Annotated in this window: 101 protein-coding genes, 1 other RNA gene and 1 pseudogene (1 of these 103 cut by a window edge); 50 read left to right on the forward strand and 53 right to left on the reverse strand. The window is 68.6% G+C overall.

Features of this window, described 5'->3' with window-relative positions; all coding sequences use genetic code 11:
• Together rsmI and V5F84_RS20605 are read left to right on the forward strand one after the other, a co-directional pair.
• On the forward strand, positions 1–667 hold the 3' portion of the coding sequence (rsmI, locus tag V5F84_RS20600) for a 16S rRNA (cytidine(1402)-2'-O)-methyltransferase (protein WP_394041857.1). It extends 260 nt beyond the left edge of the window; only the last 667 of its 927 coding nucleotides appear in the window; its start codon lies off the left edge, out of view; its stop codon occupies positions 665–667.
• Positions 664–1,083: a YraN family protein gene (locus V5F84_RS20605; protein WP_394041856.1), complete on the forward strand. Its 420-nt coding sequence runs from the start codon at positions 664–666 to the stop codon at positions 1,081–1,083. Before rsmI ends, V5F84_RS20605 begins: the two co-directional genes overlap by 4 nt.
• A gap of 27 nt (positions 1,084–1,110) precedes the next feature.
• Here V5F84_RS20605 and V5F84_RS20610 read toward each other — a convergent pair whose 3' ends face one another.
• Complete coding sequence (locus tag V5F84_RS20610) at positions 1,111–2,052, reverse strand: alpha/beta fold hydrolase (RefSeq protein WP_394041855.1); 942 nt, start codon at positions 2,050–2,052, stop codon at positions 1,111–1,113.
• 150 nt (positions 2,053–2,202) lie between these two features.
• Between V5F84_RS20610 and gshB the strand changes: the two genes are divergently transcribed.
• A complete protein-coding gene (gene gshB / locus V5F84_RS20615) occupies positions 2,203–3,147 on the forward strand; it encodes a glutathione synthase (RefSeq protein ID WP_394041854.1) in 945 nt (314 codons plus the stop codon).
• A gap of 35 nt (positions 3,148–3,182) precedes the next feature.
• Positions 3,183–3,497, forward strand: a complete 315-nt coding sequence (locus V5F84_RS20620; protein WP_394041853.1) for a polyhydroxyalkanoic acid system family protein — start codon at positions 3,183–3,185, stop codon at positions 3,495–3,497.
• Between the two features lie 3 nt (positions 3,498–3,500).
• On the opposite strand, the gene V5F84_RS20625 is transcribed toward V5F84_RS20620, so the two are convergent.
• Positions 3,501–4,277, reverse strand: a complete 777-nt coding sequence (locus V5F84_RS20625; protein ID WP_394041852.1) for a class I SAM-dependent methyltransferase — start codon at positions 4,275–4,277, stop codon at positions 3,501–3,503.
• A 332-nt stretch (positions 4,278–4,609) separates the two neighbouring features.
• The gene (locus V5F84_RS20630; RefSeq protein WP_394041850.1) at positions 4,610–4,789 is read right to left on the reverse strand and encodes a hypothetical protein; all 180 of its coding nucleotides are present in this window, start codon (positions 4,787–4,789) and stop codon (positions 4,610–4,612) included.
• Between the two features lie 170 nt (positions 4,790–4,959).
• On the opposite strand from V5F84_RS20630, the gene V5F84_RS20635 reads away from it, so the two are divergent.
• Complete coding sequence (locus V5F84_RS20635; protein ID WP_394041849.1) at positions 4,960–6,492, forward strand: YifB family Mg chelatase-like AAA ATPase; 1,533 nt, start codon at positions 4,960–4,962, stop codon at positions 6,490–6,492.
• A gap of 132 nt (positions 6,493–6,624) precedes the next feature.
• On the opposite strand, the gene V5F84_RS20640 is transcribed toward V5F84_RS20635, so the two are convergent.
• Positions 6,625–7,233: a hypothetical protein gene (locus V5F84_RS20640; RefSeq protein WP_394041848.1), complete on the reverse strand. Its 609-nt coding sequence runs from the start codon at positions 7,231–7,233 to the stop codon at positions 6,625–6,627.
• A 267-nt stretch (positions 7,234–7,500) separates the two neighbouring features.
• Between V5F84_RS20640 and olsB the strand changes: the two genes are divergently transcribed.
• Both olsB and arfB read left to right on the forward strand, forming a co-directional pair.
• Positions 7,501–8,568 (forward strand): l-ornithine N(alpha)-acyltransferase, encoded by a 1,068-nt coding sequence (olsB, locus tag V5F84_RS20645; protein ID WP_394041847.1) that lies wholly within the window; start codon positions 7,501–7,503, stop codon positions 8,566–8,568.
• 172 nt (positions 8,569–8,740) lie between these two features.
• Positions 8,741–9,163 (forward strand): alternative ribosome rescue aminoacyl-tRNA hydrolase ArfB, encoded by a 423-nt coding sequence (gene arfB / locus V5F84_RS20650; protein WP_394041846.1) that lies wholly within the window; start codon positions 8,741–8,743, stop codon positions 9,161–9,163.
• A gap of 28 nt (positions 9,164–9,191) precedes the next feature.
• Here arfB and recN read toward each other — a convergent pair whose 3' ends face one another.
• From recN to ftsW, 13 genes are all read right to left on the reverse strand, one after another.
• The gene (recN, locus tag V5F84_RS20655) at positions 9,192–10,877 is read right to left on the reverse strand and encodes a DNA repair protein RecN (RefSeq protein ID WP_394041845.1); all 1,686 of its coding nucleotides are present in this window, start codon (positions 10,875–10,877) and stop codon (positions 9,192–9,194) included.
• A 5-nt stretch (positions 10,878–10,882) separates the two neighbouring features.
• Positions 10,883–11,731, reverse strand: coding sequence for an outer membrane protein assembly factor BamD (locus V5F84_RS20660; RefSeq protein ID WP_394041844.1), 849 nt, complete (start codon positions 11,729–11,731; stop codon positions 10,883–10,885).
• Positions 11,732–12,093: 362 nt separating this feature from the next.
• Positions 12,094–13,035 (reverse strand): UDP-3-O-acyl-N-acetylglucosamine deacetylase, encoded by a 942-nt coding sequence (gene lpxC / locus V5F84_RS20665; RefSeq protein ID WP_394041843.1) that lies wholly within the window; start codon positions 13,033–13,035, stop codon positions 12,094–12,096.
• Positions 13,036–13,332: 297 nt separating this feature from the next.
• Positions 13,333–15,027, reverse strand: coding sequence for a cell division protein FtsZ (ftsZ, locus tag V5F84_RS20670; RefSeq protein ID WP_394041842.1), 1,695 nt, complete (start codon positions 15,025–15,027; stop codon positions 13,333–13,335).
• 87 nt (positions 15,028–15,114) lie between these two features.
• The gene (gene ftsA / locus V5F84_RS20675) at positions 15,115–16,404 is read right to left on the reverse strand and encodes a cell division protein FtsA (protein ID WP_394042112.1); all 1,290 of its coding nucleotides are present in this window, start codon (positions 16,402–16,404) and stop codon (positions 15,115–15,117) included.
• A 32-nt stretch (positions 16,405–16,436) separates the two neighbouring features.
• The gene (locus V5F84_RS20680) at positions 16,437–17,315 is read right to left on the reverse strand and encodes a cell division protein FtsQ/DivIB (RefSeq protein WP_394041841.1); all 879 of its coding nucleotides are present in this window, start codon (positions 17,313–17,315) and stop codon (positions 16,437–16,439) included.
• A gap of 80 nt (positions 17,316–17,395) precedes the next feature.
• A complete protein-coding gene (locus V5F84_RS20685) occupies positions 17,396–18,316 on the reverse strand; it encodes a D-alanine--D-alanine ligase (protein ID WP_394041840.1) in 921 nt (306 codons plus the stop codon).
• Between the two features lie 68 nt (positions 18,317–18,384).
• Positions 18,385–19,320, reverse strand: a complete 936-nt coding sequence (murB, locus tag V5F84_RS20690; RefSeq protein ID WP_394041839.1) for a UDP-N-acetylmuramate dehydrogenase — start codon at positions 19,318–19,320, stop codon at positions 18,385–18,387.
• A 51-nt stretch (positions 19,321–19,371) separates the two neighbouring features.
• On the reverse strand, positions 19,372–19,671 hold the full coding sequence (locus V5F84_RS20695; RefSeq protein ID WP_394041838.1) for a hypothetical protein: 300 nt from the start codon (positions 19,669–19,671) through the stop codon (positions 19,372–19,374).
• 49 nt (positions 19,672–19,720) lie between these two features.
• Positions 19,721–20,608, reverse strand: a complete 888-nt coding sequence (locus tag V5F84_RS20700) for a cation diffusion facilitator family transporter (protein WP_394041837.1) — start codon at positions 20,606–20,608, stop codon at positions 19,721–19,723.
• A gap of 77 nt (positions 20,609–20,685) precedes the next feature.
• Positions 20,686–22,101, reverse strand: a complete 1,416-nt coding sequence (gene murC / locus V5F84_RS20705; RefSeq protein WP_394041836.1) for a UDP-N-acetylmuramate--L-alanine ligase — start codon at positions 22,099–22,101, stop codon at positions 20,686–20,688.
• The gene (gene murG, locus V5F84_RS20710) at positions 22,098–23,228 is read right to left on the reverse strand and encodes an undecaprenyldiphospho-muramoylpentapeptide beta-N-acetylglucosaminyltransferase (protein WP_394041835.1); all 1,131 of its coding nucleotides are present in this window, start codon (positions 23,226–23,228) and stop codon (positions 22,098–22,100) included. Before murG ends, murC begins: the two co-directional genes overlap by 4 nt.
• Positions 23,225–24,394, reverse strand: coding sequence for a putative lipid II flippase FtsW (gene ftsW, locus V5F84_RS20715; protein WP_394041833.1), 1,170 nt, complete (start codon positions 24,392–24,394; stop codon positions 23,225–23,227). The genes murG and ftsW overlap by 4 nt, the downstream gene beginning before the upstream one ends.
• Positions 24,395–24,574: 180 nt before the next feature.
• Between ftsW and V5F84_RS20720 the strand changes: the two genes are divergently transcribed.
• From V5F84_RS20720 to pdeM, 3 genes are all read left to right on the forward strand, one after another.
• Positions 24,575–27,346: a ligase-associated DNA damage response DEXH box helicase gene (locus V5F84_RS20720; protein WP_394041832.1), complete on the forward strand. Its 2,772-nt coding sequence runs from the start codon at positions 24,575–24,577 to the stop codon at positions 27,344–27,346.
• A 91-nt stretch (positions 27,347–27,437) separates the two neighbouring features.
• Positions 27,438–27,764 carry a hypothetical protein gene (locus V5F84_RS20725; RefSeq protein WP_394041830.1) on the forward strand — a complete coding sequence of 109 codons (327 nt, stop codon included), beginning with the start codon at positions 27,438–27,440 and terminating at the stop codon, positions 27,762–27,764.
• Positions 27,765–27,837: 73 nt separating this feature from the next.
• Positions 27,838–28,551 carry a ligase-associated DNA damage response endonuclease PdeM gene (pdeM, locus tag V5F84_RS20730; RefSeq protein WP_394041829.1) on the forward strand — a complete coding sequence of 238 codons (714 nt, stop codon included), beginning with the start codon at positions 27,838–27,840 and terminating at the stop codon, positions 28,549–28,551.
• A gap of 83 nt (positions 28,552–28,634) precedes the next feature.
• On the opposite strand, the gene V5F84_RS20735 is transcribed toward pdeM, so the two are convergent.
• The 7 genes from V5F84_RS20735 to V5F84_RS20765 form a co-directional block, all read right to left on the reverse strand.
• On the reverse strand, positions 28,635–29,501 hold the full coding sequence (locus V5F84_RS20735) for a DUF2076 domain-containing protein (protein ID WP_394041828.1): 867 nt from the start codon (positions 29,499–29,501) through the stop codon (positions 28,635–28,637).
• Between the two features lie 145 nt (positions 29,502–29,646).
• Positions 29,647–31,245: a malate synthase A gene (aceB, locus tag V5F84_RS20740; RefSeq protein WP_394041827.1), complete on the reverse strand. Its 1,599-nt coding sequence runs from the start codon at positions 31,243–31,245 to the stop codon at positions 29,647–29,649.
• A gap of 92 nt (positions 31,246–31,337) precedes the next feature.
• Positions 31,338–31,976, reverse strand: coding sequence for a thiamine phosphate synthase (gene thiE / locus V5F84_RS20745; protein WP_394041826.1), 639 nt, complete (start codon positions 31,974–31,976; stop codon positions 31,338–31,340).
• Between the two features lie 149 nt (positions 31,977–32,125).
• Complete coding sequence (gene glcF, locus V5F84_RS20750; RefSeq protein WP_394041825.1) at positions 32,126–33,457, reverse strand: glycolate oxidase subunit GlcF; 1,332 nt, start codon at positions 33,455–33,457, stop codon at positions 32,126–32,128.
• 459 nt (positions 33,458–33,916) lie between these two features.
• Positions 33,917–34,294, reverse strand: coding sequence for a DUF559 domain-containing protein (locus V5F84_RS20755; protein WP_394041824.1), 378 nt, complete (start codon positions 34,292–34,294; stop codon positions 33,917–33,919).
• A 988-nt stretch (positions 34,295–35,282) separates the two neighbouring features.
• Positions 35,283–36,491 carry a glycolate oxidase subunit GlcE gene (glcE, locus tag V5F84_RS20760; protein WP_394041823.1) on the reverse strand — a complete coding sequence of 403 codons (1,209 nt, stop codon included), beginning with the start codon at positions 36,489–36,491 and terminating at the stop codon, positions 35,283–35,285.
• 25 nt (positions 36,492–36,516) lie between these two features.
• A complete protein-coding gene (locus tag V5F84_RS20765; protein ID WP_394041822.1) occupies positions 36,517–38,013 on the reverse strand; it encodes an FAD-linked oxidase C-terminal domain-containing protein in 1,497 nt (498 codons plus the stop codon).
• Between the two features lie 170 nt (positions 38,014–38,183).
• Between V5F84_RS20765 and V5F84_RS20770 the strand changes: the two genes are divergently transcribed.
• On the forward strand, positions 38,184–39,119 hold the full coding sequence (locus tag V5F84_RS20770; protein WP_394042111.1) for a LysR family transcriptional regulator: 936 nt from the start codon (positions 38,184–38,186) through the stop codon (positions 39,117–39,119).
• A gap of 22 nt (positions 39,120–39,141) precedes the next feature.
• Here V5F84_RS20770 and V5F84_RS20775 read toward each other — a convergent pair whose 3' ends face one another.
• Positions 39,142–40,320 carry an HPP family protein gene (locus V5F84_RS20775; protein ID WP_394041821.1) on the reverse strand — a complete coding sequence of 393 codons (1,179 nt, stop codon included), beginning with the start codon at positions 40,318–40,320 and terminating at the stop codon, positions 39,142–39,144.
• A gap of 224 nt (positions 40,321–40,544) precedes the next feature.
• Here V5F84_RS20775 and V5F84_RS20780 point away from each other — a divergent pair, with 224 nt between their 5' ends.
• Entirely contained in the window at positions 40,545–40,991 is a 447-nt protein-coding gene (locus V5F84_RS20780; RefSeq protein ID WP_394041820.1) for an SRPBCC family protein, read from the forward strand.
• Positions 40,978–41,316: an ArsR/SmtB family transcription factor gene (locus V5F84_RS20785; RefSeq protein WP_394041819.1), complete on the forward strand. Its 339-nt coding sequence runs from the start codon at positions 40,978–40,980 to the stop codon at positions 41,314–41,316. Before V5F84_RS20780 ends, V5F84_RS20785 begins: the two co-directional genes overlap by 14 nt.
• 24 nt (positions 41,317–41,340) lie before the next feature.
• Here V5F84_RS20785 and V5F84_RS20790 read toward each other — a convergent pair whose 3' ends face one another.
• Positions 41,341–41,823 (reverse strand): carboxymuconolactone decarboxylase family protein, encoded by a 483-nt coding sequence (locus tag V5F84_RS20790; RefSeq protein WP_394041818.1) that lies wholly within the window; start codon positions 41,821–41,823, stop codon positions 41,341–41,343.
• A 65-nt stretch (positions 41,824–41,888) separates the two neighbouring features.
• On the opposite strand from V5F84_RS20790, the gene V5F84_RS20795 reads away from it, so the two are divergent.
• The gene (locus V5F84_RS20795; protein ID WP_394041817.1) at positions 41,889–42,383 is read left to right on the forward strand and encodes a MarR family winged helix-turn-helix transcriptional regulator; all 495 of its coding nucleotides are present in this window, start codon (positions 41,889–41,891) and stop codon (positions 42,381–42,383) included.
• A 278-nt stretch (positions 42,384–42,661) separates the two neighbouring features.
• On the forward strand, positions 42,662–43,267 hold the full coding sequence (recR, locus tag V5F84_RS20800) for a recombination mediator RecR (RefSeq protein WP_394041816.1): 606 nt from the start codon (positions 42,662–42,664) through the stop codon (positions 43,265–43,267).
• A gap of 320 nt (positions 43,268–43,587) precedes the next feature.
• Here the strand turns inward: recR and ligA are convergent, their stop codons facing one another.
• Positions 43,588–45,834: an NAD-dependent DNA ligase LigA gene (gene ligA, locus V5F84_RS20805; protein ID WP_394041815.1), complete on the reverse strand. Its 2,247-nt coding sequence runs from the start codon at positions 45,832–45,834 to the stop codon at positions 43,588–43,590.
• Between the two features lie 199 nt (positions 45,835–46,033).
• Here ligA and V5F84_RS20810 point away from each other — a divergent pair, with 199 nt between their 5' ends.
• Positions 46,034–47,983 (forward strand): c-type cytochrome, encoded by a 1,950-nt coding sequence (locus tag V5F84_RS20810; protein WP_394041814.1) that lies wholly within the window; start codon positions 46,034–46,036, stop codon positions 47,981–47,983.
• A gap of 103 nt (positions 47,984–48,086) precedes the next feature.
• On the opposite strand, the gene V5F84_RS20815 is transcribed toward V5F84_RS20810, so the two are convergent.
• Positions 48,087–48,902 carry an SDR family NAD(P)-dependent oxidoreductase gene (locus V5F84_RS20815; protein WP_394041813.1) on the reverse strand — a complete coding sequence of 272 codons (816 nt, stop codon included), beginning with the start codon at positions 48,900–48,902 and terminating at the stop codon, positions 48,087–48,089.
• 100 nt (positions 48,903–49,002) lie between these two features.
• On the opposite strand from V5F84_RS20815, the pseudogene V5F84_RS20820 reads away from it, so the two are divergent.
• Positions 49,003–49,926 (forward strand): annotated as a pseudogene (locus V5F84_RS20820) (GlxA family transcriptional regulator); the annotation flags it as partial.
• A gap of 131 nt (positions 49,927–50,057) precedes the next feature.
• On the opposite strand, the gene rnpB reads toward V5F84_RS20820, so the two are convergent.
• The 4 genes from rnpB to V5F84_RS20840 all read right to left on the reverse strand — a co-directional run bounded on the left by rnpB (position 50,058) and on the right by V5F84_RS20840 (position 53,347).
• Positions 50,058–50,430, reverse strand: an RNA gene (rnpB, locus tag V5F84_RS20825) — RNase P RNA component class A.
• A 76-nt stretch (positions 50,431–50,506) separates the two neighbouring features.
• Positions 50,507–51,598, reverse strand: coding sequence for a class I SAM-dependent methyltransferase (locus V5F84_RS20830; RefSeq protein ID WP_394041812.1), 1,092 nt, complete (start codon positions 51,596–51,598; stop codon positions 50,507–50,509).
• 41 nt (positions 51,599–51,639) lie between these two features.
• Positions 51,640–52,416, reverse strand: a complete 777-nt coding sequence (locus V5F84_RS20835; RefSeq protein ID WP_394041810.1) for an N-acetylmuramoyl-L-alanine amidase — start codon at positions 52,414–52,416, stop codon at positions 51,640–51,642.
• A 199-nt stretch (positions 52,417–52,615) separates the two neighbouring features.
• Positions 52,616–53,347 (reverse strand): TerB family tellurite resistance protein, encoded by a 732-nt coding sequence (locus tag V5F84_RS20840; protein WP_394041809.1) that lies wholly within the window; start codon positions 53,345–53,347, stop codon positions 52,616–52,618.
• A gap of 286 nt (positions 53,348–53,633) precedes the next feature.
• Here V5F84_RS20840 and V5F84_RS20845 point away from each other — a divergent pair, with 286 nt between their 5' ends.
• The 10 genes from V5F84_RS20845 (at position 53,634) to V5F84_RS20890 (ending at position 65,912) form a co-directional block, all read left to right on the forward strand.
• A complete protein-coding gene (locus tag V5F84_RS20845; RefSeq protein WP_394041808.1) occupies positions 53,634–54,107 on the forward strand; it encodes a division/cell wall cluster transcriptional repressor MraZ in 474 nt (157 codons plus the stop codon).
• The gene (rsmH, locus tag V5F84_RS20850; protein WP_394041807.1) at positions 54,104–55,144 is read left to right on the forward strand and encodes a 16S rRNA (cytosine(1402)-N(4))-methyltransferase RsmH; all 1,041 of its coding nucleotides are present in this window, start codon (positions 54,104–54,106) and stop codon (positions 55,142–55,144) included. Before V5F84_RS20845 ends, rsmH begins: the two co-directional genes overlap by 4 nt.
• Entirely contained in the window at positions 55,144–55,824 is a 681-nt protein-coding gene (ftsL, locus tag V5F84_RS20855) for a cell division protein FtsL (protein WP_445322293.1), read from the forward strand. The genes rsmH and ftsL overlap by 1 nt, the downstream gene beginning before the upstream one ends.
• 12 nt (positions 55,825–55,836) lie before the next feature.
• The gene (locus V5F84_RS20860; RefSeq protein ID WP_394041805.1) at positions 55,837–57,780 is read left to right on the forward strand and encodes a peptidoglycan D,D-transpeptidase FtsI family protein; all 1,944 of its coding nucleotides are present in this window, start codon (positions 55,837–55,839) and stop codon (positions 57,778–57,780) included.
• Between the two features lie 40 nt (positions 57,781–57,820).
• Entirely contained in the window at positions 57,821–59,314 is a 1,494-nt protein-coding gene (locus tag V5F84_RS20865) for a UDP-N-acetylmuramoyl-L-alanyl-D-glutamate--2,6-diaminopimelate ligase (RefSeq protein ID WP_394041804.1), read from the forward strand.
• Entirely contained in the window at positions 59,311–60,744 is a 1,434-nt protein-coding gene (locus V5F84_RS20870; protein WP_394041803.1) for a UDP-N-acetylmuramoylalanyl-D-glutamyl-2,6-diaminopimelate--D-alanyl-D-alanine ligase, read from the forward strand. The genes V5F84_RS20865 and V5F84_RS20870 overlap by 4 nt, the downstream gene beginning before the upstream one ends.
• A 4-nt stretch (positions 60,745–60,748) precedes the next feature.
• Positions 60,749–61,831, forward strand: coding sequence for a phospho-N-acetylmuramoyl-pentapeptide-transferase (gene mraY / locus V5F84_RS20875; RefSeq protein ID WP_394041802.1), 1,083 nt, complete (start codon positions 60,749–60,751; stop codon positions 61,829–61,831).
• Positions 61,832–61,952: 121 nt separating this feature from the next.
• Positions 61,953–63,356 carry a UDP-N-acetylmuramoyl-L-alanine--D-glutamate ligase gene (gene murD, locus V5F84_RS20880; RefSeq protein WP_394041800.1) on the forward strand — a complete coding sequence of 468 codons (1,404 nt, stop codon included), beginning with the start codon at positions 61,953–61,955 and terminating at the stop codon, positions 63,354–63,356.
• A gap of 539 nt (positions 63,357–63,895) precedes the next feature.
• Entirely contained in the window at positions 63,896–64,786 is an 891-nt protein-coding gene (locus V5F84_RS20885; RefSeq protein WP_394041799.1) for a TIGR01459 family HAD-type hydrolase, read from the forward strand.
• A 160-nt stretch (positions 64,787–64,946) separates the two neighbouring features.
• On the forward strand, positions 64,947–65,912 hold the full coding sequence (locus V5F84_RS20890) for a bifunctional riboflavin kinase/FAD synthetase (RefSeq protein ID WP_394041798.1): 966 nt from the start codon (positions 64,947–64,949) through the stop codon (positions 65,910–65,912).
• 39 nt (positions 65,913–65,951) lie between these two features.
• Here the strand turns inward: V5F84_RS20890 and V5F84_RS20895 are convergent, their stop codons facing one another.
• The gene (locus V5F84_RS20895) at positions 65,952–67,217 is read right to left on the reverse strand and encodes a serine hydrolase domain-containing protein (protein ID WP_394041797.1); all 1,266 of its coding nucleotides are present in this window, start codon (positions 67,215–67,217) and stop codon (positions 65,952–65,954) included.
• A gap of 234 nt (positions 67,218–67,451) precedes the next feature.
• On the opposite strand from V5F84_RS20895, the gene V5F84_RS20900 reads away from it, so the two are divergent.
• The 4 genes from V5F84_RS20900 to V5F84_RS20915 all read left to right on the forward strand — a co-directional run bounded on the left by V5F84_RS20900 (position 67,452) and on the right by V5F84_RS20915 (position 73,259).
• Complete coding sequence (locus V5F84_RS20900; RefSeq protein ID WP_394041796.1) at positions 67,452–68,642, forward strand: aminotransferase class I/II-fold pyridoxal phosphate-dependent enzyme; 1,191 nt, start codon at positions 67,452–67,454, stop codon at positions 68,640–68,642.
• A 47-nt stretch (positions 68,643–68,689) separates the two neighbouring features.
• Positions 68,690–71,242, forward strand: a complete 2,553-nt coding sequence (locus V5F84_RS20905; RefSeq protein ID WP_394042110.1) for an FtsK/SpoIIIE family DNA translocase — start codon at positions 68,690–68,692, stop codon at positions 71,240–71,242.
• A 116-nt stretch (positions 71,243–71,358) separates the two neighbouring features.
• Complete coding sequence (locus V5F84_RS20910) at positions 71,359–72,324, forward strand: outer-membrane lipoprotein carrier protein LolA (protein WP_394041795.1); 966 nt, start codon at positions 71,359–71,361, stop codon at positions 72,322–72,324.
• A gap of 110 nt (positions 72,325–72,434) precedes the next feature.
• Entirely contained in the window at positions 72,435–73,259 is an 825-nt protein-coding gene (locus tag V5F84_RS20915) for an exodeoxyribonuclease III (RefSeq protein ID WP_394041794.1), read from the forward strand.
• 40 nt (positions 73,260–73,299) lie between these two features.
• Here the strand turns inward: V5F84_RS20915 and V5F84_RS20920 are convergent, their stop codons facing one another.
• From V5F84_RS20920 to V5F84_RS20930, 3 genes are read right to left on the reverse strand one after another with little or no spacing between them, the layout of a single operon-like run.
• Positions 73,300–73,503, reverse strand: coding sequence for a DUF1737 domain-containing protein (locus V5F84_RS20920; protein ID WP_394041792.1), 204 nt, complete (start codon positions 73,501–73,503; stop codon positions 73,300–73,302).
• A 13-nt stretch (positions 73,504–73,516) separates the two neighbouring features.
• Complete coding sequence (locus V5F84_RS20925; protein ID WP_394041791.1) at positions 73,517–74,197, reverse strand: DJ-1/PfpI family protein; 681 nt, start codon at positions 74,195–74,197, stop codon at positions 73,517–73,519.
• Between the two features lie 5 nt (positions 74,198–74,202).
• Positions 74,203–75,081, reverse strand: a complete 879-nt coding sequence (locus V5F84_RS20930; protein ID WP_394041790.1) for an HpcH/HpaI aldolase/citrate lyase family protein — start codon at positions 75,079–75,081, stop codon at positions 74,203–74,205.
• Positions 75,082–75,230: 149 nt separating this feature from the next.
• On the opposite strand from V5F84_RS20930, the gene V5F84_RS20935 reads away from it, so the two are divergent.
• Both V5F84_RS20935 and scpC read left to right on the forward strand, forming a co-directional pair.
• Entirely contained in the window at positions 75,231–76,058 is an 828-nt protein-coding gene (locus tag V5F84_RS20935) for a DUF429 domain-containing protein (RefSeq protein WP_394041789.1), read from the forward strand.
• A 137-nt stretch (positions 76,059–76,195) separates the two neighbouring features.
• Positions 76,196–77,707: a succinyl-CoA:acetate CoA-transferase ScpC gene (gene scpC, locus V5F84_RS20940; RefSeq protein ID WP_394041788.1), complete on the forward strand. Its 1,512-nt coding sequence runs from the start codon at positions 76,196–76,198 to the stop codon at positions 77,705–77,707.
• Positions 77,708–77,780: 73 nt separating this feature from the next.
• Here the strand turns inward: scpC and V5F84_RS20945 are convergent, their stop codons facing one another.
• Positions 77,781–78,815 carry an aspartate-semialdehyde dehydrogenase gene (locus tag V5F84_RS20945; RefSeq protein WP_394041787.1) on the reverse strand — a complete coding sequence of 345 codons (1,035 nt, stop codon included), beginning with the start codon at positions 78,813–78,815 and terminating at the stop codon, positions 77,781–77,783.
• Between the two features lie 244 nt (positions 78,816–79,059).
• Here V5F84_RS20945 and V5F84_RS20950 point away from each other — a divergent pair, with 244 nt between their 5' ends.
• The 3 genes from V5F84_RS20950 to cysW are packed head-to-tail and all read left to right on the forward strand — an operon-like array spanning position 79,060 to position 81,172.
• Positions 79,060–79,419, forward strand: a complete 360-nt coding sequence (locus V5F84_RS20950) for a hypothetical protein (RefSeq protein WP_394041786.1) — start codon at positions 79,060–79,062, stop codon at positions 79,417–79,419.
• Between the two features lie 56 nt (positions 79,420–79,475).
• Positions 79,476–80,297 (forward strand): sulfate ABC transporter permease subunit CysT, encoded by an 822-nt coding sequence (gene cysT, locus V5F84_RS20955; protein WP_394041785.1) that lies wholly within the window; start codon positions 79,476–79,478, stop codon positions 80,295–80,297.
• A 2-nt stretch (positions 80,298–80,299) separates the two neighbouring features.
• Positions 80,300–81,172 (forward strand): sulfate ABC transporter permease subunit CysW, encoded by an 873-nt coding sequence (gene cysW / locus V5F84_RS20960; protein ID WP_394041784.1) that lies wholly within the window; start codon positions 80,300–80,302, stop codon positions 81,170–81,172.
• A 24-nt stretch (positions 81,173–81,196) separates the two neighbouring features.
• Here cysW and V5F84_RS20965 read toward each other — a convergent pair whose 3' ends face one another.
• The 7 genes from V5F84_RS20965 to V5F84_RS20995 all read right to left on the reverse strand — a co-directional run bounded on the left by V5F84_RS20965 (position 81,197) and on the right by V5F84_RS20995 (position 87,768).
• On the reverse strand, positions 81,197–81,517 hold the full coding sequence (locus V5F84_RS20965) for a lipopolysaccharide assembly protein LapA domain-containing protein (protein ID WP_394041783.1): 321 nt from the start codon (positions 81,515–81,517) through the stop codon (positions 81,197–81,199).
• Between the two features lie 8 nt (positions 81,518–81,525).
• Positions 81,526–81,810: an integration host factor subunit beta gene (gene ihfB / locus V5F84_RS20970; protein ID WP_348846829.1), complete on the reverse strand. Its 285-nt coding sequence runs from the start codon at positions 81,808–81,810 to the stop codon at positions 81,526–81,528.
• Between the two features lie 120 nt (positions 81,811–81,930).
• Positions 81,931–82,902, reverse strand: coding sequence for a signal peptide peptidase SppA (sppA, locus tag V5F84_RS20975; RefSeq protein ID WP_394041782.1), 972 nt, complete (start codon positions 82,900–82,902; stop codon positions 81,931–81,933).
• 144 nt (positions 82,903–83,046) lie between these two features.
• A complete protein-coding gene (locus tag V5F84_RS20980; protein ID WP_394041781.1) occupies positions 83,047–83,265 on the reverse strand; it encodes a hypothetical protein in 219 nt (72 codons plus the stop codon).
• Positions 83,266–83,379: 114 nt separating this feature from the next.
• On the reverse strand, positions 83,380–85,080 hold the full coding sequence (gene rpsA, locus V5F84_RS20985) for a 30S ribosomal protein S1 (protein WP_394015988.1): 1,701 nt from the start codon (positions 85,078–85,080) through the stop codon (positions 83,380–83,382).
• A 397-nt stretch (positions 85,081–85,477) separates the two neighbouring features.
• Entirely contained in the window at positions 85,478–86,980 is a 1,503-nt protein-coding gene (locus V5F84_RS20990; protein WP_394042109.1) for a M48 family metalloprotease, read from the reverse strand.
• 44 nt (positions 86,981–87,024) lie between these two features.
• A complete protein-coding gene (locus V5F84_RS20995) occupies positions 87,025–87,768 on the reverse strand; it encodes a thermonuclease family protein (RefSeq protein WP_394041780.1) in 744 nt (247 codons plus the stop codon).
• A gap of 355 nt (positions 87,769–88,123) precedes the next feature.
• Here V5F84_RS20995 and V5F84_RS21000 point away from each other — a divergent pair, with 355 nt between their 5' ends.
• From V5F84_RS21000 to V5F84_RS21025, 6 genes are all read left to right on the forward strand, one after another.
• Entirely contained in the window at positions 88,124–88,579 is a 456-nt protein-coding gene (locus V5F84_RS21000) for a MarR family winged helix-turn-helix transcriptional regulator (protein WP_394041779.1), read from the forward strand.
• A 290-nt stretch (positions 88,580–88,869) separates the two neighbouring features.
• Complete coding sequence (locus tag V5F84_RS21005) at positions 88,870–90,270, forward strand: UbiD family decarboxylase (protein WP_394041778.1); 1,401 nt, start codon at positions 88,870–88,872, stop codon at positions 90,268–90,270.
• A 34-nt stretch (positions 90,271–90,304) separates the two neighbouring features.
• Entirely contained in the window at positions 90,305–91,090 is a 786-nt protein-coding gene (locus tag V5F84_RS21010; RefSeq protein ID WP_394041776.1) for an ABC transporter ATP-binding protein, read from the forward strand.
• The gene (locus V5F84_RS21015; protein WP_394041775.1) at positions 91,087–91,869 is read left to right on the forward strand and encodes an ABC transporter permease; all 783 of its coding nucleotides are present in this window, start codon (positions 91,087–91,089) and stop codon (positions 91,867–91,869) included. Before V5F84_RS21010 ends, V5F84_RS21015 begins: the two co-directional genes overlap by 4 nt.
• A 10-nt stretch (positions 91,870–91,879) precedes the next feature.
• Positions 91,880–92,446, forward strand: a complete 567-nt coding sequence (locus V5F84_RS21020; protein ID WP_394041774.1) for a TIGR02444 family protein — start codon at positions 91,880–91,882, stop codon at positions 92,444–92,446.
• Positions 92,446–93,018 carry a UbiX family flavin prenyltransferase gene (locus tag V5F84_RS21025; RefSeq protein WP_394041773.1) on the forward strand — a complete coding sequence of 191 codons (573 nt, stop codon included), beginning with the start codon at positions 92,446–92,448 and terminating at the stop codon, positions 93,016–93,018. The genes V5F84_RS21020 and V5F84_RS21025 overlap by 1 nt, the downstream gene beginning before the upstream one ends.
• A 183-nt stretch (positions 93,019–93,201) precedes the next feature.
• Here V5F84_RS21025 and V5F84_RS21030 read toward each other — a convergent pair whose 3' ends face one another.
• Positions 93,202–94,122 carry a cation diffusion facilitator family transporter gene (locus V5F84_RS21030; RefSeq protein WP_394041771.1) on the reverse strand — a complete coding sequence of 307 codons (921 nt, stop codon included), beginning with the start codon at positions 94,120–94,122 and terminating at the stop codon, positions 93,202–93,204.
• Between the two features lie 171 nt (positions 94,123–94,293).
• On the opposite strand from V5F84_RS21030, the gene V5F84_RS21035 reads away from it, so the two are divergent.
• Both V5F84_RS21035 and oxlT read left to right on the forward strand, forming a co-directional pair.
• Positions 94,294–95,343, forward strand: a complete 1,050-nt coding sequence (locus V5F84_RS21035; protein ID WP_394041770.1) for a MaoC family dehydratase — start codon at positions 94,294–94,296, stop codon at positions 95,341–95,343.
• A gap of 929 nt (positions 95,344–96,272) precedes the next feature.
• Entirely contained in the window at positions 96,273–97,580 is a 1,308-nt protein-coding gene (gene oxlT / locus V5F84_RS21040) for an oxalate/formate MFS antiporter (protein WP_394041769.1), read from the forward strand.
• Positions 97,581–97,684: 104 nt separating this feature from the next.
• On the opposite strand, the gene V5F84_RS21045 is transcribed toward oxlT, so the two are convergent.
• Positions 97,685–98,836 (reverse strand): CE1 family esterase, encoded by a 1,152-nt coding sequence (locus V5F84_RS21045; protein WP_394041768.1) that lies wholly within the window; start codon positions 98,834–98,836, stop codon positions 97,685–97,687.
• A gap of 306 nt (positions 98,837–99,142) precedes the next feature.
• On the opposite strand from V5F84_RS21045, the gene V5F84_RS21050 reads away from it, so the two are divergent.
• The 5 genes from V5F84_RS21050 (at position 99,143) to V5F84_RS21070 (ending at position 103,780) form a co-directional block, all read left to right on the forward strand.
• Positions 99,143–99,826 (forward strand): OmpW/AlkL family protein, encoded by a 684-nt coding sequence (locus V5F84_RS21050; protein WP_394041767.1) that lies wholly within the window; start codon positions 99,143–99,145, stop codon positions 99,824–99,826.
• Positions 99,827–100,267: 441 nt separating this feature from the next.
• Entirely contained in the window at positions 100,268–100,669 is a 402-nt protein-coding gene (sdhC, locus tag V5F84_RS21055) for a succinate dehydrogenase, cytochrome b556 subunit (RefSeq protein WP_394041766.1), read from the forward strand.
• A gap of 12 nt (positions 100,670–100,681) precedes the next feature.
• Entirely contained in the window at positions 100,682–101,083 is a 402-nt protein-coding gene (gene sdhD, locus V5F84_RS21060) for a succinate dehydrogenase, hydrophobic membrane anchor protein (protein ID WP_394041765.1), read from the forward strand.
• Position 101,084: 1 nt separating this feature from the next.
• Positions 101,085–102,923, forward strand: coding sequence for a succinate dehydrogenase flavoprotein subunit (gene sdhA, locus V5F84_RS21065; protein WP_394041764.1), 1,839 nt, complete (start codon positions 101,085–101,087; stop codon positions 102,921–102,923).
• A 71-nt stretch (positions 102,924–102,994) separates the two neighbouring features.
• A complete protein-coding gene (locus tag V5F84_RS21070; protein WP_394041763.1) occupies positions 102,995–103,780 on the forward strand; it encodes a succinate dehydrogenase iron-sulfur subunit in 786 nt (261 codons plus the stop codon).
• A 195-nt stretch (positions 103,781–103,975) separates the two neighbouring features.
• On the opposite strand, the gene V5F84_RS21075 is transcribed toward V5F84_RS21070, so the two are convergent.
• Positions 103,976–105,319, reverse strand: a complete 1,344-nt coding sequence (locus V5F84_RS21075) for a hypothetical protein (RefSeq protein ID WP_394041762.1) — start codon at positions 105,317–105,319, stop codon at positions 103,976–103,978.
• 248 nt (positions 105,320–105,567) lie between these two features.
• Between V5F84_RS21075 and V5F84_RS21080 the strand changes: the two genes are divergently transcribed.
• Entirely contained in the window at positions 105,568–106,023 is a 456-nt protein-coding gene (locus tag V5F84_RS21080; protein ID WP_394041761.1) for an arsenate reductase/protein-tyrosine-phosphatase family protein, read from the forward strand.
• Positions 106,024–106,075: 52 nt separating this feature from the next.
• Here the strand turns inward: V5F84_RS21080 and denD are convergent, their stop codons facing one another.
• The 6 genes from denD to V5F84_RS21110 all read right to left on the reverse strand — a co-directional run bounded on the left by denD (position 106,076) and on the right by V5F84_RS21110 (position 112,548).
• Positions 106,076–107,053, reverse strand: a complete 978-nt coding sequence (gene denD, locus V5F84_RS21085) for a D-erythronate dehydrogenase (RefSeq protein ID WP_394041760.1) — start codon at positions 107,051–107,053, stop codon at positions 106,076–106,078.
• Positions 107,054–107,099: 46 nt separating this feature from the next.
• The gene (locus tag V5F84_RS21090) at positions 107,100–107,843 is read right to left on the reverse strand and encodes an SDR family oxidoreductase (RefSeq protein WP_394041759.1); all 744 of its coding nucleotides are present in this window, start codon (positions 107,841–107,843) and stop codon (positions 107,100–107,102) included.
• Positions 107,844–107,922: 79 nt separating this feature from the next.
• The gene (locus V5F84_RS21095) at positions 107,923–108,633 is read right to left on the reverse strand and encodes a GNAT family N-acetyltransferase (protein WP_394041758.1); all 711 of its coding nucleotides are present in this window, start codon (positions 108,631–108,633) and stop codon (positions 107,923–107,925) included.
• Positions 108,634–108,659: 26 nt separating this feature from the next.
• On the reverse strand, positions 108,660–110,486 hold the full coding sequence (locus V5F84_RS21100) for an IlvD/Edd family dehydratase (protein ID WP_394041757.1): 1,827 nt from the start codon (positions 110,484–110,486) through the stop codon (positions 108,660–108,662).
• A 115-nt stretch (positions 110,487–110,601) separates the two neighbouring features.
• Positions 110,602–111,783, reverse strand: coding sequence for a low temperature requirement protein A (locus V5F84_RS21105; RefSeq protein ID WP_394041756.1), 1,182 nt, complete (start codon positions 111,781–111,783; stop codon positions 110,602–110,604).
• 84 nt (positions 111,784–111,867) lie between these two features.
• Positions 111,868–112,548 (reverse strand): Fe2+-dependent dioxygenase, encoded by a 681-nt coding sequence (locus tag V5F84_RS21110; protein ID WP_394041755.1) that lies wholly within the window; start codon positions 112,546–112,548, stop codon positions 111,868–111,870.
• Positions 112,549–112,550 lie beyond the last annotated feature (2 nt).

Consider the following 112,550-nt stretch of genomic DNA (forward strand, 5'->3'; position numbering starts at 1 on the left):
GCCGAAGCTGCTGGCGCGCCTCGCCGGAGGGCAGGCGCTGGCGCTGGTGTCGGACGCCGGAACGCCGCTGATCTCCGACCCCGGCTACAAGCTGGTGGTGGAGGTGGCCGAGGCCGGCCATCGCATCTTCCCTTTGCCCGGCGCCTCCGCGCTCCTCGCCGCATTGGTGGCGGCGGGCCTGCCCACCGACCGCTTCCTGTTCGACGGATTTTTGCCGCCCAAGCCCGGCCAGCGGCGCAACCGCATCACCGAGCTGTCGCGCATTCCCTCGACTTTGGTGCTGTACGAGACCGGCCCGCGCCTCGCCGAAAGCCTCGCCGACCTCGCCGAGATCCTCGGTCCGCGCCGTGCCGCCGTGTGCCGGGAACTGACCAAGGCGTTCGAGGAGGTGCGGCGCGGGCCCCTGCCGGAGCTCGCCGCCCAATATGCCGGCGAGCGCGACCCCAAGGGCGAGATCGTCCTCGTGGTGGGCCCGCCGGTGGCGCAGGCGGCGCAGGACGACGACGTGGACGCCGCGCTCGCCCGCGCGCTCGCGGAACATTCGCTGAAGGATGCGGTGGCCGCCGTCGCCGCCCTTACCGGACGCCACAAGCGCGAGGTCTATGCCCGCGCGCTCGCGCTTTCCCAGGCCGGCGAGAGCGGTGAAGAGGCGCCCGACGAGGCATGACCGGGCCGGCCAAGGTCAAGCGCGCGAAGGCGCCGCCGGCGGATACCCCCGCCCGCCGCAGGAAGCAGGCCGCCCATGCGCGCGGCCTTGCGGCGGAAGCGCGCGCGGCCGCGCTGCTGGAGGCGCAGGGCTTCGCCATCCTCGCCCGCCGCGTGCGCACCGGCGCCGGCGAACTCGACATCGTCGCCCGCACCGCCACGCTCCTGGTGTTCTGCGAGGTGAAGCTGCGGGCCGATCTCGTCCAGGCGGCGCAATCGGTCCTGCCACGCCAAAGACGCCGCATCGCCGCCGCCGCAGAGGCCTATCTCGCCGCGAACCCGGCGCTGTGCGGGCTCGACATGCGGTTCGACGCGATCCTGCTGGGCCTCGATGGCGCGGCCGAGCATCTGCCCGGCGCGTTCGACGCCGACGCGTGAGCGGGCCGCGGGTGACGGCGGCGCGGCCTATTGCAGAAACGCCCGCAGGGTGGCGATAACCCGGGCGCGGCTCTGCGCCCAGAACAGGTGGCCGCCCTCGAAATAAGCGCTCCAGGCAAAGGGGATGCGCTGCGCCACCGCCTGCGCATTGGCCGGCGGCAAGACCTTGTCCGCGCGCCCGCCCATCACCAGGCTCGGCGTCGCGATGGCGGGCAGCGCGTCATAATTGGCATCGGAGGCGGAAAACTGCCGCAGCGCCTCCACCTGGCGCGTGCCGGTCTCATCCGAACAGGCCGGCGCCGCCGGGATCGTCCCCGCCTTGCGACCGGCGACCGCGCGCAGAACCAAAGCGCGCCCGGCTTCCTGGCCGGCGGGATCCTCGGGGAACAACAGGGCCAGCACCTGCGGCAGCGCGAGCGTGTGGTGGGCGATCGCCTCCAGCACGCCCGGCGGGGACGGCACCTCGTGGCTGCCGCCCGGGCTCGGCGCCAGCAGCATCAGCGAACGCAGGACCTGCGGATGGCGGATCGCCATCTGGCCCGCGATCATCGCGCCCATGGAATAGCCGAGCACGTCCACCTTGTCGTAGCCAAGCGCCGCCACCAGCCCGGCGGCATCGTCCGCCATCTGCGCGATGCTGGTGTGATTCTGCGCCGTGTCGGAGGAAAAGCCGCAGCCGCGATTGTCGATCACGATCAGCGTGCGGTCGTGGGCGAGCGCCTCCAGCAGCGCCGGATCCCAATCGGCCATGGTGGCGCCGAGCCCCATGATCATCACCAGGGGCGCGCCCTGCCCGCGGGCATAATAGCCCATCTCGATGTCGCCGACCTTCACCCGCGCGATGCGCGGCTGGAAGGCGGGCTCGGCCTGGAGCGGGGGCGTCGGCTCCGGCGCGCCTTGCGCCAGGGCCGGTCCGCCCGAAAGAAGCATGCAGATCGCAGCCAGCGCCGCGCCCGTTCGCCGGATCATCCTGTCCCCCTCGCCCGCCGCGATGGGCGCACGGGTGCGGAAAAACCGGCACCGCGTCAAGCGCGGCGTCGCGCCGGTCTGGCGGCAAGGCGGGCGCGCCTATAGATAAGGCTCGACACGCCTTTGCCGGGCGCCCCGCCGGAGATTTCCATGGCCCTTCAGGTCGCGGTCCAGATGGACCATATCGCCCGCATCAATATTGCCGGCGATTCCACGTTCGCGCTGCTGCTCGAAGCCCAGAAGCGCGGCCACGCGCTGGTGCACTATACCCCCGACCAGCTCGCCATGCGCGACGGCAAGGTGTTCGCCACCGTCGAGCCGCTGACCGTCGCCGACGAGGCGGGCAAGCATTTCACCCTGGGCGAGAAGCGGCGCGTGGCGCTGAGCGATTACGACGTGGTGCTGCTGCGCCAGGACCCGCCGTTCGACATGGCCTATGTGACCACCACCCACATGCTGGAGCGCATCCACCCCAAGACCTTGGTGGTGAACGACCCCGCCCAGGTGCGCAACGCGCCGGAGAAAATCTTCGTCACCGATTTTCCCGAGCTGATGCCGCCCACCCTGATCACCCGCGACCTCGACGAGATCAAGGCCTTCCGGGCCGAGTTCGGCGACGTGGTGATGAAGCCGCTCTACGGCCATGGCGGCGGCGCCGTGTTCCGCCTCACCGCCGACGACCTGAATTTCGGTTCGCTCTATGATTTCTTCGCCGTCACCTTCCGCGAGCCCTGGGTGATCCAGCGTTTCCTGCCCGAGGTGAAGCACGGCGACAAGCGCATCATCCTGGTGGACGGGGAAGCCGCCGGCGCGGTCAATCGCGTGCCGAGCGAAGGGGATCTGCGCTCCAACATGGTGCGCGGCGGCGCCGCCAAGCCCACCGACCTCACCGACCGCGAGCAGGAAATCTGCAGGCGCATCGGCCCGGAGCTGCGCGCTCGCGGCCTGCTGTTCGTCGGCATCGACGTGATCGACGGCAATCTGACCGAGATCAACGTCACCTCCCCCACCGGGCTGCGCGCCATCAAGCGGCTCGGCGGCCCCGATATCGCCGCGCAGATCTGGGACAAGATCGAAGAAAAGCGGGGCGCCTGACCGCGTCCTGCCGTCCACTCAGCCGAGGTGCCGCCATGCCCCAGCCCTTGACCGTCTCCATCCCCCACAAGCTCGGCAAGGCGGAGGCGACGCGTCGCCTCCAGGGCGGGCTCACCAGCGTGCGGGCGAAGTTCGGCGACAAATTGCAGGTGATGGAAGAGACCTGGACCGATTCCCACCTGCAATTCCGCGTCGGCGTGCTCGGCCACACGGCCCACGGCACGCTGGACGTGGCGGACACCGCCGTGCATCTCTCCGTGGAGCTGCCCTGGCTGCTGCACCTGATGGCGGAAAAGGCCAAGGCGCTGATCCAGAAGCAGGGCAATTTGATGCTGGGGCAGAAGAAATAGGCCTCAGACCGGCGCGAACAGAAGCGTCGCGGTATCGAGGGTGAAGCTGCCGTCGTCCTCGATCTCGAAATGGGCGCGCACGTCGCGCGTGGCCAGTTCCTGAAGCGAGCGGATCGCCGCCACGTGCAGGTCGGGCGTGTTGATGCGGGCGATCCAGGAGGAAAACTCCAGCCGCAACCGCCCTTCGGTGATCGACTGGCACGCCAGCCCCGCCGCCTGCGCGCGCTCCACCCATTCGCTGACCGCGAAGTCGCGGGCGTGGGAGGGGTCGCGCAGAAGCTCGACGGCCTGGAGAAACGTGTCCAGCACATCGCTGGGCGGCGCGACCACATCCATGAAGATCGCCCGCCCGTTCGGCTTCAGCACCCGGCGCGCCTGCGCCAGCCCCGCGGACAGATCGCGCCAATGATGGGCGCTGAAGCGCGACACCACGAAATCGAAGCTGGCATCGGAAAACGGCAATTCCTCCGCCACGCCCCAGGCGGTCTCGATATTGCCGAGGCCGCGCCGCTGCGCCTCCCCCGCGACCGCCTCCAGCATGCGGTCCGACAGATCATAGGCGACCACCCGCGCCACGTGGGGCGCCACGGTGAAGCTCACGTGGCCGCCGCCGCAGCCGAGATCCAGCACCCGCGCAGCGCCACGGCCCGCCATCATCTGCGCCAGGGCATCGAGATCCGCGCCTTGGGCGTGGACCGCACTCGCGACATAAGCGGCGGCCTGGGGGCTGAACTGGGCGGAGACGAGGCGCTCGTGGTCGCCGTCTTTCAGATGGGTCATGGTGCAAGGCTTTGGTTGCGCAAGAAATCGCGGCAGGAACACGCAGTCGGGGAGCGCCGCAGGCGCCCTCACCGCACCATAGCAATGATGCAGACGAGGGCAAACGCAACCAGCAGGCCGCGGATGCAGACCGGGCCTGCGTCCCGCAGGGGGGCGTATGTGAACGGAAGGACGCGGCCATTTCCCAGGCTGCCCCACTCGGCCCAGCCGAGGTGGGGTGCGGGTTCGGCCTCCCGCGCGTCCTCGCGGCGGGAAGTCGGGGGCAAGGGTTGAATATGGGTCATCCATCCACCTCCTGGGGACCGCGCCGATGATCCGGACGGCCGCCCCCTTCAGCCCAGCAGGGCGTGGAACACGAAGGCCAGCACCAGCAGCGGCACGAGGACGGCCGCCTTCAGCGCCATGCGGGCCAGCGGACCGGGCCGGCCGGAGCCCCGGGTCTGCTGCGGCGGCAACGGCCGGGCGCGCGGAACGGGGGCGGCGGCGGGGGAGAAATAATGCGTTTGGGTCATGATCGGGTCCTCACGGCCGCCCTTATCCCGCCGCCGGCCGTAAGGGCGCCATCGGGAACCGGTGCGTCTTCCATAAAGCGCGCGTAAACGCCGGTGTTCCCAATCTGTTCTTGTGCCGCCGGCCGCCCTCCACTACCTTGGGTGGCACTCTCAAGCCGGGGGGCTGAAGCGTGATCCAGCGTGTGGCGACGGTGGCGTTCGAGGGCGTGGACGCCCGGCCGGTGGATGTGCAGGTGCATGTGGCGCCGGGCCTGCCGGCCTTCACCATCGTCGGCCTGCCCGACAAGGCCGTGACGGAAGCCAAGGAGCGGGTGCGCGCCGCCCTGATCGCCTCCGGGCTCGCCCTGCCGGCACGGCGCATCACCATCAATCTCGCCCCCGCCGACCTGCCGAAGGAAGGCTCCCATTATGATCTGCCCATCGCGCTCGGGCTGATGGCGGCGATCGGCGCCATCCCGGGCGACGCGCTCGCCGGCTTCACCGTGGTGGGCGAACTCGGGCTGGACGGGTCCATCGCCGCGGTGGCGGGCGTGCTGCCGGCGGCGATCGGCGCCAATGCGCGCGGACACGGGCTGATCTGTCCCGGCGCCTGCGGCGCGGAAGCCGCCTGGGCCAGCCCGGACATGGAGATTCTCGCGCCCATCTCGCTGATCCAGCTGGCGAACCATGTCACGGGCCGGCAGATCCTCGCCCGGCCCGACCCGCGCCTGCGCCCGCCCGGAGGCTCGAACCTCGACCTCAGGGACGTGAAGGGCCAGGAAACCGCCAAGCGCGCGCTCGAAGTCGCGGCCGCCGGCGGCCACAATCTGCTGTATGTCGGCCCGCCCGGCGCCGGCAAATCCATGCTGGCCCAGCGCCTGCCCTCCATCCTGCCGCCGCTCTCGCCGGCGGAGATGCTGGACGTCTCCATGGTTGCCTCGGTGGCGGGCGCGATCCAGGACGGCGCCCTGGTGGACCGCCGGCCGTTCCGCGCGCCGCACCATTCCGCCAGCATGGCGGCGATGGTGGGCGGCGGGGCGAAGGCGAAGCCGGGCGAGGTCTCGCTCGCCCATCACGGCGTGCTGTTCCTGGACGAATTGCCGGAATTCTCGCCCCAGGTGCTGGATTCCCTGCGCCAGCCCCTGGAGACCGGCGACGTGCTGATCGCCCGCGCCAATCATCGCGTGACCTATCCGGCGCGGTTCCAGCTGATCGCCGCCATGAACCCCTGCCGCTGCGGCCATGCGGGCGAACCGGGCTTCACCTGCAAGCGCGGGCCGCGCTGCAAGGAGGATTACCAGGCGCGCCTCTCCGGCCCGTTCCTCGACCGCATCGACCTGTATCTGGATGTGCCGGCCGTCACCGCCGCCGATCTGGTGCTGCCCGCCCCGGCCGAGGGCTCGCGGGAGGTGGCGGCCCGGGTCGCCGCCGCGCGCGCGCTCCAGGTCGAGCGCTATGCCGCGCTGGACCGGCCCGACGTCCGCACCAATGCCCAGGCCTCGGGCCCGCTGCTGGAGGTGGTCGCCGCGCCCGATGCGGGCGGGCTCGCTTTGCTGCGCGATGCCGCCGGCGCCATGAATCTGTCGGCGCGCGGCTACCACCGGGTGCTCAAGGTCGCCCGCACCCTGGCCGACCTCGACGGCGCGGAAACCCTCGGGCGCCGGCACCTCGCCGAGGCGCTGGCCTATCGCGCCCTCGCCGACCGGCAGCGCGCGGCGGCCTGAGCCCCCGGCGCCCGTGTTTCACTTGGCTTGGCTGCCCCTGCCAACGCGCGCAGCTGACAAATGCCGTGCGCAGCGGAACTCGCCCGCTGTTCACGGCGCGACCGCTGCGGGAACCGGCCGCTGCGGGCGAAGCTACATGGCGTTGATGGCGAGGCCTTCATAATAGGTGATCTGGCACAGATCGCCCAATTCCACCTTCTGGAGATCGGCCAGCACCTGCGGATTGGCCGCCCTCACCGTGCGCACGACGCCGTCCAGCCCCTCGAAGCTGATGGTGCCGTTGGTCTTGTCGATATTCACCAGGATGGAGGTGATGGTGACTTCCCGGAAGCCATAATCCTCCGGCCAGCCCGGCAGGCCGTCCTTCAGCACCAGTTCGGACACCGCGACGCCGGGCGTGCCCTGATGGGCCTTGCCGAGCGCGGTCACGAGGCCGGGCAATACGCGGATCAGCAGCTTCTGGCTGTTGGCGAGCCGCATGACATCGCCCAGCAGCGGCGGCGCGATCACCGCCCAGCGCTTGCCGTTCGGCGCCTCGAGTACCACGCGGCGGGTGGCCGGATCGGCGGAAACGAAGCGGGCCTGATAGCTCAGCACATTCATCGTGCCGACGCCCGGCACGTTGATGACCGTGACGGCGGCGGGGGTGGGGACCGCCTGGGCCTGGGCATGCCCCGAAAAGGCGATGCTGAGCGCCAGGGCGCAGCCGGCCGCACCCGACAGAAAACGAACCTTAGACATGGTGCCCCCGAATCCCGATTGCCCAACCGCCCCTGGCGCTAGCATGCGCTCCGGTGGCCCGCAATGCGCCGCCTCCGTCATATGACAGGACGGGGCTGTCACAATCAGCCATTGTCACATAGCCGTAGGAAAACTATGGTGAATGTGATGGTCACGCGGGATGAACGCGCACGAGGCGCGCGCCCGGTTTCGAGCTCGTCTGGGACGGCGCGCGGCATCCCATGAAACCGCCGTTGTCCAGCGGCGGCCCGAGGAGGGGGTCGTTGCATGAAACGCCAAGATCCGTCCGGTTCCGGTCTCGACCCGCAACCCTTCAGCTGGCCGGCTCTGGTGGGCCGCGGCATCGATGTCGCCAAGGAAGGCTTCGCCAAATTCCCCGGTGCCAAGTTCGGCGCGCCTTTGTTCGCGGCGCCTCTGCCGCGCGCGGACGGCAAGCCGGGGCTGAACGGCCCGCAGAAGCTGGTTTCCGATTTCCGCGCCTATTCCGGCATCCGCCACCGCGAGGCCGTGCCGTTCGGCGAACCGGTGGTGCTCGGCCGCCTCGGGCCGCTGGAAGTGCGGCTCGCCCGCACCGCGCGCGACGTGCGCCGCGCCCAGCGCCTGCGCTACAAGGTCTTCTACGAGGAAATGTCCGCCGTGCCCGACGCCGCCGCGCGGCTCGCCCGGCGCGACGTGGATGCGTTCGACGCCATCTGCGACCACATGCTGGTGCTGGATTACGAAGCCGGAAAGATGGTGCTGGGGCGCCGCAAGCCCAAGGTCGTGGGCACCTATCGCCTGCTGAAGCAGGAGGTGGCGGACCGTCATGGCGGCTTCTACACCCAGGGCGAGTTCGACGTGAACCGCATCATCGCCGCGCATCCCGGCCTCAAGTTCCTGGAGCTGGGTCGCTCCTGCGTGCTCAAGCCCTATCGCAACAAGCGCACGGTGGAGCTGCTGTGGCATGGGGTGTGGGCCTATATCCTGCGCAACAATATCGATGTGATGATCGGCTGCGCGAGCCTGGAGGGCACCGACCCCGAGGCCCTCGCGCTTCAGCTCTCGTTCCTGCATCACCATGCCCGCGCGCCGGAGGAATGGCGCGCCCGCGCGCTCGACAAGCGTTACGTGCCCATGGATCGCATCCCCAAGGATGAGATCAACATGAAGGCGGCGCTGCATGCCCTACCGCCTTTGGTGAAGGGCTATCTGCGCCTCGGCGGCTTCGTGGGCGACGGCGCGGTGGTGGACCACCAGTTCGGCACCACCGACGTGCTGGTGGTGCTGCCGCGCTCCATCATCAGCGCCCGCTATGTGGAGCATTTCGGCCCGACCGCGAACCGCCACGCCATCTGAGACCGCCCGCGCGGGGGCACCGCCCGCCGCCGCCTCGATATGCTGAGGCGGCCGGCGCGGCACGAACAAGACCCGCAAGCCTGTCGCAAGGCCCGGCTTTCTGCCATAGCTTGGGTCTGCCGGCCGGCTTCTCGGCCTCGGGCAGCTTTCCGCGCGTCCGGGCTTGCCGTCCATGATCGAGATCACCCCCCGCATCGCCATTTCCGAGGACGAGATCGAGCTCGCCTTCGTGCGCGCGTCGGGGCCCGGCGGGCAGAACGTCAACAAGGTGTCGAGCGCCGTGCAACTGCGCTTCAACGCCTTCGCCTCGCCCAACCTGCCCGACGGCGTGAAGCACCGCCTGATCCGCATCGCCGGTAAGCGCATGACGCAGGACGGCGTCGTCATCATCCAGGCGCAGCGCCACCGCACCCAGGAGCGCAACCGCGCCGATGCGCTGGAGCGGCTGGTGGAGATGATTCGCGAGGCGACCTATGTCGCTCCCATCCGCCGGCCCACGCGCCCCACCCTCGGCTCGAAGGAGCGGCGGCTGGAGGCGAAGGAGCGGCGCGGCGTGGTGAAGACCCTGCGCCAGAACAAGCCGCAGGCCGACTGACCGGACGCGAAGAAGGCGCGGCCGGCCCTCAAGCCGAGACGGTGGCGGCCTGGAGCAGTTGTTCCGCCGCCGCGCGGGCTTCCGGCGTGATGCTGGCGCCGGCCAGCATGCGGGCGATCTCTTCCTTGCGGCTCGGCGCATCGAGCGGCGCGACGCGGGTCGTGACGGGCGCGTCCTTGTCCTTCCCGGCGGACGCCTTGGAAATCAGCAGATGCTGGCCCGCGCGCGCCGCCACCTGGGGCGCATGGGTCACGCAGATCACCTGCACCTGCCCGGCAAGCCGCGAGAGACGGTGCCCGATGGCGTCCGCGACCGCGCCACCGACCCCGGTGTCGATCTCGTCGAAGATGAGAGTGGGGGCGGAGCCCCGATCCGCCAGCACCACCTTCAGCGCGAGCAGGAAGCGCGCCAGCTCGCCGCCGGACGCCACCTTCATCATGGGACCGGGCCGGGTCCCGGGATTGGTGCGCACCCAGAATTCCACCCGGTCATAGCCTTCCGCGCCGGGGGATTGGGGATCGCTGTCGATGCGGGCGGTGAAATGGGCGCGCTCCAGCTTGAGCGGCGGCAGCTCCGCGTCCACCGCCGCATCCAGCTTCGCGCCGGCGGTCTTGCGATCGGCGGACAGGGCGGCCGCCGCCGCGCGATAGGCCCCTTCCGCCTCCGCGACCTTGGCTTCCAGCGCCGCGAGCGTGGTGGCGCTGCGGTTCAAGGCATCGAGCTGGCCAGCGAATCGGGCCGCGACCTTGGGCAGGTCGTCGATGGTGCCACCGTATTTGCGGGCGGCGGCGCGCAAGGCGAACAAGCGTTCCTCCACGCGCTCCAGGTCGCGCGGGTCGAAGGCCGCGTCGCGGAGCGCGGTTTCCAGGTGCGAGCGCGCGCTCTCCAGCGCGTCGAGGGCAAGGTCGATGGCCTCCACCGCCGGGCGGACCAGGCCCTGCGATTCGCCGGCGCGGCGCTCCAGCCGGCGCACGGCGGCGGACAGCGAGGGCACGGGCGAGCCGCTGCCGCCCACCGCTTCCAGCGCCTCCGAGAGATCGCCGGCGATCTTCTCGGACCGCATCATGGTGGTGCGCCGCTCGGAGAGCAGGGTCTCCTCGCCCACCTCGGGGCCGAGCGCGGTGAGTTCGTCCACCGCGTGGCGGATGAAATCGGCTTCCTTCTGCGCCTCCTCCAGCCGGGCGCGCTCGGCGCCCGCGTCCGAAAGCGCGGCACGCCAGGCGCGCCACAGACGGCCGACCGCCTCGGTCCGGGCGGAAAGGCCGCCGAAGGCGTCCAGCAGCGTGCGGTGGGTGGTGGGGTCCACCAGCGCGCGATCGTCGTGCTGGCCGTGCAGTTCCACCAGCCGGGCGCCGAGCGTGCGCAAGGTCTGCACGCTCACCGGCTGTTCGTTGATGGTGGCGCGCGTGCGCCCGTCGGCCATCTGGATGCGGCGGACGATCACATCGCCCTCATCGGCGATGTCGGCGGCGGCAAGGACGGCGCGGGCGGGATGGGCCAGCGGAAGATCAAAGACGGCCGTGACCTGCCCCTTCGCCTCGCCGTGACGCACCAGGCTCCCGTCCCCCCGCCCGCCGAGCGCCAGGGACAGGGCGTCCAGCAGGATCGATTTTCCCGCGCCCGTCTCGCCCGTGAGGACGGTGAGGCCGTCCGCGAGAACGAGATCGAGCTTCTCGATCAGAACGATGTCCCGGATCGAGAGGGAGGAGAGCATGGATTCTAGCCGAGACCGAGCTTCTTGAAGGCCTGGCTGATCCAGGACCCCTTGTTCTCGACCGGCAGGTTGCCGCTCGATTGCACGAGCTTATAGGCGTCCTTGTACCACTGGCTATCGGGAAAATTATAGCCCAGCACGGCGGCGGCGGTCTGCGCTTCGGAGGTGATGCCGAGCGCCATATAGGCTTCGGTCAGCCGGAACAGGGCCTCTTCCACCTGGCGCGTGGTCTGGTATTGCGTGACCACGACCTTGAACCGGTTGATGGCGCCGGTGTAGTTGCGGTTTTCCAGATAATAGCGGCCGATCATCATTTCCTTGCCGGCCAGCTGGTCGCGCGCCACTTCCACCTTCTTCTTGGCGGAGGCGGCATATTCCGTGTTCGGATATTTGCGAATCACCTCGTCCAGGGCGTCCAGCGCCTGGCGGGTCGCCTTCTGGTCGCGCGTGATGTCCGGGATATTGTCGAAATAGGCCGAGGCGACGAGATAGCTCGCATAGGCGGCATCTTCCGAGCCGGGATGCAGCGCCATGTAGCGTTTGCCCGCGGCGATGGCCTCGTCATATTTGCCGGCCTCGTAATAGACATAGGTGTCCATCAGCAGCGCCTTGCGGGCCCATTCCGAATAGGGATGGGTGCGGTCGAGGTCCTCGAATCGCTTGGCGGCGGCGACCAGGTCGCCCTTGCGCATGAGGGTGAGGCCCTCGTTGTAGATCTTCTCGGCCGGCTCGTCGGGCGGAATCACATCGTCCTTGTTGCTGGCGCAGCCGGCAAGGCCGGTGGCGAGGCAGAGGACCGCAAGCAGGCTGGCCGCCCGGGTGCGCAGGACAGCGGCGTCAGTGAAAAGGCGCATCACGTGAAGGTTCCATCCCAAGCCGTCGGCTTCCGTGCGAACGCCGCAGACTACGCGGCTAAAGGCGCTTTCAGTCGGCAATGTGGCGGGCGCGGGCGAAGCGACGTCAAATGCGTTTCCGCCACCCGGTTCGCTAGGGTTTTTAAGGGCGGGGGCGCGCACGTCAAGCGGGCCGGACATCCCGCGCGCTTCAGCCGTGCCGGGGTGCAAAACGACAGGCCCCGTCCGGAGGACGCGGCGCCCGCGTATCGCGACGTCCGCGTGCCGCAAGGTCCGTGTCTCGCGTCGAGCACGGACTGGTCAAGGCACAGGATCGCGGCGTGCGGCGGCACCCCCGCGCATGAACGCTCCACCCCAGCGGGTCAGCGCTCCGGGGCGTAGGCGAGGACGGGGGCGCCGACGGCGAGTTCCGCGCCTTCGCGACGGCCGCGCACCGGGGCATCCACCACGGCGAAGGCCGAGCGATCCGCCAGCAGGGCATCCACCACGTTGAAATTCAGCTTGTGGCCGCCGCGGAAGGAGCGATAGCGGGCCATCAGGGGCAGGCCGGCGAGCGCCAGATCGCCCACCGCGTCCAGGGCCTTGTGGCGCACGAACTCGTCCGTGAAGCGCAGGCCCTCGGGGTTCAGGATGCCGGCATCGCCGAGGCAGACGGTGTTTTCCAGCGAGGCGCCGCGGGCATAGCCGGCGGAGCGCAGGCGCTCCACATCCTTCAGGAAGCCGAAGGTGCGGGCGTTCGCGAGTTCGCGGCGGAACACATTGGGGGTCAGGTTGCCGGCGAAGCGCTGGCGGCCGATGCCGCAATGATCGAACTCGATCTCCACTTCCAGGCGGAAGCCGGCGTCATAGGGCAGAAGCTCGCCGTAGGAGGCGCCGTTCTCGACGCGGATCGGCTTCAGCACTTTGAGATATTTGCGGCGCGCCGGCAGCACGGCGATGCCCACTTCGTCGATGGCGGCGACCACCGGGCCGGCGCTGCCGTCGAGGATCGGAACCTCGGGGCCGGTGACTTCCACCTGGGCATTGTCGACGCCGAGGCCGGACAGGGCGGAGAGGACGTGTTCCACCGTGGAAACGAGGGCGCCGCTCTTGTCGCCGAGCACGGTGGCGAGGTCGGTGGCCTGCACCGACTGGCGGGAGACCGCCATCTTGCGGGGGGATTGGTCGGCGAAGGTGCGGACGAAGACGATGCCGGTGTCGGCGGGTGCGGGCTTCAGCGTGAGAGAGGCTTCGATGCCCCCGTGAACGCCAACGCCCGAAAGAGCGATTTCGCCAGCGAGGGTCGTCTGCATCTCGGAAGCCATATGGACCCCGGAAACCGTCACGGCCCGAAGGCCGCCGCATTCCCGCCTCTAATGTTTCACCTCACCTGCCTAATTCTGCCGCCGGTCCGGAATTTGATGGATCGTGTGTGGATCCATTCCGCGCCAGCAGCGTTAGGCAAGGTTCGAGGGTCAACCTAGCGGGCGCATTGCGCTGCGCCAAATCACGCTTGCTTACCGCCTGTTACCAAAATGGTCACAAAAAACTTCTTGGTTATCAAATACTTACGCCAGAGAGGCTGTCTCTGGCGCAATTTCGTGTAACCGGGAGCCGGCGAATCAGTTCGCCTGGCGGCGCAGGAAGGCGGGAATCTCCAGCTGGTCTTCCTCATGGCCGTGCTGCGGCGCATGGCGGCTCGGAACCTCCGCCACCGGCCGCGCCGGGGGACGTTTGGCGAATTCCGACACCGGCTCGCCGGGACGGCCGGCGGGCTTCTGCTGCGGCGCGCGGGGGTCCGGAGCGCGCATGCTCGGCTGTTCGCGGCGCGCGGGCGCCTCGGGCTCATCCTCCCGGCGCCCCATGCCCACATGGGCGAGACGCTGGAGAAGGGTCATGCGCTTCTGCTCGGCGGCGGGCTCGCCGCGCTGGGCGCGGATCTGGTTCTGCGCGGGCATCGGCAGTTCATCCACGCGGGGCATGCGCGGCGCGCGGGGACGCTGGGCCTGCGGCGGGATGTAGGGCGCGAATTCCTCGTCCTCCACCGGCGCGGGCGCCGGCGCCGGCTCGGGCTCGGAATAGAAGGAGGGCTTCGGCGCGGCGGCGCGGATCGTCACCTCGTCGATGGCCACCGGACGCTGCGGCGCCGGCTGCTGCTGCGGCTGGGGCGCGGGCTGGGACGAGACGGCATTGTCGAGCGCCATCAGGTCTTCGGCGGAGATCGCCGCCACGGCGCTGCGGATCTGGGCCTCGCGGGCCTGCTCCACCGCCACCCGGCCGGCGTTGGACATCTTGCGGCCCTGGAGGTCCGGCGCTGCTTCGCCGCGATACTGGATCTGCTCGGGGATCACGGCGGGATCGATGCCGGTGGCCACCACCGACACGCGGATGATGCCGTCGAGCGACTGGTCGAACGTGGCGCCGAGGATGATGTTCGCGTCGGGGTCCACTTCCTCGCGGATGCGGGTCGCGGCTTCGTCCACCTCGAACAGCGTCATGTCGTTGCCGCCGGTGATGGAGATCAGCAGGCCGCCGGCGCCGCGCATGGAGGTCTCGTCCAGCAGCGGGTTGGCGATCGCGGCCTCGGCGGCCTGGATGGCGCGCTTGTCGCCCGAGGCTTCGCCGGTGCCCATCATCGCCTTGCCCATGTCGCGCATCACGGCGCGCACGTCGGCGAAGTCGAGGTTGATGAGGCCTTCCTTCACCATCAGGTCGGTGATGCAGGCGACGCCGGAATAGAGCACCTGGTCGGCCATCGCGAAGGCGTCGGCGAAGGTGGTCTTCTCGTTGGCGACCCGGAACAGGTTCTGGTTCGGGATGACGATCAGCGTGTCGACCGTCTTCTGCAATTCGTTGATGCCGTGCTCGGCGACGCGCATGCGGCGCTGGCCCTCGAAGTGGAAGGGCTTGGTGACCACGCCCACCGTGAGGATGCCGAGCTCGCGGGCGGCGCGGGCCACGACCGGAGCGGCGCCGGTGCCGGTGCCGCCGCCCATGCCGGCGGTGATGAACACCATGTGGGACCCGGACAGATGGTCGCGAATCTCGTCCAGGACTTCCTCGGCGGCGGCGCGGCCGACTTCCGGCTGCGAGCCTGCGCCGAGGCCCTCGGTGACGGCGACGCCCATCTGCACCAGGCGCTCGGCCTTCGAAAGCGACAGAGCCTGCGCGTCCGTATTGGCGACCACGAACTCAACGCCGGTGAGGCCGGCGGTGATCATGTTGTTGACGGCGTTGCCACCGGCGCCACCGCAGCCGAACACGGTGATTCGCGGCCGCAACTCCCGAATGTCAGGCATCTGAAGGTTGATCGTCATGTTCCCACTCCATCGCGCCCTGGGCGCCGGCACGCCGTCCGAATCCGTGGCTCCCCCCTTTGTTAAGGGGAATACCGTTAACCATCTCTAAAAGCCGTCCCTCAACCAGCGCCCGACGCGGCCAAAATATGTGCCGCCCTCCGCGCCGGCCGCCTGGCGGCGACGGGGTTCGAAATGTTCGAGCCCGGCCACCTGCGGATAGACCAGCAGGCCCGCCGCCACCGCGAAAGCGGCGCCGCGCGCGGCCTCCGGAAGGCGCGAAACCCCAAGCGGGCGGCCGATTCTCACCTGCGGGCCGATCACCCGCGCCATGAGATCGGGGAGGCCCTGCAATTGCGCCGCGCCGCCGGTGAGCACCAGCCGGCGACCCGCATCCCCGCCGTGCCCGGAGGCCTTGAGGCGATCGCGCAACAGTTCGACGATTTCTTCCGCGCGCGGCTTAACGATCGTCACCAGCCGCGACTTCGGCACCGAATGGGGATGGTCGCGCTCGTCGCCCGACAAGGCGGGAATCGACAGCATGTCGTGATCGTCGGACGACACCGCCACCACCGCGCCGTGCAGCGCCTTGAGGCGCTCCGCATCGGCGAGGCGCGCCGGCAGGCCGCGGGCGACATCGTTGGTGATGTGCTGGCCGCCCACCGCAATGCCGTCCACATAGATGCAGTGCCCGCCCGACACGATGGAGAAGGTGGTGGTGCCCGCCCCCATGTCGATCAACGTCACGCCGAGTTCCATCTCGTCGTCGGTGAGCGAGGAGAGCGCCGCCGCATAGGGCGCCGCCACCATGGCCTCGATGCCGAGATGGCAGCGCTCCACGCACAGCACCAGATTCTTCAGCGAGGTGAGGTCGCCCGTCACCACGTGCATGTCGACGCCCAGTTCGCGCCCGAGCATGCCGCACGGCTCGCCGATGCCGCGCCGGCCGTCCAGCGAATAGCCCACCGGCAAGGCGTGCATCACCGCCCGGCCGTCGCCCACGGCATAGGTCGAGGCGGCTTCCAGCACCCGGCGGATGTCGAATTCCTCCACCGCCGGCGCGGTGAGGCGCACCGCCGCCTCGTAATGCTGGGAGGACAAGCGCGCGCCGGAGACGCCGAGAATCACCGAGGCGATCTGCACGCCGGAGGCGCGCTCCGCCATGTCCACGGCCTGGCGAATCGCCAGTTCGGCCCGCGCCATGTCGACGATCGCGCCGCCCTTCACGCCGTGCGCCCGGGTGTGGCCGATGCCGAGCACGTCGATGGAATGGGTGCGCCGGCGCAGCACGTCGGAGGAGCCGCGCGGCTTGAGGCGCGCGATGGCGCAGACGATCTTGCTGGTGCCGATGTCGAGCACCGCGATGATGCCGCTCTTCTTGGGCGGCATGGGACGCATCTTCGGGGCAAAGCCTTGTGCGAGCCGATGTCTCACGCGGCGCCTCCTTTCTTGGCCTTCGCACGGGCCTTCAGCATCTGGGCGCGGGCATCGGCGGCAGCGTCGGACAGGCGCACCACCACCCGGTCGGGCAGGCGCAGGTCGACGATGGTGATGTCGCGGGTGAGGAGTTTCTTGTCGCGGTCGAGGTCGGCGAGCTGGAGCAGCGCGTCGTCCACCGGGCCTTCGGGCAGGCGCACGTCGATGCCGTTGCGCAGCTTCAGCGTCCAGCGGCGCTCGGCCACCAGGATGGCGGCGCGCACCTGGTCGCGCACGGCGGGCACGCGGGCGAGCGCGTCGACGATCTCGCCCACATGCTCCTGCGCCCCCTCGCCCACCACGATCGGCAGGTTCACGTAGCGCGGATCGTCGGAATAGGGGGCGATCGGGGTGCCGTCCTTGGCGATCACGTTGATCTGGCCGTTCATCTGCCAGAGCGCATAGGCCTCGCGCTCCACCACATGGATATCGACCCGGTCGGGATAGAGCTTGCGCACGCTGGCGCTGGCGATCCAGGGCATGGATTCGAGCCGCGCGCGGGTCTCGTCCGCGTTCACGAACAGGATCGAGGTGGTCGGCTTGATGCCAGCCGCCGCCAGGATTTCCGTGGGCGTCACGTGATTCTGGCCGGAGAGATTGACCTGGGCGATCTTGAAGCCGGCGATGTTGGCCGCGGCGTCCCCCATGTCGACGACGAATTCGTGGGCTTCCTCCACATGGCCGCCGAGCACCACGCCATAGGCGGTGAAGCCGCCGATCACCGCGAGGCTGAGCAAGGCGGCGCCGCGCCGGCCGAATCGCGAGGCGCCAAGGCGCACCGTCATGCGGCGCAGGAACAGGGCGATGCGGCTGGGCGGCGGGGGCTCGCGCATCGGCTGGGGCCGCGCCGGCTTGCGGCCGGCGGACGGAACAGGCGGGTTCGTGCCCGGGCGCGGCCCGTGCGGGCGCTCCCTTACCGATCCAGCGACGCGTCCTCCACCATCCATGTCACAAGCTCGCCGAACGATATGCCCGCGTGGGCTGCCAGTTCGGGCACCAGGGAGGTCTCTGTCATGCCGGGTTGCGTGTTGACTTCCAGACAGATCAGGCCGGCGCCTTCGCCGGCATTTTCGTCGTATCGGAAGTCAGCACGCGAGACGCCCCGGCACCCGAGTGCCTTGTGTGCCGCGAGTGTAAATATCCGCGCCTGTTGGTAAATTTCGGGTAAAATACGGGCCGGAAGAATGTGCTGCGAGCCGCCCGGTGCATATTTGGATTCGTAATCGTAAAAAGCCTGGGTGGACTCGATCTCGATCACGCCCGTGGCCTCGTCGCGGATCACCGCGCAGGTCAGCTCCAAACCGGGGATGAAGCGCTCCGCCAGCAGGTTTTCGCCATGGGGCCAGTCGGCCCGGGTCAGCTCCTGGGGGGGATGCGTCTGGTCCTCGCGCACGATGAACACGCCGACGCTCGATCCCTCGGCCACCGGCTTCAGCACATAAGGCGGCTCCATGACATGGGCGCGCGCGGCTTCCGCCCGGCTGACCACGCGCCCGAACGGGACCGGCACGCCGGCCGCCGCCATCACGATCTTCGCCTGCGCCTTGTCCATGGCCAGCGCCGAGGCGAGCACGCCGGAATGGGAATAGGGAATGCGCAGGATTTCCAGAATCCCCTGCATGGTGCCGTCCTCGCCGGGGCAGCCATGCAGCACGTTCAGGGCGACATCGGGCTTGAGGCGGGCCAGCACCTCGGCCACGTCGCGCTTCACGTCCACCCGCGTGACCCGGTAGCCGGCGGCCTCCAGCACCAGGGCGCAGGCTTCGCCCGACCGCAAGGAGACCTCCCGCTCGGCCGACCACCCGCCCATCAGCACTGCGACGTGTTTGCTCATCTTGCCTGTCCCTCGGCCATGCCCGGCGACGGGCCTGTCATCTAAAGCTGCACAGCGTTTGCAATTTGCTAAAGCGGCGCGGGAATGCCGATGCGCTTGATCTCCCATTCCAGCGTCACGCCGGAGGTCTCCAGCACCCGCCGGCGCACCTCTTCCCCGAGCGCCTCGATCTCGGCCGCGGTGGCACCGCCGAGATTGATCAGGAAATTCGTATGCATCTGCGAAACCTGCGCCCGCCCCACCACCAGCCCCCGGCAGCCGGCGGCATCCACCAATTGCCAGGCCTTGGCGCCGGGCGGATTCTTGAAGGTGGACCCGCCGGTGCGGCTCTTGATGGGCTGGGTCGCCTCGCGCGAGGCGGTGATATGCTCCATCTCGGCGGCGATCTCGGCGGCGTCCCCGGGCGTGCCGGCGAATTCCGCGTGGGTGAAGATGAAATCCTCCGGCGCCCCGCTATGGCGATAGGTGAAGCCCATGTCCGCATTGGTGAGCACATGGACCGCGCCGGTCCGGTCCACCGCCCGGCAGGAGACGAGCGCATCCTTGGTCTCGCCGCCATAGGCGCCGCCGTTCATGCGCAGCACGCCGCCGACCGCGCCGGGAATGCCGCGCAGGAAGGCGAGACCCTTCAAGCCGGCGTCCGCCGCCGCGCGCGCCACCTTCACGTCCGGCACGCCGGCGCCGGCGAGAACCCGCGTTCCCTCCACGCTCAGCGCGCCGAACCCCTTGCCGAGCCGGATCACCACCCCCGGCACGCCGCCGTCGCGCACGATCAGGTTGGAGCCGAGGCCGATGACGGTGACCGCTATCTCCGCCGGCAAATGGGCCCGCGCATAGGCGAGGTCCGCCTCGTCCGCCGGGACGAACAGCACCTGCGCCGGCCCGCCGACGCGGAACCAGGTGAGGTCGGCGAGCGACGCATTGGCCGAGAGGCGGCCGCGCAGATCGGGCAGGCGCGCGGTCAGTTCGGGCACGAGATCGGGAAAGGGCGAGGTCGCGGACATGGGGAGCGTTTAGAACGGCGCGGCGCGAAAGCCAACCGGCGGCAAAAACAGTTAGCCTCCAGTATGGGTCGAAAACTCATCAACTGCAGCAGCGAGACGGCGCGCACGCTGAACGAGCATCGCCTGCGGGTGATTTTTTTCGCTAAACATCCGAATTATGATCTCAACATCCTCCCACTTCAGCTCGACCCTAAAACTGCCCGCCTTTTCACCTTCGCCAAAATCCATAAAATGATTATACACAACATCATCTTCATTTGATGGAACAGGGAGATAGCTGCTTGCACTATAATCGAGCGAAGAAGCCTCATGCCTCCAAATAATACTGTTAGTTATTCGATATAATTTCATGGCTGCCTCGAACTAATATGACTCCGAGAAGCCCATCATATTCGACAAGCTAAAGCACCACCACCCCGCGATGCTTCGCCTCGCCCTCGGGCTCCACATGGATGGTGACGATGGCGTGGTCCATGTCCTCGGCGAAGGCGCGCTCGATGCGGTCGCAGATCTCATGGGCGGCCGCGACCGTCATGTCGCCGGGCACGACCAGATGGAATTCCACAAAGGTGATGCGGCCGGCATGCCGGGTGCGCAGGTCGTGCGCCTCCAGGGCGCCGTCCGCATGGGTGGAGACCAGTTCGCGAATGGCGGCCACCACGTCCGGCGGCGGGGCGGCATCCATGAGGCCGCCGACCGATTCCTTCATCAGGCCCCAGCCGGTCCACAGGATGTTGAGCGCCACGATGCCCGCCAGCAGCGGGTCGAGCACCGGCCAGCCGGTGATCGGCACCAGCACGAACCCCGCCAGGACCCCGACCGAGGTGACGACATCGCTCATCAGGTGCTTGCCGTCCGCCACCAGCGCCGGCGAGCGCAGCGCCCGCCCGGAGCGCAGCAGCACCACGCACCAGATGGCGTTGAGGATGGTCGCCCCGCCGTTGAGCAGCATGCCGTTCAGGGGTTGCTCGGGAAAGCGCGGGTCGAGGAAGCCGAAATAGGCCTCGCGCAGGATCGAGCCCGCGGCCACCACGATCAGCACGCCTTCCAGCACGGCGGAGATATATTCCGCCTTGTGATGGCCGAAGGGGTGGTTGTCGTCGGCGGGGCGGGCGCTGATCTTGAGCGCCACCAAAGCGGCGAGCGCCGCCGCGACGTTGATGATGCTTTCCAGGGCATCGGACAACAAGGCGATGGAGCCGGTCACCCAATAGGCCGCGCTCTTCAGAGCCAGCACCACGATGCCGAGAAATACGCTGCCGACCGCGATCCAGAGCGTGCGGTTCATCTTCGTCTCCGGACGGGCGGTGGGGCGTGAACGCCGATTGCCTATCCGGTCCTAACCCGCAGTGCAACGCCTGCGGCTCACGCACCCGCCGGAGCGAGGACTTCCAGCTCGCCGGGCAGCGCATAGGCCCATTGCGTGATGGTGCCGGCTCCGAGGCAGATCACATAATCGCCGGGCTTGGCCAGCCCCCTGACGATGCCGGCCAGGGCCTCTGGCCCTTCGAGCGCGGTGACGCTGCGATGGCCGTGCGCCCGCAGGCCCTGCACCAGATGGTCCCGGTCCGCCCCGGCGATCGGGCTTTCGCCCGCCGCATAGACCGGGGCGACGATGACGTGGTCGGCATCGTTGAAACAGGTGGAAAAATCGTCGAACAGCGAGGCGAGGCGGGAATAACGGTGCGGTTGCACCACCGCGATCACCTGCCCCTCGCTGGCGGCCCGGGCGGCACGCAGCACGGCGGCGATTTCCACCGGATGGTGGCCGTAATCGTCGAAAATGGCGACGCCGTTCCAGTCCCCGGTGCGGGTAAAGCGCCGCTTGACGCCGCCGAACTGGGAGATCGCCTCCAGGATGCGCGCGTCCGGCACGCCGAGTTCGCGCGCGACCGCGATCGCGGCGGTGGCATTCAGGGCGTTGTGCCGGCCCGGCATCGGCAGGCGGAAGCCCTCGATATGGCTCAGCGTCTCGCCGCTCCGGTCGCGGAACACCACGTCGAACTTCGTCACGCCGCCCTTGAGATCCACATTCACCAGCCGCACATCGGCCTGCGGGTTCTCGCCATAGGTGATGATGCGCCGGTCCTCGATGCGGCCGACCAGCGCCTGCACCACCGGATGGTCGATGCACATGACCGCGAAGCCGTAGAACGGCACATTCTCCACGAACGCCTTGAACGCCTCCTGCACCTTGTCGAAGGTCTTGAAATGGTCGAGGTGCTCGGGGTCGATATTGGTGACGATGGCGACTTCCGCCGGCAGCTTCAGGAAGGTGCCGTCGCTCTCGTCGGCCTCCACCACCATCCATTCGCCGGCGCCGAGGCGGGCATTGGTGCCATAGGCGTTGATGATGCCGCCGTTGATCACGGTCGGGTCCATGGCGCCGGCATCCAGCAGGGTCGCGACCAGCGAGGTGGTGGTGGTCTTGCCGTGGGTGCCGGCGATGGCGACGCAGCTCTTCAGCCGCATCAGCTCGGCGAGCATTTCCGCGCGCCGCACCACCGGCAGGCGCTTGGCGCGCGCGGCCTGCAATTCCGGATTGTCGCGCTTGATGGCGGAGGACACCACCACGACGTCGGCCTGGTCCACATTCTCGGCGCGGTGGCCGACCTCCACCTTGATCCCCTCGTCGCGCAGGCGCTTCACATTGGCATTCTCGGCCACATCCGAGCCCTGCACCTGATAGCCCAGATTGTGCAGCACCTCGGCGATGCCGCTCATGCCGATGCCGCCGATGCCGATGAAGTGGATGGAGCCGAGCGCCTGCGGAAGCTTCATTCTTGGTGTCCTCGATAGGTGGCGATGGGCGCCCCCCCTGCCAGATGCACGACCACGTCGGCCAGATGTTCGGCGGCGTCGAGCGTGCCGGCGCTTCTGGCCGCTTGCGCCATGTTCGTCAATGCGCGCGGGTCGGCGCCGAAGGTCGAAAGCACCGTGGCGAGCCGCTCGGGCGTGAAATTTGCCTGCGCCATCACCTGGGCGGCGCCGATCCCCTCCAGGGATTTTGCGTTCGCCGCCTGGTCCTGGTCCAGCGCGTTCGGCAGCGGCACGAGAATGGCGGGGCGCCCGATGGCCGCGAGTTCCGCCACCGTCGAGGCGCCGGAACGGGCGATCACCAGGTGGGCGCGCCCCATGCGCTCCGGCAGATCGTCGAAGAAGGGCGCGACCTCGGCCTGCACGTGCGCATTCAGATAGGCCTTGCGCACCCGCTCGAGATCCTCCTCGCGCGCCTGCTGGACGATCGACAGCCGCGCGCGCAAGTCGCCGTTGAGGCGCGCCACCGCCTGCGGCACCACGTCCGCCATCACCCGCGCGCCCTGGCTGCCGCCGAACACCAGCAGCCGGATCGGGCTGCTCACCTCGGGCGCATCGAACTTCATGCCCGCCGCTTCCCGCACCGAGGGGCGCAGCGGATTGCCGGTGAACACCGCCTTGCGCGCGAGGTCCGGCTCGTGGACGAGAATATTGGGAAAGCCGGTGGCGATGGCGCTCACCCGCGCCGCCAGCAGGCGGTTCGCCCGCCCGAGCACGCCGTTCGCCTCGTGAATGAGGCTCGGGACGCCGGAAAAGCACGCGGAGAGCACCGGCGGCAGGGTCGGATAGCCGCCGAAGCCCACCACGACCGCCGGCTTCAGCCGCCGCATCAGCGCGAGGCCGCGGAGCAGGCCCCGCAGCAGGGTGAAGACGGTTTTCGCCAAGGCCACGGGGGAGCGCCCGCGCACCGTGTCGGCCGGCAGCACATGGACCTGCCGCGCCGGGAAATGGCCGGCATAGCGCGCGGCCCGGCTGTCGGTGACGAGATCGACGTCATACCCCCGCCGCCGCAGCACATGGGCCAGCGCCTCGGCGGGAAACAAATGGCCGCCGGTTCCCCCGGCAGCCAGCAGGATCAAGGGCTTGTTCATGCCGCCGCCTGACGTCCCTGCGGTTCCGTCGCGGGCTCGCTGAGCGCCGCCAGCGCGGCCGCCCCCGGTCGTCGCCGGGAGAGGGCCAGCAGCATGCCCATGCCGAAGGCGAGCGAGATCAGCGAGGACCCGCCATAGGAAATGAACGGCAGCGTCATGCCCTTGGCGGGCATCAGATGCACGTTCACCGCCATGTTGATGGACGCCTGGAGGCCGAACAGCAGCGCCAGCCCGGTGGCGGCGAAACGGGCGAACGGGTCCTGCTCGTCCAGCGCGCGGGTGAGGCTGCGCAGGATCACGAAGGCGAACAGGGACAGCAGGATCAGACACAGGATGATGCCGAACTCCTCCGCCGCCACCGCGAACACGAAGTCCGTGTGCCCGTCGGGCAGGATACGCTTCACCGTGCCCTCCCCCGGCCCCTGGCCGAACCAGCCGCCGTGGCGGAAGCTCTCCAGCGCGGTATCGATCTGATAGGTGTCGCCGGAGGCGGGGTCGAGGAAGCGGTCGATGCGCTTCTTCACATGGGGCACGACGTTATAGGCGAGCACGGCGCCGCCCACGCCGAAGCCGATCAGCCCCACCATCCAGATCCAGCGCAGGCCGGCGAGGAAGAACAGCGCGCCCCACACCAGCACCACCAGCATGGTCTGGCCGAAATCGGGTTGCAGCACCAGCGGCAGGATCACGCTGCCGAGCAGGGCGATCGCGAGCAGCTGGGCCGGCATTTCCGGGCGCTTGCTGCTTTCCGAAAACAGCCAGGCGGCGAGCACCACGAAGGCCGGCTTGAGGAATTCCGACGGCTGGACCGTGATCGGGCCGATGTTCAGCCAGCGCCGGGCACCCTTCACCTCGGGGCCGATCACCAGGGTGGCGAACAGCAGCACCAGGCAGATCAGGAACAGCCCCATGCACACCCGCCGGATCGCGCGCGGGGACAGGAAGGACGTGAAGAGCATCACGGCGATCGCCGGGATCAGGAACAGCACCTGCCGGTTCACGAAGTGGAACGGATCGGGCATGCCCAGGCGCGCCGCGACCGGCGGACTGGCGGCAAGGCACAGCACGATGCCGATGATGATGAGGGTGAACAGCGTGCCGAGCAGCAGGCGGTCCACCGTCCACCACCATTCGCTGAGCACGGTGCGGTCGGCGCGCGACATCATGAGGCGGAACTCCGGGGCGGGAACGTCGCCGCCACCATGCGACAGCTTGGTTGACGTGCGATTAATCGCCGGCCGGGGCGGCGGGAATCCCCCGCGGGTGCGAAAATTTCCCCGTGCCGCAAGGTCCCGCGGCGCCCGCGCGAGGGTGCCGCGGCTTTTGCGGAGATCGCCGCGGCGCCCATGGCACAAAGCAGGAACGCAGCTTATCTTCCTTGCGTGTCGACCCTTGCCCACAGGCGCGCCCATGCGCTGCCGAAGCTCTTCCAGGACTGGTTCGCGACCCGCGGCTGGACGCCGCGCGCGCATCAGCTGGATCTGCTGGCCTCGGCGCGGGCGGGCCGCTCCACCTTGCTGATCGCGCCCACCGGCGCCGGCAAGACCCTGGCGGGGTTTCTGCCCACGCTGGTGGAATTGAGCGAGGCGCGCGGCGCGGATGCGCGGGCGCGCGCCAAGGCGGCGAAAAAAGCCGCCACGGACATCGCCGGCGGCGAGGCCGCGCCGCGCCTCGCTGGGCGGGTCCCGCCGCCGCGCCAATCGCCGCTGCACACGCTTTATATCTCCCCGCTGAAGGCGCTGGCGGTGGATATCGCCCGCAACCTGGAAGCGCCCATCGCCGAAATGGGCCTGCCGATCCGCGTGGAGACCCGCACCGGCGATACCCCCGCCTCGCGCCGCCAGCGCCAGCGCCGCGATCCGCCCGACATCCTGCTCACCACGCCGGAGCAGATCGCCTTGCTGCTCGCCTCGAAGGACGCGGAATATCTCTTCTCCGGCCTGAAGCGGGTGGTGCTGGACGAATTGCACGCCCTCGTCACCTCCAAACGCGGCGACCTGCTGGCGCTCGCCCTGGCGCGGCTGCGGACGATAGCGCCGGGCCTCCAGGGGGTTGGCCTTTCCGCTACGGTGGCCGAGCCGGACGATCTGCGGCGCTACCTCGTGGGCCAGTGGCCCCTCGCCCCGCACGCCGCTCCCCCTCCCCCCGTGAGGGGGAGGGCTGGGGTGGGGGGTATGGCGCCGCCAGAACCTCCACTGTCAGACACAAGCGGAGAGCGCCCGCCCACATCGACGGAGGAAGGGGCCTCCCCCCTCGCCGACCTCGTCATCGCCAAGGGCGGCGCGGCGCCCGATCTCTCCATGCTGGAGAGCCTGGCGGTGATGCCCTGGGCCAGCCACACCGCCCTGCATGCGCTCGGCGAGGTCTATGCCCTGATCGCCGCCCACAAGACCACTTTGGTGTTCGTCAACACGCGCTGGCAGGCGGAATTCCTGTTCCAGGAACTCTGGCGCATGAACGATCTCAACCTGCCGATCGCCCTTCACCACGGCTCGCTCGACGTGGAGCAGCGCCGGCGGGTGGAAGCGGCCATGGCAGCGGGCAAATTGAAGGGCGTGGTGTGCACCTCCTCCCTCGATCTCGGCATCGACTGGGGCGATGTGGACCAGGTGGTCAATATCGGCGCGCCAAAGGGCTCCTCGCGCCTCATGCAGCGCATCGGCCGCGCCAACCACCGGCTGGACGAGCCGTCCAAGGCGGTGCTGGTGCCGGCCAATCGCTTCGAGGTGCTGGAATGCCGCGCGGCCCTGGAGGCGGTGAAGGCGGGCGGGCAGGACACCCCGCCCGAGCGCACCGGCGCGCTCGATGTGCTGGCCCAGCATATTCTCGGCATGGCCTGCGCGGCGCCGTTTTCCGCCGATGCGCTTTATGACGAGGTGCGCTCCGCCGCGCCCTATCGCGCGCTCTCGTGGGAGGATTTCGACGCGACCGTGGATTTCGTCGCCACCGGCGGCTATGCGCTGCGCGCCTACGAGCGCTTCGCCAAGATCCGCAGGACCAAGGAGGGTCTGTGGCGGGTCTCCAACCCCATGATCGCGCAGACCTATCGCATGAATGTCGGCACCATCGTGGAAGCCACCATGCTCAAAGTGCGGCTGGTCTCGGCGCGCGGCGCTTCCAAGACCGGGGTGGCCGGGCGGGTGCGGTTCGGCGGGCGGATGCTGGGCGAGGTGGAGGAATATTTCGTCGAGACCATGGTCCCGGGCGATACCTTCGTGTTTGCCGGCGAGATCCTGCGCTATGAGGCCATGGTGGAGGACGAGGTCTATGTCTCGCGCTCCACCGCCACCGCACCGCGCGTGCCGGCCTATGCGGGGGGCAAGTTTCCGCTCTCCACCTTCCTGGCCGCCGGGGTGCGGGCCCTGCTCGCCGCGCCCGAGCGCTGGAAGACGCTGCCCGCCCAGGTGCGCGACTGGCTGAACCTGCAACGCGCGCGCTCCCGCCTGCCGGGACGGTTCGACCTGCTGGTGGAGACGTTCGAAAATCGCGGACGGCATTATCTCGTCGCCTATCCGTTCGAGGGGCGGCTGGCCCACCAGACGCTGGGCATGCTGCTGACCCGCCGCCTGGAGCGCGCGGGGCTCCACCCGCTCGGCTTCGTCGCCAATGATTACGCGCTGGCCGTCTATGCGGTCTCCGACATGAGCCTTGCGGTGCAGCAGGGCCGGCTTTCGCTCGACGATCTGTTCGACCAGGACATGCTGGGCGACGATCTGGAAGCCTGGCTCGCCGAAAGCGCCCTGATGAAGCGCACGTTCCGCTATTGCGCCGTGATCGCCGGGCTGATCGAGCGGCGCTTCCCCGGCAAGGAGAAGACCGGCCGGCAGGTGACCTTCTCCACCGACCTGATCTATGACGTGCTGCGTCGCCACCAACCGGACCATATCCTGCTGCGCGCCGCGCGCGCCGATGCCGCGACCGGCCTCCTGGACGTGCGCCGGCTGGGCGACATGCTCGCCCGCATCAAGGGCCGCATCGCCCACCAGCCCCTGGAGCACGTCTCGCCCCTGTCGGTGCCGGTGCTGCTGGAGATCGGCCGCGAGAGCGTGGGCGGGGACGCCTCCGAGGCGCTGCTGGCGGAGGCGGAGGAGGATCTGGTCCGCGAGGCCATGGGCTGAGGCGCATGGCGCCGCCTGCACAACTTTAGCGCTCGCCCGCCGCCCCGCGCGGACTTAGCCTGTGTCCCGACGAAGCGACGCGGAGGGGGACATGGCAAACGCATTCAAGGTCTCGCTGGCGCCCAACGAATTGTGGCAGCAGATCAACCCCTGGTCGTTCGATCTGCGGAACGCGCAGTTCGGCCTGTTCAACATCGATCTCGGCCTGACCCCGCACCCGGAAGTGGAGCAGGCGATCCTCGACGAGGTGGGCAGCTATGGCCGCCAGCTCGGCCGCATCGGCGACGTGCTGGAGATCCTGCTGAAGCATGTGCCCCTGGACAATCTCAGCGACAGCGAACAGGACGCGATCCGCGTGCTGGAGGGGCAGTTGGCCGCCGTGCGCCAGGTGAAACGCAGCGCGCTGGGAAAGAAATAGCGCCGGATCCCATCCGGCCGGATGCCCGGCGCTCTGCCCTTGCCCCCGCGCGCGGGATCGGCAATATCGCAGAATGCTCGCGCGCACCGATTCTGTTCCCCCTTCGTTCGTCGGCCTCGCCGGGGCGGAAATGGTGCTGGACCCGTGCGGCGCGCTGGCATGGCCGGAACGCCGCGTGCTTGCCGTGGCCGACCTGCATCTGGAAAAGGCTTCCGCCTTCGCCCGGCGCGGCCAGATGCTGCCGCCCTATGACAGTGCGGATACCCTGGCCCGGCTGGAAGCGCTCGTCGCCCGCTGGGCGCCCGCCCTTATCGTGGCGCTGGGCGATACGCTGCACGACCGCTGGGCGCAGGAGCGCATCGCGCCGCAGACGCGGCACCGCCTCGCGGCCCTCCAGCGGGGACGCACCTTCGTCTGGATCGCCGGCAATCATGATCCCGAGCCCTGCGCCCTCCTGGAAGGGGAATGGGCGCGCGAGATCCGCATCGGCCCCCTCACCTTCCGCCACGAGCCTTCCGCCGAAGCCGGCGCCGGGCAAGTGGCCGGGGAAGTGGCCGGGCATCTGCATCCCGTGGCGCGGCTGGTACAGCGCGGCCGCTCGATCCGCCGGCGCTGCTTCGCCACCGACGGGGTGCGCATGGTGCTGCCGGCGCTGGGCAGCCTCACCGGCGGGCTGAACGTGAGGCACCCGGCGGTGTCGAGCCTGTTCGGCGGGCGATACGAGGCGCACATGCTGGGCGCGGCGCGCACCTATCGCATCGCCGCCGACGCCTGCCTCGGCGACTGAGACCGCACCGGGACCGCACCGGGACCGCACATAAAAAACCCCGCGGCGCCGCCGCGGGGTCTCACGCTTCGGTGCGTGATGGGTCAGGCCCAGGAATCATCCGAGCCGCCGTCGCTCCAGCCGCCGTCGTCATTGTTGTCGTAGCCGGCGTCCTGCGCGTCGGCGGTGTTCCACCCGCCGTCCGAGGATGCGCCCGGATCGCCGCCGAGCGCGGTCTGGGCGTCCGCGCCGAGATTGCCCGTGTCGGCCGCCGCCGGGGTTTCCTTCGGGGTCTCCAGCGCCGCCGCCTGCTGGGCGACGGGGCCGGTGCCGCCCGACATCAGGCCCTTGATGCCATCGAACAGCAGGGCGCCGCCGGCGACACCCGCCGCCGTGGCGAGCGCCCCCTGGAGGAAGCCGCCGCCGCCGAAACCACCGCCGCCGCCGAAGCCGCGCTGCTGGCCGCCCCAGGGACCGCCCTGCTGGGGATAACCGCCCTGCTGGGGATAACCGCCCTGCTGGGGATAGCCCTGCTGGCCATAGCCCTGCTGGGCATAATTCTGCTGGCCCCAGGCGCCGGAATTGGGCTGGCCGGCGGTGTTCACCTGGGGCGGAAGGCCCATCGGGGCGCCACCGGGCGCGGAACTGGGCGCGCCGGCAGCCGGGCGCGCGCCGGCGGTGGGCACCGAGGTGCGGCCGCCACCGAACAGGCCGCCGAGGAAGCTGGTGCTTTCCTGCGGCGCGGCCGCGGCCTCGCGGGCCTGCTGTTCCAATTCCTGGATGCGGGCGGAGGCCTGCGTCAGCGCATGTTCCTGCACGAGCACGGTCTGCGCCAGGGCATAGGTCGCATGGGGCAGTTCGGCCAGACGCTGGGCGATCAGCGCTTCAGCCTCGCGATCGCGCGGCTGGCCCTCCAGGCCGCGCATGCGATCGAACAGGCCGTCAATAAGCGCACGTTCCTCGGGAGTCATCTCCGCCTCCGGTTGTTGACCGATCTGCATATGAGGCGGCGCACGCGGCGGAAGAAGGGCCGTCGCCCATGAATTTTTTGTAACGTTACGTAAGGTAGAGCCAGCCGCCCGGAAATGGTGTCCGGGCGGCTGGCCTGGGACGGCCTCAGGCGATCAGTTTATAAGCCGGCAAAGTCAGGAATTCCTCGAACTGCGGCGCCAGCGTCATGTCGGCGAACAGCTTGATCGCCTCGGGGAACCGCCCCTTGTCATAGACGTCGGGACCGAGGGTTTCGCGCAGCTTGGCCATTTCATCGTCCAGCAGCGCGGTGAACAGGTCGCCCGTCACCGTGCGGCCATCCTCCAGCGTTGCGCCGAGATGGATCCATTGCCAGATCTGCGCGCGGCTGATCTCGGCGGTCGCGGCATCCTCCATGAGGTTATAGAGCGGTACCGCCCCGCGTCCCCGCAGCCAGGCTTCGATATATTGCACGCCGACGCGGATATTCTCGCGCAGCCCGGCTTCCGTGCGCGCGCCCTGGTGCATCACCAGCAGGTCGTCGCGGCCGACGCCCACGTCCTGCCGCATGCGCTGGAGCTGGTTGGGCGTGGGCATGAGGCGGTCGAACACCTCCTGCGCCACCTTCACCAGATCGGGATGGGCGACCCAGGTGCCGTCGCACCCTTCGCCCGCCTCGCGCTCCTTGTCCGCCTGCACCTTGGCGAAGGCGGCGGTGTTGGCGCTCGCATCCCCCTTCACCGGAATCTGCGCCGCCATGCCGCCCATGGCGAACGCGCCGCGCCGATGGCAGGTCTTCACCAGCAGCGATCCATAGGCTTTGAGAAAGGCTTCGCTCATCACCATGCGGCCCCGGTCGGGGGTCAGGAAGCGGGCATTCTTTCCGAGCCGCTTGATGAAGGAAAAGATGTAGTCCCAGCGGCCGATGTTCAGCCCCGCCACATGGTCGCGCAGCTCGTAGAGGATTTCGTCCATCTCGAACACCGCCGGCAGGGTCTCGATCAGCACCGTGGCCTTGATGCAATTGGCCGGCAGGCCGATGCGCGCCTCGGCGAAGGTGAACACCTCGTTCCACAGCCGCGCTTCCAGGTGGCTCTCGGTCTTGGGCAGATAGAAATAGGGGCCGGAGCCCTGCGCCAGCGCCGCCTTGGCATTGTGGAAGGCATAGAGGCCGAAATCGAACAGGGCGCCGGAGACCGGCGCGCCGTCCACCTCCACATGGGCCTCCGGCAGATGCCAGCCGCGCGGGCGGATAATCAGCACCGCCGGGGTCTCGCCGAGCTTGTAGTCCTTGCTGTTGGAGGGATCATGGAAGTCGATCGCGCCGGCCCAGCGATCCTTCAGGTTGATCTGGCCCTCGATCATGTTGGACCAGAAGGGCGAGGAGGCATCCTCGAAATCCGCCATGAACACCTTGGCGCCGGAATTCAGCGCGTTGACGATCATCTTGCGGTCCACCGGCCCGGTGATTTCCACGCGCCGGTCCAGCAGGTCCTGCGGCAGGGGCGCGATGCGCCATTCGGCGGCGCGGATGCCCTGGGTCTCGGGGAGGAAATCGGGCAGTTCGCCGGCATCGAAGCGGGCTTGCCGGGCCGTGCGGGCCTCCAGCAAAGCGAGGCGCGTCGCGTTGAAATTGCGCTGCAGTTCGGCGACGAAGGCGAGCGCCTCGGGGGTGAGGATCTCCTCATAGCGCGGGCCGAGCGCGCCGGTGATGACAAGGCCGGTAGGCAGCGTGGGGGTCGACATGATGTCGGTCTCCTATGGGAACGAAACAAACAGCTGTCCCGGGACGGGAACGCCGCCGGTGCGCCTGAGGCGCGATCCGGCGGGAAAAATCCTCAGGCGCGGGCGGCGGCGATGATCGCCGTGAGTTCGCGCGCGGCGGCGGCCACATCGGCCGCCTTGCATAGGGCCGACACCACGGCGATGCCGTCCGCCCCGGCCCGGATCACATCGGCCGCGCACGCCGCATCGATGCCACCGATGCCCACCAGCGGCAGGGAGATGAGCTTGCGCAGGGCCGCAAGGCCCGCGACGCCGATGGCGCCGCCGGCATCGCCCTTGGTGCCGGTGGCGTTCACCGGACCCACGCCGACATAATCCACCCCCGACAGATCGGAGACGGCGAGCTCCGCCGGCGAACCCACGGAGAGGCCGAGGATGCGCCCGGCCCCGAGCACGCCGCGCGCGGCGGCGGGGTCGATGTCGTCCTGGCCGAGATGCACGCCGTCCGCGTCCGCCGCCAGCGCCACGTCCACCCGGTCGTTGATGATGAGGGGAATGCCGTGGGGCGACAGCAGCGTCTTCAGCGCCCGCGCCTGCTCCACCAGGGTGCGGCCCTTCGCGTGCGGATCGCGCAGCTGCACGATGGTGACGCCCCCCTGCACCGCCTGTTCGACGGTGGCCAGCAGCCCGCGTGCGGCGGTCTGGGCGGGATCGGTGACCAGATACAGGGAGAGGTCGAACATGGGGGACATGAGGTCTCTCTCGACAGGGTGCGGCATCCGCGCCGGCGCCATGGGTTTAGCCCATCGCGCCTTACGCACCTATGCCGAGCGCGACGGAAGTCTAAGTGTCAGCGGGGCAACAGTGCTTCGCTGCGGCGGCAACAGTCGAGGGGGCCGGTTCACGCCGCCCGCGCCGCGCCCATCCCCGCCCGCGCCAGCGGCCCCGGCACCGGACCGCCGGTCGCCCAGTCCAGCAATTCCACCGTATGCACCACCGGAATATCGGTGCCGCTGCCGATCTGCGTCATGCAGCCGATATTGCCGGTGGCGATGATCTGCGGCGCCAACTTCTCCAGATGGGCCACCTTGCGGTCGCGCAACTGCCCGGCCAGCTCGCTCTGGAGCATGTTGTAGGTGCCCGCCGAGCCGCAGCAGATGTGGCTTTCGAACGGCTCGGCCACCTCGAAGCCGACATGGCGCAGCATCTGCACCGGCGGCCCCTTGACCTTCTGCCCGTGCTGGAGCGAGCAGGCGGCGTGATAGGCCACCCGATGATCCATGGGGGCCATGGCGGCCGGCAGGTGCAGCGTGGCGGCGAACTCGGAAATGTCCCTGGCCAGCGCCGAGACCTTCGCCGCCTTCTCCGCATAGGCCGGATCGAGGCGCAGCATGTAGCCATAATCCTTGATGGTGGTGCCGCAGCCGGACACGGTCATCAGGATCGCGTCCAGGCCCTCGCCCTCGATCTCGGCGGTCCAGGCGTCCACATTGGCGCGGGCAAGCGCGAGCGCCTGTTCCTCGCGGCCCATGTGATGCACCAGCGAACCGCAGCAGCCCTCGCCCTTCGCCCGCACCACCTCGACGCCGAAACGATTGAGCAGGCGCATGGCGGCTTCGTCGATCTCCGGGCGCAGCACCGGCTGGGCACAGCCGCCGAGCAGCGCCACGCGCTTGTGACGCGGCCCCTGCGCCGGGAACACGCCGGGCAGGGTGCTGTGCGCCGGCCCGTGCGGCAGGCCTGGCGCGAGGCGCAGCATGGCGGCCAGCGGCCGCAGCGGCTTCACCGCCTGGAACAGGGGCGCGAGCGGCTTGGCGATCGCCGCCCCCAGCAGGGCCAGGCGGAACCGGTTGCGATAGGGCAGCACCGCCGCCAGCAAGGCGCGGTTCAGCCGGTCGAAGACCGGGCGCTTGTAGGTCTGCTCGATATGATCGCGGGCGTGATCCACGAGATGCATGTAGTGCACGCCCGAAGGGCAGGTGGTCATGCAGGAGAGGCAGGAGAGGCAGCGGTCCACGTGCTTGACCACTTCCTCGCTCGCCGGCCGCGCGTTCTCCAGCATGTCCTTGATGAGGTAGATGCGCCCGCGCGGGCTGTCGAGCTCGTCGCCCAGCAGCACATAGGTGGGGCAGGTGGCCGTGCAGAAGCCGCAATGGACGCACGCCCGCAGGATCTTGTCCGCCTCCACGATGTGCGGATCGGCCAGTTGCGCGAGGGAGAAATTGGTTTGCATGGGTGGCTAGCCTTGGCGGCGGAGTGTTGTACGACGGAGCGGGACACCGCCCTCGGTGCGGGACGGAACGCTCGCTTCCCTCCTGCGGGACGGAATGCCCCTCTCCCTCCTGCGGGACGGGGCACCCCCCTCCCCTGCCCTCCCCCGCAAGGGGGGAGGGGGCGCGTTGGTCTCAATCATCGGCCGCCTCCCGCAATCCCGGACCAAAGCCCTCCCCCCTTGCGGGGGAGGGTTGGGAGGGGGGTATCGCCGCCGCAGTCGCGGACATGCGCCGCACGGGGGGAGGGGGTGCGGTTCGTTCAGCCATCTGCCCCCTCCCGCACTCCCGCATCGAAGCCCTCTCCCCTTGCGGGGGAGGTCTTTGCGTTCGCCTTCAAGGATGCAGGGACGGGCCGGTGGGCGGGGTCTCTACCCCCCTCCCCAGCCCTCCCCCGCAAGGGGGGAGGGGGCGCGTTGGTCTCAATCATCGGCCGCCTCCCGCAATCCCGAAGCAAAGCCCTCCCCCCTTGCGGGGGAGGGTTGGGAGGGGGGTATCGCCGCCGCAGTCGCGGACATGCACCGCGCGAGATCCTCAAGCACCCCGTCGAGGTTCGACATCACATCGCCATTCCAATAGCGCACCACGCGATAGCCCTGCGCCTGGAACCACTGGTCACGCCGCCGATCGCGATCCTGCTGCACGGCGTGCTGCCCGCCATCCAGCTCCACGACCAGCCGCGCCCCATGGCTGACGAAATCCGCGATATAGGCACCCATCGGCACCTGGCGGCGAAACGACAGGCCAGTGAAGCGATGCGCCCGCAGATGGGACCAAAGCTTGCGCTCGGCATCGGTCATCGCGCGGCGCAGGGCTTTTGCGTTCGCCTTCAAGGATGGCGGGATGGGCCGGTGGGCCGGCGCTCCACCCCCCTCCCCTACCCTCCCCCGCAAGGGGGGAGGGGGCGCGTTGGTCTCAGCCATCGGCCCCCTCCGCTAATCCTGGATCAAAGCCCTCTGTCCTTGTGGGGGAGGTCTTTGCGTTTGCTTTCAAGGATGGCGGGACAGGCCGGTGGGCGGGGTCTCTACCCCCGTCCCCAGCCCTCCCCCGCAAGGGGGGAGGGGGTGCGTTGTTCTCAGCCATCTGCCCCCTCCGCTAATCCCGGCTCAAAGCCCTCCCCCCTTGAGGGGGAGGGTTGGGAGGGGGGTATCGCTGCCGCAGTCGCGGACATGCCCCGCGCGAGGGGAGGGGGCGCGGTTCGTTCAGTCATCGGCCGCCTCACGCACTCCCGCATCGAAGCCCTCTCCCCTTGTGGGGGAGACTTTTGCGTTCGCTTTCAAAGATGCAGGGACGGGCCGGTGGGCGGGGTCTCCACCCCCCTCCCCAGCCCTCCCCCGCAAGGGGGGAGGGGGCGCGTTGTTCTCAGCCATCTGCCCCCTCCGCTAATCCCGGCTCAAAGCCCTCCCCCCTTGAGGGGGAGGGTTGGGAGGGGGGTATCGCTGCCGCAGTCGCGGACATGCCCCGCGCGAGGGGAGGGGGCGCGGTTCGTTCAGTCATCGGCCGCCTCCCGCACTCCCGCATCGAAGCCCTCTCCCCTTGTGGGGGAGGCTTTTGCGTTCGCTTTCAAAGATGCAGGGACAGGCCGGTGGGCGGGCGCTCTACCCCCCTCCCCCGCCCTCCCCCGCAAGGGGGGAGGGGGCGCGTTGTTCTCAGCCATCGGCCCCCTCCGCTAATCCTGGATCAAAGCCCTCTGTCCTTGCGGGGGAGGGTTGGGAGGGGGGTATCACCGCCGCAGGCCCCGAAGCTGCGAAAATGAGATCCCCCTCGGGCTGAACGCGCGCCCCCATCTCACGCCCCCGCATACATGCGGCCGGGGTTGAGCAGGCCCTTGGGATCGAAGCTCGCCTTCACCCGCTGGCTTAGCGCGGCATGGGCGGGGGCGAGCGGCTGGAAGACGGCGCCGGCGCGCTGCGCCGCATCGGCCCGCACCAGGGTCGCGTGGCCGCCATGAGGCGCGAGGCGCGCGCGCACGGCCTCCGCCTGCGGCAGCGCGTCGGGCATCTGAACCCACACCAGCCCGCCGGCCCAGTCGCAAAACGCCTCGGCATCGAGAGCGGCCGCAAGCTCGGCGGCGAGATGCGGCCCGGCCATGGGAGCGGTGGAGATGCGCCACACCGCGCGCTCCCGCGCCTGGGTGAACGGCAGCACGTCGCGCACGCCGGCCCACAGCCCCGCCGAGGCCTCCGCATCAAGCACCTCGACCCCGCCGAACGGCATCAGCACGCGGATCAGCATGGCGCGCCGCGCCTTCACCGAGGGTTCGAACCCCTCCAGGCGCAGGGCCACCACGGAGCGGTCGCTCTCCAGCTGCGGCAGGCGCGGGGCGACCGCGGCGGGAATGGAGGCGGCCGCCGACACCTCGCAGGACGAGCCCATGGCCGCGCTCATGGCGCGCGCGCTCGCCTCCGCGTCGAGGCCGAACACGACCAGCGTCTCCTGCGTCGGCGGGCGGGGAATGACCTTCAGCGTCACTTCGCTCAGCACCCCGAGCGTGCCGTAGGAGCCGGCCAGCAGGCGCGGCAGGTCGTAGCCGGTGACATTCTTCACCACCCGCCCGCCGGATTTGAACACCTCGCCTCGCCCGGAGACCGCGCGCGCGCCGAGCGCATGGTCGCGCGCCGCGCCATGGCTGATGCGCCGGGGGCCGGAGAGATTGCAGGCAAACACGCCGCCGATGCTGCCCGCGCCGGCGGGGCCGCCGAGCAGCGGGCCGCAATCCATGGGCTCGAACGCCATCATCTGCCCGTTCTCGGCCAGCATGGTCTCGATCTGCGCGATCGGCGTGCCGGCGCGGGCGGAGAGCACCAGTTCGCCCGGCTCATAGAGGGTGACGCCCCGCACGCCGGAGACATCGAGCGTGCGGTCGGTCTGGCTCGCCCGGCCGAGGCCGCGCTTGGAGCCGTGGCCGACCACTTCCAGCGTCTTGTTCTCGCCGAGCGCCGCGACCACCGCCTCGGCGATCTGCGCCTCGTCCTCAACTTTCACGATATCTGACATGCGGATTCCTGGCCGTGACGGCCGCTCAGAAACGGGGAATGTCGGGGAACGGCACCTGCCCGCCGCTCACATGCATGCGGCCGAGCTCGGCGCAGCGATTGAGGGTCGGGAACACCTTGCCGGGATTGAGCAGGCTCTGATCGTCGAAGGCGCATTTCAGGCGCTGCTGATGGGCGAGGTCGACCTCGTTGAACATGGTCGGCATCAGATCGCGCTTTTCCACGCCAACGCCATGCTCGCCGGTGAGCACGCCGCCCACCTCCACGCACAGGCGCAGGATGTCGGACCCGAAGGATTCCGCCGCATCCAATTCGCCCGGCTTGTTCGCATCATAGAGAATGAGCGGGTGCAGGTTGCCGTCGCCGGCATGGAACACGTTCGCCACCCGCAGGCCATAGTGCGCCGACATCTCCCGCATGCGCGAGAGCACCAGGGGCAATTGCCGGCGCGGAATGGTGCCGTCCATGCACAGATAATCGGGCGAGAGGCGCCCCACCGCCGGGAAGGCCGCCTTGCGCCCCGCCCAGAAGCCGAGCCGCTCGTCCTCGGTCTGCGACACGCGCAGGGTGGAGGCGTTGCAGCCCTTGGCGATGGCCGCCACCTCCTCCAGCAGATGGGCGCATTCCGCTTCCGGCCCGTCCAGCTCGACGATCAGCAGGGCTTCCACATCCAGCGGATAGCCCACGTTCACGAAGGCTTCCGCGGCGGCGATGGCGTCGCGGTCCATCATCTCGATGCCGCCGGGAATGATGCCGGCGCTGATGATGCGCGCGACGCATTCCCCCGCATCCTCCGAGGTGGGAAAGCCCACCAGCACCGCGCGCGCCGTATCCGGCTTCTTCAGCAGCCGCACCGTGACTTCCGTCACCACCCCCAGCAACCCCTCGGAGCCGACGATGACGCCCAGCAGGTCCAGCGCGCCGGGGTCGAGATGCTTGCCGCCGAGCCGCACGATCTCGCCGGTGATCAGCACCAGCTCGACGCCCAGCACATTATTGGTGGTGAGCCCGTATTTGAGGCAATGCACGCCGCCGGAATTCTCGCCCACATTGCCGCCGATGGTGCAGGCGATCTGCGAGGAGGGGTCGGGGGCGTAATAGAAGCCCTCGTGTTCCACGGCGCGGGTGATGCCGAGATTGGTCACGCCCGGCTGCACCACGGCGCAGCGATTGGCGAAATCGATGTCCAGCACCTTGTTGAACTTGCCCATGGCGAGCAGCACGCCGTCCTGGAGCGGCAGGGCGCCGCCGGACAGCGAGGTTCCCGCCCCGCGCGGCACCACGCGGACATTGTTGTCGTGGCAATATTTCAGCACGCGGGAGACTTGCTCCGTGGTGCTGGGCAGCACCACCACGAGCGGCAATTGCTTATAGGCGGTCACCCCGTCGGATTCGTAGGGCCGCATTTCCTTTTCATGCGCGATCACGCCTTCGCCGGGCACGATGGCGCGCAGATCGGCGATGATCGTCTCGCGATTGGCGAGGGTCGTCTCGTCCGCTGCCGGAAGCCTGAGGCTCGTCATTGCGGCATCCCTTGAACCGTTTCCTTTTTTTACCAGTATAATCGGTTTGCAGTGAAAAGCGGTCGCGGATTATTTCCGTTGCGGCTAAAATGAAAACAGCAATGGAAACAATACGTCGCCTCCCCAGCCGTCCGGGCCAGACCCGCCGCCCCACGGCCGAACCCCGGCCGATGATCGGCAATCTCGGGGATCTGGAAATCTTCGCCCGCATCGTCACCGCCGGCAGCCTCTCCGCCGCCGGGCGCGAATTGGGCCTCTCCCCGCCCGTGGTGTCGAAGCGGGTGCAGCGGCTGGAGGACCGGCTCGGCGCGCGCCTGTTCCAGCGCACCACCCGCAAGGTGACGCTGACCGAGGCGGGGCAAGGCTTCTACGAACGGGTGGTGGCGATCCTCGCCTCGATCGAGGAGGCGGAAACCCAATTGTCGCGCCGCTCCACCGAGGCGCGCGGGCTGCTGCGGGTGTCGGCGCCCACCTCGTTCGGGCGCATGCATATCGCGCCCCATCTCGGGCCGCTGCTGTCCGCCAACCCGGACCTGACCATCGATCTCGAACTCTCCGACGCGTTCGTGGACATCGTCGGGGATGGCTTCGACATCGCGGTGCGCATCGCCGACCTGAACGATTCCAGCCTGGTCGCCCGCCGCCTCGCGCCGGTGCACCGCGTGCTGTGCGCAAGTCCGGCCTATCTTGAAAGCGCCGGCGTGCCGGCGAGCTTCGCCGATCTTGCCGACCACACCCTGCTCGCCACCCATGGGCAGGACCCCTGGCGGCTGGAAGGCCCCGACGGGCCGGTGATCCAGCGCGTCTATTCGCCGTTGCGCACCAATTCCAACGAGGTGGTGCGCGAAGCGGTGCTCGCGGGGGTCGGCATCGCGCTGCGCTCCACCTGGGACGTGGGGCCGGAATTGCGCAGCGGCGCGCTTCAGGTGGTGCTGCGTGATTTCCACGCCTCCCATCGCGTGGGGGTGTTCGCGGTCTATCCGAGCCGGCGCTTCCTGCCGCAGAAGGTGCGGGTGTTCATCGACCATCTGGCCGCGCTCTACGGCTCCGTCCCGCCCTGGGACGAGGGGCTGGAACAGGTGCTCGCGCCCGCGCCCGTGGCCTGAGCGGCCCCGCGAACGACGCGCCTCACCCCGGCATGCGGCTCGGCGCGAGGCGGCCGGCGAGATTGCCGTAGAACAAGGCGGCGATCAGATCGGTCTGGGTGACGATGCCCACGAGCTGGAGATGGGCGTCCATCACCGGCAGATGGTGCAGGCCGGCATCCAGCATCATGGGAATGAGATTAGCGATCGGCGTGTCGGGCCGCGCGGATCTGACCGGCGCGGTCATGATGTCGGCGACGCTGGCGTCCGGCGCGCGCCCGGCATTGAGGCCCTGCTTCAGGCGCCGGGCGAGGCCCATATGCGGCCCGTTGCGGCCCCAGTCTGCCTTGTCGAGCAGATCGGTCTGGGTGACGATGCCCACCACATGGGCCTTCTCGTCGGTCACCGGCAGGGCCTTGATGTGGTGGCCGCGCAGCAGCTCCAAAGCCTCGCGCAGCGGGGTTTCCGGCGCCACCGCCAGCACGTTGCGGGTCATGATGTCGCCGCAGGTGACCTCCCCCGTGCGGCGCAGATAGCCGCGCGTCTGGGCCTGCCGCAGGATCGCTTCGAGGGCGTTGCGGTCGATATCCATCACCTCGCCATATTGCCTCAGCACCGCGTCGAGATCGGCGGCGGAGAAGCCGACGCGGTCCTTGGCGCGGCCGGGATCGCCGGGCGGCGCCGCGACCGGGGCGAGCTGGGGATAGCGGCGGCCGGTGAGATTGTTGTAGGCGAGCGCGCAGCCGAGCAGCAGCAGGGAATTGATCCCCACGGGCCAGAGCACAAACTGATAGCCGAGCGCATGGATCGCCGGGCCGCCCAGCACGGCGGTGAGCGCCACCGCGCCGCTCGGCGGATGCAGGCAGCGCAGCACCAGCATCAGGCCGATGGCGACGCCGCCCGCCACCCCCGCCGCGAGATAGGGATGGGGAATGAGAATTCCGGCGGTGACGCCCACCAGCGCCGCCACGAGGTTGCCGCCGAGGATCGACCAGGGCTGGGCCAGCGGGCTCGACGGCACGGCGAACAGCAACACCGAGGACGCCCCCATGGGCGCGATCAGCAGCACCAGATTGTCCACCGGCCCGAGCGCGAGCTGGGTGATGAAGCCGGTGAGGAACAGGCCGAGCCCGGCCCCGCAGGCGGCGCGCAGGCGTTCCACATTGCTGACCGGGGTGAGCGCCGGCAGCAGGCGCTTGAGGAAGGCGAGGATCGGAAGCATGGCGCCATCCTTGGCGGGCCGCGCTGTGAAGGCGCGGACGAAAGACCGGCCGGCGACCGGTCCGCGTTGCCCAAAGTTTTAGCAATTTGCGCAGGCGACAGGCAATTGGTGGCATGCAGTATTTTCAGCGGCACGGCGCCCGGCCGCGTTCGAAACTAAAACCGCAACTTTATAGTTGCGTATTTTCGAAGATTGGAGATGATCAGGCAACCAGGAGGTTGCCTATGTCCAATTCCATCGAGAAGACCATCGATCTGAAGGCGCCCGTCGAAAAGGTCTGGCACGCCCTCACCGACCATGAGGCGTTCGGCGCCTGGTTTCGCGTGAAGCTGGACGGGCCGTTCGTCCCCGGCGCGCCCTCCACGGGCCAGATGACCGTTCCCGGCTATGAACATGTGCGCTGGAACGCCACCGTGAAGCAGATGGAGCCGCCCCGGCTGTTCTCCTTCACATGGCATCCCTATGCCATCGAAGCCGGGGTGGATTATTCCGGCGAGACGCCGACGCTGGTGGAATTCCGCCTCGCCCCGATCGCGGGGGGCACCCGCCTCACCGTCACGGAAACCGGCTTCGACGCCCTGCCGCCCCATCGCAGGCCCGACGCCCTGCGCATGAACGAACGGGGCTGGACCGCGCAGATGGGGAACATCCAGGCCCATGTCGAACGCTAGCCTTTCCACCGCCGGGGGCGACCCGGTTCCGGTGTTCGCCGCCCTCGGCGATCACACGCGCCTCGCCCTGCTGAGCCGGCTGAGCGATGGCGAGGCGCGCTCCATCTCCGGCCTGTCGGCAGGCACGGCACTGACCCGGCAGGCGGTGACCAAGCATCTGCGGGTGCTGGAGGAAGCCGGCCTCGTGCGCAGCGTGCGGGTGGGGCGGGAAAGCCGGTTCGCCTTCCGCCCCGAAACCGTGGACGCCGCCCGCGCCTATCTCGAAGAGGTCTCCCGCCAATGGGACGACGCGCTGGCGCGGCTCAGCGCGTTCGTCGAGCGGTGAGGGCGCGAGCGGAAAGGCCGGCGCTCAGGCGGCGACCTTGGACACCGCCGGGGGATAGCGCAGCGGCGCGCCGAAGCGGTTGTACATATTGATGAGACCCACGGCCGCCGTGAGGTTGACGATCTCGGCCTCCGAGAAGTTTGCGCTCACCTCGGCATAGAGGGCGTCGGAAACCGGGCCGGTGGAAAGGCGGGTGAGGGCTTCGGTCCAGGCCAGCGCCGCCCGCTCGCGGGGCGTGAAGACCGGGGCTTCCGGCCACACCGCCAGCAATTGCAGCCGGTCTTCGGTTTCCCCCTCCTTGCGGGCGTCCACCGCATGCATCTGCACGCAATAGGCGCAGCCGTTGATCTGCGAGGCCCGCAGCTTCACCAGTTCCAGCAGGGAATTTTCAAGCCCGCAGGCCTTCACGGCGGCGCTGAGGTCGGTGATCGCGGCGAGCACCGGCTTGGCGAGACCATAGGCCCTGGCGGGCGAGATGCGGGGGGCGTGCGTATTCGGGTCGGACATGGACGTCTCAGGCTCCATCGTGCATATCAGAGGACTGATATCGGCGTGTATATAAGAGGTCTGATATGGAGGGCAAGACTCTCTCCTCCGCCCTGCCGCGCCCGGGCGAGCGCAAGCGCGGCGTGGACGGCTATCTTGGCTATCTGCTGCGCCAGGCGAACGCGGCGTCCAGCCACGCCTTGCAGCAGGCCTTGGCGGATCTCGGCCTGACGGCGCCGCAATTCCTCGTCCTCACCCTGGTGAAGGCCTATCCCGGACAGGCGGCGGCGCAGATCGCCCGGCTCGCCCTGCTCACGCCGCAGACCCTCACCGTGATCGTGCGCAATCTGGAGCGCGACGGCGCCCTCACCCGAACCGCTCCCGCCGCCGGCCGCGCCATCAGCCTCAACGTCACGCCCGCGGGCGAGGCCCTGCTGGTCCAATGCCGCGCCCGCACCGCGCCGCTCGAAGCGCGCATGGCCGCCGGCCTGTCCCCGGAAGAGGAAAGCGTGGTGCGACGCTGGCTGGTGCGGGTCGCGACCGATGTCGCCGCCGACGGCGACATCCCGCCGCTTGGCTAGGAGCGATCGACGTCCAGCGGCTCGGCGGATCGCCGCGGCGCCAGGCGGCAGGGGCGCGCGAGCGTCCTTCTTTCACCGGCCGTCATGGCCGGGCCTGTCCCCGCCATTCCCGCCGGGCCGCGCGCGGGAGCCTTGAAACGTCGGCACCAGCGGTCCCGCGTGGATGCGCGGGACACGCCCGTGCACGACCGTGGCTCCCCGGCGAGGGCGGGACCCTTGGCGCGGAAGCGGCGGCAGGGCTACATGACGCACTGACGTCCGCGCTGAGAAAGCCCGCCATGCCCCGTGCCGTCGCCGGCCCCGAGATTGAACGCCTGATCCAGCTCCTGGCCCGCCTGCCCGGCCTCGGCCCGCGCTCGGCGCGCCGAGCCGCCCTGCATCTGATCAAGAAGCGCGAGTCCCTCCTGGCCCCCCTCACGCTCGCCATGCAGGACGCCTTGGGCAAGATCGTCGAATGCCGGGTGTGCGGGAATCTCGACGTGCGCGATCCCTGCACGGTGTGCGCGGACCCTGAGCGCGACCCGGCGGTGCTGGTGGTGGTCGCCGACGTCTCCGATCTGTGGGCGCTGGAACGGGCCTCGGCCATCCATGCCAAATATCACGTGCTGGGCGGCGTGCTCTCCCCGCTCGACGGGATCGGGCCGGAGGACCTCTCCATCGCCAAGCTGATCGGACGGGTGGCGGCCGAGGGTTTCAAGGAAGTGATCCTGGCGCTCGGCGCCACCGTGGACGGGCAGACCACCGCCCATTATCTCACCGATCTTCTGCGCGACCTGCCGGTGAAGGTCACGCGCCTCGCCCATGGCGTGCCGGTGGGCGGGGACCTCGCCTATCTCGACGAAGGCACCCTCTCCGCCGCCATGCGGGCCCGGACCCCGCTTTAGGCGGGTCGACAGGCATGGCCTGACGCCGCCGCGGGAGACAACGACAATGGCGCGCGCCTCGGCGCATCTGCGCTCAGGCGCCTCGACGATGCGCCGCGCCGCTGAAGGTCGATCCGTCCTGAGGCGCGCCTCCCCGCTCTCACCGCATGTGTCCCGAAGAGTTGGCACGCCGCGCGAAGTCATCGGCCGAACTTTCGCGAAAAGGGCGGTTTCTTCACCCAAAGGGGCACGGAAAAGCGCTTCTCCGTGCCGTTCGTCTTTGCTAAGCCATTGTTTCACGTGAAACATTTTGCGCAGGAAGCGGGCGCCGGGGCGCTTTCTCACCCCACCAGCTCGAACCAATCCTCCTCGGTGATCACCTGAACGCCGAGCGCCCGCGCTTTCTCCAGCTTCGAGCCCGCGCCGGGACCGGCCACCAGGATGTCGGTTTTCGCGGAAACCGAGCCCGCCACCTTCGCGCCGAGCCGTTCCGCCATGGCTTTCGCCTCCTCGCGGGTCATCTTCTCCAGCGATCCGGTGAAGACGACCGTCTTGCCCGAGACCGGCGAACCGGTGGAGACGGCTTCCAGCGGCTGGGGCGTGACCTCCTTCAGCAGGGCGTCGACGACCTCCTGGTTGTGGGGCTCGCGGAAGAAATCCACCACCGCCTCGGCGACCACCGCGCCGATGCCGTCGATATTGATCATTTCCGCCCAGGCGTCATTGCCCTGCGGCTTGCGGCGCCGGACTTTCGCCGGAGTCGGCTCGCCCTGATCCGGCGCGGGCGCGGCGGCTTCCTCCATCTCTTCCGGCATCTCCGCCGCAAGCGCGGCATCCCGCAGGGCCTCCATGGAGCCGTAATGGCGGGCGAGGCGCTTGGCATTGGTCTCGCCCACATGGCGGATGCCGAGGGCGAAGATGAAGCGATCGAGCGCGATGGCGCGCCGCTCCTCAATGGCGGCGAACAGCTTCTGCGCGGAAGTCTTGCCCCAGCCCTCGCGATTCTCCAGCCGCGACAGGGATTTTTCGTTGCGCGCCTGGAGTCGGAAGATGTCGGCGGGCTCGGCGATCAGCTTCCATTCATAGAAGGCGTGCGCCTGCTTCTCCCCCAGCCCCTCAATGTCGAACGCGTTGCGGGACACGAAATGGCGCAGCCGCTCCACCGCCTGGGCCGGGCAGATCAGCCCGCCAGTGCAGCGGCGGACCGCATCCTGCTTGCCGGTCTTCGGGTCCACCTCGCGCACGGCAAGGCTGCCGCAGACCGGGCAATGGTGCGGAAATTCATAGGCCTTGGTGTGCGCCGGCCGCTTCTCCAGCACCACCGAGACCACTTGCGGGATCACGTCACCGGCGCGCTGGACGACCACCGTATCGCCGACCCGGATATCGACGCCGCCGCGGATCGGCTCGCCGTCGCCGCCGATGCCGCGGATATAATCCTCGTTGTGCAGCGTGGCATTGGAGACCACGACGCCGCCCACGGTGACCGGGGTGAGCTTCGCCACCGGCGTCAGCGCGCCCGTGCGACCGACCTGGATCTCGATGTCTTCCAGGACCGTGGTCGCCTGCTCGGCCGGAAACTTGTGGGCCAGCGCCCAGCGCGGCGAGCGCGAGACGAAGCCGAGCCGGCGTTGCAGATCCAGGCGGTCCACCTTGTAGACCACCCCGTCGATATCATAGCCGAGCTGGGCCCGCTGTTCGCCGATGGCGCGGAAATGGGCGAGCAGGCCTGCGGCATCGTCTGCAAGAATGGTGAGGGGGTTGATGGGCAGGCCCCAACGCCCGAAAGCCTGCACCACGCCGAGCTGGGTGTCGGCGGGCAGGCTCGACGCCTCGCCCCAGGCATAGGCGAAGAAGCGCAGCGGGCGGGCGGCGGTGATCGCCGAATCGAGCTGGCGCAGCGAGCCGGCGGCGGCATTGCGCGGATTGGCGAAGAGCGGCTTGCCCGCCTGCTCCTGGCGTGCGTTCAGGGCGAGGAAATCGCCCTTGTCCATATAGACCTCGCCGCGCACGTCGATCAGCTCGGGCACCCCCTCGCCTTTCAGCACATGGGGGATTTCCGCAATGGTCCGCACATTGGCGGTCACATCCTCGCCCTGGCTGCCGTCGCCGCGCGTGGCGGCGGAGACGAGGTGGCCGCGCTCATAGCGCAGCGAGCAGGAAAGGCCGTCGATCTTCGGCTCGGCGGTGAAGCACAAAGTCTCCTCCGCCGGCAGGTTCAGGAAGCGCCGCACGCGCGAGACAAACTCCACCACCTCCTCGTCGGAAAAGGCATTGCCCAGCGAGAGCATGGGCACGGTGTGGAAGATCTTCGCGAATTTGGAGGCCGGGGCCGCGCCGACCTTTTCCGAAAGGCTGTCGGTGTCGCGCAGGTCCGGGAAGCGCGCCTCGATGGCCTCGTAGCGGCGGCGCAGGGCGTCATATTCCGCATCCGTGACGGTGGGCGCATCCTCCTGGTAATAGCGCGCGTCGTGGGCGGCGATCTCCTGCGCGAGCCGCGCATGTTCGGCCGCGGCGTCATTTGGCGTCAGGCTGTCCACGATCTGGTCGCGAAGCGGGCGGTCGGAGGCGGAGGTTGAGCGCGGCATGCGACGTTTCTTCTCGCTGCGGGCCCCGGAGGGCGGGCAAACGGGCGGGGCGAACGGAACCCGGCGCGACGCGCCCGAGCCCTGCTCTTTTCGCCCAACCCCGCGTCCGCGGCAACTGAGCGCGCGGGGGATGCCTTCTCGTCTCTAAACTGTAAGATGTCCAATGTAGGGGTGGAACCTTCAATAAGGGGGCGGGTTCATGCGTAGGCTTCGCAAAGCGGCTTTGTGGGCTGCCTGTGCCGCAACGGCAGCAATCTCCGGCGCCGCTTCGGCGCAGACCCAGGCCGATGATTCCGCCCTGGTGGAGCGGGGAGCCTATCTCGCCAAGGCGGGGGATTGCATGCCCTGCCATTCCGGCGATCCGAAAAAGCCGTTCGCCGGCAATCTGCCGTTCAAGACCCCGTTCGGCACGATGTTTTCGGTGAATATCACCTCCGACCCCACCTATGGCATCGGCACCTGGACCTTCGACCAGTTCAAGGCCGCCCTGCACGACGGCATCCGCGCCGACGGCGCCTATCTCTATCCCGCCATGCCGTTCGACGCCTATACCGGCGTGAGCGAGGACGACCTGAAGGCGCTCTGGGCGTTCGTCCGCCGCATTCCGGCGATTGCCGAACCGCGCATGGAAAACCAGCTCAATTTCCCGTTCAACGTCCGCCTGGGCCTGCTGGCCTGGCGCGAACTGTTCTTCGAGCCCGCCTATTTCAAGCCGACCGCCGGCAAGAGCGATGCCTGGAACCGGGGCGCCTATCTTGCCCAGACGCTGGCCCATTGCGGCGACTGCCATACCCCGCGCAACCTGATGGGCGCGGTGAAGCAGAAGGAGAGTTTCCTCGGCACCGAGGTGGACAGCTATTGGGCGCCGGACATTTCCACCGAAGGCCTGAAAAAGTCCGGCTGGACCGCCGACAAGCTCACCACCTTCCTGAAAAGCGGCTCCTCCACCGGCAAGACCTCGGTGTTCGGCCCCATGGCGGAAGTGGTGCACGACAGCCTCGGCTTCCTCACGCCCACCGACCTGACCGCCCTCGTCACCTATCTCATGGACGCACCGCCGCCGAGCGACATTCCCGCGCCGCAGGCCGCCTCGCCCCTGCCGGCCGACGTGTTCCAGCGCGCCGCCAAGAGCTATGTGGACAATTGCGCGCCCTGCCACATGTCCAAGGGCTCCGGCTCTACCGACATCATTCCCCCGCTCGCCGGGAACCCGGCGGTGGTGGCGAGCGAGCCCTATAACGTGATCATGGCGATCCTCGGCGGCCTGCCCTCTGGCGGCACCTATGGGCCCATGCCCTCGTTCGCCGGCCGGCTCAACGACCAGCAGGTGGCGGACCTGGTGAATTACGTGCGCACCTCCTGGGGCAACAAGGCCGATCCGAGCGCGACGCCGGCCATGGTCGCCGCGTGGCGCGCCACCGCCCATGTGCCGGATTACGGCACCCAGCAGGCCTCGGCCTTCGATTGCCCGAAGGTGGGCGGCGGGCCGGGCTCGACCGGGCCGGACCCCAAGGCGGTCGCCGCCATCACCCAGATGATGCAGGGCGGCAACCGGCAGATCCACGTCCTCACCGCCGCTTATTCCGCCGCCGATACCGACGCCACCCCCAATACGGTCGTGGATGCGCTGACCGCCGCCTATTGCCCGGTGGTGGCCGCCAGCAGCCTGCCCGACTGGCAGAAGAGCGCGGAACTGCGCCGCTTCACGCTCCAGGTCGCGGCGGATGTCTCGCCCGCGGTCGCCGCCGTGCCCATGCCCGACGTCGCGATCGTTTGGGCAACGCCGGTGGGCACTTCGCTGGTGGCCCGCCAACCCACGTCGATCGCCGCCAAGCTCACCTGCCCGGCCAATGACGGCAAGCTGGTGCCGAAGGATCTGGCCGACAAGGCCGTGTCCCTGCTCGGCACGCCGACCCCGCCGGTCGCCGGCGCGGCGGTGGCGCAACTCGCCACCGCCCTGTCGCAGCAAAATCCCACGGCCCGCCGCTCGGATGTGGCGAATGCCCTGATCTCGGCCTATTGCCCGCTGGTGGTGGCGCAGGCCGGCAACAGCGTCGCGGAGCAATACAACCTGCTCACCGGCTTCGGCCAGCAGGTGGTGCAGACCCTGCAATTGCTGGCGCCGGCGGTGAAAGCCTCCGCCAAATGAGCACAACGACGCGCATCTTCGCGTGCGCGTGAAGACCGTCCTTTGCCTCCCCGCCATCGGGGAGGCAAAGGCGGGCGCGGCGTGCGGCCGGGTCCAGGACCGATCAGGCCGCGTCGGACACCGCGATGCCATAGCGCGGACCCGGCGTCGCATGCATGAACTGCTTCGACAGCGCCTGGCGCGACGCCTCATAGGCGGTCCATTGCGCACCGTCCTGGAGCGGCGGAATGGTCACCACCTCGCCGAGGTCGAAGCCCGCCAGAGCAGCGTCGACCATGTCCTCGGCGCGCATCACCCAGCTTTCCGGGACGTTGGAAATGGGCATGCCGGCGACGTCCCAGAATTCGGTGGCCGTGGCGCCGGGCAGGACGGCCTGGACGCGCACGCCCTTGTCCGCCAGTTCGTGCTGGAGGGACTGCGTCAGCGCCAGAACGTATGCCTTCGTAGCACCATAGACGCCGTTCAGGACCTCCGGCGCGATGGCAACGATAGACGAGATGTTGATGACGGCGCCCCGCCCGCGCGCCACGAAGCGCGGCGCCACCGCGTAAGTCAGGCGGGTGAGCGCGGTGACATTGATGTCGATCATCGCTTCCATCCGGTCGGCATCCGACTGGAGCAGGGGCGTCACCCCACCGAAGCCGGCATTATTGACCAGCAGGGTGAGGGCCGGATCCTCCCGCAGCACCTCTTCCACGCGCGCAAGATCCGCCGCCGCGCCGAGGTCGGCGGTGATCACGGATACCCCGCGTCCGGTGTCCTTGATCAGCTTTGCCGCGACGGCATTCAGCCGCTCCGTATTGCGTGCCACCAGGATCAAATCGTGCCCGCGCCGCGCCAGCCGGTCCGCGTAGATCGCGCCGATGCCCGTGGATGCGCCCGTGATCAGGGCCGTGCCCTGCGTGCCATGTTCGCTCATCTCTATCTCCATGCGGCGAGTCCCGCCGCGATGGAGGCACGCTAGGCTTGATCGGTCGCGTCTCAAATGTCATATAAACGGCAAATCGGGACATTGCGTCATGATCAGTATCGGCTTCCTTCTCCATCCCGGCTTCTCGCCGATCGCGCTTGCGGTGGCGACGGCGTTCGAACTGGCCAATATTCAGGCGGGCGAACCGCGCTACGACATGCGGATGCTTTCGCGCGCCGGCGGTGCGGTGCGCGCCTCGGCGGGGTTTGCGGTCGAGACCGAGGCGTTCGCGGACCGGGCGCTCGATCTGCTCATCGTTGCCGGAACGATGCAGGGGGACGCGCCCGCCGAACAGGTCGCGCTGGTGCGCGGCGCCGCCGGGCGCTGCCGGCGCATCGCCTCCATCTGCACCGGAGCCATGGTTCTCGCCGAAGCGGGCCTGCTGGACGGCCGGCGCGCGACAACCCATTGGTTCCAGGCGCGCGAGATGCAGGCCCGCTTTCCCAAGATCAAGGTGGAGGAGGACCGGATCTTCGTCGCAGACGGCCCCATCTGGACCTCTGCCGGCATGACCGCGGGCCTCGACCTCGCCCTCGCCTTCATCGAGGAGGATTGCGGCGCCGATCTTGCCCGCGCGGTCGCCCGCAAGCTGGTCATGTATCACCGGCGCGCCGGCGGGCAGTCCCAATTTTCCGCGCTGCTGGAGCTGGAGCCGAAATCCGACCGTATCCAGAAGACCCTCACCTATGCCCGCGCGCATCTCGACAGCCGGTTGAGCGTGGAGGAACTGGCGGCGGTCGCACATCTCAGCCCGCGCCAGTTCAGCCGCGCGTTCCAGGCGGAGACGCGGCAATCACCGGCGAAGGCGGTCGAGCATCTGCGCCTGGAAGCCGCCCGCCAGTTGATGGAGGACACCGGCCATTCCATCGACGCGGTCGCCCGGCAGACCGGCTTTGCGGACCGCGATCGCATGCGCCGCGCCTTCCTGCGGGCGTTCGGCCAGCCGCCCCAGACCATCCGGCGCGCCGCACGCGCCGCACGCGGGGATCTTGATGCGACCGTGGATGCGGACGTGGATGCGGCGAACGATCCGGGCGCAAATATGGACGGGAACGCGCGGGTCGCGGCCCGAGAGGGAGCGCGTTCGGGGGCGCAGGCGGGATTAATACCAGCCGGCCTGTAAGCCGGGTTCTGTACGGCGGGCTTGCGCCCGCGTGGCGACCATTCATCTGGGACGCCGATTGCTCGGCGCCTCTAGCAGTCAACCCGGACGGCGGCCCGAAGACAGGGCTTTCCCAAGGGATGCCGTCCCTATTCGACTTTGCTCCCGGTGGGGTTTGCCGTGCCGCTTCCGTTGCCGGTCGCGCGGTGGGCTCTTACCCCACCGTTTCACCCTGGCCCGCGCACGCGCGGGTGGTTTGATTTCTGTGGCACTTTCCCTAGGGTCGCCCCCGCCGGACGTTATCCGGCACCGTGTCTCCGTGGAGCCCGGACTTTCCTCGGCACCCGAAGGTGACGCGGCCGCCCGGCCGGCTGGTGGGCCTGAATGGGCGCTCGCGCCGCCTGCGTCAAGGGGCGGCGGCCGCTACCCACATGTCAGGCCGGCCGGGCGCTCAGCGCGCCGGCGGTGCGGTCTTCTCGATCACCATCTCGGCAAGCGGCATGCGCATGGGCGCCGGGGCCCGCGAAAGGCGCGTCCGCATGCCGGCTTCGAGCCGGTCCATGAAGTCATTCGTGGTCGGCGAATTCCCTTCACCGCCATCCAGGGCGGCGGCGAGGGTGGGGAAGACAGAGGCGCGCGAAAACGCGGCCCAGCGCGCGCCGAAAGCCTCAGCGTCGCCGTCGGCGGCGTATTGGGCGAAGATCCGGTCCTCGGCCTCGAAGATGTCGAGATGGGTCAGGCTGAGTCCGGCGACGCCGCCGGGGCCGAACGGCGCGGCGAATTCGGCCCGGCTGCGGCCCACGGTGGGAATGGCCATGCGCCGCACGGCCTGCGCATCGACGAAGCCGGAGCCCACCATCTGCGTCAAAGTATCGAACATGGCCTCGAGCAGAGGCCCGTAGCCGAAGGCGCCGTCGTCGCCACTCGCCATGGTTAGAACCACGAGGCGTCCGCCGGGCTGCAGTTCGCGGGCGCGGGCCTCCAGGAAGGTGCGCCAGTCCTCCGCGGCCTGCCGCGCGAAGGCCTCGCGAGCATTGTCGTCACGGCTGAACGCCACCTGCACCTGGTCGGGAATCTCGGCGGGGACGCGGCTCAGCCATTGCACCGCCCAGGAGCTCCAGCCGAGCCAGACGCTGCCGGCGGGGAGGATCTGGCCATAGAAGGAGCGGCCGACGGCGGAGGGGAACACCGCCGGATCGCCGCGCATATAGCTGTGCGGTTCTTCGCCGAGGACGCGGAACAAGGTGCTGAAATCATTGCCGGGCAGATCGGTGTGGACGACGTTCACCGCGCGCGCGGCGGCGCGCGCACGCAGCGCCTCAAGGGCGGCGGCGATGGGCGCGAGGGAATTGCCGCCAGTGGCGCTCCCATAATCGGCAATCGTGAGCGGCCCATCTCCCCCCGGCAATGGCGCCTCGCGCGCCGCCGCCGCCAGCAGGGCGATGGCAGGCACCGATCCGGCGCCCTGCACCCGCGAATTGCGCTCATAGGCGCCGTGCCCCTCCATCGGCTGGGGGTGCGGGGCCGTGCTTTCTCCGCTCATCCCGTGGTGTCCTCTGCCGTCGTGTCCTCTGCCGTCGTATCCTATACTCTCGTGTCCTGCGGGCGCGTCGCGATGAGATCGCGCAAGGTCATGATTGTGGAGCCGTCGGCCACGCCGTCCACCCGCGAGCGGCGGAAATGGCGCTGGAAGGCGGCCACCACGTCCCGCGTCGCCGCGTCGAAGACGCCGGAGACCGCGATGCCGTAGCCGTAGAGTGCCAGCATGGCCTGGAGCGCGGCCACCGGCTGTCCCGCGTCGCCCAGCATGAAGAAGCGCCCGCCGCCCCTCGGCGCCTCGTGCACGAAATGGCCGCCGCCCGCGTGATGCAGGAATTCCCACGGGAATTTCTCACCCGGATCCTGCTTGCGGGCCGGCGCCACATCCGAATGGGCGAGCACCCGGTCGGCGCGGATGGCGTGGCGGGCAACGATATCCACAACGAGCGCGGCCACGGCGGTGATCTGCGCGTCCGGGAAATCGGGATAGCCGAGGTCGTGGCCGGGATTGACGATCTCGATGCCGATGGAGCGCGAATTGGTGTCGGTGACGCCTTCCCAGGAGGAGACGCCCGCATGCCAGGCGCGGCGCGCCTCGGGCACCATCTGCACGATGGTGCCGTCCTCCAGCACCACATAATGGCAGGAGACCTCGGCGGCGGGCGAGCGCAGCAGGGCGATGGCGGCTTCCGCGCTTTCCATGCCGGTATAGTGCAGAAGCACCATGTCGATGGGGGCCTTGCGTTCGCCGTGGTTGGGCGAGGGCGCAAGCGCACCGACGAGGCCGCTGTCGGGCGGAAATGGCAGCGCGGTTTCGGTCATGGGCGGAAGGTCCGCGCGGGGGCGGCGGCGGTGTGAGCCGGCATTGCCGTTGGCCCCCTCCCAACCCTCCCCCGCACGCGGGAGAGGGCTTTTCCAGCGCTCGGGATCGAGGCGGGTGCCCTAACCCTTCCCGCTCCCTCTCCCGCTTGCGGGGGAGGGCTGGGGAGGGGGCATCGCGAGAGCGCGACCAATGTGCTTCTCACTTCAGCCCCCGCATCTTCGCGATCCGGTCATACGCGGCGTTCAGAGCCGCGACCCGGTCGTTCGCGAGCTTGATGGCGGCGGGGGGAAGGCCGCGCGCGGCGAGGCGGTCGGGATGATGCTCGCCCACCAAGGCACGCCAGCGCGCCTTCACCTCGGCGTCGGTCGCATCGGCGGCAAGGTCGAGCACCGCATAGGGATCGCCCGGCCGGCGCACATGGCGGGCTTCGATGCGCTCATAGGCGACCCCTTCAAAGCCCAGCAACCGCGCCACCTCGGCGAGGAAGACCAGTTCGTCCTCATGCAAGGCATGATCGGCCTTGGCCACGTGGAACAGGGCGTCCAGCAGATCCTCGCGGGTGTCCGGCTCGTCGGCGAACAGGGCGCCGATCTGGCGGGCATAGGATTCGAAGCCGGCGGTGTCCTGCTTGGCCAGGTTGAACACCCGTGCCACGCCTTCCAGTTCCTCATCGGGAATGGCGAACACCTCGCGGAAGGCGGCGACCTCGGCGGGCACCACCACGCCGTCGGCCTTCGCCATCTTGGCCGAGAGCGCGATCAACCCCACCGAGAACGCGGCCGGGCGCGGCGCGGGAGCAAGCAAACGGTCCACCGCATGGCCGGCGAGCGCGCCCACCAGCGCCCCAAGGGGGCCGCCGAGCGCGAGGCCCACGCCCGCGCCGCCGATCAGGCCCACATGCTCCAATACCGCCACGCGTGTTTCCCTCATGTCCCGGGCCGTCCCGCATGCCGGCGGGATGGATGCCCTCCGCACCGCGCGACTTGCCTGCGGTAGCCCGCGCCTGCATCCGTTTCAACGTTTCTTAAGGTGTACAGCGCGTAAATGCCTGTGTCTGTCCCATGCGGATTCGTTGACGGCCCATCAGATCCCATGATACCCCATAAACACCCATATGAATGGTTCGGCGCTTCGTGCGCCACCTCCGTTCACGCCGGATCGTCCGGCAGGGCCGTGTCGGGTTTCGGGATCAAGCGCGGAAAGGGTCACGGGCGCCATGGACCGCTTCGTGTCCACCTACACCATGCGCCTGGACGCCAAGGGACGGGTCTCCATCCCGGCGCCCTACCGCGCGGTGCTGGCCAAGGATGGGGCGGAATTTCTCTATTGCCATCCGAGCCTGGCCGAGCCGGCGCTCGATGCCGGCGGCAACCGCCTGCTGGCGGAAATCGACACGCTGATCGCGCGCTATCCGCCCTATTCGGAAGCGCGCGAAGAGCTGGCGGCCGCCCTCTACGGCACCAGCGAGACCTTGAAGATCGACCCGGAAGGCCGGGTCACGCTGACCGAGACCTTGAAGGTGCACGCCTCCATCACGGATGCGGTGTCGTTCGTGGGGCTCGGACACAAGTTTCGAATCTGGGAACCGGAGCGTTTTCGCACCCATCTCGCGGAGGCCACGGAGAAGGTGCGTCAGCTTCGGCGCGCGCTCGGTTCCAGAGCGGAGAACGAAGGGAGCAATCTGGGATGAAAACGGGCCGCGGGGTCGGGCCCACCGACGCCGCAGGCGGACCGGCCCGTCATCTTCCTGTGATGCTGCCGCAAGTTCTCGCGCACCTCGCGCCGAAGGATGCCGGCACGTATGTCGACGGCACCTTCGGCGCGGGAGGCTATACAAGCGCCATCCTCCAGGCGGCCGATTGCCAGGTGATGGCGATTGACCGCGATCACACCGCCATCGCCGCCGGGGCGGGGTTGGTGCTGGAAGCCAGGGGCCGGCTGGTCCTGGTGGAGGATCGCTTCTCCCAGCTCGACATCCTCGCCCAGACCATGGGCTTTGCCCCGCTGGACGGCGTGGTGCTGGATATCGGCGTCTCCTCCATGCAGCTGGACGAGGCGGACCGCGGCTTCTCCTTCCGCCGCGACGGCCCGCTCGACATGCGCATGGGATCGGATGGGCCGTCCGCCGCCGACCTCGTCGCCAGCTTGCCGGAAGCCGATCTTGCGCACGTCATCTGGACGCTCGGCGAGGAGCGCCTGTCGCGCCAGATCGCCAAAGCCATCGTCAAGGCGCGGGCGGAAGCGCCCATCACGCGCACGTCCCAGCTCGCCGACATCGTCTCGAAGGTGGTCTGGGCGAAGCCCGGGGAGATGCATCCCGCGACCCGCACCTTCCAGGCCCTGCGCATCGCCGTGAACGAGGAGCTGGACGAGCTCGCCACCGCGCTCGCCGCCGCCGAGCGGGCCCTGAAGCCGGGCGGCCGGCTGGTGGTGGTGACGTTTCATTCCCTTGAGGACAGGATCGTTAAGACTTTTCTGTCACACCGGAGCAAGGCACCGTCCGCCTCGCGTCATCTGCCGCAAGCGGAGGGACCGGCCCCCTCCTTCCGCCTCCTGTCCAGGGGGATGGTGGAGCCCGACCCCGACGAAGTGGCAGAAAATCCGCGTGCCAGGTCCGCGAAGCTTCGCGCGGCCGAGCGCACGCAAGCCCCGGCGCATGAGGAGGGCGATCTCGCAGGGGTGCTCCCTGCCGAGCTTTCTCAACGCCGTGGTCGGAGACGGACTTGATGTTTCGCGTCGCCAACCTCGTGATGGTCCTGGCTTTGCTCCTGACCGCCGGGGTGGTCTATCAGGTGAAATACGCCTCCATGGCGGAGGCGGAGCGCCTCGCCCATCTGCGCCAGGCCATCCGCAGCGAGCGTGATGCCATCGCCGTCATGCGCGCGGAATGGGCGCGCCGCACCTCGCCGCTCTATGTGCAGGGCCTGGTACAGCGCCACCTGGATTTGCAGCCGCTGACCGTGGATGCCATCTCGACCCTCGACGACCTGCCGGAGAAGCCTTCCACCAATTCGGATTCCATCGGCGGCATGCTCGAAGCTCTCGTGGATGCGCCGCTGACCACCTCCTCGACCGGCAAAGCCGGCGCCGCGAAAGCGGAACCGGCCGCACCGAGCGCTGCCTCCTCGGCCACTGCGCTGCCCACGGGCGGCGGCGCGGCGGTTCTGCCGTCCAGCTCCGCCTTGCGGCCGGCGAATGCCCCGGTGCGCCCCAAGCCGGTGGCGCCCGTGGCCTCGGCCGCGCCGCCGCGCCAGCAGAGCGCGCCGAACCTGCCGTTCTGGGCGCCGAAGCCCGTCGCGCCGGCCCCGTCCTACGCTTCGCCCTCCTATGCGCCGCCCCCCGCGGCCGCGCCGGCGGACACTCTCGCCCCCATGCTTCCACCGGGTTCGCTCCCGGCCAATCGCTGAGGAGGCCGCCCCATGGTCGCGCCCGTCGAACTGCTGAACCGCATCGACCTGTCCAAGGTCCCCGCGCCCGTGCGCGCCGCCGGCGCCTTCATCGGCCGCCTGCTGCGCCGGGTGCTGGGTGGGATCTTCCTGTTCTTCTTCAATCTCCAGTGCCGCATCAGCCATCGCGTGGCGCGGATCATTTTCGGCACCGGCATCGGCCTCGTGCGGCTCGCCATCGGCACGGTTCGATTCTGCTTTGCCTTCGCGCGCGGCACCGTGCGGGCCCTGTTCGGCCTCGACCGGGTGGACGCGCAGACCGTGACCCGCGCGCGTCTCCAATTGCTGGTGGCGGCTTTCTCCCTGGTGTTCATCGTGATCGCCGGCCGGCTGGTGTTCATGGCCATCACCTCCGATCCCCAGGGCACGCGCGGCGGCGGCTCCGAGGCGGTGGCGTCGGCGCGGCCGGACATCATCGACCGCAATGGCGATATCGTCGCCATCGATGTGAAATCGCCGTCCCTGTTCGCCGAGCCCAAGCGCCTCATCGATCCGGACGAGGCACTTGAGGGCCTGCTCAAGGTGCTGCCCGACCTCGACGTCGCCGATGCGCGGGCCCGACTCAATTCCGGCAAGGGCTTCGCCTGGCTGAAGCGCGAGATCACCCCGGCCCAGCAGCGCGCCATCTATCGCCTCGGCCTGCCGGGCATCGGCTTCGTGCGCGAGAACCGCCGCATCTATCCCGACGGGCCGACCCTCTCGCATGTGATCGGCGCAGTGAACGTCGACAACCAGGGCATTGCCGGCCTGGAAAAATACGTGGACGGGCGCGGCCTCGCCGAACTGCATCTCGCGGGCTTTGCCACCGACCGCCAGCAGGAGCCGGTGCAGCTGTCCATGGACGTGCGGGTCCAGCACGCCATGCGTGACGAGCTGATGCGCGCCAAGGAGAAGTTCAAGGCCAAGGCGGCCATGGGCGTGGTGACGGATGTGCGCACCGGGGAGATTCTCTCCATGGTGTCGCTGCCGGACTTCGATCCCAACATCGGCGGCAATCCCAAGGACGATGCCTATCTCAACCGCCTCACCACCGGCGTGTTCGAGATGGGGTCCACCTTCAAGGCCCTGTCCTTCGCCATGGCGCTCGACAGCGGCAAGATCGGCCTCAACAATTCCTTCGATGCGCGCGGCGCCCTGCATTTCGGCCGCTTCGCCATCCACGACTATCACGCGGAAAACCGCGTGCTCTCGGTGCCCGAGATCTTCCTCGTGTCGTCCAACGTCGGCACGGCCAAGATGGTGCTGAGCCTCGGCGTCGATGCCCACAAGGCGTTCCTGCGGAAGATGGGCCAGCTCGACCGGCTGCGCACCGAGCTGCCGGAAAGCGCCGAGCCGATCGTGCCGAAACGCTGGGGCGAGCTGAACTCGGCCACCATCGCCTTCGGCCACGGGCTCTCCGTCGCCCCGCTCCAGGCGGTCATGGCGGTGAATTCCATGATGAATGGCGGCTATCTCATTCCGCCCACCTTCCTCAAGCGCTCCCAGGAGGAGGCCCAGAAGGTGGCGGTGCGGGTGTTGAAGCCGGAGACCTCCGACAAGATGCGCTACCTGCTGCGCCTCAACGCGGAAAAAGGCACCGCGACCAAGGCCGAGGTGCCGGGCTATTATGTGGGCGGCAAGACCGGCACGGCCGAAAAGGTGGTGGGCGGGCGCTATGCAAAGAACAAGCTGCTGACTTCCTTTACCGCCGTATTCCCCATGGATAAGCCGCAATATCTGGTTCTGGTGATGATCGACGAGCCGCAGCCTTTGCCGGAGACCCATGGCTATGCCACCTCCGGCTGGAACGCGGCGCCGACCGCAGGCAAGATCGTGGAGCGCATCGCCCCCATGCTGGGTGTGATGCCGCGCCAGAATTTGCCGACCGCCGACCAGATGCTGGGCATGGCGCGCCAGAAGGTGGCCGATCGCCAGTGACCCAGCCCCGCGCGCTGCGGGCGAGGAGAGACAAGACGGCATGAGCGAGCCCGCGCCCGCACCGGCGGAGCCGACATCTCCCACCGGGTCCTTCGACCTCGCGCAGGTCCTGTCGGGTCACGCGCGGATCGTCGCGGGGCGCATGCAGGTGCCGCTGACCGGCCTCACCGCCGACAGCCGCAAGGTGCAGCCCGGCTTCCTGTTCGTCGCCATTCCCGGCACCAAGGTGGACGGCGGGCGCTTCATCGCCGATGCCCTCGCCAGGGGCGCGGCGGCGGTGCTCATGGAACCGCAGGGCGAGCCGCCGGCGATCGGCGGCGCCAGCCTTGCCTTTTCGCTCGACGTGCGGCGCTCGCTGGCGCTGGCGGCGGCACGGGTCCACCCGCGCGCGCCGGCCACGATCGCCGCCGTCACCGGCACGGCGGGGAAGACCTCGGTCGCCTATTTCCTGCGGCAGGTGTGGGAGCACCTCGGCTTCAAGGCCGCCTATCTCGGCACGCTGGGGCTGATCGCGCCGGGCACCGCCACCTATGGCGGGCTCACGTCGCCCGACCCGGTGGAACTCCACCAGACCCTCGACGCGCTGGCGCGGCAGGGCGTGACCCACATGGCGCTGGAAGCCTCCTCCCACGGGCTGGACCAGCGCCGCCTCGACGGCGTGCAGCTTGCCGCCGGCGGCTTCACCAATCTCGGCCGCGACCATCTCGATTATCATCCGAGCGTCGAGGCCTATTACCACGCCAAGCTGCGCCTGTTCACCGCGCTGCTGCCCGATGGCGCGCCCGCGGTGGCAGGGCTGGACGCCCCGTACGGGCGCACCACGCTCGCCTGGGCGCGCACGCGCGGCCTGCCGCTGCTCTCCATCGGCCGCGGCGGCGATTTCGACGTTCGCGCCATCGTCGCGGAGGGGGTGTCGCAACGGATCACCTTCAACGGCGGGGATGAAATCGTGGTGCCGCTGATGGGGCGGTTCCAGGCCGACAACGCCTTGCTGGCGGCCGGTCTCGCCTGGGCCTGCGGCGTGCCGCCGGACGAAGCGCTCGATGCGCTCACCGGCCTCACCGGCGTGCCCGGCCGGCTGGAGCGGGTGGGCGAGGATGCCACCCGGCCGGTGTTCGTGGACTATGCCCACAAGCCCGAAGCGCTCGCGACCGTGCTCGACACCCTGCGCCCGGCGGTGACGGGGCGCCTGATTGTGGTGTTCGGCTGCGGCGGCGACCGCGACCGGGGCAAGCGCCCGCTGATGGGCGCCATCGCGGCGGAAAAAGCCGATATCGTCATTGTCACCGACGACAATCCCCGCAGCGAGGTGCCGGCCGCCATTCGCGCGGAAATCCGCGCCGCCGCGCCCGATGCTGTGGACATCGGCGATCGCGCGGAAGCGATCCGCATCGCAGTCACGATGCTTCAACCTGGGGATGCTCTGGTTGTCGCGGGCAAGGGTCACGAAACCGGCCAGATCGTGGGCGATCGAACCCTTCCGTTCTCGGACAAGGCGGCAGTGCTCGCCGCAATGGGGGAGATGGGCGCATGAGCGTGTCGCAGCTGTACAGCCTGGACGAACTGGTTGCGGCCACCGGCGGTGCCGTGCGCGGATCCCCCACCGGCGTCACCGGCCTGTCCATCGATACGCGCACGCTCGCCCCCGGCGATGCCTTTTTCGCCATCACCGGCGACAATAGCGACGGCCATGCCTATGTGGACCGGGCGCTGGAGAATGGCGCCGCCCTCGCGGTGATCGCCCGCGACAAGGCCGATGCGTTCGCCGCCGACGCGCCGTTGCTGCTGGTGGACGACGTGCTGGAGGCGCTGCGCGCCACCGCCGTGTCGGCCCGCGCCCGCTCGCGGGCGGGCATCGTCGCCGTCACCGGCTCGGTGGGCAAGACCACCACCAAGGAGGCGCTGCGGCTGGCCCTGTCCGCCGACGGCCAGACCCATGCCTCCGCCGCCTCCTACAACAATCATTGGGGCGTGCCGCTCTCGCTCGCCCGCCTGCCGCGCGAGGCGCGCTATGGCGTGTTCGAGATCGGCATGAACCATCCCGGCGAGATCACCCCGCTGGTGCGCCTGGTACGCCCGCAGGTGGCGATCATCACCACGGTGGAGCCGGTTCACATCGCGCAATTCTCCGGCATCGAAGAGATCGCCGACGCCAAGGCCGAGATCTTCGACGGGCTGGAGGCCGGCGGCGCGGTGGTGCTGAATAGGGACAATCCCCAGTTCGCCCGTCTGAAGGCGGCGGCGCAGGCCAAGGGCGTTGCGCGCATCGTGACGTTCGGGGCCGATCCGGCCGCAGACGTGCGACTGCTGGACATGTGCCTGAAGGCGGCCTGCTCCACCTTGGTGGCCGACGTGCTCGGCACGCGGCTGACGCTGAAGGTGGGCACGCCCGGCCGGCACATCATCCAGAACGTCCTGGCCGTGCTCGCGGCGGTGAAGCTCCTGGACGCGGACCTCGCGCTCGCCGCGCTCGCGCTCTCCGCCCTGAAGCCGCCGCCGGGGCGCGGCGTGCCCATCGAGCTGGCGGTGGCGGGCGGCACCGCGACCTTGCTGGACGAGAGCTACAACGCCAATCCCGCCTCCATGCGCGCCGCCATCGACGTCCTGAGCCGCACCCCGGTGGGGCCGCGCGGCCGGCGCATCGCGGTGCTCGGCGACATGTTGGAACTCGGCACCGACGGCCCGCTGCATCATCGCGAGCTTGTCGCCCCGTTGCGGGCGGGCGGCATCGACCTCGTCTTCGCGTCAGGCCCGCTGATGCACGAATTGTGGGGCGCGCTCCCCTCGGACATGCGGGGCGGCTATGCGCCGAACGCCGAGGCCTTGACCAAGCTGCTGTCTTCCGCCATCCGCTCCGGCGACACGTTGATGGTCAAGGGATCCAACGGCAGCCGCATGGGGCCGCTGGTGAAATCCCTGGCCGAACGCTTCCGCACGCCCGACGAGGCGCTGCTCGAGGGATAGTTAAATGCTTCAATGGCTCTCGCAGCTGCACGACGTCTTCCCCGGCCTGAACGTCTTCCGCTACATCACCTTCCGCACCGGCGGGGCGATCGTGACGGCGCTTCTGTTCGTGTTCCTGTTCGGGCCGTCCATCATCTCCACCTTGCGCCTCAAGCAGGGCAAGGGGCAGCCGATCCGCTCCGACGGGCCGCAATCCCACCTGCTCAAGAAGGGCACGCCCACCATGGGCGGGCTGATGATCCTCTCCGGCCTGCTGGTCGCCGTGCTGCTGTGGGCGAACCTTTCCAATCCCTATGTCTGGGCGGTGCTCGCGGTGACGGCGGGCTTCGGGGTGATCGGCTTCTATGACGATTATCTCAAGGTCACCAAGCAGACCCACGCCGGCTTTTCCGGCAAGGCGCGGCTCGCGGCGGAGGCGCTGATCGGCGGGCTCGCGGTGATCGCCATCGTCCATGCCGGCAAGTCCGGGCTCTCGACCTCGGTCGCCTTCCCCTTCTTCAAGGACCTGCTGCTGGATCTCGGCTGGTTCTTCGTCCTGTTCGGCGGCTTCGTGATCGTCGCGGCCGGCAATGCGGTGAACCTCACCGACGGGCTCGACGGCCTCGCGATCGTGCCGGTGATGATCGCCGCCGGCTCGTTCGGCGTCATCGCCTATCTCTCCGGTAACGTGCTGTTCGCGGATTATCTCCAGATCCATTATGTCGCCGGCGTCGGCGAATTGGCGGTGATCTGCGGGGCGATCATCGGCGCTGGGCTGGGCTTCCTGTGGTTCAATGCGCCGCCGGCGCAGATCTTCATGGGCGACACCGGCTCTCTGGCGCTGGGCGGCCTGCTCGGCACGGTGGCGGTGGCCACCAAGCACGAAATCGTCCTGGCGGTGATCGGCGGGCTGTTCGTGCTGGAGGCGATCTCGGTGATCGTGCAGGTGATCTCCTTTCGCCTCACGGGCAAACGGGTGTTCCGCATGGCGCCCATCCACCACCATTTCGAGCAATTGGGCTGGACCGAATCCCAGGTGGTGATCCGCTTCTGGATCGTCGCCGTGGTGCTCGCCCTACTCGGGCTCGCCACCCTCAAGCTGCGCTGAGACGGTTCACGAGCGCCCGCGCACCGGGCGCGCCGATGAGCCGGCGCGTCATCTCGGCGGCTTCCCTCGCCGGCTGCCGGGGTCTAGTGCTGACGTCACATAGTCGTCAGGTTGCCTTCCCATGATTCCCGTCACTTGTTTCAAGGATCGCAGTGTCGCCGTGTTCGGGCTCGGCGGCTCCGGCCTCGCCACCGCGTGCGCGCTCATGGAGGGCGGCGCCAGCGTCGTGGCCTGGGACGACGGCGCGGCGGGGCGCGACAAGGCGGCCGCGCACGGCGTGCCGGTGCAGGATCTGCACACCATCGACTGGTCCGGCCTTTCGGCCCTGGTGCTTTCGCCGGGCGTGCCGCTCACCCATCCCGCGCCCCATTGGTCAGTAGATCTCGCCAAGGCGGCGGGCGTGGAGGTGATCGGCGACATCGAACTGTTCTGCCGCGAGCGGCGGGCCATCGCGCGCCATTCCCCATTCGTCGCCATCACTGGCACCAATGGAAAATCCACCACAACGGCGCTGATCTCCCATCTGCTGGCGGTGGGCGGGCGCGATGTGCAGATGGGCGGCAATATCGGCACCGCCATCCTTTCGCTCGCCCCGCCCAAGGGGGTGGCGCGGGTGCATGTGGTGGAATGCTCCTCCTATCAGGTCGACCTCTCCCCCTCCCTCGATCCCTCCGTCGGGGTGCATCTGAACCTGACGCCGGACCATCTGGACCGCCACGGGAGCCTGGAGCATTACGCGGCGGTCAAGGAGCGGCTGATCGCCGGGGTGGAAAAGGGCGGCACCGCCGTGGTCGGGGTGGATGATGAGTTCTCCGCCGCCATCGCCGATCGGGCCGAAGAGGCCGGCATCCATGTGGTGCGCATCTCGGTGGAGCGGCCCCTTGCCGACGGCATCTGGCGCGATGGGTCCGACATCGTCTGGAGCCAAGGCGGGGTCGAGCGCGAGCGGCTTTCGCTCGCCGGCATCGGCTCATTGCGCGGCGCGCATAATGCGCAGAATGCGGCGGCGGCCTATGCCTCGGCGCGCGCCATCGGCCTCGCGCCGGAGGTGATCGCCATCGGCATGCGGCGGTTTCCGGGCCTTGCCCATCGCATGGAAGAGGTGGGGCAGCTTGGAAACGTGCTGTTCGTCAACGACAGCAAGGCCACCAATGCCGACGCCACGGAGCGGGCCTTGCTGAGCTTTCACAACGTGTTCTGGATTGCCGGCGGCAAGGCCAAGGCGGGCGGCATCGAACCCCTCGCGCCGTTCTTCGACCGGGTGCGCAAGGCCTATCTGATCGGCGAGGCGGCGCCCGCCTTCGCCGCGACCCTGGGCGAGAAGGTGCCCCACGAGGAGGTGGGAACGCTGGAGACCGCGGTTCAGGCGGCGGCGCGGGATGCGGCGGCTTCGGGGCTGGAGGATGCTGTGGTGCTGCTCTCCCCCGCTTGCGCCAGTTTCGACCAATATCCCAATTTCGAGGTGCGCGGCGATGCCTTCCGCGCCCTGGTGCACGCCCTTCCGGGCATCGCCGCCAAGGGATAGGACGGCTTCAAGGTCCAGCAAAACGTTGTCGTGCAAGGGCTTGGCCCGTGCGTCCACGGGCGGCCGCGGGTGCCAGCGTTGCAAGGACCGCGCGGTCGGCCCGCCGGTGATGGCCGGAACACGCCAGGCCATGAACGACGAAAGGGCGATGGAAAACCTGCTTTCATGGGCCTCAACGCCCCAATGCCGATTGCGCCCAAAGCCCCTTCAAGCCCCCCGCCATGATAAAATGTTTCACGTGAAACAATGATTTAGCGCAGACGAACAACGGTTTTGTGCGGCTTCTCCGCGCCCCTGCGCCTGACCAAACCGGCATTTCGGGCGGACGTTCGGCACAGATGAATCCGAATCCCGCGCGCGGCGGGAGTCGGCCGTTGCGCCGGCGGCGCAGGAGCAACCTCCGCGCTGGCCGCAGGGCGGAAATGCGGTGGACGCACGGGCATTTCCCGCGCTGCGGCACGGTTTTTCTTGTGGCGGCGGTCCCGCCGTGGCACCTCCCTGCGCGAACCGCCTGCCGCAAGCCAGCAAGGAGACAGGCCATGATCGATGGCGCCAAGGACAAGCTCGTCGCCCCCCGCCTGGTGTCCGGCCTTTCGGAGATCGCCGGGGACTACGACCTGATCCTGTGCGACGTCTGGGGCGTGATCCATAACGGCATCGCCGCGTTTCCCGCCGCCGGCGCGGCCCTGGAGCGCGCCCGCGCGGGCGGTGCCCGCGTGCTGATGGTCTCCAACGCCCCGCGCCCGAACGCCTTCGTCATCGCCATGCTGGACGGGTTCGGCGTGCCGCGCACCGCCTATGACGGCATCGTCACCTCCGGCGACGTGACGCGCGACGTGCTGGCGGCGCGGCCGGGCGTGAAGCTGTTCCACCTCGGGCCGCCGCGCGACCTCGGCACGTTTGACGGGCTCGACGTGGTGCCGACCGGCCTTGCCGAGGCCGAGCTGGTGGTCTGCACCGGCCTGCTGAACGACGATGTGGAGACCCCGCAGGATTATGCCGAGCGGCTCGCCGCCATGCAGGCGCGCGGCCTGCTGTTCGTGTGCGCCAATCCCGACCTGGTGGTGGAGCGCGGCGACACGCTGGTCTATTGCGCCGGCGCGCTGGCGCAGCTCTATGAGCAGATCGGCGGGCGGGCGATCTATTGCGGCAAGCCGCACAAGCCGATCTATGACGTGGCCCTGCGCCGCGCGGCCGCGCTTGGCGGTGTCCCGGTCCGGCCCGAACGGGTGCTCGCCATCGGCGATGCGCTGCGCACCGACATCATCGGCGCCACGGCCGCCGGATTCGACAGCCTGTTCATTTCGAGCGGCATCCACGCCGAGGAATTGCACGGGGAAAACGGCAGCGAGCCCGATGCCGAGGCGCTGGCCAATCTGTTTTCCGATCACGCCCACCCGCGCGGCGTCATGCCTCGCCTGGCGTGGTGACGGGGCGATCGGGGGGAAACGGCCGGACGGGCCCAAGCGCGCGGGCGTGAGGGCGGCCCGGGGCGCCGGTCGCGGGCATTCCGCAAAATCCCGTGCTTGACGCTGGCGGGTCCGCGCGCGAAGGGTTTCCTCCCCTCCATTGCGCCGGCCGCCCCTGCCGATGTCCGTTCCTTCCGACCCTTCCTTTCCCGTCGTCATGGGCATCGCGCCGATCCCCGCGCAGATCGCGCGGCCGGTGCTCGCCATCGGCAATTTCGACGGCGTGCATCGCGGCCATCGCGCGGTCATTGCCGCCGCGCTGCATTTGGCGCAAGGGCTCGGCCGGCCGGCGGCCGCGCTGACGTTCGAGCCGCACCCGCGCAGCTTCTTCCAGCCCGACGCGCACCTGTTCCGCCTCACCCCCGGCCGGCAGAAGCTGGATTGCCTCGCCCGCACCGGGCTTTCCGGCGCCATCGTGCTGCCGTTCGACGCCGCGCTGGCGCGGGTGACGGCGGAGGATTTCGTGGAGGAAATCCTGGTGCGGCGGTTCGGCGTTTCGGGCGTGGTGGTGGGGTTCGACTTTCATTTCGGCCGCGCCCGCGCCGGCTCGCCCGCCTTCCTGCGCGAGGCCGGCGCGCGCCTTGGCTTCCCCGTCGAAGTGGTGGAGCCGGCCCTGGACGAGGGCGACCCCATCTCCTCCAGCGCCATCCGCAACGCGCTCGCCGCCGGGCAGGTGGGCCATGCCGCCCATATGCTGGGCCGGCCCTGGAGCGTGCGGGCAACGGTCATCCACGGCGACAAGCGCGGCCGCGACCTCGGCTTTCCCACCGCCAATCTCGCCATGCCGGAAGGCACCCAGCTCGCCTTCGGCATCTATGCGGTGCGCGCCTGGTTCGACGGGCGGGCGGTGGACGGGGTGGCGAGCTATGGCCGGCGACCCACCTTCGACAACGGCCGGCCCCTGCTGGAAGTGCATCTGTTCGATTTTTCCGGCGATCTCTACGGCCGGGAACTGGATGTGGCGTTCCACGGCTATCTGCGGCCGGAACTGAAGTTCGACGACATCGACGCGCTGATCGTCCAGATGAACAAGGACAGCGCCGCCGCCCGCCTCGTGCTCGCCCGCCCGCAGGTCTGGCCGGTGTGAGGGCGAAACCGGCCGGGGCGACCCCGGCCGGCCGCGCGATCAATCCACGGTCGCGCCGTAGAGCAGGTTCTTGAACAGCATGCGGGTGGCGACGCGCGGGGTCGGCGCGGCGGACATGAACACGCCGACGATCTCCTCCTTCGGATCGATGGTGAAGGAGGTGCCGCCGGCGCCCGCCCACATGGCATCCCCCACCGAGCCCGGCGCCACCGCAAACCCTTCATAGCGGCGAATCGCAAAGCCGAGCCCGAAGCCATAGCCCGGCCCGGTGCTCGCCGCCGTGGAGCCGCCGAGCCCGATCAGATGGTCGGACAGCATGAAATCCACGGTCTTGGGCGAGAGGATGCGCACGCCGTCCAGCGCGCCGCCGTTCAGCACCATCTGGGAAAAGCGGAAATAATCCTCCGCCGTGGTGACGGTGCCGGCGCCGCCGAGCCGGTAGCGCTTGCCGGGGTCCTGGTCCACCCGCACCCATTTCCAGCCCGCCTCCTTCTGCGGGTCGGCATCGAGCGCGTCGGCGAGGCGGGGCGCCTGGGCGGGCGTGAGCTGGAACGAGGTGTCTTTCATCTTCAGCGGCTTGAACAGGTTCTCGTCGAGGAACACGTCGAGCCTCTTGCCGCTCACGCGCTCCACCACCACGCCGAGCACGTCCACGGAGAGGCCATATTCGAACCGCGTGCCCGGCTCATAGGCGAGCGGGATCCTGGCGAGGCCGCTCACGAAGGCTTCCGGGGAGAGGTCGGAAGTGCGGCTCTCGATGTCGGCCTTCTCGTAAGCCTCCTTCACCTCCGGGAACGGCGCGGAGCCGGAATAGGTGAGGCCCGAGGTGTGGCGCAGCAGGTCCTGGATGGTGATGGGGTTTTTCGCCGGCACCACCTCGCGCACGGTCTTGCCGGCCTCGTCCTTCCTCTCGGCGATGACATTCATCGCCTTCATCTCGGGAATATATTGCCCCACCGGGTCGCGCAGGCTCAGCTGGCCGCGCTCCACCAGCATCATCGCCGCCACCGAGACGAACGGCTTGGTCATGGAGAAGGCGCGGAACACCGCATCCTTGGTCATGGGCTTGGTCTTGGCGGCGTCGAGGAAGCCGTGGGCCTCGAAATGCACGATCTTGCCGTCATGGGCGATCAGCGTGACCGCGCCGGGGAAGGTGCCCTTGTCGATCTCCCGCTGCATGGCGACGGGGATGCGCTTGAGCGCCTCCTGGGAAAAGCTGAGGTCGTCGGCATAAGCCGCCGGAACGTGGAACAGGCTGAGCGCGAGCAAGGCCGGCGCAAGGGGCCGCATGATGCTCCCTGCCATGGGTGGTGTCTCCCGAGCTTGGTTTTAATCGTTTCAGGCCGAAGGCGGAATTGGCGTTCCTGAACCCTCGGTCCGGCCGCGGCGACGCTTGGGGCGTCGGTTGGTCCGCGGCGCGGCGCAGAATGCCGTTGCGGCAGGGGTGTGTCGATAGGGCCGGAGATGCTTAGGCGGTTCTTAACCGAGTTTCGGCATTCTCGCCGTGACCCCCCATCGTGCGAGACGATACCAAAGACCGTGCCCGCTCCTTCCGCTCCCCAGGACCGCCGTTCCCCCTTCATCCGCCTCGCCGAGCTGCTGGCCGGCACGGAGCCCGGCCGCGCGCCCCTGAGCGCGGCGGTGGGCGAGCCGCAACATGCCATGCCGGATTTCGTCGGCGAGGTGCTGGCGGGCGCCCTGCCCGGCTTCGGCCGCTATCCCCGCGCCGAGGGCACGCCGGCGTTCCGCGCCGCCGCCGCCCAATGGCTCGCCCGGCGCTACGATCTCGCCCGCCCGGTGGATGCGGACCGCGAAGTGCTGGTGCTGAACGGCTCGCGCGAGGGCCTCGTCTCCGCCGCCATCGTCGCGCGGCGGCTCACGGGGGATCGCGGCGGACGGCCGGTGATGCTGCTGCCCAATCCCTTCTATGCCGCCTATGCGGCGGGCGCCGAGGCCGCCGGCTGCGAGGCCGTTCCCGTGCCCACCACCCGCGAAAGCGGCTGGCTGCCGGACCTCGATGCCCTCGACGACGCATTGATGGCGCGCGCGGTGGCGGTGTTCATCGCCTCGCCCGCCAATCCGCAGGGGGCGATCGCCTCGCGCGCCTATCTGGAGCGGCTGCTCGCCATCACCCGCGCCCACGGCACCTATCTGTTCTCCGACGAATGCTATTCGGAAATCTATCTCGGCGCGGAAAAGCCGACCGGCATCCTGGAAGTGTGCGGCAGCGATTTTTCCGGCGTGGTGGCCTTCAACTCGCTCTCCAAGCGCTCGTCTTTGCCGGGCCTGCGCTGCGGCTTCTGCGCCGGGGATGCGGATTTCCAGAAGGCGTTTCTCGCGTTTCGCTGGGTCGCCGCGCCCCAGGTGCCCGAGCCGCTCCAGGCGGTGGGCATCGCCGCCTATGGGGACGAGGCCCATGTGGAGGCCTCCCGCGCCCTGTATGTGCAGAAATTCGACCTCGCCGACCAGATGCTCGGCGCTCGCTTCGGCTATGAGCGGCCCGGCGGCGGCTTCTTCCTGTGGCTCGACGCCTCGGCGGCGGGCGGCGGGGAGGCGGCCACCTTGCGGCTGTGGAAGGAACAGGGCCTGCGCGTCGTGCCCGGCGGCTATCTCGCCCGCCCCGATGCGCGCGGCGTCAATGCCGGCGATCCCTATCTGCGGGTCGCCCTGGTGCAGGATCTCGCCACGTGCGGGGAGGTGCTCTCGCGCCTGCTCGCCGGGCTAGGGTAAGGGAGCTTCCGCGCATGGCCCCGGCTCGCCGTCGTCCCGCCCCCGCCATGGCCTTGCGCCACGGGCTCGGCATGGACTTGATCCCCGAAAGCGTGCGCGGCGCGGTGCGGCGCCGCTCCAGCCAGATCTGCGGGGCGGTGCTTCTCGCGGCCAGCCTGTTCGCGCTCGCCGCCATGGTCACCTGGAGCGCGAGCGACCCGAGCCTCTCCAATGCCAGCGGCGCGGAGGTGAAGAACCTGCTCGGCCGGCCCGGCGCCATCGTCGCGGACCTGCTGATGCAGGGCCTCGGCCTCGCCAGCCTGTTCCTGCTCTTGCCGCTCGCCTATTGGGGCTGGCGGCTGCTGACCTATCGCCCGCTGCGGGGCGAGCAATTGCGCGCCGGCGCGCTCACGCTCGGCGTGCTCGGCATGAGCGCGCTGCTGAGCGCGCTGCCCACGTTCGGCGCCTGGCCGGTGCCGACCGGGCTCGGCGGCGTGATCGGCGACCTGTTCCCGCGCCTGATCGCGGTGTTTCACGGCGGCGGGTCGGGCGGCCTCGACGCGGTGCTGGTGGGCGGCGTGGGCGCGGTGGGCGGCTTGGTGGGGCTGTCCTTCGCCTGCCGCACCGGCGCACCGAAGCGCCAGGCCGCCGATGCCGAGGGGGCGGACGAGGAGGACGAGGAATTCGAGGACACCGACCGCCGGCTGATCTCGCTGGGCGCCCTCACACATACCTTTCTCTCCGCCAAGGCGCGCCTGTTCGCCCGCCGGCGCGGCCGGGGGACGGGCGCCAAGCCCGCCGGCGCGAAGGCGGCGCCGGTGCGCGCGGCCGCCATCGGCGCCTTCGCCCGCGAGGTATTCGCCTCCGAGCGCCGCGCGGTGGACGACCAGGGCCGCGTGGAACCGCGCCTCACCGCCGGACCGGCCCATGAGGCCCCGGCCCTCGGCGGGGTGCGCCGTTCGGTTGCGGACGAGATGGACGAGGACGCCGATATGGTGCCCGCCGAGCCCGCGCCGCGCGCGGCGGCCGCCTCCCGCGCCGCGCCGGCCCGGGCGCGCCAGAGCGGGCGCGAGGGGCGTGCGGCGGAAGGGCGCCGCCATGCCTATCGCCTGCCCGATCTGCAATTGCTGGGCGCCCCGCCCCCGTCCAAGGGGCCGACCATGAGCCAGGAGGCCCTCGCGGACACCGCCAAGCTGCTGGAAGGCACGCTGGACGATTTCGGCGTGCGCGGGGAAATCGGCCAGGTGCGGCCGGGGCCCGTGGTCACGCTCTATGAGCTGGAGCCGGCACCGGGCATCAAGTCGTCCCGCGTGATCGGCCTCGCCGACGATATCGCCCGCTCCATGAGCGCGATCTCCGCCCGCGTCGCCGTGGTGCCGGGGCGCAACGCGATCGGCATCGAGCTGCCCAATGCCAAGCGCGAGAAGGTGCTTCTGCGCGAACTGCTGGCCACCAAGGATTTCGGCGACAGCGGGCAGAAGCTCGCCATCGCGCTCGGCAAGACCATCGGCGGCGAACCGGTGATCGTCGATCTCGCCCGCATGCCCCACCTGCTGGTGGCGGGCACCACCGGCTCGGGCAAGTCGGTGGCCATCAACACCATGATCCTCTCCCTGCTGTACCGGCTGAAGCCGGAGCAGTGCCGCCTGATCATGGTCGATCCCAAGATGCTGGAACTCTCCGTCTATGACGGCATCCCCCATCTGCTCGCCCCGGTGGTGACCGACCCCAAGAAGGCGGTGGTCGCGCTCAAATGGGCGGTGCGGGAGATGGAGGACCGCTACAAGAAGATGTCCAAGCTCGGCGTGCGCAACATCGACGGCTTCAACGCCCGCGTCGCCGAGGCCGAGAAGAAGGGCGAATCGCTCGCCCGCACGGTGCAGACCGGCTTCGACCACGAGACCGGCGAAGCCATCTACGAGCGCGAGGAGATGGAGCTCGGCCCGCTGCCCTACATCGTCGTGATCGTCGACGAGATGGCGGACCTGATGCTGACCGCCGGCAAGGAGATCGAGGGGGCGATCCAGCGCCTCGCGCAGATGGCGCGCGCTGCCGGCATCCATCTGGTGATGGCGACCCAGCGCCCCTCGGTGGATGTGATCACCGGCACCATCAAGGCGAATTTCCCCACCCGCATCTCGTTCCAGGTGACGAGCAAGATCGACAGCCGCACCATTCTCGGCGAGATGGGGGCCGAGCAGCTGCTGGGGCAGGGCGACATGCTCTATATGGCCGGCGGTGGCCGCATCAGCCGCGTGCACGGCCCGTTCGTCTCCGACGACGAGGTCGAGCGCGTGGTGAAGCACCTCAAGGCCCAGGGCGCCCCGGATTATCTCGAAGCCGTGACCGCCGACCTCGGCGAGGACGGGGCGGAGGGCGAGGACGGCGCGGTGTTCGACAAGGGATCGTTCGGGGACGAGGGGCAGGACCTCTATTCCCAGGCGGTCGCGGTGGTGCTCCGCGACAAGAAGTGCTCCACCTCCTATATCCAGCGCCGGCTTCAGATCGGCTATAACAGGGCGGCCTCCCTGGTGGAGCGGATGGAGAAGGAAGGCGTGGTCGGCGCTCCCAACCATGCCGGCAAGCGGGAAATCCTGCTGTCCGACGAGGCCGCGGAATAGCCAGGGCCGGTTTTTGGGTTGCCGCCGGGCCACAGGTTCGCCATAGGCAAGATTTATGGGGGAGTGTGACCGTGAAGATTCGTCCACACGCCCCGCCTGCCCATCGAGACCCCCTGATGCCCCATCGCCGGCCTTCGCCCCTCGCCTTCGTCCTCGCCTTCGGCGTTGCGGCCCTCGCCGGCGCGGGGCAGAGCGGCGGCGCGGCCGCGCAGGGCGTACTTCTGCCGCCCGGCGAAGTGCTGCGACCCGGCGGCACAGTGCCGGGAACAGCCTCCCAGCCGAGCCCCTCGCAGATCTTCGCGCCCCAGGTGGCGGTGCCCAAGCCGAGCGCGCCCGCCGCGCCCCAGAGCCTGTCGCCCCAATCGGCGCCGCCGCAGGCTTCCGCCGCGCCCGCCAACGTGCCCCTGCCGCAGCAGCGCCCCGCGAGCGCCAACGCCGCGCCCGGCGCGCCGTTGCAGATCGGCCCCGGCCAGAATACCGCCCGCGCCTCCGGCCCGCGCGCCCCGCAGGGCCCGGTGGCCGCGCCGTCGCAGACCAATCTCGACCGCGCCGACCCCGGCACCGCCGACCGGATCAGCGCCTATTGGAATTCGGTGCAGAACCTCACCGGCACGTTCGTTCAGGTGGATCCCGACGGCACCCGCAAGACCGGCGATTTCTACATGCAGAAGCCCGGCCGCGTGCGCTTCGAATATGATGCGCCGGTGCCCATCGAGCTGATCGCCAACGGCCAGTCGGTGGCGGTGCGCGACCGCAAGCTGAACACGCAGGACATCACCCCGCTGTCGCAGACGCCGCTGCGCTTCCTCTTGTCCGAGCGCACCGACCTTGCCCGCGACCCCCATGTGAAGGGCGTCTATCAGGACGATCTCTACATCAGCGTGGTGATGGAAGAGACCATTCCGATGATCGGCACCTACCGCCTGCTGATCCTGTTCGACGCCAAGGACTACAGCCTGAAGCAATGGATCGTCACCGATCCGCAGGGCTATGACACCTCGGTCGCGCTCTACAAGCTCGACTATACGCGCCGGCCGGACCCCAAGCTGTTCGTGATCAATTTCGAACGCATGCTGCAATAGCCGCCGGGGCGGGCGCGTCCCCCGCCTTTCCGCCTGTCCTTCTGCCCTTGCCAGTGCGCATGCGGAGGGTCTAGGTCTCGCGCTCCCGCCGAAGAAGCGCCGAGTCCTCCGTGTCCCTCACCGTCTGCACCTGGAACATCAATTCGATCCGCATCCGCCTCGATCTCGTGAAGGCGATGGTGGAGCTTTTGAAGCCGGACGTCCTGTGCCTGCAGGAGACCAAGTGCCAGGACGACAAGTTTCCGCTGGCCGCGGTGCGCGAGCTGGGCTTTCCCCATATCGCGCTCAACGGACAGAAGGGCTGGCACGGGGTCGCGACGCTCTCGCGCCGGCCGTTCGAGGCGATCGAGCGGCAGGAATTCTGCGCCAAGGGCGATGCCCGCCATATCGCCGTGACGCTCGGCGCGGCGGCCGGGCTTTCCGCGCCGGTGACGGTGCATAATTTCTACGTGCCGGCGGGCGGGGATATTCCCGACCCGGAGCTGAACGAGAAATTCGCCCACAAGCTCGCCTTCCTCGACGAGCTCACCGCCTGGGAGCGCCTGCCGCAACAGGTGAATGCCCGCGATGGGCATGCCGTGCTGGTGGGCGATCTCAACGTCGCGCCCCTGGAAACCGACGTGTGGGGCCACAAGCAATTGCTCGGCGTGGTCAGCCATACCCCGGTGGAAGTGGAGCGGCTGAACGCGCTCCAGGCCGCGGGCCCGTGGGTGGACGTGATGCGCCGCTTCGTGCCGCCGCAGGAAAAATTGTTCACCTGGTGGAGCTATCGCTCGCCCGACTGGACCGTGAACGACCGCGGCCGCCGGCTCGACCATGTGTGGGCGAGCCCCGGCCTTGCCCCCCAGGCCAGCGCCATGACCGTGCTGCGCGAGGCGCGCAGCTGGGAGCGCCCCTCGGACCATGTGCCGGTGGCGGTGACGTTCGAGGTCTAGAGCGAGTCCCGCACAGCCGCGTCTTGCGCGGGATGCCCGCTCAATGGTCCGAGAGCACCACCTCGTCGGACCAGTCGCCCGGCACGTCCTTCACGATTGCCTGCCCGCAGATCACGCGGCCCTTCACCGGATCGAAGGTCAGCGTGGGCGCGCCGTGCAATTGCCAGCCCTTGTTCAGCGCCGCGCTCACGCGCTTGCAGAAGGAAACGTCGTCGGGACCGGTGAGATAGCGATAGAGCTTCATGGGAGCATCCGGTTCAGGGCGTATTGAGCCGCCGGCCCACCTTTTCCGCCACCTCTTCGCGGCGGCGCTGGAACGCGGCGGTGCGGGCGCGCACCTCCGCGACCAGGCGGGGGTCCTCCTCGCGCATGGGCGCAAAGGGCGGCTGGGGATCATATTCGATGGCGAGGCGGATGCGGCGCGCTTCCTCCTCGCCGGCGATTTCCTGGGCGAGGCGCAAGGCGAAATCAAGACCGGACGTGACGCCCGCCCCGGTGATGCGGTTGCGGTCGATCACCACCCGCTCGGCCACGGGAATGGCGCCCAGCAGCGCCAATTGGTCGAGCGAGAGCCAGTGGCAGGTGGCGCGATAGCCGCGCAGCAGGCCGGCCGCAGCGAGCACCAGCGAGCCGGTGCACACCGAGGTGATGTAGCGCGCGCCCTTGGCCTGGGCATAGAGGAAGTCGAGCACGTCCTCGTCCTCCATCAGCGCCAGCTGGCCCGGTCCGCCGGGCACGAACAGCACGTCGCCGGGCAGGGCTTTCGAGAATTTGACGCTCGGCACGATGGAGAGCCCGGCGGCGTCGGCCACCGGCCGGGTCTTCTTCCAGGCGATCTGCACCTTCGCGTCCGGCAGGCGGGCGAACACCTCGAACGGGGCGGTGAGATCGAGCTGGGTCATGCCGGGATAGGCCAGCATGGTGATGGTCAGGGCCATGGCGCTCAGGCGCGCCCGGCGATGGCGTCGGCAAGCGCCACCGTGCGGCGCGCGATGTCGGCGTGCATGCGCTCCACCATGCGCCCGTCCAGCGTCACCACGCCCTTGCCGGCATTCTCCGGCAAATCGAACACGTCGATGATGGCGCGGGCGCGGGCGACTTCCGCTTCCGGCGGGCTGAAGGCGGTGTTGCAGGGCTCGATCTGGGTGGGGTGGATCAAGGTCTTGCCGTCCATGCCCATCTCGAAGCCCTGGGCGCATTCGGCGAGAAAGCCGTCCATGTCCTGGAACTGGTTCCACACCCCGTCCAGCACGTCGATGCCATAGGCATGGGCGGCGGCGACCGCCATCATCAGCCAGCCGTACATGGGCGCGCGGCCGGGCACGAGCGCGGCGCGGGTTTCCTTGGCGAGATCATTGGTGCCGAGCACGAACACGTCCAGCCGGGTCAGCGGGTCGCGCGCGGCCTGCGCGATCTCCTTGATGGCGAAGATGGCCAGCGGGGTCTCGATCATCGCCCACACGCGGGTTTCGTCCGGCACGCCGAGCGCCTTGAGGCGGGCACCCACCACATGGAGCTGCTCGGGGTCCTGCACCTTGGGCAGCAGGATGGCGTCGGGCGCGGCGCCCGCGGCGGCGGTGAGATCGTCGGCGCCCCAGGGCGTATCGAGCCCGTTGACGCGGATGATCACCTCGCGATGGCCGAAGCCGCCGGCCTTCACGCTGTCCACCACCCGCGCGCGGGCCTCCACCTTGGCGTCGGGGGCGACCGCGTCCTCAAGATCGAGGATCACCGCGTCGGCCGGCAGGGTGCGGGCCTTTTCCAGGGCGCGGGCGTTGGAACCGGGCATGTACAGCACGCTGCGGCGCGGACGGATGCTCATCGAAGCTCTCTCCCCCTCAGGAATTGTGCTGTGCAACCTAGCCGGGGATGCGGGCGCATGCCAACGTCAAAGCTGACCGCGCTTCCGCTCCACCTTCCGCCCGCCCTCCCCTTTCTTGCTCCCCTCGCCGCGCCCGGCCCCGGATGACGATGCAGACCCAGCCCCCGCTTTCCCCACCGCAGCGCTATGCCGGCTTCGACGGCTGCCCCGGCGGCTGGGTGCGCGCGGTGTGGGACGGACACGGCACGCTCGAACTGTCCCGGATCGGCCGGCTGGAGGAGAGCTTTTCCAGCGATCCGGCCTTCGCCTGCGCCGCCATCGACATTCCCATCGGCCTGCCGGAGCGGGTCGGGGCCGGCGGGCGCGCGCCGGAAGGCCTCGTGCGGCCGCTGCTCGGAATGCGGCAGTCGAGCGTGTTTTCCGTGCCCTCGCGCGCCGCAGTCTCCGCCGGCATCGGCGAAGGCACGGGCGGCGGGCAAGGGGAAGGGCAAGGGGAAGGGCAAGGGGAAGGGCAAGGGGAAGGCGCGCTCTATGCCGCCGCCTGCGCCGCCGCGCGCGCCACCTCCGATCCGCCGCGCGCGGTCTCCAAGCAATGCTTCCACATCTTTCCCAAGATCGCCGAAGCCGACCGCCTGCTGCGCGCCCGGCCCGAATTGCGGGCGCGGCTGGTGGAATGCCATCCGGAAGTGAGTTTCCAGGCGATGCAGGGCCATGCGCTCGACACGCCGAAGAAGGTGAAGAGCGCGCCTTATGCGCCCGGCCTCGCGCTGCGCATCGCCTTGCTGGCGGACGCCGGCCTGCCGACCGAGGCGCTGACGGCCTCCACCGCGCGCATGCTGCGGGTGGGGCTCGACGATCTCGTGGATGCGAGCGCCTGCGCCTGGACCGCGCGGCGGGTGGCCCATGGGGCCGCGCTCTGCTTTCCCGATCCGCCGGGCACCGACGCCCTCGGCCTGCCGATCGCGATCCGGGCCTGAGCCCAGCTCCCCGCGGGATGCAGACCAGCCCTGCGAAGGGCGATTAAGCTTGCGACCATCGTGGAATACCGGGGTCGCGGACCGCATGCCAATGGTGTTTCTTGCCTTGTCCTCAGGATCAGCAGGAAGCCTCGTTCATGCCGCACGACCGGATCCGCCTCGCCTCGCTCCTTGAAAAGGTGGTCTCCGCCGAAGAAGCCGCGTCCCATATCAAGGACGGCATGATGGTGGGCATGAGCGGCTTCACCCGCGCGGGCGAGGCCAAGGCCGTGCCCATGGCGCTGGCGGAGCGGGCGAAGCGCGAGCCGTTCAAGATCACCCTCGTCACCGGCGCCTCGCTGGGCAACGACCTCGACAAGCAACTGGCGGAAGCCCACGTGCTGTCGCGCCGCATTCCGTTCCAGGCCGACCCGGCGCTGCGCAAGGCGATCAATTCCGGCGAGGTGATGTTCGTCGACCAGCATCTCTCCGAGACGGTGGAGCATCTGCGCACCCACCAGCTCGGCCCCATCGACGTCGCGGTGGTCGAGGCGGTGGCGATCACCGCCCAGGGCGGCATCATCCCCACCACCTCTGTGGGCAATTCCGCCACCTTCGCGATCCTCGCGGAAAAGGTGATCATCGAGATCAACCTCTCCCAGCCGCTGGAGCTGGAGGGGCTGCACGACATCTATATCCCCACCCGCCGGCCGTTCCGCGAGCCCATTCCCGTGGTGTCGCCGGAGAGCCGGGTGGGCCTGCCCTTCATCGCCATTCCCCCCGAGAAGATCGTCGCCATCGTGGTGACGAAGAAGCTGGATTCCGCCTCCACCGTGCTGCCGCCGGACCCGGAGACGGCGGCGATTGCCGGCCATCTCATGGAATTCCTGAAGTACGAGGTGGCGCGCGGGCGCCTCACCAATCGCCTCCAGCCCCTGCAGGCCGGCATCGGCACCATTGCGAATGCCGTGATGCACGGCTTCATCGAGAGCCCGTTCCACGATTTGACCATGTATTCGGAGGTGCTGCAGGATTCCACCTTCGATTTGTTCGACGCCGGCAAGCTGAACTTCGCCTCGGGCTCCTCCATCACCTTGTCCAAGACGAAATATGACGCGGTGATCCCGCAGATTTCCCGCTACAAGCCGCGCCTGATCCTGCGGCCGCAGGAAATCTCCAACCATCCCGAGATCATCCGCCGGCTCGGCATCATCGCCATCAACACGGCGCTGGAGTTCGACATCTACGGCAACATCAATTCCACCCATGTGGGCGGCACGATGATGATGAACGGCATCGGCGGCTCGGGGGATTTCGCCCGCAATGCCTATCTCTCGGTGTTCGTGACGAAATCCATCGCCAAGGACGGCGCGCTCTCCTCCATCGTGCCGTTCGTGTCGCACGTGGACCATACGGAGCACGACGTGGACGTGGTGGTGACCGACATCGGCCTTGCGGATCTGCGCGAACTGGCGCCGCGCGAGCGAGCACGCCTCATCATCGCCAATTGCGTGCATCCGCTCTATCGCGACCAGATCGCCGATTATTTCGAGCGCGCGCTGGCCCGCGGCGGCCACACCCCGCATCTCATCGAGGAAGCCTTCTCCTGGCATGTGCGGGCGCGCGAAACCGGCTCCATGCTGCCGACGCCGGCCCGCAAGACCGCCTGAGCGAGCGCGTCACAAACGAAAACGGCCCTCCGAGGAGGGCCGTTCGCGCATCGCGTGTTTTAGAAGCCGAGCCTCACGCCGCCTTGCGGCGCGAGGTGATCAGCTTGCGGTTGATCAGCACTTCCGCGATCTGCACCGCGTTCAGCGCCGCGCCCTTGCGCAGATTGTCGGAGACGCACCAGAAGGCGATGCCGTTGTCCACGGTCGGGTCGTCGCGCAGGCGCGAGATATAGGTCGCGTCCTCGCCCGCCGCCTCGTGGGGGGTGGCATAGCCGCCCGGCTCGCGGGTATCGAGCAGCAGGATGCCCGGCGCATTGCGCAGGATCTTGCGCGCCTGCTCGGCATCGAGCGGCTTCTCGAATTCCACGTTCACCGATTCGGAATGGGAGATGAACACCGGCACCCGCACGCAGGTGGCGGTGAGCTTGATCTTGGGATCGAGAATCTTCTTGGTCTCGACCACCATCTTCCACTCTTCCTTCGTGTACCCGTCCTCCATGAACACGTCGATCTGGGGGATCAGGTTGAAGGCGATGCGCTTCGGGAAAATCTTCGGCTCCACCGGGTCGGAGACGAACACGGCGCGGGTCTGCGAGAACAATTCGTCCATGGCGTCCTTGCCGGCGCCGGAGACGGATTGATAGGTCGAGACCACCACGCGCTTGATCGTCGCGGCATCATGAAGCGGCTTCAGCGCCACCACCAATTGCGCGGTGGAGCAATTGGGATTGGCGATGATGTTCTTCTTCTTGAAGCCGACGATGGCGTCCGCGTTCACTTCCGGAACGATCAGCGGCACGTCGGGGTCGGTGCGCCATTGCGAGGAATTGTCGATGACGACACAGCCCGCGGCGCCGATCTTCGGCGAGAATTCCTTCGACACGGCCCCGCCCGCCGACATCAGGCAGATGTCGCTGTCGGAGAAGTCGTAGGTGGCGAGATCCTTCACTTTCAGGGTTTTGTCGCCGAACGAGACCTCGGTCCCCAGGGACCGGCGCGACGCAAGCGCGACCACCTCGTCCGCGGGGAAGCCCCGCTCGTCGAGGATCGAAAGGATCTCCCGGCCCACATTGCCTGTGGCGCCGGCGACGGCGACCTTGTAACCCATGTTCTTCCCTTGAAGTTGCCGGTCTCACATGCCGGAAGGCCGTGATTTAAGCTCTCGCGCGCCTTTGCGCAATGGAGAGGGTGCGATGCGGCGGAACGGGACCCGCACGCAGGTGTTGCCGGCGGGTCACGCGATCGCGTCCTCGGTAAAGGAACCGACCTCGACCGTGAGGGTTTCCTTGCTTACAATGCGTTCGTGCCGTAACCGGAATCGGAACGGCTCATGTGTCGTGCTGGAGGGTCCTATGCGTTTCGCGCCGCTTCTCACCATCGCCGCTGCGTTGACGTTCGCGTCCGTCGGCATGGCCGAGGCCCAGACCGCCTCGGGCACGACCACGACCACCACCACGACGACCACGTCCGCCCCCGCCAAGCCGACCACCACCAAGCCGACCACCGCCAAGGTGTCGAAGCCCCGCACGAAGATCGTCATCACCAAGCGCTCGCCGCTGGATGCCGGCACGGTGGTGAAGCCGGGCTCCAAGTCCTATCTCGATTACGCCCTGCCGGCGGAATATAATTACCCGACCTATGGCGCGGGTCAGGCGAGCATCGTTCCCGGGCGCTATCCGCTGCCGGACCGCTTCTACCTGCCGGGCTATTGATTTCCGGCGCGCCCCGCGCGGGGCGCGGCCACCGTGCGGGATAAGAAGGACCTTTCATGTTCAGCGTCATTCCGGGCTTCCGTCTGTCGCTCGGCATCACGCTCACCTATCTCGGCCTGATCGTCCTCCTGCCCATCGCCGCCTTGCTGCTGAAGGCGGGCGACGTGGGGTTCGCGAGGTATATCGCGATCATCACCTCGCCGCGCACGCTGGCATCCTTCCAGGTCACCTTCACCACCGCCGCCGCCGCCACCGCCTTCAATGCGGTCTACGGCCTCGCGCTCGCCTGGGTGCTGGTGCGCTATGAGTTTCCCGGCAAGCGCTGGCTCGATGCCCTGGTGGACGTGCCGTTCGCTTTGCCCACTGCGGTCGCCGGCCTCGCGCTGACCGCCTTGTTCGCCAAGAACGGCTGGTTCGGCCGCCCGCTGGCGGAGTGGGGCATCCAGGTGGCCTATGCCCCCGCCGGCATCGCCTGTGCCATGGCCTTCACCAGCCTGCCGTTCGTAGTGCGCACCGTGCAGCCGGTGCTGGAGGACCTCGCCGCCGACGTGGAGGAAGCCGCGACTACGCTCGGCGCCTCGGACCTGCGGGTGTTCTGGACCGTGATCCTGCCCGCCATCTTCCCGGCTTTCCTCGCCGGCTGCTCGCTGGCGTTCGCGCGCTCGCTGGGCGAGTTCGGCGCCGTGGTGTTCATCGCCGGCAACCAGCCGTTCCGCACCGAGATCGTCGCCCTGCTCGCCTTCATCCGGATCGAGGAATACGACTACCCCGCCGCCGCCGCCATTGCGGCCACCATGCTCGGCCTCGCGTTCCTGCTGCTGGTGAGCATCAATCTCATCCAGGCGTGGCACCAGCGCCGCGCCATCCGGGAGGATTGAGCATGAGCGGTCCGGCTTCCGCTGTGCGCCGCCGGGTGGGCGATGGCCGCCTCACCCGCGCGATCCTGGTGTCGCTGGTGCTCGCGATCACCCTGTTCGTCCTGCTGGCGCCGCTCGCCGCCATCTTCTCGGAAGCCTTCGGGCGCGGCTGGGCCACCTTCGCCGAAAGCCTGGTGCGGCCCGATACGCTGCACGCCATGGGGCTCACCCTGTTCGCCGCCCTGGTGTGCGTGCCGGTGAACGTGGCCTTCGGCATCGCCGCCGCCTGGACGGTGGCGAAATTCTCCTTTCCCGGTCGCGGCCTCCTGCTGGCGGTGATCGAGCTGCCCTTCTCCATCTCGCCCATCGTCGCGGGCGTCGCCTATCTGTTCGTCTATGGTGCGCAGGGGCTGCTGGGACCGTTTCTTCAGGCGCACGACATCAAGATCATGTTCGCCGTTCCCGCGATCATCCTCGCGAGCCTGTTCGTGACGGCGCCCTTCGTGGCGCGGGAGATCGTGCCGCTGATGATGGCCCAGGGCCGCGAGGAGGAAGAGGCCGCGGTGACGCTCGGCGCCTCGGGCTGGCGCATCCTGCGCACCGTCACGCTGCCGAACGTGCGCTTCGCGCTGCTCTATGGGGCGACGCTCTGCAATGCGCGGGTGATGGGAGAGTTCGGCGCGGTGTCGATCGTGTCCGGCAACATCCGCGGCCAGACCTCCACCTTGCCGTTGCAGATCGAGCTTCTGTACCAGGACAGCCAGGTGGCCGCCGCGTTTGCCGCCGCGACCGTGCTGGCGGCGGTGGCGCTGTTCACGCTGGTGGCGAAGCTGGTGATCGAGCGGCTGGATTCCGAACGCGCCCGGCTGGACGTGCCGCGCGGCGTCGGCCACTGAACCGCGATCTTCCCGGCTGCGCGATCAGGTATTGCGGATCGGGGCGGGCAGCGCCGGCGCGCCGGAGGCGGTGCGCGGCGGCTCCGGCGGAAGGATCTTGCGGGCACGCCTGGCTTCCTTGCGGAAGCGCCTCTGGCCGAGCCACGTCACGGCGCCGCCGATCACCACCCCCGCGATCAGGGTTGCGAAGATCAGCGCGAACAGCGGCAGGGTGACGGCCAGGGTGGTGGAATCCGGGCTGAACGGATCCAGGGAGACCGTCACCATCTTGCGATTGGCAACCGCCAGGGCCACCACGACGATGCACAAAGGCAGGCCGATGAGGAGCGAAAGAAAGCGTCGCACGAACAGAATCATCCCTCGATATTGAGACGCTCGCGCATCTCCTTGCCGGTCTTGAAATAGGGGACGATCTTCTCGTCCACGTCCACCTGCTTGCCGGTGCGCGGGTTGCGGCCGGTGCGGGCGTCGCGCTTCTTCACGGAGAAGGCGCCGAAGCCGCGCAATTCCACCCGGTCGCCGCGCGCGAGGGCGGAGACGATCTGCTCCAGGATCGCGTTGACGATGTTTTCCACGTCCCGCTGATAAAGGTGCGGGTTCGCCTCGGCGATCTTCTGGACCAGCTCGGACTTAATCATGACCGCTCAGCTTCCTTCGGGACCGATCCATGGTCGCCTGCAACCGGGTTCGGATGCCGGCTCGTTCACGCGTCCCCAGGTTGCGGGCGCGGCGGATTGGAGAGTGTTCGGCCTGTGGCTTCACGACCCGATCTGAGGGTGCCAGAGGGCCAATAACCCGTCAAGCTGAGTGCGTTCCAGGGCGCCCCGGGCGATCTGCGACACAAGCTGCGCCGCCTCTTGCAGGCCGATCGCCGAGAGCAGCCAGGAGGCGCTGCCGCGCAGCCAGCCGAATTCGTCGCCCGCGGTCTTGCTGGACCAGGTGCGGGTGCGCAGGTTTTCCGGCACGCCCTTTTCGCGGCTCAGCCAGGCGCGCGCGGTGCGCTCGTCGCCCAGCTCGTCCACCAATTGCAGGTCCAGCCCCTGATGGCCGGTGAACACCCGCCCGTCGGTGACCGCCGCGAGCCTGGCGTCGGACAGCGCGCGGCGTTCCGCCACGAGGCCCTTGAACCAATCATAGCTGTCCACCACCAGCGCATTGATGGCGGCGCGCGCCTCCGGGCTGGTCGGCTCGTAGCCGTTGGGCGCGGCTTTCAGGGGCGAGGACTTGATGTCCTCCATCTTCACCCCGACGTTCTTCAGCAGGTCCGTGACATTGGGAAATTGGAAGATCACGCCGATGGAGCCGACCAGGGAATTGCGCCGCGCGACGATATGGTCCGCGCCCATGGCGGCGATATAGGCGCCGGAGGCCGCCATGCCTTCCACCACCGCCACCACCGGCTTCTTCTCGGCGAGACGGCGCAGGGCATCGAACAATTGCTCCGAACCGGTGACCGTGCCGCCGGGGCTGTCGATGGACAGGATCACCGCCGCGGCGCGGGATTTCGCGACCCGGTCGATCAGCTCCACCCGGTCGCGGTCGTTGCGGATGATGCCGCCGATGATGATGCGCGCCACATGGGGCGAGGAGTCGAGATCGGCACGGCCGACCGCATAATAGGTGGCGCCGCCGATGGCGAGGACCAGGGCCAGCACCGCCAGGGTGCGCCAGAACGAGAGCTTGTGACGCAATCTGCGGCGATCGACGATCTGGTCCACGTCCAGCGACATTGCGCTTCTCCTGCCGCCCCCGCGAGAGCGCACACTTATAGGCCGCGCCCGGCGATTGGCAAGGCGTGGGGAACGGCGCGGGCCCATGCCGCGCGTGGCGGCAATGAACGAAGAATGCGCGGCACCGGCGCGGGGCCGCCAACCCTATTTAGATACGACCGTGAAGCAGGGTGTGCCGCCTTCCCGACAGAGCACGGGCTTGTTCCATTGGTCCAGCACGCCGATGACCACCACGCAGGGCTGGCTGATATTCCCGCAATTGCCGGACGCCGCCTGTGCGGAGCCAAAGAGCCGTTCGCCCAGATGGGCCACCAAGGTGACGGCGATAATGGTGAGGACGATTTTCGTATAACGGTCGAGCATGCCGGTTTTCCCGCTTAGGTTGAAACCTAGCATCTCACGCGTCCGATCAATAAAAAAGGCCGGCGCGAGGCCGGCCTTTCTCGTTTCGTGGAGCGGGGGCCCGAGGGCGACCGATCACTCCTTGGCGTCGTCCGCGCGCTGGCGCAGGGCCGCGCCCAGGATGTCGCCCAGCGAGGCGCCGGAATCCTGCGACCCGTACTGGGCCACGGCTTCCTTCTCCTCGGCGATCTCCAGCGCCTTGACGGAGACCTGCACCTTGCGCGCCTTGCGGTCGAACAGGGTGACGCGGGCGTCCATCTTCTCGCCGACCGAGAAGCGCTCGGGGCGCTGGTCGTTGCGCTCGCGCGCCAGTTCGGAACGCTTGATGAAAGCGGTCAGATCGGTGCCGGTGAGCTTGACCTCGATGCCGCCGTCCTTCACGTCCGTGACTTCGCAGGTGACGATGGCGCCCTTCTTGACATCGCCGGCTTCGGCGAACGGATCGCCCGCGAGCTGCTTGATGCCGAGCGAGATGCGCTCCTTCTCGACGTCCACGTCGAGCACGATGGCCTTCACCACGTCGCCCTTGCGGAATTCGTCGATCACCTGCTCGCCGGGACGGTTCCAGTCGAGGTCGGAGAGATGGACCATGCCGTCCACGTCGCCGTCGAGGCCGAGGAACAGGCCGAACTCGGTCTTGTTCTTGACTTCGCCTTCGACCACCGCGCCGGGGGCATACTTCTCGCCGAACGCTTCCCACGGATTCTGAAGCGTCTGCTTCAGGCCGAGCGAGATGCGGCGCTTGGCGGGATCCACCTCGAGCACCTGCACTTCGACTTCCTGCGAAGTGGAGACGATCTTGCCGGGGTGGACGTTCTTCTTGGTCCACGACATTTCGGAAACGTGGATCAGGCCTTCGATGCCCGGCTCCAATTCCACGAACGCGCCGTAGTCGGTGATGTTGGTGACGCGACCCTTGAAGCGGGCGTCCACCGGATACTTGGCCTCGATGCCCTCCCACGGATCGCCGAGGAGCTGCTTCATGCCGAGCGAGATGCGGTGGGTCTCGTGATTGATCTTGATGATCTTCACCTTCACCGTCTGGCCGATGTTCAGCACTTCGGTGGGGTGGTTCACGCGGCGCCACGCGATGTCGGTGACGTGCAGCAGGCCGTCGATGCCGCCGAGGTCAACGAACGCGCCGTAATCGGTGATGTTCTTCACCACGCCGTCGATGGCCTGACCCTCTTCGAGGTTCTGGACCAGTTCGTGGCGCTGCTCGGCGCGGGTCTCTTCCAGCACGGTGCGGCGGGACACGACGATATTGCCGCGGCGGCGATCCATCTTGAGGATCTGGAACGGCTGCTGGTTGTGCATCAGCGGGCCGACGTCGCGGATCGGGCGGATATCGACCTGCGAGCGGGGCAGGAAGGCCACCGCGCCGTCGAGATCGACGGTGAAGCCGCCCTTGACCTGGTTGAAGATCACGCCCGTGACCTTCTCATTGGCGGTGAACGCCTTCTCGAGCTTGACCCAGCTCTCTTCGCGGCGCGCCTTGTCGCGCGAGAGAACGGCTTCGCCCATGGCGTTCTCGACCCGCTCGAGATACACCTCGACCTCATCGCCCACGGCGATGGGCACTTCCCGGCCGGGGCCGGCGAATTCACGAAGGGCAACGCGGCCTTCCGTCTTCAGGCCGATATCGATGATCGCCAGATCCTTCTCGATGGCGACCACAATGCCCTTGACGACGGCGCCTTCCTGCAAATCGGCGCGGCCGAAGCTCTCGTCGAGCAACGAGGCAAAATCTTCACGCGTGGTTTCTGCGAACGACATCTAGTCTCCGAACTGTCTCGCGCCGGCGTCTTTGATATGGACGCCCGTATCGTGCGGATGGCCCGGGAGACACCCGAACCGCCACCGGCAAAGCCGATGGGCCGGCGCAAAGGCCGCGCGATACGAAGCAGGTTGAGGTGTGCAAGGTCAGGCACCGAGCGAAAGCCAAGGCGGGCTGCCTCCGACATTTCGAGGGCAGCGTATCCCGCGCCCCCGGCCCGCCCGAACGGCCCTCGCATGAAGGTCACTGTCTCGGACGCGGCTTACGTAGTGCAGAAACGGCTATTTTGCAAGGCTTGCTTGGCTTTCGGGCCCGATCCGGGGGAAACCCGCGCATATTGCAGCGCACTTCGCGCGGTTTGGGCTGTGCGTGCCGCCGGCGGCACGTCGGCCGGGATCAGTCGGTGACAATCTTCACCTTGTCGCCGTAGCGCAGCTTGGCGTCCTTATCGAGCCCGTTGAGGATCAGGAAGCGCTCCATGGGCCGGTCGGGGGTCTGCATGCGGGACGCCATCTTGTCCACGGTGTCGCCGAGGCCGACCGAGACCACGCGGATGCGCAGCGGCTTCACCGTCTCCGCCTCGTCGCTGGCCACGCGGCGGAAGGTGTCGGCGGCCTCGCGGAATTGCGCGTCCAGTTCCGGCGTCAGGTTCCGCGCGGCGAAGATCAGGCGATAGACGTCCGAGCCGAAGCGGATGGCGAACATGCGGAACGACCATTGCTCGCCCCGCGCGATCGCGGTCGCCGCCATGAAGCCGTTGACGGTGAGCGTCTCCACCGAATTGATCTCCACCCCCTCGATCCAGCCGGAGGAGAGATATTGGCCGAGCGACTGGTCGCCGTTCACCCGCACCGCATCGAGCCGCAGCGCCTCGGAGCCCGAGGCCGTGGCGCCGAGCACCGCCTGGGAGGTGTTCTCCAGCGAGAAGCCTTCCGGCGCCACGAAGGTGAAGCCGAGCTTGGGATGGAAGAACTTGCGCCCGCGCACGAAGCCTTCCTTCGGGTCGTCGCCATAGACCATGCCGTTGATGGCCGAGAGATAGGCGGCCTTGTCGCGCTCGCCGGTGCTGGCGCCCGACGCGCCGCTGCCATTGGGCGTGGCATATTGGCGGGCATTGGCATTGGCGATCGAGATGCGCTCGGGCGTCGCGGGATGGGTGGAGAGGAAGTCCATCTCCGGCGTCGTGGCGGAGGACATGCCGCCGAGCCCGCCGCCGGTGCTGCGCAGGCTCGCCTGCTTGCCCATGTCGGTGAGGAAGCGCGAGGCGCCGAACGGATCGAAACCGGCGCGGGCGGAAATCCCCACCCCGATGGCATCCGCCTCCAGTTCCTGGCCGCGCGAGAAGCTGGCCAGCGACATGCGGCTCTTCTGCATGGCGAGCGCGCCGAGATCGGGGTCGTTCACCACGTCGGAGATCACGCGGCTCACGAGCACCGCCTGCTTGGTCTGGTCCTCGCGGATGGAGGCATGGCGCGCGATGACGTGGGCCATTTCGTGCGACAGGACCGAGGAGAGTTCGGAGGTGTCGTTGGCCAGCGCCAGCAGGCCGCGCGTCACGTACAGCGAGCCGTCCGGCAAGGCGAAGGCATTGATGGCGGGCGAGTTCAGCACGGTGACGCGATAGCGCAGGTCCGGCCGCTCGGAGGCCGCCACGAGGCGTTCCACCACCTGCTGGATCAGCGCCTTCAATTCCGGATCGTCATAGGCGCCGCCGTAGCTCGCCACCAGACGCTCGTGCTCGCGCTTCTGGGCCGGCGTCATCTCCGGCAGTTCGGCGCGGGCCGCGCCATCGGCGGCCGGGGTGCTGAACCGGTCCATGTCGATGCCGGCGCAGGCGGTCAGCAGCACGGACAGGCCCAGGGCAAGCAGGATCGCGCGCAGCACGCGCGTGCCGGAGATCCCCCCGGTTCCCTCTGACCTCGGCCCGAACCCGCCAACCCCAGTCAACGCACATGCTCCTCGAAATCCAGCGCAGCCGCCGTCCGCAGGGCGAGCATCGGCCCGCCCTCTTCGTTAACCACGCCGCGCACATGCACAAAAGTGCCGGGCAAAATGGCGGGAGCGAGGCCTGCACGCGACATTCTGGCAGCACCGGATGCCGGAAGCGTCACCGTCACGTCCTCCCGCCAGCGGGGGCCGAAATTGAGATAGAGCAGGCCCCGGGCGTGATTGGCGGCACGCACCCGGCCCTCCACCAGGGTGAACAGGCCGACATGCTCCGCAACCGCGGCAATATCGGCGGCATCAAGGCGCGCGGCGGACGAGGCCCACAGGCCGGCATGGGCCGCGCGGGCGCGCTCCTCCGCCGCCCGCAACTCCGCCGCGCAAGCCGGCACCGAGGCGGGATCGGCATAGGCGGCGCCGGCCTGGAGCAGGGCCTGGGCCAGCGGAACGGCACCGTCCGGCGTGAGAACCAGCGCATCGGCGAGGCGGCGGCCGTATCGGTCCTGCTCGCCCGGTGCCAGCTGAAGCGTGCGGCCGACCAAAGCGGCACGCGCCGCGGCCTCCGCCTTGGCGGGAATCTCCGGCTCGGGGCTGAGGCGCGTGGGCAACACCGCGCCCTTCGGCACCAGGCGCAGGCCGCCGGACAGCCGCAGCGCGCCGTCGCGCACGTCCGTCACCACCTGCCAGGCGCCGTCGGCGCCCTCGCCGGTTTCGCCCGTCGCGCCCGGTCCGGGGGGAACCATGGCCCGGAGCTTCGGGCAGCCGGCAGCATCGGCGGGGGCTGCGCAGAGCACCGCCAGGATTGCTGCCAGAACCGCCCGCTGCGCGCCTTGTCTCAGGGCCTTCGATCCTCGATCTGGTTTGGAACCATTCCAATAGATGCCTTAAGTGTACCCTCCCGCGTCGGATGCTCCAAGCGCGGGCGCCGCCCTGCGCCTTCACCCTTTCTTACGGTGCGTTTCCCGGCGGGCGGCGGGCCCTGGATTTTGGCCGGGGAAGGTGGTTCCTTTTCAGATCAATTGGGGACGGCGGATTCGCGGCATGCTCCGGCATGCGCAGCCAAAAGGGCGGTGAAGCGTGTCGGAACGTGCAAAGCGGATGGCCGAGGGGCTCTTCAAACGGCCCGGCTTCTTGATCCGGCGCCTGCATCAGATCTATGTCGCCATCTATCTCCAGGAATGCGAGCGGTTTGGCACCACGCCGGTTCAATCGAGCGTGATGCAGGTGCTGCTGATCCAGCCCGGCCTCGACCAGGCGACGCTCGCGGCGGAAATCGGGGTGGACCGGACGACCACCTCCAACGTGCTGGCCCGGCTGGAGAAACGCGGCCTCATCAAGCGCGAGGCGACCGAGGACGACCGGCGCATCCGCCGCGCCTTCCTGACCGAGCAGGGCGAGGCCATGGTGGGCGAAATGCAGGCCGCGCTCGAGACCGCGCACAGCCGCCTGATCGCGCCCCTGCCGACGGAGGAACGGGCGCAGTTCATCCGCCAGCTGACGCTGCTGGTGGAATCCAACAATGATGAAGGACGCGCCCTGCTGCGCACTTTGTAGGCAGCTTTCGCCTAAAAAATCGCATTGACGCCCGTTTAGTTCATCAGCACACTGACGAAATGATGAAGACGAAGCGAGGCACGCTCCCGTCATTATCGTCAGCTTACTGACGATATGGCGACACGGCGATCCGCGCCGCGTTTTCGATCGGACCGGGGGGCGCACGCCCAAGGGCAACGAAGGCGCAGCCCGTTCGCGCCCAGGCTTCGACACGGCGCGTGATGCGATCACGCGCCGAAGACGAGATAAAAACGAATATTCCGCCACGAAAGGGTTGTTCTGTGCAGAGCTTGGATATTTTGGACAAGCAGGGCCTTCGCGGCTTCCTGAACATGGTGGAACGTCAATTCCCGGAAGAAATCCTGCGCATCAAGGACCGTGTCGACATCGACCTGGAATCCACCGCGGTGGTGTTCGAGCTGGAGCGCGCGGGCCGCAGCCCGGTGGTGGTGTTCGAGGACCTGGGCGGCAAGGGCATGCCGTGCGTCACGAATATTGCCGCGAACCGCAAGCTGCTTGCGGCCTGCCTGGGCGTCTCGGCGGCCGAACTGCCGATGGCGTTCCGCGACCGCTGCCAGAATTATCTGCCCTGCGAGATTGTCGATAACGCGCCCTGGAACGAAGTGGTGATCGAGGGCGACGACATCGATCTGACCAAGCTGCCGATTCCGCTGCAATTCTCGGTGGACGCCGCGCCCTATATCACCGCCGGCCAGCTCACCGCGCGCGACCCCAAGACCGGGGTCGACACCACCGGATTCCATCGCCTGATGCTCCGCGGCAAGAACAGGCTCGGCGTGTCCCTGCATTCGCGCCGCCGCATGTATGAGTTTCATCGCCGCGCGGAAGAAATGGGCCAGAATCTTCCAGTCGCCATCACCATCGGCATTCATCCGCTGCACTATATGGGCTCGATGACCTATGCCTATCCGCCCCAGGTGCGGAAGTTCGAGATCATCGGCGGCCTGTTCGGCGAGCCGTATCGTCTCGCGAAGTGCGGCGTCGGCGATCTCGAGGTGCCGGCCGGCGCGGAAATGATCATCGAGGGCGAGATCCTCGCGAATGTTCACGAGCCGGAAGGGCCGTTCGGCGAGTTCACCGGCTATGCGTCCTATCGGTCGACGCAGAACGTCTTCGTCGCGCACCGCATCCGCATGCGCCGCGACGCCATGTTCCACAGCGTCACGTCCGGCATGGCGAAGGATCACATCCTGATTTCCTGCGTGACGCGGGAGGGCGAGATCCTCAATGCGCTCAAGCGCAACCTGCCGAACGTGCAGGCCGTGCACGTGCCGCACTCCACCTGCGGCGCCTTCCTCGCGATCATCTCGATGAAGAAGACCGCCGAAGGCGAAGCGCAGATGGCCATCATGGCCACGCTCGGCACCGAGCTCTACACGAAATACGTCATCGTCGTGGATGACGACGTCGACATCTTCGACATGAACGATGTCTTCTGGGCCATTGCCACCCGGGTGCGGGCGGAGAAGGACATTTTCTTCATTCCCGGCGCCAAGGGCGCCATTCTGGATCCGAGTTCCGATCCCGAGAACTTCACCTTGACCAAGATGGGCATCGACGCGACCCGGCCGTCCGGCCGCGATTTTGCAGAGCGGCTCGTGATTTCGGAGGGCGACCGGGCCCGCGCCCGCGCTATCCTCGAAGGTGCCGGGGTGAAGATCCAGGGTTAGTCGTGCGGGCGCGGCGATCGAAGGTCGAAGTCGGATGAGCTTTATTGAAATCAGGAACGTCGATCTCAGGTACGGGTCGTCGGCCTCGGGAACCCTGGCGGTTTCCGGTGCCAGCCTCGACATCGAGCTCGGCGAATTCGTCGCCCTGGTGGGGCCGAGCGGGTGTGGCAAGTCCACCCTGCTCAAGCTGATCGCGGGTCTCGTGAAGCCGAGCGCGGGGCAGGTGCGCGTCTCCGGGCGCGCGGTCACAGAGCCGCTCAAGACCGTCGGCATGGCGTTCCAGAACGCCACCCTGCTGCCGTGGCGGACCATCCGCGACAACATCATGCTGCCGCTGGAAATCGTCGAGCCGCACCGGCGCACGCTCAAGCGGGATCGCGAGCAGAACCGCGCCAAGGTGGACGCCCTGCTGGAGAAGGTGGGACTCACCGGCTTCGCGGACCGCATGCCCTGGCAGCTTTCCGGCGGCATGCAGCAGCGCGCCCAATTGTGCCGGGCGCTGATCCACGAGCCCTCGATCCTCCTGCTCGACGAGCCGTTCGCGGCGCTCGATACCTTCACGCGGGAAGACCTCTGGGCGGTGCTCCAGGATCTGTGGCTGTTCCGCAAATGCACCATCGTGCTGGTCACGCACGAGCTGCGCGAGGCGGTCTATCTGGCGCAGACGGTGCACGTGATGTCCGCGCGCCCGGGCCGGCTGATCAAGAACCGGAGCGTGGAGATCGCCCGGCCCCGCACGCTCGAAACCACCTTCGAACCGGCGTTCGTGGATATCGTCCACGGTCTGCGCCAGGCCATCAGCGAGGGGAAAACCCCATGAGCTCCAAGACCCTCGAACGGATCGCCCCGTGGGTGACGACCCTCGTCCTGGTGCTGCTCTGGTGGCTGGTGATCGTGGTGTTCGACGTGAAGGCCTATATCCTTCCGACGCCGGGCGAGACGATCCAGGCGCTCTATCAATATCGCTATCCGCTCATGACCAACGGGTTGTCGACCCTGACGACGACGGTGATCGGCTTCGGCATCGCGGTGGTGTTCGGGCTCGCCCTCGGGATTGTCGTCGGCTCCTCGCGGCTCGCCTATTGCGCGGTCTATCCCGTGATCGTCGCCTTCAACAGCGTGCCCAAGGCCGCGCTGGTGCCGATCCTGGTGGTGTGGTTCGGGCTCGGGTTCATCCCGGCGGTCATCACCGCCTTCATGCTGTCCTTCTTCCCGGTGGTGGCGAACGTCGCGCTGGCCTTCTCCACCATCGAGCCGGAGCTGACGGAGCTGATGCGCTCGCTCGGCGGGTCGCGGCGGGACATGATCGTGAAGATCGGCATTCCCCGGTCCCTGCCCTATTTCTTCGCGTCGCTGAAGATCGCCATCACCTTGTCCTTCGTCGGCTCCGTGATCGCGGAAATCATTGGCGGCAATACCGGAATCGGCAATGTGATGCTGGTGGCCAGCTCCAATTTCAACATGCCGCTGGTGTTCGCGGCACTGGTCGTGGTGGGCGGGCTCGGCATCGGCATGTACGCCCTGTTCGACGTGTGGGAGCGGCGCTTCACCTCCTGGTCGGTGCGCGACGTCGCCTCCACGACGCCGACGGGTGGCTGAAGCGATGCGGATGAACGAACAGTCCCTCAAGGCGTTCGCGCTGGACCTCTACGGCCGCCCGGGCGTTGCCGCCGCCTGCCTGAGATTGCAGGAGAAAACGGCGCTGAACGTGAACCTGCTGCTGTTCGCAGCCTGGTTCGGCGCCTGCCTGCGGCGGGAGCTTTCGCCGGAGACCGCCGCGGCGGCACAGGAACGGGTCGGCGCGTGGCATCGCGAGATCGTGGTGCCCCTTCGCGCGGTGCGCCGCCGCATGAAGACCGGCCCCTCGCCGGCGCCGAGCGGGACGACGGGCGCGCTGCGCGGCACGCTCCAGGGCGTTGAAATCGAAGCGGAACTCATCGAGCTTGAAGAGCTGGACGCGTTCGCCCGCGCGCTCGCCGCGGCGCCCTCGCCGGCCGCGCCGGAGCCCTTGGCCCGGGCGGCGATGCTGGAGGTGGTGACGCTGACGACCGGCCGCGGCGCCGATGGGCAGGAGCGCTCGGACATCGCGGCGATTCTTTCCGCCTGCTTCACCCCGCAGGACCCGGGCGTGCTGCCCCTCTCCGCCCCGCCCAGCCTTCCCAGCGAGACCTTCTGATGCGCCGCCTGATCATTGCCCTGACCGGCGCGTCCGGCGCCATCTATGGGGTGCGCGCGCTCCAGATCCTGCGCCAGATCGAGGATGTGGAAACCCATCTCATCCTCACGCCCTCGGGCGTGCGCACGCTGCTCGCGGAAACCGATACCACCCCCGAGGAGGTGAAGGCGCTTGCCGACCAGGTGCACAATCCCAAGGACATCGGCGCGAGCGTGTCGTCCGGCTCGTTCGTCACCGATGGCATGCTGGTCGCCCCGTGCTCCATCAAGACCTTGAGCGGCATCGCCAATTGCTTCAACGAGGAACTGGTGGTGCGCGCCGCCGACGTGTGCCTGAAGGAGCGGCGGCGGGTGGTGCTGCTGCTGCGGGAAACGCCGCTCCATGCCGGGCATATCGACCTGATGGCCCAGGCGACCCGCAACGGCGCCATCATCATGCCGCCCGTTCCGGCCTTCTATCACCGGCCGACCTCGGTGGACGACATTGTGACCCAGACGGTTTCGCGGGCGCTCGATCTGTTCGGCATCGCCTCGCCCCTGGCCAAGCGCTGGAACGGCAAGGACGTGGATTAGCAGGCCCGAAATTCCACGGCCGCCGCCCAGCGTCCGCCAAAATGTTTCACGTGAAACAATGGCTTAGCGCAGACGAACAGGGGTTTCGTGGCGCTTCTCCGCGGCGGCTCGGCGTTTGAAGGTGCGGATTCGCCCGGATTCGGCACCTGTTCGGGAAACCGACCCCGTCGCGGCACGCGCGTCCTAGACGCTACCCATGGCGGCGGAGAAGGAGCGGGCGGTGGGCGGCAGCAGCACGATGGCCACGTCCACGTCGTCGCCCGCCTTGGCGAATTCCGCGCGCACCGAGGCGGACAGCTCGGCCACCGCGTCGCGCGCCTGGGCCACCGTCCAGGCGGGGTCGAAGCCGAGATGCAGCTCCACCATCATCTTGCCGCCGTGGGAGCGGGTGCGGATGTCGCCCAATTCCTCGAAATCGTCGAAATGGGCGGTGAGCGCCTTGAGGATGCGCAGCTGGCCGGCTTCGCCGATCGCCTGGTCGAGTAGCGAGCCGAGCGAATTCGTAAGCATTTCGAAGATGTTGTACAGCATGAAGGCGATCACCACGAAGGATGCCGCCGGATCGAGATACGCCACCCAGGCGATCTCGTCGAACACCGAGGTGATCACCGTGACGATGAACACCGAGCCGCTGGAGCAGGCCGAGACCAGATGCACCCGCGCCTGGGCCGCCAGCACCGGCGACTTGGTCTCCCGCGCCAGACGCACCGCCTTGCGGTTCAGATAGCCATTGCCCACCACGGCCACGAAGGTCACCGCGAGGCCGAGGCCGGCGCCGCTCACCGGCTCGGGATGCAGCACGCCCATGATGGCACGCGAACTGGCGATGATCACCAGCACCACCTGAAGCACCGCGATCATCAGCTCGGCCAGGTTCTCCAGCTTGCCGAGGCCGTAGGCATAGCGCCCGGCGTTCCCCTTGTGGGCGATGCGCAGCACCAGCCAGCAGGCGGTGAGCGAGGTGAGATCGAAGGAGGTGGCCAGAAGGTCGGTCAGCACCGCCGCCGAATTCGTCATGGTCGCGGCGAGCACATAGAAGGGGAACAGGCAGGCCACGAAAATCATGGCCTGGAACGACAGATTCTGGCTGGTTGATCCCGACACGCAACGCCCCCTTCGCTCGCCTCGGCGCATGAGGACCGCGCAAGCCCGCGCCGTCAAGCGCCAACACCGCGCCGCACGGGAGAAGGCTCGAAATCACCCGGGAAAACCGCCGGGACCGTTGCGCTGCAAACCCCCGCTGGGCAACATAGGGCGCTGTTCGCGGGGGGCTCCATGTCCAAGACAAATTCGGGCAATTTCTTCGAGGATTTTTCCATCGGCCAGATCATCCGCCACGCGACGCCGCGGACGGTGACGGTCGGCGATGTCAGCCTCTATAGCGCCCTCTACGGCTCGCGCTTCGCCGTGCAGTCGGGCGACAGCTTCGCCCAGGGCCTCGGCTATCCCCGCGCGCCGGTGGACGATTTGCTGGTGTTCCACATCGTGTTCGGCAAGACCGTGCCGGACATCTCGCTGAACGCGGTGGCGAATCTCGGCTATGCGGGCGGCCGGTTCCTCGCCCCGGTCTATCCCGGCGATACGCTGCACGCGGTCTCCGAGGTGATCGGCCTGCGGGAGAATTCCAACGGGCAGAGCGGCGTGGTCTATGTGCGCTCCACCGGCTTCAACCAGGACGGCGTCGAGGTGCTGGACTATGTGCGCTGGGTGATGGTGCGCAAGCGCGACCCGCGCGCCCAGGCGCAGGAGACGCTGATTCCCGTCCTGCCCGCCGCCCTCGCCCCCGACGCGCTCGGCGACGCCGTGCCGCCGCTGGACCTGGAAGGCTGGCGCGACGACCTTTCCGGCTCGCCCTATCGTTTCTCCGACTATGAGATCGGCGAGCGCATCGACCATGTGGACGGCTCCACGGTTGAGGAAGCCGAGCATATGATCGCCACCCGCCTCTACCAGAACACCGCGAAGGTGCATTTCAACCAGTTCACCGAGGGCCAGGGCCGTTTCGGCCGCCGCCTGATCTATGGCGGGCATGTGATCTCCATCGCCCGAGCCCTGTCCTTCAACGGCCTCGCCAATGCCTTCCACGTGGCCGCCATCAATGGCGGGCGCCATGTCTCGCCCTTGTTCGCGGAGCTCACCGTGTTCGCCTGGAGCGAGATCCTCGACACGGCGGAAGTCTCGGGCCGCGACGACGTGGGCGCGCTGCGCGTGCGCACCATCGCCACCAAGGACAATCCCTGCACCGACTTCCCGCTGAAGGACGGCGAGGATTACGACCCGAGCGTCATCCTCGACCTGGACTATTGGGTGCTCATTCCGCGCTAGGTCCGCGCGTCATTTCGCAGGATGGCGCGCAGCGGCCGCGTCGAGGCACCTGACAGCAGGTCCCGGCTTTGCCGCGCCTTTACCTTTGCCGGTCCTTCACCTTTGCCGGTCCTTTACCGGCGTCATGGCCGGGCGCGTCCCGGTCATGACGCCGCGGCCGGATGCGCGAAAGCACGTGGTGCGTGCCAGCGGCATCGGCACGGGGCTCAAGCGAGGAAGGTCGACCGTCCCAGCCCGGGGCTCCCCGCCCGCTCCCGCCGAGGCGCAAGGGACCCAGCAGCAGCGCCCGGTATCTGGAATCGACCCGGATAGCGGCCCGTTTCGCCGCCTTCCCCAGAGGCGAACTGCGGCGCAATGACGCCCATCGCGCAATTGTGTCCTGACCCCGCCCCTCACGGCTCCCTCATGGGAACAGGTTGCAATGCACCACGCCTGCGCGTGCAGCGCAGCTAAAGGCGCGAACCTGGGCCGCCTTCCCTGGCGGATGGATAAGTCACAGAGCTGTCGTCCTTTTTGCTTTGCCCTTAGGGCAATTCGCGCCCTCCGCCCGGGGAGCGGGTCCGACCCGCGCTGCGCATCCGCGAGGCGGAATGCTGCTTTGCGAAAGGTTCACGCAAGCTCGTCTCGCTAGGGAAGACCCTGCGGCATGCCGCAACGTGCGGCCCTTAGGTAAGCTATTGATCCAAAGGCACATTTCCTAACGGCACGACTTGCAAGACGGCGCGGCGTCTGCTGTGCTCCGGCCTCTGCGTATCTGGCATGCCAAATACCGACGCCAAGGGAAGCCGGAATCGGCAGGACGTCACGTCCGACAGGATCAAGCGATGACCGCGCGCCGCGCGGGTGAATTCCAAACCCCAGAGTGCGGGCGGACGGGTTCCTAAGGCCACCCAGAATGGCCGCCCAAGAGGAAACGAACGAGGATAGCCATGGTTCAAGCCGAACAGTCCAAACTCGCGACGCAGCGCTGGTTTCAGCTCGCCTGCGGCGTGATCTGCATGGCGATGATCGCCAATCTCCAATACGGGTGGACGCTGTTCGTCGATCCGATCGAGGCCGAGCACCATTGGGGCCGCCCCGCCATCCAGACGGCCTTCACCATCTTCGTGCTCACCGAAACCTGGCTGGTGCCGGTGGAGGCCTGGTTCGTGGATCGCTACGGCCCGCGCCTCGTGGTGGCCTTCGGCGGCATCATGATCGCCGGCGCCTGGGTGATGAATTCCTACGCCACCTCGCTCGCCATGCTCTACACGGGCGCGGTCATGGCCGGCATCGGCGCCGGCTCGGTGTACGGCACCTGCGTCGGTAACGCGCTGAAATGGTTCCCGCATAATCGCGGCCTTGCGGCCGGCATCACCGCCGCCGGCTTCGGCGCGGGCGCGGCCCTCACCGTCATGCCCATCGCCCACATGATCCAGACCAGCGGCTACCAGGCCGCCTTCTTCTATTTCGGCATCGGCCAGGGCGCCATCGTGCTGGTGCTGTCGTTCCTGCTGCGCCATCCGCACGGCTCCATGGGCCCCGCGCCGAAGAAGAGCCGGGTGGTTCAGAGCGCGGTGGAATACACCCCGCGCGAGACCCTGGGCCGCCCGATCTTCTGGCTGCTCTACGCCATGTTCGTGATGGTCGCGGCCGGCGGCCTGATGGCGGCGGCGCAGATCGGCCCCATCGCCCACGACTTCAAGGTCGCCGACGTGCCGGTGAGCCTGTTCGGCGTCACCATGGCGGCGCTGACCTTCGCCATCTCGCTCGATCGCATCCTGGATGGCTTCGGGCGTCCGTTCTTCGGCTGGGTCTCGGACCGCATCGGCCGTGAGAACACCATGTTCATCGCCTTCACGATCGCCGCCGGCTCGCTGCTGATGCTGGTGTACAACGGCCACAACCCGTATGTGTTCGTGATCTTCTCGGCGCTGTTCTTCGGCGTGTTCGGCGAGATCTACTCGCTGTTCCCCGCCACCTGCGGCGATACGTTCGGCTCCAAGTATGCCTCCACCAACGCGGGCATGCTCTATACCGCGAAGGGCACCGCCGCGCTGCTGGTGCCGGCCGCGAGCATCGTCGCCGCCGCCTATGGCTGGTCCATGGTGTTCGCCATCTCGGTGGGGCTGAACCTCACCGCCGCCTTCCTCGCCATGTTCATCCTGAAGCCCTGGCGCGCGCGCATCTTCGCCCGCACCGCGACGAAGGACGATACGGCGCCGAAGGCTTTCGCCACCGAGCGCACCGCGCCCTGAGGAAGACGGGGACCGGCACGCCCGGTCCCCTTGCTCCCGACCGGCGAGCCGGTCACTGATTCGAAAGGCCGGCCCGCGCCGGCCTTTTTCATGTCAAAAGACCGCTAGGGCGCGACGGGCCGGACGGCCTGCGAACTCTTGACCGGCGACGGCATGGGCAAGGGCACGTCGTGCCGCCCGGCCGCTCCGGCGGGCAAAACCGGCGCCGGCGCCGGGTGAGCCCCGACGGCGCCGGGCACCGGGGGCAGGCCCGCGGCGGGGGCGCCCGCCAGCGGGACCGGCGCGAGGGAGAAGCGGGAGAAAAAGGCCCAGATCTCTTCGCCCGAATCCATGTCCTGGCTGCGCAGGCCGAGAAACGGCTGGGCCAGTTCGCCGGTGGTCTCGACCCGGGCCGGCGGCTGGTGGCCGCCGCGCTCCACGCGATAAAGCGCCACCTCCGCATTCTCGCGGCAGCCCTCCCACCGGCGCACGGAAATGCGGGTGCCGTCGAACGGCGCGAGGTCCGGCAGCTCGGTCACCTGCGCGCCGCCGCAGCCATCGGCCTTGGCGAATAGCGCCGCGCTGTCCGGCGCGGAGAGCGTCGCCCCGAGCGGGGTCCAGAAGCCGTCCCAGGAAATCACCGGGTCCGCCGTGCCGTGGATGAACATGATGGGCACCGCCCGCGCCGGACGGCAGGTCTCGCGCACATTGGCGGGGGCGGTGGCCATGATCACGGCATAGGCGGCGAAGGTCTCGGCATGCTCGCAGGCCATGCGCTCCACCATGAAGCCGCCGTTGGAGATGCCGACGAGATAGATGCGGTTGGGATCGGCGATGCCTTCCGCCACCAGGGACTGCGCCAGCATCAGCAGGAACGGCACGTCCTCGCCGGGGCGCAGCGCCGCCTTCAGGCGCATGGCCGCCGGGCGCGAATCATCCCACACCCGGCCGATGCCCTGCGGATAGGCCACCACCAGGCCCTCCCGCGCGGCGGTGGGCTCCAGGCCGAAATAACCCTTGAAGCTCGCGGAGGTCTGCGCCGCCCCATGCAGGGCGATGATGGTGGGGCGCGGGCCCGCGACGCCCGCCGGCCGCGACAGGAGAAAGGTGCGCTTCTCCTCGCCCACCTGCATGCTGCGCTCGCGCACGTCGTTCTGCGCCAGGGCGGGCAGGCCGGACGCCACCAGCAGCCCCACCCCCACCAGCGCGCCGCAGATCCGGCGCGATGCCCCATCGAAGCTCAAAAGCGGCCACAGCGCCGCGGACCCACACCGCATTCATTCATTCCCTGCCGCCCGCGCGCCAAGAGCCCTCTTGCGCGCGACGCCGCTTCACCTCGTGCCGTGCCCCGCCCCCTTAGACACCGAAGGGCGGCGCGGCTCCAGGCGTCGCCGCGATTTTTCGGCGTCGCAGGGCGCTTCAAGCCCGAATCACGGTATTATAAAACCCCCACAAATTGTTGCCAAAAAGCCACGGCAACAGGGCGGCGCCAGCCCCGAACACCGATTTTTGATCTGGCTCAAATCCGCCGCCCGCCTTAGGGTCAACCCTCTCGTTACGGATTCTTAACAGGGGCTGTCACGATGGGTATGGGGAATTGGGGCCGCGCGGCCCTCGCAGGTCTGGCGGCGCTGGTCGCTACCACGGGCGCCAATGCGGCGGACCTTTATACGCCGGTGAAGGCGCCGGTTGCTCCGGTGGTCGAGCAGAGCCCCTGGATGATCCGCCTGCGGGCGCTCGCCGTGCTGCCCAACGACAGCGGCCATGTGAACAACGTCCCCTTCTCCGACCTGTCCTATTCGGACTCGGTCGTGCCGGAACTGGACATCAGCTATTTCTTCACGAAGAACATCGCGGCTGAACTGATCCTCGGCGTGACGCCGCACAATATCTACGGCCAGGGTTCGCTGAACGGCACCAATGTGGGCCGCGTGTGGCTGCTGCCGCCGACCCTCTTGCTGCAATATCACTTCACCGATTTCGGCCCGTTCAAGCCCTATGTGGGCGCCGGCATCAACTACACGATGTTCTTCGACCAGGACGCCAAGGACGTGAACTCGCTGGACGTGAAGAACACGCTCGGCTGGGCGCTCCAGGTCGGCTTCGACTATATGATCGACAAGCATTGGGGCCTGAACGTCGACGTGAAGAAGCTCTTCCTGGAGCCCGACTTCACCATCACCACCGCTCCGGGCGCCCTGCCGCTGACCGGCACCGCCAACCTCAATCCCTGGCTGATCGGCGCGGGCGTGACCTACCGCTTCTGACGACCGCGCCGCCGGCCGCGTCCGTCGGCCGGGGCGTACAGCCAGGAACCTGAGCGCGGGATTCGTCCCGCGCTTTTTTTATGCCCGGCGCGGCGCGCCGTCGGACCGCTGCATTTGCCGGACCCCTGCATTTGCCGGCCCCCCGTATTTGCCGGACCCCTGCATTTTTTGCATTGCAACGTCTTCTCTTTTGCTCCGCCGCTCTGGCGCTCCCGGGGCGATCCGGACTAGCATCGCCGCCGGATCCGCCGGACCGCATTCCCAAGATGCAGCCCGCGTGGACACCTGTGGGCGGCGCACCGGACGACCCGGCCCCGCCCGCGTCGCGTGGAATGATTTGCGCTGCGTCATTTTCGGCAAAGGCGCGCATACTCTCCTTTGGAATCGTTGCGAACTGCCAACGATTGAGATACCTGATCGTTCGATTTTCGGAGGAGGCCCATGGCCGACAGCCCGCTGCGTATCGAGCGCCCGCTCTCTCCCCATCTACAGATCTACCGACCGCTCTTCACGATGGTGATGTCCATCGTGCACCGCATCACCGGTTGCGCGCTGTATTTTGGCACCGTCCTGCTGGTGTGGTGGCTTCTGGCCGCGGCCGGCTCGCCCGACGCCTACGGCACCTTCGCCGCCGTGGCCGGCTCCTGGATCGGGCGGCTCGTGCTGCTCGGCTTCACCTGGGCGCTGATTCACCACGCGCTCGGCGGCGTGCGCCACTTCATGTGGGATTTCATCATCGGCTTCGGCCCGAACGAGCGCGTGCTGCTCGCCAAGGCGACGCTCGCGGGCTCCATCGTCCTCACCCTGGTGGTGTGGGCGATCGGCCTTGCGGTCAAGGGCTGAGGAGACAGCATCATGCACAGTCCCAAGGCCCATTCCCCCATGCGCACGCCGCTCGGGCGCGTGCGCGGGCTCGGCTCCGCCCGCTCCGGCACGGACCATTTCTTCGTGCAGCGGGTCACCGGCCTCGCCAACCTGCTGCTGGCGATCGCTTTCATCGTGATCGTCATCTCGCTTGCCGGCGAGAGCTACGCCACCGTGCGCGCCGCCCTCGGCAGCCCGGTGATCGCGGTCATCATCCTGCTGACCCTGCTCTCCGTCACCACCCACATGCGCATCGGCATGCAGGTGGTGATCGAGGATTATGTCCATAACGAAGGCGCGAAGGTGCTCTGCATCATCGCCAACACCTTCTTCACGGTTGCGGTCGGCCTCGCCGGTGCGTTCGCCGTGCTCAAGATCAGCCTGGGAGGCTGACATGGCCGAAACCAACGGAACCAACGGCTCAGCCGCCCCCGGCATCAACGGCGCGGCCTATCCGATCATCGACCACACCTATGACGTGATCGTCGTGGGCGCCGGCGGCGCCGGCCTGCGCGCGGTCGTCGGCTGCTCGGAAGCCGGCCTGCGCACCGCCTGCATCACCAAGGTGTTCCCCACCCGCTCCCACACCGTGGCGGCCCAGGGCGGCGTCGCCGCCTCGCTCTCCAACATGGGCGAGGACAAGTGGGAATGGCACATGTACGACACCGTCAAGGGGTCGGACTGGCTGGGCGACCAGGACGCCATCGAATATCTGGTGCGCAACGCGCCCGCCGCCGTCTATGAGCTGGAGCATTGGGGCGTGCCCTTCTCCCGCACCGAGGACGGCAAGATCTACCAGCGCCCGTTCGGCGGCATGACCACGCATTTCGGCAAGGGCACCGCCCAGCGCACCTGCGCCGCCGCCGACCGCACCGGCCACGCCATGCTGCACACGCTCTATGGCGCGGCGCTGAAGCACAAGGCGGAATTCTTCATCGAATTCTTCGCCATCGACCTGATCATGGACGAGGACGGCCGCTGCCGCGGCGTGATCGCCCTGAAGCTCGATGACGGCACCATTCACCGCTTCCGCGCCCACACCACGGTGCTCGCCACCGGCGGCTATGGCCGCGCCTATTTCTCCGCCACCTCCGCCCACACCTGCACCGGCGACGGCAACGCCATGGTGCTGCGCGCCGGCCTGCCGCTGCAGGACATGGAATTCGTGCAGTTCCACCCCACCGGCATCTACGGCTCGGGCTGCCTGATCACCGAGGGCGCGCGCGGCGAAGGCGGCTATCTCACCAATTCCGAGGGCGAGCGCTTCATGGAGCGCTACGCCCCCTCGGCGAAGGACCTCGCCTCGCGCGACGTGGTGTCCCGCTCCATCACCATGGAGATCCGCGAGGGACGCGGCGTCGGCAAGAACAAGGACCACGCCTTCCTGCACCTCGACCATCTCGACCCGGCGATCCTGCACGAGCGCCTGCCCGGCATCTCGGAAAGCGCCAAGATCTTCGCCGGCGTCGACCTGACGCGCGAGCCGATCCCGATCATCCCGACCGTGCACTACAACATGGGCGGCATTCCCACGAACTATCATGGCGAAGTGCTGAACAAGGCGCACGGCGACCCGGACACCGTGGTGCCCGGCCTGATGGCCATCGGCGAAGCGGCCTGCGTCTCCGTGCACGGCGCCAATCGCCTGGGCTCGAACTCGCTGATCGACCTCGTGGTGTTCGGCCGCGCCGCCGCCCTGCGCGCGGCGGAGACGGTGCGCCCCGGCGAGAAGCAGCGCGAGCTGCCGGCCGATAGCGCCGACCTCGCGCTCTCCCGCCTCGATCATTTCCGCAACGCCAAGGGCTCCACGGCCACCGCCGAGCTGCGCGGCCGCATGCAGCGGGTGATGCAGAACAATTGCGCGGTGTTCCGCACCGGCGAGATTCTCGCCGAGGGCAGCAAGCTGATCCACGACGTGTTCAACGCGACGTCGGACATCGGCGTGACCGACCGGTCGCTGGTGTGGAATTCCGACCTGGTGGAAACCCTGGAGTACGACAACCTGATTGCCCAGGCGGTCGTCACCATGGAAAGCGCCGCCAATCGCCAGGAAAGCCGCGGCGCTCATGCGCGCGAGGATTTCCCGGATCGCGACGACCACAATTGGATGAAGCACACCCTCGCCTATCTCGACACGGCGAGCGGTCAGGTGCGCCTGGACGACCGTCCGGTCCACACCTACACGCTGTCGAACGACATCCAGTATATCGAGCCGAAGAAGCGGGTTTACTGAGGGGCGCCCGCGCCCCTCATCGCGAGGTTCCGGACGGGCGGCGCAGCCGCTCTCGTGAAGCAGGATGACCCATGGTTGAGCTCAGCCTTCCCAAGAATTCGCAGATCACCAAGGGCAAGGTGTGGCCGAAGCCCGCCAGCGCGAAGAAGGTCACGGAATTCCACATCTATCGCTGGAACCCGGACGACGGACGCAATCCGCGCCTCGACACCTTCTATGTCGATCGCGAGGATTGCGGCCCCATGGTCCTCGACGGTCTGATCTACATCAAGAACAAGATCGACCCGACGCTGACCTTCCGCCGCTCCTGCCGCGAGGGCGTGTGCGGCTCGTGCGCCATGAATATCGGCGGCACCAACACGCTCGCCTGCACCAAGGGCATGGACGAGGTGCTGGTGAAGGGCGTGGTGAAGGTCTATCCGCTGCCGCACATGGAAGTGGTGAAGGACCTCGTTCCCGATCTCACCCGCTTCTACGCGCAGCATGCCTCCATCGAGCCCTGGCTGCAGACCGACACCGCCGCGCCGGAGAAGGAATGGCGCCAGTCCAAGGACGATCGCGAGCGCCTGGACGGGCTCTATGAGTGCATCCTGTGCGCCTGCTGCTCCACTTCCTGCCCGAGCTATTGGTGGAACGGCGACCGCTATCTCGGCCCCGCCGCCCTGCTCCAGGCCCATCGCTGGCTCTCCGACAGCCGCGACGAGCGCACCGGCTCGCGCCTGGACAATCTGGAAGATCCCTTCCGCCTCTATCGCTGCCACACCATCATGAACTGCGCCCAGGCCTGCCCCAAGGGGCTGAACCCGGCCAAGGCGATCGCCGAAATCAAGAAGATGATGGTGGAACGCCAGATCTGATCCTGGCGCCGGGGCTTCGTCCGCCGGGGCCCACGTTCAGTCGTTCGGACAAAAAAACGCGCGGTGCGAGCCGCGCGTTTTTTATTGTCTTGGGGGATAGGGTCCCCCGGCAGCCCGAGGCGGCGGCGGCGCCCCTCGGCCATTGCCAGCGCCCTGAGGAAGCCCCCTTGGAGGGAGCAACCGCTGGCCCGCACCTCAATCCTTCTTGGGTGCGTTCTTGGAGGCCTTCGCGGCCGGGGCGCTCTTGGGGGCCGCGGCTTTCGGAGCGGCGGCCTTGGCAGCAGCGTCCTTGGGCGCGGCCTTCTTGGCGGGCGCACTCTTGGCGGGCGCACTCTTGGGGGGCGCACTCTTGGGGGGCGCACTCTTGGGGGGCGCACTCTTGGGGGGCGCACTCTTGGGGGCGGCCGGAGCCGGCGCAGCGGCGGGCGCGGCTTCCACCGCCCCGACGGGGGCAGCGACAGCGGCCGCTGGAGCTTTGGACACAGCCGCCTTGGAGACAGCCGCCTTGGACGCGGGAGCCTTGGACGCGGGAGCCTTGGCGGCGGAAGCTTTCGCCGCCGGCACCTTGGCGCCGTTGACCTTGGCCGGAACCGACGTCGCCGGCGCGGCGGCGGCAGCCTTCGGCGTGGCTGCCTTGGGAGCAGCATCGGTTTTGGCAGCGGCAGCGGTTTTGGGAGCAGCCGCCTTGGCTTTGGCGACCTTCGCCGGCGCGGCGGTCACCGGTGCCGAGGGGACGGGCGCTTCCGCGACCGGCGCGGGGGCGGCGGGCTTGGCCGCCTTGTCTTTCGCGGGCTTGCCCTTCGCGGCCTTGGCCTTCGCGGCGGGGGCCGGCACGGGCGCGACCGCGGGCGCGACCGCAACGGAAGCCTTCGCGGCGGAAGATTTCACCGGCGCCGCCTTGGCCACCGCCGGTTTGGCCTTGACCGTCTTCGACACCGCCGTCTTGGCCACCGCCGGCTTGGCATCGACCGTCTTGGTCGCGACTGTCTTGCGCGTGACCGTCTTGGCCTTGGACGCGGCGGGCGCCGGCGCAGCGGCGGGGGCGGCCGCGACCGGATTGGACACCGCCGCCTCGGAAGCGGTCGCCTTCGCCTTGGGCGCCGGTACCTTGGAGGCCGGTACCTTGGATGCCGGTACCTGGGCAGCGGCCGTCGTCGAATTCTGCTTCGCCGGCTTGGCCTTCGCCGCAGGGCGGGCCGCCTTGGCGGGCGCGGCCACAATCTTAGCGGGTGCGGAAACCGGCGCGGCGGACGCGGCAGCCGGGGCGGGCGTCGCCGCCACCGCAGGGCTCACCGCGGGCTTCGCCTTGGCCGGCGCGGCCTTGGTCGCCGCCAGCTTGGGGGCGGACTTGCCGGCGGTCTTAGCAACGGTCTTGGCGGCCGTCTTGGCGGGGGATTTGGCGGCCGTCTTGTCCGGCGCCTGCGTCAGCGCGGATGCAGCCAGAGCCTTGATCTCCTCAGGGGTCACGCTCGCGGGGTCGCGCAGGGCCCTGGCAGCGATCTTGCTCACCTCGGCGCTCGTCACTTCGCTCTTCGCCATTTCAGCCTCCGAATCAGCCGGCAGGCCCGGACACTCACAGAATCGTGTGTCCTCTAGCCTAAGCGATGCATCGCTGGTGTTTCCTTCGATTTGGTTAACGCGTCCGCGCGCACCGGCGAAATGCCGAAATCCCCAGGCTTCCCGCGCGCATGCCGGCGCCGTCACCAGCCTGTCGGAGAACCTATCTATGGTTGTGGCCGATGTGATTCGGGGCGGGGGGACCCGGACGCGTTGCAAGGAGAATAAGAATGGCCCTGGCGCCGAAACCTTCGATCTTGTTCGTCTGCCGCGACAATGCCGGCCTCAGCCTGCTGGCCGAGGCCATCTCGAACCACACCCAGCCGCATTTGCGGGCCTTCAGCGCCGGCCTGTCGCCCCATGCCAGCGTGGACATGGCGGCGGTGGAATGCCTGCATGCGGAAGGCGTGCCGGCCGACGGCCTGTCCTGCAAGCCGCTGGAGGTCTTCACCTTGCCCGGCGCGCCCCATATCGACGCGGTGATCTCGCTGATTCCCGGCGCCCACACCAGCGTCGCGCACAGCGCGCTGCGGCCGCACCATCGGCTTCACCATCGCTGGCAGATGGAGGATGTCTCGCGGCTCGGCGACATGCACGAACGCCGGCTCGCCTATCGCCGGCTGCTGCCGGAATTGCGGGCGGCCATCGGCGCGCTCGGCGCCGGGCAACTCGCGGCGGCCGCCTGAGAACATCCAGGCGACCGCCCAAGCGGCGGTCGTCGCGGCGTCAGGCGCGACCTCAGGCGGCGATCTGGCCGCCCAATTCGTCCTCGATATGGATGCGGATGATCTCGTCGAACGAGGATTCCGCCTTGAAGCCGAGGGACAGCGCCCGCGCGGGATCGAAATTGCGCGGCCATCCCGCGACAATCTGCTCGATCACCGGGTCCGGCACGCGGCGGATCAGCGACACCGCCCGCTCTCCCGCCACCCGGCGCAGCGCGGCGATCTGCTCGCCCACCGTCACCGAGAGGCCCGGCATGGTCAGGCTGCGGCGCGCGCCGAGCGGCGCCGTGTCCAGCGTCGCGGCATGCAGCAGGAAACCAACGGCGGAGCGCGGCGAGGCGTGCCAGTGCCGCACCTCCTCCGACACCGGCAGGATCGCTTCCTGGCCGGACAGCGGCTCGCGGATGATGCCGGAGAAGAAGCCGGAGGCCGCCTTGTTGGGCTTGCCCGGCCGCACGCAGATGGTGGGCAGGCGGATGCCCACGCCGTCCAGGAAGCCGCGGCGGGAATAATCCGCCAGCAGCAGCTCGCCCATGGCCTTCTGCGTGCCGTAGGAGGTGAGCGGGGTGAGAAAGAAATCGTCGGCGATGGCTTCCGGGAACGGCGCCCCGAACACCGCGATGGACGAGGTGAAGACCAGGCGCGGGGTGTAGCCCTCGATCGCCCGCACCGCGTCGAACAGCGCGCGGCTGCCGTCGAAATTGATGCGATAGCCCTTCTCGAAATCCGCTTCCGCCTCGCCCGAGACGATGGCGGCGAGATGGAAGATCACGTCCGGCCGTTCGGCCACCAGGGCCGCCGCTTCGCCCGGCACGGCGAGATCGCCCACCCGCCCCTCGATGGGGAAGGGCGCGGAAATGGGGGTGGGGGCGACCACGTCCTGGGCCGTCACATGGCTGATGGGCGTGCCGCCGAGCGCGCCGTCGCGGGCGAGCCGCTCGATGAGCTTGCGGCCGACCATGCCGGCGCCGCCGATAACCAGAATGCGCATGATGAAACTCCTGAATCTGTTCCCGCTTTGCGGGGCGACGGCGGGACTAGAGCGCCCAGCCGCCGTCGATAATGTGGATCTGTCCGGTGGTGAAGGCGCTTTCGTCGCTGGCGAGATAGAGCGCCAGCGCGCCGATCTCTTCCGCCGTGCCGAGCCGGCCCATGGGCTGGCGGCCGACGAAATCCGCACGCACGTCCTCCAGGCTGCGCCCGGTCGCGGCCGAGACGGCGGCGATGCGCTCGTTCAGCGAGGGCGACTGGATGGTGCCGGGGCAGATGGCGTTGGCGCGAATGCCCCTGGTGATGAAATCCGCCGCGATGGACTTGGTCAGCCCGATCACGGCCGCCTTGGTGGCGCCGTAGGCATAGCGATTCGGCACGCCGCGGATGGAGGAGGCAGCGGAGGAGATGTTGATCACCGAGCCGCCGCCGTTCGCCAGCATGCCCGGCAGGAAGGCCTTCAGCATGCGGTGCATGGATTTCACGTTGAGGTCGAAGGAGAAGTCCCAGTCGGCCTCGCTGGTCTCCAGGATCGAGCCCTGGTGGACGTAGCCGGCGCAATTGGCGAGCACGTCGATGGGCCCGATCTCCGCCGCGAGGGCCTCCACGGCGGGCGTGCTCAGCACGTTCAGGGCGCGGTGCTCGCCCTCGAAGTCAGCGACCTTCGCGGCATCGAGGTCGGTGGCGAACACGCGGCCCCCCTCGCGGGCGAAGCTTTCGGCGATCGCCCGACCGATGCCCTGCCCCGCCGCCGTCACGAGGCAGGTCTTGCCGTCCAAACGTCCACTCATGGCATTTCCTCTTGGCTTGATTCTTCTGGCTGTTTCTTGGGGATGTTCCGGCCGCATCGCGCCCCGCGGGCGGGTCGCGTCACAGCACGGCGCGGATCTCCTCCAGCCGGCGCTTCTGCTGCCCGTCGGGGCCGAAATTTTCGGGCGCCAGCCACGCCTCGAAGGCCGCCTTGGCGCGCGGCCAGTCCTGATCCAGCATGGCGAACCAGGCGGTGTCGCGGCTGCGGCCCTTGACGATCATGTGCTGGCGGAAGATGCCTTCGAACGTGAAGCCGAAGCGCAGCGCCGCCCGGCGCGAGGGCGCGTTCAGTGCGTCGCATTTCCATTCGTAGCGGCGATAGCCGAGGTCCTCGAACACGTGGCGCGCCATGAGATACATGGCCTCGCTCGCCTTGGGCGAGCGCTGGAGCGCGCGGGTGAACAGCACGTTGCCCACCTCGATCACCCGATGCGCCGGCTCGATGCGCATGTAGGACGCATGGCCGAGCGGCTTGCCGGTCGCAGCGTCAAGAATGGCGAACAGCAGCGGATCGTCCCGCTGCGCCGAGGCCTCATAGGCGGCACGAAACGCCTGCCTTTCGGGCTGGACCTCCGACATCAGATAGGTCCACAGCGCCGCATCGCCCACGCCGTGAGATGCGGCGTGAAGATCGTCCGCATGGGCGGCCGGATCGAACGGCACCACATGAACCAGGCGACCGATGAGCGGCACCCGCGCCGGCCGCGCCGCCGGCCCGCCTTCAATGATCGCGCCGAGGGGCTGGCCCTCGGCGGCACCGGTCTCGCTCATGGGGAACGCCTGATAATGTGGGACGGCTAGTGATTGTCGCGCGGAACGCCCATGGTCTGGGCCACACGCTGATATTTCACCGCCGGCTTCAACACCATGCCTTCGTCGAACTGGGCCACCATGCCGCGCTGGATTTCCTGCCAGGGGGTCTGGCTGGCGGGGATCGGGAAGCCGCCCTTGGCCTCCAGCTCCGCCCGGCGCGCGGCAAGCTCGGCATCCGGCAGCAGGATGTCCGCCGTGCCCTTGTTGAGGTCGATGCGCACCCGGTCGCCGGTGCGCAGGATCGACAGCCCGCCGCCCGCCGCCGCTTCCGGGCTGGCATTGAGGATGGAGGGCGAGCCGGACGTGCCGGACTGGCGCCCGTCGCCGATGCAGGGCAAGGCCGAGACGCCCTTCTTGATGAGCGCGGCCGGCGGCTGCATGTTCACCACTTCCGCCCCGCCGGGATAGCCGAGCGGCCCCGCGCCGCGGATGAACAGCAAGGTGTGCTCGTCGATGCCGAGGGAGGGATCGTCGATGCGGTGGTGGTAGTCCTCCGGCCCGTCGAACACCACGGCCGGCCCCTCGAACGCATCGGGATCGTCGTTCTTGGAGAGGAAGCGGGCGCGGAACTCGTCCGAGATGACGCTGGTCTTCATGATGGCATTGTCGAACAGATTGCCGCGCAGCACGATGAAGCCGGCATCTTCCTTCAGCGGCGCGTCGTAGGCGTAGATCACGCTGCGATCCCAGGAGAATTTGCCCGTGCAATTCTCGCCCATGGTGCGCCCGTTCACCGTGAGCGCGCCTTCGTGGATCTTGCCCTTGGCGATCAGCTCCGCCACCACGGCGGGAATGCCGCCCGCGCGGTGGAATTCCTCGCCCAGGAACTCGCCGGCCGGCTGCAGGTTCACCAGCAGCGGAATCTTGTGGCCGACGCTCTGCCAGTCATCCACGTCCAGCTTCACGCCCACATGGCGCGCGATGGCGTTGAGGTGGATCGGCGCGTTGGTGGAGCCGCCGATGGCGGAATTCACGCGGATGGCGTTCTCGAATGCCTCGCGGGTGAGGATGGCGGAGGGGCGCAGGTCCTCCCACACCATGTCGACGATGCGCTTGCCGGTCTCGTAGGCGATCTGCCCGCGCTCGCGGTACGGCGCGGGAATCGCGGCGCAGCCGGGCAGCGACATGCCGAGCGCCTCGGCGAGGCCGTTCATGGTCGAGGCGGTGCCCATGGTGTTGCAATGGCCCACCGACGGCGCGGATGAGGCGACGATGTCCATGAAGGTGTCATAGTCGATCTCGCCCGCGGCATGCTGGGCGCGGGCCTTCCACACCACGGTGCCGGAGCCGGTGCGCTCGCCGTTCCACCAGCCGTTCAGCATCGGCCCGCCGGACAGGACGATGGCGGGGATGTCCACGGTCGCCGCCGCCATGATGCAGGCCGGCGTGGTCTTGTCGCAGCCGGTGGTGAGCACCACGCCGTCCAGCGGATAGCCGTAGAGGATTTCCACCAGGCCGAGATAGGCCAGGTTGCGGTCGAGCGCGGCGGTGGGGCGCTTGCCGGTTTCCTGGATCGGATGGACCGGGAATTCGAACGGAATGCCGCCCATGGCGGCGATACCCTCGCGCACCCGCTTCGCCAGCTCGATATGGTGGCGGTTGCAGGGGGAGAGATCCGAACCGGTCTGGGCGATGCCGATGATCGGCTTGCCCGATTGCAGCTCGGCGCGGGTGAGGCCGAAATTGAGGTAGCGCTCCAGATAGAGCGCCGTCATGCCGGGATTGTCGGGATTGTCGAACCACAATTGGGACCGCAGCTTGCGCCCGTGCAACTCGGGTTGATCTCCCGACCTTATTTCGTTTCCCGACATCGACGTCTCCCGTCCCTCCGGCGCGGCAACGACGCCCGGCCGGATTTCAAACGATTTGATTTTTCGATATATGCGCCCGCCGCCCCCCGAAATCAACGCATTTGCGGGCCGCGTTTCACCGCGCGGGAATGACGCCGATCTTTCGCAGCGCAACGTTTTCCCACACCGCCGCGACGAACAGCGCGACCGTCGCGCTCGCCGCGAGAAGCAGTGCGCTGGCATAAGGAATGAGCGCGCAGGACAGCAGCAGAAGGGCGAGCCCGACCAGGTGGGACAGGGGAAACCGCCGCAGCAGCGGCCATTTGAACAGGCCGACGCCCAGCAGATAGAGCGCCGGCCCGCCCAGGATCGCGGCCGCCGCCGGGGCGCCGGGGATGTCGCCGGGATGGGCGAGCAGCACCTCGTCGGACACCGCGCACAGGATGATGCCGGCCACGATCAGCATGTGCAGATAGGTATAGGCAAGGCGCGCCTGCCGGCCGGGATCGTCCGAACTGGTAATCCGCGCGCTGCCGCGTTCGGCGCCGGTGTCGAAATAGATCCACCACATGGCGACCGTGCCGAGGAACGCCACCAGGAAGGCGCTTATGTTGAGGGCGCTCCATTCCAGTTCGGCGAAGGTCGCGCCCGTGACCAGGATGGATTCGCCGAGGGCGATGATGACGAACAGGGCGCAGCGCTCCGCCATGTGGCCGCCCTCCACGGTCCATTCCGTGGTGCGCGACTTGCCGAGGCCGGGCACGGGAAAGCCGAGGGAGGGCGCCACGTTCTCAAGCGCCAGGGCGATGGCCCAAAGCGCGAGGCGGGCCGGGCCGTCGCCCAGGCCGCCGGCGATCCAGATGGCGCCGATCAGCAGGTGCCAGCACAGCATGCGCTGGAAATTGCGCCGCAGCGCCGGCGCCTCGTCCCGCAGCGCATAAACCATATAGGCCGATCGCCCGCACTGGAGCAGCGCATAGGCGCAGGCGAATGCCAGCCCGAGGCCGCCGAAGGCGCCCGGCAGCGACATGGACATCACCAGCCCCGCCAGCATCAGCACCAGCAGCATGAGGCGCACGGGCGCCTTGTCCGGGTCGATCCAATTGGTCACCCAGGCGGTGTCGATCCACGCCCACCACACCGCGAGAAACAGGAACACCACCTGGAGCGCGCCCAGGGGATCGAGATGATGCAGCAGGGTGTGGGAAAGCTGGGTCACCGCGAACACGAACACGAGGTCGAAGAACAGCTCCGCGAAGGTGACGCGATGATGCTCGCCCGTGGTCTCCCGCAGAATGCTGCGCGCCTGCCCGCTCATGCCCCGCCCCCCCGCAATTGCCGCCCCATCTCGCGGACAAGGGCGGGCAAGGTCAAGCCGCAGGTGTTCGGCCGCGGGTGCGCCTCAGACTTCCGCCCATTGGCGCAGGAGGTTGTGATAGACGCCGGTGAGCTGCACCGCCGAAGGGTGGCCGGGATGGTCCTGGTTCAGGCGGATGATCGCCATGTCCATGTCGAAGAGCAGCGCCCGGTGCCCCACATCCCGGATCAGGCTTTGGGTCCAGAAGAACGAGCCCATGCGGGAGCCGCGCGTGATGGGCGTGACATGATGCAGCGAGGTCGCGGGATAGATGATGGCATCGCCCGCCGGCAGCTTCACCCCGTGGGTGCCGTAGGTGTCCTCCACCACCAGTTCGCCGCCGTCATATTCGTCCGGGTCGGAGAGGAAGAGGGTGGTCGAGACATCGGTCCGCATGGCAAGGCCGGTGCCCCGCACGGCGCGGATGGCATTGTCCACGTGGGAGCCGAAGGTCATGCCCGCGTCATAGCGGTTGAACATGGGCGGCATGATCTGCTTGGGCAGGACCGCCGACATGAACAGCGGCGAGCGCTCCAGCGCCGCCTGCACCATGGCGCCCAGCTCGGCCGCCTCCCGGCTGCCGTCGGGCAATTGCAGATTGCGCTTCACGGCGCTCGACTGGAACCCGGCGGTGGCACGCCCGTCCGCCCAGGCGGCCTGCGTCATCACCCCCCGGCACTGGGCCACCTGGTCGGGTGTGAGGACATTTGGAATATGGATCATCATGG

The organism is Roseixanthobacter liquoris (assembly GCF_043195135.2).
In the GTDB taxonomy this organism is placed as follows: domain Bacteria; phylum Pseudomonadota; class Alphaproteobacteria; order Rhizobiales; family Xanthobacteraceae; genus NCEH01.

What these genes read in the sequence shown, in the direction of transcription:
- V5F84_RS20605 (WP_394041856.1), top strand. Translation starts at nt 664, where the DNA reads ATGACCGGGCCGGCCAAGGTCAAGCGCGCGAAGGCGCCGCCGGCGGAT.
- V5F84_RS20610 (WP_394041855.1), bottom strand. Translation starts at nt 2,052, where the DNA reads ATGATCCGGCGAACGGGCGCGGCGCTGGCTGCGATCTGCATGCTTCTT.
- gshB (WP_394041854.1), top strand. Translation starts at nt 2,203, where the DNA reads ATGGCCCTTCAGGTCGCGGTCCAGATGGACCATATCGCCCGCATCAAT.
- V5F84_RS20620 (WP_394041853.1), top strand. Translation starts at nt 3,183, where the DNA reads ATGCCCCAGCCCTTGACCGTCTCCATCCCCCACAAGCTCGGCAAGGCG.
- V5F84_RS20625 (WP_394041852.1), bottom strand. Translation starts at nt 4,277, where the DNA reads ATGACCCATCTGAAAGACGGCGACCACGAGCGCCTCGTCTCCGCCCAG.
- V5F84_RS20630 (WP_394041850.1), bottom strand. Translation starts at nt 4,789, where the DNA reads ATGACCCAAACGCATTATTTCTCCCCCGCCGCCGCCCCCGTTCCGCGC.
- V5F84_RS20640 (WP_394041848.1), bottom strand. Translation starts at nt 7,233, where the DNA reads ATGTCTAAGGTTCGTTTTCTGTCGGGTGCGGCCGGCTGCGCCCTGGCG.
- olsB (WP_394041847.1), top strand. Translation starts at nt 7,501, where the DNA reads ATGAAACGCCAAGATCCGTCCGGTTCCGGTCTCGACCCGCAACCCTTC.
- arfB (WP_394041846.1), top strand. Translation starts at nt 8,741, where the DNA reads ATGATCGAGATCACCCCCCGCATCGCCATTTCCGAGGACGAGATCGAG.
- recN (WP_394041845.1), bottom strand. Translation starts at nt 10,877, where the DNA reads ATGCTCTCCTCCCTCTCGATCCGGGACATCGTTCTGATCGAGAAGCTC.
- V5F84_RS20660 (WP_394041844.1), bottom strand. Translation starts at nt 11,731, where the DNA reads ATGCGCCTTTTCACTGACGCCGCTGTCCTGCGCACCCGGGCGGCCAGC.
- lpxC (WP_394041843.1), bottom strand. Translation starts at nt 13,035, where the DNA reads ATGGCTTCCGAGATGCAGACGACCCTCGCTGGCGAAATCGCTCTTTCG.
- ftsZ (WP_394041842.1), bottom strand. Translation starts at nt 15,027, where the DNA reads ATGACGATCAACCTTCAGATGCCTGACATTCGGGAGTTGCGGCCGCGA.
- ftsA (WP_394042112.1), bottom strand. Translation starts at nt 16,404, where the DNA reads ATGCGTCCCATGCCGCCCAAGAAGAGCGGCATCATCGCGGTGCTCGAC.
- V5F84_RS20680 (WP_394041841.1), bottom strand. Translation starts at nt 17,315, where the DNA reads ATGCGCGAGCCCCCGCCGCCCAGCCGCATCGCCCTGTTCCTGCGCCGC.
- V5F84_RS20685 (WP_394041840.1), bottom strand. Translation starts at nt 18,316, where the DNA reads ATGAGCAAACACGTCGCAGTGCTGATGGGCGGGTGGTCGGCCGAGCGG.
- murB (WP_394041839.1), bottom strand. Translation starts at nt 19,320, where the DNA reads ATGTCCGCGACCTCGCCCTTTCCCGATCTCGTGCCCGAACTGACCGCG.
- V5F84_RS20695 (WP_394041838.1), bottom strand. Translation starts at nt 19,671, where the DNA reads ATGAAATTATATCGAATAACTAACAGTATTATTTGGAGGCATGAGGCT.
- V5F84_RS20700 (WP_394041837.1), bottom strand. Translation starts at nt 20,608, where the DNA reads ATGAACCGCACGCTCTGGATCGCGGTCGGCAGCGTATTTCTCGGCATC.
- murC (WP_394041836.1), bottom strand. Translation starts at nt 22,101, where the DNA reads ATGAAGCTTCCGCAGGCGCTCGGCTCCATCCACTTCATCGGCATCGGC.
- murG (WP_394041835.1), bottom strand. Translation starts at nt 23,228, where the DNA reads ATGAACAAGCCCTTGATCCTGCTGGCTGCCGGGGGAACCGGCGGCCAT.
- ftsW (WP_394041833.1), bottom strand. Translation starts at nt 24,394, where the DNA reads ATGATGTCGCGCGCCGACCGCACCGTGCTCAGCGAATGGTGGTGGACG.
- V5F84_RS20720 (WP_394041832.1), top strand. Translation starts at nt 24,575, where the DNA reads ATGGCACAAAGCAGGAACGCAGCTTATCTTCCTTGCGTGTCGACCCTT.
- V5F84_RS20725 (WP_394041830.1), top strand. Translation starts at nt 27,438, where the DNA reads ATGGCAAACGCATTCAAGGTCTCGCTGGCGCCCAACGAATTGTGGCAG.
- pdeM (WP_394041829.1), top strand. Translation starts at nt 27,838, where the DNA reads ATGCTCGCGCGCACCGATTCTGTTCCCCCTTCGTTCGTCGGCCTCGCC.
- V5F84_RS20735 (WP_394041828.1), bottom strand. Translation starts at nt 29,501, where the DNA reads ATGACTCCCGAGGAACGTGCGCTTATTGACGGCCTGTTCGATCGCATG.
- aceB (WP_394041827.1), bottom strand. Translation starts at nt 31,245, where the DNA reads ATGTCGACCCCCACGCTGCCTACCGGCCTTGTCATCACCGGCGCGCTC.
- thiE (WP_394041826.1), bottom strand. Translation starts at nt 31,976, where the DNA reads ATGTCCCCCATGTTCGACCTCTCCCTGTATCTGGTCACCGATCCCGCC.
- glcF (WP_394041825.1), bottom strand. Translation starts at nt 33,457, where the DNA reads ATGCAAACCAATTTCTCCCTCGCGCAACTGGCCGATCCGCACATCGTG.
- V5F84_RS20755 (WP_394041824.1), bottom strand. Translation starts at nt 34,294, where the DNA reads ATGACCGATGCCGAGCGCAAGCTTTGGTCCCATCTGCGGGCGCATCGC.
- glcE (WP_394041823.1), bottom strand. Translation starts at nt 36,491, where the DNA reads ATGTCAGATATCGTGAAAGTTGAGGACGAGGCGCAGATCGCCGAGGCG.
- V5F84_RS20765 (WP_394041822.1), bottom strand. Translation starts at nt 38,013, where the DNA reads ATGACGAGCCTCAGGCTTCCGGCAGCGGACGAGACGACCCTCGCCAAT.
- V5F84_RS20770 (WP_394042111.1), top strand. Translation starts at nt 38,184, where the DNA reads ATGATCGGCAATCTCGGGGATCTGGAAATCTTCGCCCGCATCGTCACC.
- V5F84_RS20775 (WP_394041821.1), bottom strand. Translation starts at nt 40,320, where the DNA reads ATGCTTCCGATCCTCGCCTTCCTCAAGCGCCTGCTGCCGGCGCTCACC.
- V5F84_RS20780 (WP_394041820.1), top strand. Translation starts at nt 40,545, where the DNA reads ATGTCCAATTCCATCGAGAAGACCATCGATCTGAAGGCGCCCGTCGAA.
- V5F84_RS20785 (WP_394041819.1), top strand. Translation starts at nt 40,978, where the DNA reads ATGTCGAACGCTAGCCTTTCCACCGCCGGGGGCGACCCGGTTCCGGTG.
- V5F84_RS20790 (WP_394041818.1), bottom strand. Translation starts at nt 41,823, where the DNA reads ATGTCCGACCCGAATACGCACGCCCCCCGCATCTCGCCCGCCAGGGCC.
- V5F84_RS20795 (WP_394041817.1), top strand. Translation starts at nt 41,889, where the DNA reads ATGGAGGGCAAGACTCTCTCCTCCGCCCTGCCGCGCCCGGGCGAGCGC.
- recR (WP_394041816.1), top strand. Translation starts at nt 42,662, where the DNA reads ATGCCCCGTGCCGTCGCCGGCCCCGAGATTGAACGCCTGATCCAGCTC.
- ligA (WP_394041815.1), bottom strand. Translation starts at nt 45,834, where the DNA reads ATGCCGCGCTCAACCTCCGCCTCCGACCGCCCGCTTCGCGACCAGATC.
- V5F84_RS20810 (WP_394041814.1), top strand. Translation starts at nt 46,034, where the DNA reads ATGCGTAGGCTTCGCAAAGCGGCTTTGTGGGCTGCCTGTGCCGCAACG.
- V5F84_RS20815 (WP_394041813.1), bottom strand. Translation starts at nt 48,902, where the DNA reads ATGAGCGAACATGGCACGCAGGGCACGGCCCTGATCACGGGCGCATCC.
- V5F84_RS20830 (WP_394041812.1), bottom strand. Translation starts at nt 51,598, where the DNA reads ATGAGCGGAGAAAGCACGGCCCCGCACCCCCAGCCGATGGAGGGGCAC.
- V5F84_RS20835 (WP_394041810.1), bottom strand. Translation starts at nt 52,416, where the DNA reads ATGACCGAAACCGCGCTGCCATTTCCGCCCGACAGCGGCCTCGTCGGT.
- V5F84_RS20840 (WP_394041809.1), bottom strand. Translation starts at nt 53,347, where the DNA reads ATGAGGGAAACACGCGTGGCGGTATTGGAGCATGTGGGCCTGATCGGC.
- V5F84_RS20845 (WP_394041808.1), top strand. Translation starts at nt 53,634, where the DNA reads ATGGACCGCTTCGTGTCCACCTACACCATGCGCCTGGACGCCAAGGGA.
- rsmH (WP_394041807.1), top strand. Translation starts at nt 54,104, where the DNA reads ATGAAAACGGGCCGCGGGGTCGGGCCCACCGACGCCGCAGGCGGACCG.
- ftsL (WP_445322293.1), top strand. Translation starts at nt 55,144, where the DNA reads ATGTTTCGCGTCGCCAACCTCGTGATGGTCCTGGCTTTGCTCCTGACC.
- V5F84_RS20860 (WP_394041805.1), top strand. Translation starts at nt 55,837, where the DNA reads ATGGTCGCGCCCGTCGAACTGCTGAACCGCATCGACCTGTCCAAGGTC.
- V5F84_RS20865 (WP_394041804.1), top strand. Translation starts at nt 57,821, where the DNA reads ATGAGCGAGCCCGCGCCCGCACCGGCGGAGCCGACATCTCCCACCGGG.
- V5F84_RS20870 (WP_394041803.1), top strand. Translation starts at nt 59,311, where the DNA reads ATGAGCGTGTCGCAGCTGTACAGCCTGGACGAACTGGTTGCGGCCACC.
- mraY (WP_394041802.1), top strand. Translation starts at nt 60,749, where the DNA reads ATGCTTCAATGGCTCTCGCAGCTGCACGACGTCTTCCCCGGCCTGAAC.
- murD (WP_394041800.1), top strand. Translation starts at nt 61,953, where the DNA reads ATGATTCCCGTCACTTGTTTCAAGGATCGCAGTGTCGCCGTGTTCGGG.
- V5F84_RS20885 (WP_394041799.1), top strand. Translation starts at nt 63,896, where the DNA reads ATGATCGATGGCGCCAAGGACAAGCTCGTCGCCCCCCGCCTGGTGTCC.
- V5F84_RS20890 (WP_394041798.1), top strand. Translation starts at nt 64,947, where the DNA reads ATGTCCGTTCCTTCCGACCCTTCCTTTCCCGTCGTCATGGGCATCGCG.
- V5F84_RS20895 (WP_394041797.1), bottom strand. Translation starts at nt 67,217, where the DNA reads ATGGCAGGGAGCATCATGCGGCCCCTTGCGCCGGCCTTGCTCGCGCTC.
- V5F84_RS20905 (WP_394042110.1), top strand. Translation starts at nt 68,690, where the DNA reads ATGGCCTTGCGCCACGGGCTCGGCATGGACTTGATCCCCGAAAGCGTG.
- V5F84_RS20910 (WP_394041795.1), top strand. Translation starts at nt 71,359, where the DNA reads ATGCCCCATCGCCGGCCTTCGCCCCTCGCCTTCGTCCTCGCCTTCGGC.
- V5F84_RS20920 (WP_394041792.1), bottom strand. Translation starts at nt 73,503, where the DNA reads ATGAAGCTCTATCGCTATCTCACCGGTCCCGACGACGTTTCCTTCTGC.
- V5F84_RS20925 (WP_394041791.1), bottom strand. Translation starts at nt 74,197, where the DNA reads ATGGCCCTGACCATCACCATGCTGGCCTATCCCGGCATGACCCAGCTC.
- V5F84_RS20930 (WP_394041790.1), bottom strand. Translation starts at nt 75,081, where the DNA reads ATGAGCATCCGTCCGCGCCGCAGCGTGCTGTACATGCCCGGTTCCAAC.
- V5F84_RS20935 (WP_394041789.1), top strand. Translation starts at nt 75,231, where the DNA reads ATGCAGACCCAGCCCCCGCTTTCCCCACCGCAGCGCTATGCCGGCTTC.
- scpC (WP_394041788.1), top strand. Translation starts at nt 76,196, where the DNA reads ATGCCGCACGACCGGATCCGCCTCGCCTCGCTCCTTGAAAAGGTGGTC.
- V5F84_RS20945 (WP_394041787.1), bottom strand. Translation starts at nt 78,815, where the DNA reads ATGGGTTACAAGGTCGCCGTCGCCGGCGCCACAGGCAATGTGGGCCGG.
- V5F84_RS20950 (WP_394041786.1), top strand. Translation starts at nt 79,060, where the DNA reads ATGCGTTTCGCGCCGCTTCTCACCATCGCCGCTGCGTTGACGTTCGCG.
- cysT (WP_394041785.1), top strand. Translation starts at nt 79,476, where the DNA reads ATGTTCAGCGTCATTCCGGGCTTCCGTCTGTCGCTCGGCATCACGCTC.
- cysW (WP_394041784.1), top strand. Translation starts at nt 80,300, where the DNA reads ATGAGCGGTCCGGCTTCCGCTGTGCGCCGCCGGGTGGGCGATGGCCGC.
- ihfB (WP_348846829.1), bottom strand. Translation starts at nt 81,810, where the DNA reads ATGATTAAGTCCGAGCTGGTCCAGAAGATCGCCGAGGCGAACCCGCAC.
- sppA (WP_394041782.1), bottom strand. Translation starts at nt 82,902, where the DNA reads ATGTCGCTGGACGTGGACCAGATCGTCGATCGCCGCAGATTGCGTCAC.
- V5F84_RS20980 (WP_394041781.1), bottom strand. Translation starts at nt 83,265, where the DNA reads ATGCTCGACCGTTATACGAAAATCGTCCTCACCATTATCGCCGTCACC.
- rpsA (WP_394015988.1), bottom strand. Translation starts at nt 85,080, where the DNA reads ATGTCGTTCGCAGAAACCACGCGTGAAGATTTTGCCTCGTTGCTCGAC.
- V5F84_RS20995 (WP_394041780.1), bottom strand. Translation starts at nt 87,768, where the DNA reads ATGGTTCCCCCCGGACCGGGCGCGACGGGCGAAACCGGCGAGGGCGCC.
- V5F84_RS21000 (WP_394041779.1), top strand. Translation starts at nt 88,124, where the DNA reads ATGGCCGAGGGGCTCTTCAAACGGCCCGGCTTCTTGATCCGGCGCCTG.
- V5F84_RS21010 (WP_394041776.1), top strand. Translation starts at nt 90,305, where the DNA reads ATGAGCTTTATTGAAATCAGGAACGTCGATCTCAGGTACGGGTCGTCG.
- V5F84_RS21015 (WP_394041775.1), top strand. Translation starts at nt 91,087, where the DNA reads ATGAGCTCCAAGACCCTCGAACGGATCGCCCCGTGGGTGACGACCCTC.
- V5F84_RS21020 (WP_394041774.1), top strand. Translation starts at nt 91,880, where the DNA reads ATGAACGAACAGTCCCTCAAGGCGTTCGCGCTGGACCTCTACGGCCGC.
- V5F84_RS21025 (WP_394041773.1), top strand. Translation starts at nt 92,446, where the DNA reads ATGCGCCGCCTGATCATTGCCCTGACCGGCGCGTCCGGCGCCATCTAT.
- V5F84_RS21035 (WP_394041770.1), top strand. Translation starts at nt 94,294, where the DNA reads ATGTCCAAGACAAATTCGGGCAATTTCTTCGAGGATTTTTCCATCGGC.
- oxlT (WP_394041769.1), top strand. Translation starts at nt 96,273, where the DNA reads ATGGTTCAAGCCGAACAGTCCAAACTCGCGACGCAGCGCTGGTTTCAG.
- V5F84_RS21045 (WP_394041768.1), bottom strand. Translation starts at nt 98,836, where the DNA reads ATGCGGTGTGGGTCCGCGGCGCTGTGGCCGCTTTTGAGCTTCGATGGG.
- V5F84_RS21050 (WP_394041767.1), top strand. Translation starts at nt 99,143, where the DNA reads ATGGGTATGGGGAATTGGGGCCGCGCGGCCCTCGCAGGTCTGGCGGCG.
- sdhC (WP_394041766.1), top strand. Translation starts at nt 100,268, where the DNA reads ATGGCCGACAGCCCGCTGCGTATCGAGCGCCCGCTCTCTCCCCATCTA.
- sdhD (WP_394041765.1), top strand. Translation starts at nt 100,682, where the DNA reads ATGCACAGTCCCAAGGCCCATTCCCCCATGCGCACGCCGCTCGGGCGC.
- sdhA (WP_394041764.1), top strand. Translation starts at nt 101,085, where the DNA reads ATGGCCGAAACCAACGGAACCAACGGCTCAGCCGCCCCCGGCATCAAC.
- V5F84_RS21070 (WP_394041763.1), top strand. Translation starts at nt 102,995, where the DNA reads ATGGTTGAGCTCAGCCTTCCCAAGAATTCGCAGATCACCAAGGGCAAG.
- V5F84_RS21075 (WP_394041762.1), bottom strand. Translation starts at nt 105,319, where the DNA reads ATGGCGAAGAGCGAAGTGACGAGCGCCGAGGTGAGCAAGATCGCTGCC.
- V5F84_RS21080 (WP_394041761.1), top strand. Translation starts at nt 105,568, where the DNA reads ATGGCCCTGGCGCCGAAACCTTCGATCTTGTTCGTCTGCCGCGACAAT.
- denD (WP_394041760.1), bottom strand. Translation starts at nt 107,053, where the DNA reads ATGCGCATTCTGGTTATCGGCGGCGCCGGCATGGTCGGCCGCAAGCTC.
- V5F84_RS21090 (WP_394041759.1), bottom strand. Translation starts at nt 107,843, where the DNA reads ATGAGTGGACGTTTGGACGGCAAGACCTGCCTCGTGACGGCGGCGGGG.
- V5F84_RS21095 (WP_394041758.1), bottom strand. Translation starts at nt 108,633, where the DNA reads ATGAGCGAGACCGGTGCCGCCGAGGGCCAGCCCCTCGGCGCGATCATT.
- V5F84_RS21100 (WP_394041757.1), bottom strand. Translation starts at nt 110,486, where the DNA reads ATGTCGGGAAACGAAATAAGGTCGGGAGATCAACCCGAGTTGCACGGG.
- V5F84_RS21105 (WP_394041756.1), bottom strand. Translation starts at nt 111,783, where the DNA reads ATGAGCGGGCAGGCGCGCAGCATTCTGCGGGAGACCACGGGCGAGCAT.
- V5F84_RS21110 (WP_394041755.1), bottom strand. Translation starts at nt 112,548, where the DNA reads ATGATGATCCATATTCCAAATGTCCTCACACCCGACCAGGTGGCCCAG.